The organism is Nitrospirota bacterium, assembly GCA_016219645.1.
GTDB lineage: Bacteria > Nitrospirota > Nitrospiria > Nitrospirales > Nitrospiraceae > Palsa-1315.
Map to the genome: position 1 here is coordinate 1 of JACRLR010000034.1, position 115343 is coordinate 115343.

Sequence of the window (115343 nt, forward strand, 5' to 3'; positions counted from 1 at the left end):
AACCGTTCCCGGCGAGTGGGCTTGCGATACTGTTCAAACGTAACCTCGGCAAATGTCGATTGCTGCATGGGCGCGCCTCCCGTTCAGTGCTGCGCTACCCTTAGCACATCATGAACGGAGAATAAATCAGACCTTCCCTAGTTGCGTTGTAGATCGTCTCATCGGCATTCTCCCTTTCTCAAAAGAAGTGAAAAGACCTCCATTAAAACCCTTCTATAGATGAAGACCACCAGCTAGCACCTTCCGTCTTTTGGGAATTTTGATTCTACCACATAACCCGCATTATTCATGTTCGCTTCTGCTGCAATCGCGGAGATGGAAGTCGGAACCTGATGTGGAACTCTTTCTTCGCGCCAGGATCATGTATATGGCGCTCGGCCTCGCAAGCGCGGTGACGACGCACCTGGACGCGGTGGCCCGGTATCCAGGCAGGCGGGCTTGCCGTTCGGTCGGTCAACATACTGTTGGGGACTGGCGCCCATCTTACTTTGGCGCCTGCCCCCGTTTTGGGAGTGGGACAGGCACCGCCGAATACGGCGGAGCCTGTCCCCTATCTCCGCGCGCCTGTCTCGCATGGCGACTGCGCGATTTCGCGACGAACCGTCATGAATAATGCTGGTTAGGCGTCGGAATGTGTGCCATCTGGCGGACTGGATGTGTGGAGTTTGACTCCCCGGAAATCCCTGTGGTACGGTCAACATCTGTGTATTCGCCAAGTTAGTGAGGAGTTTCCGTTATGGCGGTTGAAAAAGATCTGAAGACCATTCTTGGAAAATTGAAGTACTCAGACGACGCCAAAGTGCTCGCACAGATTTCAGAAAATACTAAACAGGTCCATGCTCGCATGGCCGGCATCACGCACAAGTTGGTCGTCATGAGTGGGAAGGGCGGGGTGGGTAAGAGCATGACCACGGTCAATCTGGCCTTGGCTTTTGCTCGGCAGGGCATGAAGGTCGGACTTTTAGACGTGGATCTGAATGGGCCTTGTGTGCCTCGCATGTTGGGCTTGCACGGTCAGTCATTAACGATGACGCCTGAGGGCGCGGTTCCCCCGGTTGGGCCCCTCGGTCTGAAAGTCGCGTCGATGGATTTCTTCTTGGATGATGCATCGCCGGTTCGTTGGAAAGGGCCGATGGATGTCAGCCCGGTCTGGTTAGGGTTGATGGAAATGAATGTCATTCGAGAATTCCTGGCTGATGTCGTCTGGGGTGAGCTCGATTATCTGCTGGTCGATCTCCCTCCTGGGGCTGCGGCGGACAAGCCGCCGGTCATTGCCGGGTTTATTCCTGACCTGGCGGGAGCGATTGTCGTCACGACGCCATCAGAAGTGGCATCGGATGTGGTGCAGAAGTCGGTCACCTATGCCCGCGACATCGGTATCAAGGTCATGGGCATGGTCGAAAATATGAGCGAGTATCGCTGTCCTTCTTGTGGTGAAGTGAACGAGTTGTTCGAGGGCAATACCGAGGCGATGTGTGAGATGCTAGACCTGCCGTTGCTCGGACGGATTCCCTTCGACCGGAAACTCGCGCGCACGTTCGACAAGGGGGAGCCATTGCTCGACGAAACCTATCCGACGATTCAACGCTACCAAGATATTGCCGGGCGTATCAGAACGTTACTCGATTACAAGAAGGTGCTGGCTGATAAACTGTGATGCAATGCATCGAAGAGGAGACCCATGAAATTCGTATGCCTCAACTGTGAAACCTACATGAACTTTGAGAAGGTGGAAAAGCCTGGAGAGGATTCGCTCGGCGTGTTCTTCGGTTGTCCCTCTTGCAATGCCAAGTTTTCCATGGTCACGAATGCAGGCGAAACTCAGATGGTCAGTTCTCTCGGGGTGAAGCTGGGTGGGCGTACCGTTGAGGCTGAGCCGTTCGAGATGACTCGGGGCACGCTGAAAGACGAAGTAGCCGCAGGCTCTGGTCAGATGGCAGCGTATTTGAACGAGAAGATCCAAGGTGGTCAGCCAGCGGTCGCAGCAGCGACGGCTACACCGGCAGCCAAGCCTGGAGAGAAGTCCGGCGGCGGTTGCCCCTTCTCCGCGATGGTGGCTGAAATGGGCCTCACTTCCAGCGGGAAGCCCGGTAACGCCGGAGCGGCGACTTCGGAGTTCGCCTGGTCGCCCGATGCGAAGGAAAAGCTCGACCGGCTTCCTTCGTTCGTGAAGCCGATGGTACAGAGCAGTGTGGAGGCCTATGCTCGTAAGCAGGGATACAAGACCATCACGTTACAAGTGATGGACGACTCCAAGAACGACTCGAGCAATGGAACTAGCTGGACGCCAGAAGCCGAGAAGCGGCTTGAAAACATTCCGGACTTTATCCGTCCCATGGCCCGTAAGGAAGTCGAGCGGGTGGCGAAGGAGCGCGGGATGGCGACTATTACGGCCCAAGTGATGGATGACGTGAAGGAGAAGTTCCTCAAGTTTATGTAGGGACAGGACCCATCCGAAAGTGCCCGCAAAGGCCCATCCAGTTTTTCTGGATGGGCCTTTCAATTGATGCCCCTGCCCCCCCTTGCAGGTTACGAGCCGATTCCCCTACAGTGGGCTGCATGATCCGCACATTTCAGGGAATAAAACCCATCATCCCCGACTCCTGTTTTATCGACGAAACAGGCGTCGTCATCGGCGATGTGGTGGTGGGTGAGTACTGTAGTGTCTGGTTCCATGCCGTCGTTCGAGGAGACGTGCACTTTATCAGGATTGGTGACAGGACAAACGTGCAGGATCTCTGCATGCTCCATGTCACCCACGATACCCATCCGCTGATCATCGGCAACGAGGTGACGATCGGCCATGGGGCCATCCTCCACGGCTGCACGATTAAAGATCGTGTGCTGATTGGCATGGGAGCTATTATCATGGACGGCGCCGTAATCGGAGAAGACTCTATCGTGGGAGCCGGAGCCCTGATCACAGAACAAACCATTGTGCCACCCAAGAGCCTGATCCTTGGTTCGCCCGCGAAGGTGAAACGACCGGTCACGGTGGAAGAACTCGCGTGGATTAAGGAGTCGGCGGAGAACTACGTGAAGTACGCGGGCCAGTATATGGACAGCACCTCAAAAGCCAAACCGGGTTTCCGAATCTCATAGCCCGGTCTATCCGCGCTTCACGCTTCACGAACGACGCTTCACCTCTTTATCCCTTGCCAATTTCAATGAAACAGATTGGATCACCCACCAGTGCCGTCGGATATTCATGTCTTCCAACCCGATAGGTCACTCGATGCTGGTGGCACCACTCTGCAATCCAGAGAACTTCTTCTGTGGTTGTCGTGACGAAACCAGGCCGCGTGAGTTTTCCCATACAACGTGCAACCAGGGCACGCACGGTACGACGTTCTTTGCCAAACTTCAGCGGGTCGAGGGTCAGCGGATTGCCTCGGCCGTACGACAGAGGCGACAGATGTGGGAACCGTTCAGGGTCGTTCAATACACTGACGATCCACAAATGATCAAAGCGACCCTTCGCGCTGGCTGCATCAGCCAGATGGAACGTGAGTGGGACGGAATGGCAGGCATGGTTGAGGGCTGCAACTTCTGCGCTCCGAAGATTATAGGGCTCTACCATTCGACCTAGTTCTACCATTTCCATGATCAATGCCGGAAGCTCTGTCACCCCAGCGCCGACATAGAGACTGCGGCCGCCCCGTCCAAGTTTCCCCCTCAATGCCGCGGCGACTCGACTCCCAAGCCGATCACAGGGCCCCCGCTTCGCTCGCCAAAACTCATCGCCACCCTCGTAACAGTAGACAGGCCCTAGTGCGTCATAGTCGAGACCCCCGTACACCTGAGCCACGAGACGTCGGGTCGCAGGGCCCAGCTTCGTACGACTTGCCATCATGGCCGTACTCCAGCGATCTGGATCACGGTCGTGGCTACTGTCGTCACGACAGAGGAGAGAAAATCAAGATTGAGTGTGTCCACGGTATCAGTATGACGATGGTAATGGGGATTCCGAAAATTCGCTGTATCGGTCAACACTACGGCTGGATAACCTGCATCCCAAAAAGATGCATGGTCACTGCGGCGGGTATGGGGCATCGCCTCTCCTCGGCCTGGCACTACTAACGATAGAGTCTTGAGCTGCGCAGCAGGCTCCTGGGCCTCCTGTTCTATCTGACGCACCAAAGACCTGGATGCCTCGTTGCCCACAATGGCGATGAAATCTCCCTGGGTCGGCACCGCGATAGGGATATCAGGAGGAGATTGCTGTGTGTCGGCCTGGCTCCTGGCGAACCCGACACATTCCAGGATAATCGCGCCGGCTAACTCGCGCCCTTCGGCCTTCAAGCGGGATGCGAAGGCCTGACTCCCCAGTCGATCCTGCTCTTCAAGGCAGAATGCCACGAGCCAGACCGGTCTTGTGAGAGGTTGTGCACGCAGGCGAGAAGCCACTTCAAGAAGGACAACCAGGCCGCTTGCGTTATCATCTGCACCCGGTGACCCGGACACAGTGTCGTAGTGGGCCCCGATCAGGAGGGGAGACAACTCTTTCCAGTCTCCTGGCCAGTCCGGATTCCTGGTCGCCACCACATTTCGATAGACCTTGCCCCAGGCACTCAAGAGCTGACTGCTGGAGGCCCATCCAGCCTTGGAAAACTGCGTTGATAGATAGTGTGCTGCCCTCCGAAGCGCTCGAGGACTTGTGTCAGGATGCCGCTCGCCGACAAGGGCCTCAAGATGACGGTTGATTCGGAAGCGCTCGTGTACCACAACGAAAGACTGCCCGGGCGGCTACGATGTAATCTCGGTTCCAATACCTTTACGCGTGAATACTTCGAGGAGAATGGCATGCGGAATCCGGCCGTCGATGATATGGGCTTTGCCGACGCCGCCGCCGAGGGCATCCAGACAGGCATGAACCTTGGGCAACATCCCCTCGCTGATCGTGCCCTTTTTGACCATCCGCTGCACATCTTTGCGGGAGACTGTCGAGAGGTGGCGCCCATTCGTATCGCGAATCCCTTTTACGTCGGTCATCATGACCAGCTTTTCTGCCCCGAGTGCCGCGGCCATTGCCCCAGCTACCAGATCGGCATTGATGTTGTACGTATTCCCTTCCCGGTTCGTGCCGATGGGCGCGATGACCGGAATATAATGATCCTGCTGCAGTTTCCTCACCAACGTGGGATCGATGGACTGGACCTCTCCAACCAAGCCAAAATCCTCGTCCCCTTCACCGTCATTGAGATCCTTTTCTAGGCTTGCCGCCCAGGCTTTTGCGGTCAGTGGGCGAGAGAGCATGAGCCCGCCATCCTTACCACTCAAGCCGACCGCGAGGCCACCATGGCGATTCAGGAGATCCACGATTTCCATATTGATCTTGCCGGCCAACACCATTTCCACGATTTCCATCGTGGCCTCATCTGTGACCCGCACACCATGACGGAACCTGGCTTCGATACCAAGGCGTTGAAGCATCTTGTCGATTTGAGGCCCACCGCCGTGCACAATGACCGGGTTGAGACCTACGTATTTCAGAAGCACGACATCTTGGGCGAACCGCTCTTTCAACGGCGCATCGGTCATAGCATGACCGCCATATTTGATGACAATCGTCTTGCCCTTGAATGTGCGGATGTACGGCAACGCTTCGATCAGGACGTTGGCTTTTTTAATCAGTCTGTTCATGTTCTGGCTCCCATGGAGAGACATGTGCGAACGGCATGAAACGGGGGGCGAGCACGGTTGTGATGCGCATCGCCACCCGACAATAAGTTGACGCAGAGGGTTGCCCGTGACCGCATGAAGATCATGGCTTGACGTCCTTCACAACACGCGCACTGGTCGGACGACCGGCTCGCGGATGAGTCTTATCATAGACGGCCAGGAGCTGGTCTGTGGCCAAGTGCGTATACTTCTGGGTTGTGCTCAATGAGGCATGCCCAAGCATTTCTTGAATCGATCGCAGATCGGCCCCTTCGTCGAGAAGGTGGGTGGCAAAGGAGTGGCGCAATGTATGGGGACTCACAGGGCCACCGGCAAGCCGGTTGGAATAGCGGGCTACAATGCGGGCGACGCTTCGGGTCGTGAGCCGTCCGCCTCGGCTATTGCGAAAGATCGGCAATGAAACGCGCTTCGCCTTTATTGTCAGATCTCGAGATTTCGTGACAGGCTGCTGATTCAAGTAGGCCTGAATGGCCTGTAGCGCGACCGCCCCGATCGGCACGATCCGTTCCTTTCGACCCTTTCCCCGCAAATGGATCAACCCATCGGACGAACGGAGATCTTCGAGATTGATCCCCACAAGCTCACTGACGCGAGCCCCGGTCGAATAGAGCGTCTCCAGCAAGGCGCGATCCCGGAGCGACCCTCCCGCCGGATCGGCAGGAAACTCCATCAGCGCCGCTGCGTCATCTTTGGTCAACACGCGTGGAAGATGCTTCGGCTGTTTTGGCGTTCTCACGGCCTCGGCAGGATTGACGCCGACCATGCCTTCTCGTTGTAGATAACGAAAGAAGCTACGGAGAGAGGCGAGCTTCCGAGCCATCGACGTACTTTTCTCGCGCTTGTGGTCCAACCAATGAAGATAGGCGCGGATGGATTCGGTTGTCACTGCAGCAGGATCGAGGGTGGGCCTTCTCGGATTGTCCTTACTGGTAAAGGACTGAAACTGTCGAAGATCCGACGCATAGTTGCGCACTGTTTCCTGCGATGCATGACGTTCGAGCTCGAGGAACGTCATAAAAGCTCGAATTGCGTCATCCATCCCGTCAGATCCTCAAGCGCCCGTTGCCCCGTGAGCCGTCGTTTGCGTTCCTTGTCTCTGGTCGGTGTAGCAAGGGGAGGGAAAAGCCCAAAATTCGTATTCATTGGCTGAAAGTGCCGAGGGTCTGAGGTCGTAATGTGCGAGACGAGACAGCCATGGGCTGTGGTGGGAGGCGGCGTCACCAACGGCAATCCTGCCAGACTACGAGAGGCATTAATTCCTGCCAATCCTCCCATAGCGGCGGAATCCGTATAGCCCTCGACGCCGACCAGCTGCCCTGCAAAAAAGAGCGTGCCGCGTGCTTTGAACTGAAGCGTATCGCGCAGCAGGCGGGGAGAATTGATAAACGTGTTGCGATGCAGGCTGCCGTAACGCAAAAACTCCGCCTGCTCGAGCCCGGGAATCATGCGGAACACCCGCTTCTGCTCCCCATAGGTCAATTTAGTCTGAAACCCCACGAGATTGTAACAGGACCGATGGGCATTTTCCGTACGGAGTTGTACGACAGCATAGGGGCGGGCGCCAGTTTTGGGGTTCTCAAGGCCCACTGGCTTTAACGGACCGAACTGCATGGTCTGGCGGCCTCGTTCTGCCATGACTTCGATGGGAAGGCACCCTTCAAAGTAGGGTGTCTTTTCAAATTCTTTGGGTTGGACTTTCTCCGCTGAGCGCAACGCATCATAGAAGGCGTTGTAGGCCGGCTCGTCCATGGGACAATTGAGATAATCATTCCCGCCCTTGTCGTAGCGGGATGCGAGAAATACGACATCCATGTTGATGGAGTCGGCATCCACGATCGGAGAGATCGCATCGTAGAAATACAAATGCTTCGAATCGGTTAGTTGTGCAATGGCTTGAGACAATTTGTCAGAGGTCAGCGGGCCGGTCGCGACGATGCATATACAGTCGGTTGGAATCTCCGTCACCTCTTCATGCAGAATGCGAATGTTCGGATGTCCCTCCAAAGCTTGGGTAATCTTGAACGAAAACTGCTCGCGATCAACGGCTAGGGCCGACCCAGCTGGAACCCGTACGTCATCCGCCACCCGAATAATCAGTGAGTTGAGACGGCGCATTTCTTCCTTCAGAATGCCTGGGGCGTTCAGCACATCCGCAGAGCCGAGTGAATTCGAGCAGACCAGCTCGGCCATCCCGCCAGTCTTGTGCGCTTGCGTCATTTCTTTAGGCCGCATTTCGTGCAGCGTGACTTTCGCTCCACGATTGGCCGCCTGCCAAGCCGCCTCAGACCCGGCCAGCCCGCCACCGATAATGACGATGTCATCGCGCATTCGAGTGAAACTCCGCGAAGAAAGACTAACCCTCGTGAAAAATGTGGGCGAAGAGCGGGGGCATTGTAGGAACCTGTTTTTGGGGATGTCAAGGTGACCGTGCTATGCCTGACGCAGGGCGCCACGGTTGATCCGATTTATAACCCCATGCTAGACTTTCTCACGTGTAGGCGATTAGCTCAGGGGTAGAGCGCTTCCTTCACACGGAAGAGGCCACTGGTTCGATACCAGTATCGCCTACCACAGCCTCTTTCGTGTCATTCTCAATCCAGACATCTCTCTTCCAAACCGACCGGCTCTGCGAATGCTGCCCGATTCGCTCCAATCATGGACAGAAATCAGTCGATCGGCTACACTTCAGTCAATCGAGAGATCATTAATTCTGAACCATACAAGACAAGTGAGGTCACCAATGAGAACTACGGCTCTTGCCTTGGGGATTCTCTTCCTGGCCACCGCCGTCGGGTGTGCTGGAAACAGCCAGCAGCAGATGTCGGCCGATACAGATGGAAACTATAGCCCTCCAGCCAGTATTTACAGCGTGATGGACCCTACATCCCTGGTCTATACCGATGTGGCGGCTGGCGCAGCTGCAAACGATAACCCCTGGCGCTGGGCAGCGTTTGCCTTGCACCCTGTCGGAGTCGCGCTCGATTACGGACTGAACCGGCCAATTTACAAGCTCCCCAGCAAGATGCAGTACATTTTCGGATATACGGCTGAGGATTCGATGTTGGATAGTCAACGGCGGTAATTCTTCCTGCAGATCGTGTTCAAAAGCGACGCCCGCTCTCTTCACGAAAGCGGGCGTCGCTTTTTCACCCCGTTGGTAAACCCTTTCATGTTTCGTGTATGCTTCTTTCGTGAGTCAGAATCTATGTGACATCCCGGCACTGCGTCCTCGACCAGTTCGACAGTGGGTAGTTTATGGGGTAGGGCTGAGCCTATTGCTCAGCTCCTGCGGAACACCTAGTAAGACATCGAACCTCCCTCCCTCAGAAACTGATCTGGTCCTCCTGAAACCCAAGACAATCTGCATTTCGAAATCCGACTTCCTCAAGACCCATCCGGCCGCTACCCTCAAATCACAAGACTGGGGGGGTGGACAAGAGTTGATGTTTTCTTCAAACCGAAGCCCATCACATGGCGACGAGTCGTACTTCTTCGACGAAGATGGGACGCTGGTAGGGGTCATCTTCACCTTTCCGTCCGGGCTCGACTTGAATCCATTCCCAGTGCTTCGCCAGACCCTCTCGCGGCTGAAGCCTGTATTGGAGTTCTATCTCAGTGTGCCAAAACTGTCCGCAAAGACGAGCATGAGTTCCAGCGCCCTCTACGAAACAGGCGATGAGAAAACCACGACACAGTACTTGGTACTTGGGCCGCGTGAGCAGCCCGTCTTGCTCCAAGCCTCGATGACGATCGACCCCTACGTCCGGCTGTTCTCTCCCTATCGACGCGAATTCTTGGATCGATTGCGCCATCCAAGCGGGCAGAAGTCAGGGCAACAGCAAGATGGTCAAGGCGCAGAGGACAAGGAGCCCTTCCTCTCGCTCCAGCAATTTGCGCGAGGCCAAACCGCGCAGCTCTCTTATTGCGGGGTCCAGAACTACGATATCGCAGCCATTGCCTATCAGAAGGCCATTGCAAGCGGGTTTACAAATAAGGTGTGGCAGGCAGAGGCTCACCACAAACTGGGACTGGCATGGGAAGGGAAAGGAGAGTACGAGAAGGCCAAGACAGAAATGCTTCAGTCATTGACGATCAGACCCAACACCCCAGAGATTCTCAATAATCTCGGCACGGTCTACGCAAAGCTGGGGGACAAGGCCAACGCGCTTGCCTCATATGAAAAGGCCGTCACGCTCCGCCCAAACTATGCAATCGCCCGCTACAACCTAGCTGAAGCCTACGAGCCGACGAATCCGAAACGAGCCCTCTCAGAGTACGAGACCTATCTTGCCTTGGTCGAAGGTATCCCCGATGAAGCCGGCCGCATCGCTGTTGTCCAACAACGCGTCAAGGTGTTGAAACGCTAGTGATTTGTACGGCAACATTTATACTGCAGTTCTAGCCGCTTCGAAGAGGAGCAGTGCGGCACGACCGGTTCAGCGCCGAGCCTTTTCTTCTTGTTCTTCCAGCGTCTTGCAGTTGATGCAGAGGGTGGTGACGGGGCGGGCTTTCAGTCTGGGATAGGGGATTTCTTCTTCGCAACGTTCACAGATGCCATAGGTGCTCTGGTCTATCCGATCAAGCGCCTCGTCGATCTTCTTGATCAATCGCTGCTCTCGCTCACGGATACGCAATGTAAAATTCTGCTCGGCCTCCGCAGACGCCTGATCACTGACATCCGGGAACGCCGCCGGACCATTTGGATTGGCAAGGCCCTCGACAGCTTCTTCCAACATGGCCTTACGCTGCCGCACAAGGTCACGACGAATCGCCGCATATTTTTTCCCCTGGGACAGTGTCTTGGCCTTGCGCTTCATCGTGGCAGATTTCGAAGCTGGTGGAGTGGGCGAGATACGCTTGGCGGAACGGCCTGCTTTCATGCTGTGACCTGCTTGAAGGATAAAATAGTCTCAAAGAGCAAAACTATAGCAGGGGCTCGGCGGGAGGGTCAATGGGCAGCATATCTGGGGAAAAACCGGTCTATTTGGTTTGTTTGGTTTATATTAGTTGGTTTTGTTGAACCAAACAAACAAGACAAACCAAATAAACTAAAGAACCATCTTGTTACAGATCCCGGCGGCCTTCGATCGACTTGAGCAGTGTCACCTCGTCGGCATACTCGATATCCATTCCAACTGGAATGCCATAGGCGATACGAGAAACCCGGACCCCGAGAGGCTTTAGTTGGTTTGTGAGATAGATGGCGGTTGCCTCGCCCTCGATTGTCGGACTCGTCGCGAGGATTACCTCCTCGACTCCCCCTAGTTTCACTCGATCGACTAATTCCTCGGCTCTGATATCGGACGGGCCGACACCGTCTAGGGGAGACAAGGCACCCAGCAATACATGATACAAGCCGCGATACGCTCCCGCCCGCTCGATGGCATAAGTCGTACTCGGTTCTTCTACCACCAGGATTCTCCTTCGGTCCCGCTTCGGATCGAGACAATATTCGCAGAGTTCTCCCTCAGCAATGTTTCGGCATTGACGGCAAAATGAGAGCCCGTCTTTGACAGCACGAATCGAATCGGCCAGGCGAAGCGCGTCTTCGCGCTCAGCCTTCAAAACATGAAAGGCCAATCGCTGTGCTGTCTTTTGGCCGATGCCTGGAAGACGGACTAACTCGCGCACCAGCCTTGTGAGTAGTCCTTGTTGATCAACCGCCATGATGTGATAGCTTTGCTAGAACAGTCCGGGGGCATTCATCCCACCGGTGACCGATTTCATCTCTTCAGCCATCATCTCGCGAGCCTTCCTGAGCGCATCGTTCGACGCGGCCATGACCAGATCCTGCACCATCTCCACGTCGCCGCTTTTCACCACTTCGGGATCAATGACAATGCCGACAAGCTCCATGGCCCCATTGGCTGTAACCGTCACACTTCCACCACCGGCCGTCCCGGTCACCGTCTTCGTCGATGCCTGCTCTTGCACCTTCGCCATTTTCGCCTGCATAGCCTGTGCTTGTTTCAGAAGATTGCCCATATTACCTAACGGGTTTTTCATCTCTCGACCTCCTTCTGGCTCGACAGAGGTCTCACATCTGCGAGCTCTGCGCCGAACATCTCCAACGCCTGTTTGACGACCGGATGTGCTCGCGCTTGTTCGAAGAGCACCAGCCGTTGTTCTTTTTCCTTCGCTACCCTGAGTTGCGCCATGGTCGGCCCAGGGGCATCCGACTCGGTCAATTCAACGATCCTGAGCCTTATAGCCTGCCCGCTTAACCGTTCACAGGTCGATGTGAGTGCCGCCGTATTGTCGGGTTTCTCGATCATTGCCCGGGCCACCGTCGCCAGTTTGGAAAATCCAATCGTGACCACATGGCCATCTATGCTCACGAGTCGGCCCATTTCCAAGAAAGGGGCGATATTGGGAAAGGCCCCAGCTACTTCTTCCTGAAAGTGTTCCCAATTGAGTCTGATCGCTAAGGGTCCATCCTCAGTTAAAGGCGGTACCTCAGACACCGAAACCTTTGCCTCATCGGCAGTGCCAGGGGAGCGGATGCTTTGAGAACTCGTCGAGGAGTCTTGTGGAGGTATCGAGCTTCTGACAGCAGTAGACTTGGGCGGCTTCGGAGCGGTATCCGTTGACTGAGGAATCCGAGGTGCCAAAGGGGGCTCTGGGTCGGCGGAACGAGCCGGCAAGACCGACTGGCCTGTGCCCACTGGAGTAGGCTTTGGGGGGCCTGTCCTCTGGGCTGCCTGCGCCCTTTGGGGTACCGGTGACTTCTCATCCGTGCGACGCAGCACCCGCGTCGCACGCACGGCAGCTGTTTCGAGCACAAACCGAGGATGGGCACTGAGCCTGAGCGAGTCCTCCGCTTGCGTGAAGATCGTAAACAATTCTTGTAGTGACTCAGGCGAGAACGTCTTGGCATCGTCTGCCATCTGAGCGAGGTCTTCCGCGGAGGCCTCGATCAACCCCTGCTGTTCGTGGGATGAAGTCACGACCGTCACTACCAGCAGGTTGCGTACATACTCGACGACTTCCGCACAATAGGCCCGAAGATCATGTCCTTGGTCCAACACTTGGGCCAGCACGCGAAGTGCTGCAGCGCTCTCCTGCGCCGTGATCGCCTGAATCATCGCGCGAACGAGTTCTTGCGGAACCGCCCCCAGCAGGGCTTCCAGATCCGTATGGAGGATCGTCTTGCCACCGAACGCCACTGCCTGATCGAGCAGGCTCAACCCATCGCGCATGCTGCCTTCGCTGGCCCGCGCAAGGGCCATCAGGCTGCGTTCCTCGATCACGATCTGGTCTTGACGCATGACATGGCGCAGTCGTTCAACGATCTCGGTCCGTGGGATCCTACGAAAATTGTAGTGCTGGCAGCGGGAGAGAATCGTCGCAGGAATCTTGTGAATCTCAGTGGTGGCAAAGATGAACACCACATGCGGGGGCGGCTCCTCCAGCGTCTTCAACAGCGCATTGAAGGCCGAATTCGACAACATGTGGACTTCGTCGATGATGTAGACGCGGTACTTTCCATGAAAGGCGGCGAATTTGACATTCTCTCGAATCTCGCGCACATCGTCCACGCTCGTGTTGGACGCCCCGTCGATCTCCATGACATCGACAGAGGTCCCCTGCGCAATTTCGAGGCAGTTGGAACAGATGCCGCAGGGCGTGCCGGTTGGTCCCCGCTCACAATTGAGGGCCTTCGCGAGAATTCTTGCGACCGTAGTCTTCCCGACGCCGCGGGTTCCGGAAAAGAGATAGGCTTGGGCGATTCGTTTCGTGTTGATAGAGTTCACGAGCGTCTGAACGACGTGCGGCTGTCCGATCACGTCATCGAACGTTCCCGGCCGGTATTTTCTTGCAGAGACTTGGTAATCCAACGTCGCTATGCTCCGAATGTTGAATGATGAATGGTAAATTTTGAATGAGAATAACCGACACAATTCAACATTTCACATTTACCATTCAACATTTCTCTCAAGAGAAGAGCGGGGCCAGGTGATCCTGCGGCACACAGAACTGACCGCTTACCGTTGCTTCCTTCCGGACCTGGCGGGGTTCACAGGGTTCTGTCGCACAGGGCCCGGCCCCTAATCCTCACCTAGTTCTGAGTTTTGAGTGCTGAGTTATGAATGCGAAGATGTGTTCCGTTCCCTTATCCTCTAACTCAGAACTGATAACTCAGAACTCAGCACTTCTTTGAGTGGCGGAGAGGGTGGGCATTCGAAGTCGCGCGCGCTGAAACAGCGCTCGCTCCTACAGAGGGGGCCAGCCCCCTCGTACACTCCCCACGCGGGAGACACATCCCCCGCGATCCCCCTGTTCGAATCCCACTCTCGGGGCTTTCATGCTCTCCTACACTCTCGCCCCTTACGCTTCACGCCTCACGTTTCACGTCTTCATCTGGCGGAGAGGGTGGGATTCGAACCCACGGTCCCATTGCTGGGACGCATGCTTTCCAAGCATGTCGATTCGTCCACTCTCGCACCTCTCCGCATTGATTTTTGCGAGGCGGCATCTTAACATGCGGTCTGATGACCGGCAAGGTGACCGTCAGTGCTCATCGCCGTGGCTTTGACCCTCCCCAATCCCCTTTTCCTAACAGGATGCTGAAGAAGTCCGCCAGCGAAAGGAGACTGTTAATTGCTGTAGTATGATCTATCTCGTTTGTTTGGTTAAACAAGACCAACTAGATGAACAAATTAAACCAGATGAACTAGACAGACCGGGCCTGTCTCAGACCTGCAGGCCATTGAGTTTCCATCGTGACACAATAGTTTTTTTGCAGCCTGTCTGTGGCGGAATAGCCCCCTAACGTACCAATCAGTTACAGAAAACCAGGACAATATCTTCGCAGTACCTGTCTGCCAGCCATGCATCTGCAAAGATGTTTGGTGAAATGGGCCTGTCCCTGTCAACGGCGTTGACTTCGCTTATCTTCGGCAACCATTGCATCCAGATGCGATGCTCGCGTCGCTCACATCGGCATGTGTCGTAGTGTATGCCCTTGCCACCCATGATGATTTCAGCTATACGACTGAGGCTTTTAGGACTAACCACCCTATGGTTCCCGATCCCTTCTCTTGAGCATGGGAGATGGAAGCATGGGCGTTCGCTCACTGGTAAGGAGGGTTTGATGAAGAAAGGATTCTGGCTTCTCATTCTTCTGGTTTGTTGCATGACACCGAGACTTGTGGCGGCCGCTACTGCTCCAGTGGTGGTAGATGTTCCACCTCTCGCTCCTGCGCCGCTCGATATCGTGACACTGAAGGACGGGAGCATTCTCTACGGTGAGGTCATCGCAATGGAGGGCGGCATCCTACATCTCAAGACCCCGGCCGGCCCTGACAACCTGGTGAAGGTGAAATGGGAGAGTATCGCCAAGCTTTCCGTAAGCCACCCAATCCCGTTTCATCTCAAAGAAGGGACCGTGCTGATCGGCACGGCCACCGAGGGCCCCGACGGAACCGTCACTGTGCGAGCTGAGCCTCTGAAGGGAACGATGGAGGTTCCGCTGGATTCGATCACCGCTCTGAATCCAATGATCCAAGCCCCGGTCATCTATTCAGGCACCCTGACCGGCGGCTATTCGCAAGCAACCGGAAACAGTCAAACGAAGAATGGCAGCCTCCTCGGAGACTTCGTGGCTCGGGGCGAGCAACTCCGCCTAACTCTGAACGGCCGGTATGTCTACAGTCATCAAGACGGCGAACTCTCTGCTAAAAACACGCGAGCATTGATCAAGATGGACTTTTTTATCACCAAACGCTTTTTCTGGTTCGCGGCCTCCTACTTTGAAAAAGATGAATTTCAGGACCTCAACTTGCGAACCGCCCTTTCCTCCGGTCCCGGCTACAGCTTTATCGAAAAGGGCGATTATCAAAGTCCCTGGCTCAAGGACATGACACTCTATGCCGAGACCGGACTTGCCTACTTCAATGAAGACTTCAAAAATGATAAAGATCAAAAATCCGCCCGAGCCCGCTTGGCGGTCAGGCTCAACTGGCCGATCTTGGATGATCGCGTGACGTTCTACCACAACCAGGAATTTTACCCGGAGAGTACCAAGAATTATTACTTGACGATGGACAACGGCGTCCGTTTCAAATTATTTGCGGGCTTCGTGAGCAACATCCAAATGACGACCCGATATAACAGTGAACCGACGACGGACACTGAGAAAACGGACAACTTGTACCTCCTGACCCTTGGGTACAACTTCGATACGACCAGGAAACGCTAATATTCGCAAGAGCCAATGCCGTACATTCTATATTTTCGTGAGGAGGAACTATGCTGAAAGAATTCAAAGATTTCGCCATGAAGGGCAATGTGCTCGACATGGCGATCGGTGTGATCATCGGCGGGGCGTTCGGGAAGATCGTCTCGTCGCTCGTCAGCGACGTGCTGATGCCTCCCCTTGGATTGGTGATGGGAAAGGTGGATTTCTCCAGCCTGTTCATCAATCTGTCCGGAACGCCACAACCCTCTCTCACTGCGGCCAAGGCAGCAGGAGCACCGACCATCAACTACGGGGTTTTTCTTCAAGCCACATTTGACTTTATTATCATCGCCTTTGTAATCTTCCTCCTCGTCAAGCAAGTCAACCGGCTGAAGAAACCTGAACCGACCGCGGCCCCGACGACCAAAGCCTGCCCGCATTGTTTGTCGGCAATTCCGATCAAGGCCACGAAATGCGCACATTGTACATCCAATGTCTAAGGTACAACGGAGTTTCCCACCATGCGGGAATGGGTAAACTTGCTTGGTAGATGCCCGCGCGACCCAGAAGGAGGAAATCATCATGCAGGCGATTAAATCCATTATCGTGGTGGCAAGCTTGGCCGCTCTGGCAGGCTGCGGAAGCTTGGAGAAAGACGTCAAGAACGCGGATTTGAGCCCCATTTGTGAGAAGACTCACGGATGGACGGCTTGGAATGACGCTCGATGTGTCGAGCCAAAGGCTCCGCCCCCCGATGAGCTGGGTGCAGCACAGAAGCAGATTCGCGCCCTCAATGGCCGTATCAGCGATCTGGAGCGGCAGCTCGCCGACCGAGATCGGGAGATTGCTTCACTGCGTTCCGGTACCGGCGATTCCGCGAAGCAGCTCGCAGCGGCAAACAGCCGAATTAGTGGCCTCGAAGCGCAACTCGCCGCTGCGAACAGCAAGAATAGTGGCCTCGAAGCACAACTGGCCGCGGCGACAGGCGGAGCGGCCGCCAGCCAGCAGCGTATCGCGGAGTTGGAGCGCCAACTGGCGGATCGTGACAGGGAACTGGCGGACCTCCGAGGCACTCTGTCAGCTGAAGAGCAAAAACTAAAAGAGGCCCAGCGGGGATTGATCCGGGCGCTACGTCCTGAGATTGAGAAGGGCGACATTACGGTCGATCTGAACAATGAGCGGTTGTTGATTAACCTGGCCTCCGGCTATCTGTTCGGTTCCGGCCAAGATGAATTGAAACCGGCCGGCGCCGATGCACTGACGCGAGTCGGAACGGTCTTGAAGGACTATCCAGAGTACAAGGTGGCGGTGGACGGTCACACCGACAACGTGGCGATCCAGGGCGAATTAAAGAAGAAGTTCCCGACGAACAAGGAACTCTCTGAATCCCGTGCGGCCAATGCAGCAAAGGCGCTTGAAGCAGGCGGCCTTAGCGCTCCGACGATCCATGGCTACGCAGACAGCAAGCCGGTTGAGCCGAACACAACCCCTGCGGGTCGTGCAAAAAACCGCCGTGTCGAGGTTCGCGTCACGAAGTAGCGATTCGCACAAGGAGAACGACGACGGGGGCTTTTCCATCCAGGAGAAGCCCCCGTTGCTCTGTTCGCTACTCTCCGGAGCAAATAGTTCCTCTGCTTAACCCATTCCATGCAACCGGATCCTCTGTGATCGTGGCCAGAACCTCATTGAGGTCGAGGACCAAGCCGCTTCAATCATCTCAGAAAATTAAGAGCCCGTTCCTATGTTTTCACAGTTCGCATCTGCGCTTCGAGTTCCACGATCTGCGTTCTCAATGGATTGACAATTTCTTCCACTTCGGCGACCGAGTATCGTGGCGTAATGTATTTCGGGCAGTTCCAGTCGAACGAGACGACATCGATAAACACGAGACGTTCCACGTTCGGACGTAACTTGGGATCAATGAGCTGCGCGATAAGTTCGGGATGGGCGCAGGCATCTTCCACACGGGCATGGCCAAGAATCTTCAGCCGTTCTCGGTTCTTGTAGTCCATGAGAAACAGCGAAACTCGGTCATTCACGGACAGGTTGCCGGTACTCAACAATTGCCGGTTCCCCTTGTAGTCTGCAAACGCGAGAGTCGTTGGGTTCAGCAGTTTCAGAAAGCCGGTAGGACCTCCGCGATGCTGAATGTAGGGCCATCCGCTTTCGCTGATCGTGCCCAAGTAGAAGCTGTCGCGAGCCGCAATAAACTCAGCCTCTGCCTGGCCCAGGGGGTCTCGCTCCGGAGCGCCTGCGATGTTACCGGCTCTCCCGTAGTACTGTGTCTGCGCGCGTTGCACTGATTCTGTAAACGTCAGATCGAGATATCTAGTCGCCATCCTTTCCCCCTCTTTCAGGATGCTGAAAACGTCCGCCAGCATCGTTCTCGCGTCGCTCAGAGGCTCAACGTACCGAAGCGTACGCCTCGCCTCTTCGCTCGCTGCGGCCTTGCTGGACAGCCGTTTTGAGCACCTGAAGCTAGTGTCATACCTGTTAAAACACGACCGTCTGCCACCCCTCCGCGATATAACGTCGGAGACTCAAAAGGCCCGCGGTTCCAGCCAGGGCATGGTCCTTCACTACCGGCACCCCACAGGCCTTCACACTCTCCGTTGCCCCGAAGACCTCCGCACAGCCGCATGAGGCGCCTTGCACCACATCGCGAACGGCGTTGTAGAGGCCATTGGCCGGATGAGCGAGCTTGGTCAGCTCAGCTGGCCACCGTGTTCCGGCTCCATTGAAGACCACGGCGACCTCATCGCCCTTCTGCTTGCTTTCTGACGCGAGGGCCAGGGCGTTAAAGACTCGCCCAAGCGCTTCCTCTGAACCACTCTTCGGATCGGACATTATGATGATGGCGGTTTTCATGGGCCCTCCGTGGATTGAATAATTTCCACACGATTGTGGTTGTCTGTTCGGCTCTGCTGCCTGCCTTGCACTGGGCATCACATTCATTCGCTAGCGCAAGGCCGATGCCACGTACCACCATAATCAAAGAAACGAGGTAAACCGCTGTCGAGACAAGGAGTTGCCGAACTATTTGCGGCAAGATGAAGCAGAGCGAAAGGGAGGAGCATCTACGAGATGTCGTGGAGCTACGATATATCGTGGGAGCGGAACGCTAGATTTGCTGCTACGCCATGGAACGAGGTTTCTTGATTCCCAGCTTCTGCATACGTGACCGCAACGTATTAGGATGGAGGCCCAGCCGAGTGGCGGCGCCCTCCTTTCCTTCGATGACCCAATTCACATCGTGGAGGATGCGGAGAATGTGGGCTCGCTCGACCTCTTCCAAGGAATCGGCAGTCGGCAAATGCGGTGCGGCGTTCCCGTGAAGCAGCACGTCGTCGATCTGAAGCATTGGCCCCTTGGCGAGGATCGTGGCCCGTTCGATGACATTTTCTAACTCACGAATGTTGCCTGGCCAGGAATATTTCATGAGGCGCTCCAAGGTCACTTGAGACACCCCATCAATCTTCTTACCTAACTTGCTTGAGAACTTGGTGACAAATCGGTTGACCAAGAGTGGAATATCCGACGCACGAGTAGAGAGGGGAGGCACCTCAATCGGAAACACATTCAGCCGGTACAAAAGATCGGCCCGAAAGGAGCCGGCCTTCACCGCCGCATGAAGATCACGATTCGTGGCTGCAATCACCCGCACGTCAACTTTGGTAGAATGGCCGCTCCCAACCCGCTCGACCTCCCGTTCCTGCAACACCCGTAGGAGCTTGACCTGCGCATCCAGCGGTAATTCTCCGACTTCATCCAGAAAGATGGTCCCACCATCCGCCAACTCAAATCGCCCGATGCGGCGCTGCAGCGCGCCGGTGAACGATCCCTTCTCATGTCCGAAGAGTTCGCTTTCGACGAGAGTTGCGGGGATCGCTCCGCAGTTGACCTTCACAAGCGAGCGAGCCCTGCGCGGGCTTAAGTGGTGGATCGCCCGGGCCATCAGTTCCTTGCCCGTCCCGGTGTCCCCCCGGATGAGGACCGTCGAGTCCGTGGGCGCGACCTGTTCGATCTGTCGCAGAACGGCCATGATGCTCTGACTCTCGCCGATAATCTCCTCGAAATTGTGCTGGGACTTGATCTCTTCACGGAGGTAGAGGTTCTCAGCCTCGAGTCGATTCTTGAGCTGTCCGACCTCCGTAAAGAGTTGCGCATTCTTGATCGCGATAGCGGCTTGGTTGGCAAAGACGGCCAATCGCTCGAACTCCTCTTCGCTCAATGGCCGCCGCCCGAACATCGCGATGACACCGAGCAGCTCCCAGTGGAATTTCAGCGGGTAACCGGCAAAGGAGTGGAGCCCATTGTCTTTCATCCACTGTTTGTTCGGGAGCCGGTCGTCGCCAAGTATGTCGTTTGTGTACATCGGTCCAAAACCTTGGGCGATCTTTCCGATCTTGAGCGCCCCGAGCGGAATGCGGCGATACTCCCCGTTGAGATTGCTGTAGAGCCCTGCACTCGCCTCGAGGTGCAGGCAGCGATCCCGATTTGTACAGTCTGCCGCTTTGTAACAATCGGCGCAGAGATCGCCGGAACCTAAGAGCCAGATGCGGGCAAAAGCCGCATCCAGTTCGTCGACCAGCCCTTGCGTGACGGTGGTGAGCACCACACGAAGGTCAAGACTTGACGTCATCTGGAGGGTGATCCGCTCCAACACATTGTGAGATCGGGAGGAAGGAAGCGAAGAAGGGGGATTGTCCATCTAGTGATCTCCGAGCCGGGTTTAGTCCAGCGTGGAGGACGATAAGTCTCTGACAGAGGATTGTCAATCAGCAGAGGGGATGGGCAGCCTGGCCGCTCCCTTCTCTTCCTTCCAAGCTTGCCCGCTTTCCTTCTCTTGAAGGGGCACCCATGTTGGTCTACGTGAGGCCGTCGCACGAGGCCCTTCTGAGGGCGCGCGTTCCGGGAGCACAGGACCAACATGGGTGCCCTTCCATCCCCCCTTCAGCTGAACTGATCCCAGGTATCGCACTGTTTGATCGCCCAGAACACTGCTTCTTTGAGTTTCTTCAACTGCACATTCTCCGGATCGCGCAGGGCTTGGAGTTTCCTATCGAGATCTTGAAGTGGCTGGATTGATCGTTTATCCGGAATCTTACCCAACGCCCAGGCCACCTCTGTGAGCACGGACCAGTCGGTCTTCGGATCCTGTAGTTTGACCAGCAGCGGCGGCACGACCGAGGCATCCCCGTGCAGTCCACCGAGCTGGCCCAACCCCTTGGCGGCTGCGGCCTGCACCTCGAGTTCCGGTGATGTATTCATGATCTCAACCAAGAGCGGAATGCCCTCTTTGCCAAGGTTGCTCATCGCGCCAATCGCTTGCTTCGCCAGGCCGCGATCTTTGAGCACCTCCTTCAATTTCGGCATGGCCTCGTCAGCTTGCATCTCGCCCAAGAGAGAAATAATTTTAATTCGCCTAGCCTGGGGCGTATCGGATCGATCGAGCAGCTTCAGAAGTCGTTCCGGCTGACCCCATTCGGCCGCCAGCAACAAGGGGAAGTCGTATACCTCAAGAATCTCCCTCAATTTTCCCATGGCATAGACCCCTGGATTTCCCGCGTTAGCCGATTGTGCAGCCTGTCCCGCATCTTCAAACTCGGTTCTGACCTCTTTCTGCCAGTGGACCTTCATGTCTCCTAGTCGATAAGTCATCTGACAGGCGGGACCTTTCCATAGCCGAGATGGGGCATCGGGCAAATCGGCATCGCCTCCTGCGGACGTGGTGCCTTCCCATGTTTTTCGCTCTTCGCATTTCACCTTGAGCACAGCGTCGTGAGGTTTACCAGCTTCTCGTATCACTGTGAATCCCAACTCACCCATCCGGCGGGCGACAAGCTCAGTAAGGGGCGTCGCATCAAGAACTCCCTGGTCTGCCAGCGCAATCGCCTCAATACGCAGGGTATGAATCTTCTCCAGCAGCGCTTTCTGCCCCGTCGTGAAATAGTCACGATAGGCCCACGAAGAAGGGGCGTGAAGTGCCCCAAAACTAAAAGCCAGAACTAAGAGCAGCAGCGCCATGCGCATCCCGCACCTCCTTACCGGCACACGAGTGATGAATTATGTATGCCGTCGGATTATACCTGCCATCGGAGGTTGAGGGTACCGTGGGCATGATGAGGCTCTTTGACGGTTTCCCCAATCTATGGCCCATGAATGCGTCGTCCGGAACGCGTGATCGCTGGCTCCTCAAGAAGGGCTGAATGGGCGATAGATCTGTCCGGGCAGATCTATTGTGCAAAAATGGCTGGTAACCGTCTCCTGGGTACCCAAGTGGACAGTCTCCCACCCTGCGGGAGTATGGGTTGACAGTGGGATGCATCCAACGGTACAAAAGACACACAGGAACATCGAGTATTCTTTGTGTGCTTGTCAGGCTGGAGTTGACTCCTGCAGACCCCACTATGCGAGAGTGGCGGAACTGGCAGACGCGCGAGACTTAGGATCTCGTGGGTGACCGTGGGGGTTCAAGTCCCCCCTCTCGCACCATACTGCGGCAGAGCAGCCAGTGATGGCTCGATAGCCCACGGAAGGCTTTATACAACGTAATGGGTGCGGCAGCAGCTATGAAAATGGAAGTTACTGAGCTAGGGCCAATGAAACGCGCTCTCAAAATAGAGGTGCCGGCTGATGAGGTCACCCAACGGCTTACCAAGGCCTACGGCGAGTTGAACCGCCAGGTCAACATCCCGGGATTCCGCCCTGGTAAGGCGCCGGTTGCCCTGTTGGAAAAACGCTATGCCAAGACTGTGGAAGAAGACGTCATTCGAAACCTCGTTCCGGACTTCTACGACAAGGCCGTCCGCCAAGCGGGGATTGTGCCAGTCCATGTCGAAATTCCTCCGCTCGACAGGGCCAAGATCAAAAAGGATGAACCCTTTACATTTACTGCAACCGTCGAGATCAGGCCGCACATCGAGTTGCGGGACTATAAGGCACCGAGTCCGATCTCGCTCAAACCTGATAAGCGCACTGTGACCGATGAACAGCTGGAGCGAGGGATTGAGGTCTTGCGTGAGCAACAGGCACGTCTGGAGGCGGTACCGTCCGGCCACAGCATCGTAGACGGAGACTATCTCGTGCTGGATATCCAAGGCGCCCTCGATGGGCTGCCGCTGGAAGGTACGAAGAAGGAAGGTCAACTCCACAAGGTCGGATCACATGCGTCTGTCTTAGGTGTGGAAATTGATCCGCATGTTGGAGGGAAGAAAGAGGGCGACCGGCTTGAGGTATCCCAGCCCTACCCTGCCAGCCATCCTGATGCCCGAGTTGCAGGTAAGACGGTTGTCTTTACGCTCACGATCAAATCTGTCAAAGAGAAGAAGTTACCGGCTTTGGACGATGAGTTCGCAAAAGATTGCGGCCCCTTCAATTCACTACAAGAAATCAAAGATAAACTGCGGGAAGGGATGGAGCGGGCGCTGAAGCGAGAGATCGAAGACGGCTATAAGGACACGATCATCAGGCGGCTCGTGGAGACCCATCATTTCGATCTCCCTGAGACTTTAGTGGAACGTGAGCTAGAGGCCATCACCCGCCAGTATATGCAGCAGCAGAAGGGGAAAGGCCAGGAATCGCCGGGCACGGAGGATCTCACACAGCTTCGTCAAGAGCATCGGAATGAAGCGGCGCGCCGCGTGAAGCTCGGGCTCGTATTGGAAACGATTGCGGAGAAAGAAGGGCTGACGGTCACGCAGGACGATCTGAATGCCGAGATTGTGCGGCTGGCATCGGATCTCAAAATGTCGCCGGACGAACTCGTCAAAATGATTAAAGCCGGCGGACAGGAGTCCATCGATGAGTTGCGCAACAGGACCTTAGCGGACAAGGCGCTGGATTTTGTATACCGCAATGCCGTGATTCAGGGATAGTGCCGGGCGGCGCATTGCCGGACAGGATTTCATTGGTCAGTATGTTGGGGAACTAGGGGGTGCAACGCGCAGGATGCTCAATAAGGCTGTGCAGCAAGGCCGCAGCAAGCGAAGAGGCGAGGCGTAAGCCTCGGTACGTTGAGCCTGTGAGCGAAGCGAGAACAACGTATGAGAAAAGGTGCGTCCCTGGGTTAAGAGGCGGTCTTGGCAGACTCAGGGCGGGCGGGTGAAGTAGCAACCAGGGTTTGGCGGGTGAGAAGGGCGACTTTTTCAGCGCCCTGTTAACTGAAAGGAACGACGTGCATGCTTGTTCCCATTGTGATCGAAACGACGAATCGAGGCGAGCGCGCCTACGATATATACTCTCGCCTCTTGAAAGACCGTATCATTTTCCTCGGTGCACCGATCGACGACATCTTTGCCAATTTGATCATTGCTCAGCTCTTGTTCCTTGAAGCAGAAGATCCTGAAAAAGACATCAATCTCTACGTGAATTCTCCCGGAGGAAGTGTCACGGCGGGATTGGGGATTTATGACACCATGCAGTATGTGAAACCTCCGATCAACACCATCTGTCTCGGCCAAGCTGCCAGCATGGGAGCCTTCCTCCTCACCGCTGGGACCAAAGGCAAGCGATTCGCTCTGCCGAACGCAAGGGTGATGATTCACCAGCCTATGGGTGGGTTTCAGGGGCAAGCGACTGAGATCGACATTCATGCGAGAGAGATCTTGAAAATCCGTGAACGACTCAATGAGATCATGGCAAAACATACCGGCCAACCTTTGGAGAAGATATCCCAAGATACCGAGCGGGATTACTTCCTGTCGGCAGAAGAAGCCAAGCTGTACGGTCTCATCGACGAAGTCATCACTCGGCCACCGAAGCTCCTCAAGGCTGTCAGTGGCGACGCAGGAAAAGACGTAGCCAAGGACAAGTAACAAGGGGAGGATTCATGGCGAAGCTGGATAAGATGGATCGACATCTCCGCTGCTCGTTTTGTGGGAAGAGCCGCGACGAAGTCCGCAAGTTGATTGCCGGGCCCACCGTCTATATCTGCGACGAATGTGTCAACCTCTGCAACGATATCATCGCCGAGGATTGGGAAGAAGCCAAAGAGGAGATTTCGTCGAAGCTCAAGAAGCCCGTGGAAATCAAGCACCATCTGGACCAGTACGTCGTGGGACAGGAACGGGCCAAGAGAATCTTCTCGGTAGCCGTGCATAACCATTACAAGCGAATCTCGTCCAAAGATAAAGACGTTGACGATGTGCAGCTCCAGAAGGGCAACATTCTCATGCTGGGGCCCACAGGAACAGGGAAAACTCTCCTGGCTCAGACGCTTGCGAAATACCTGGACGTCCCCTTCACGCTGGCTGATGCGACTACGCTCACAGAGGCAGGGTACGTCGGCGAAGATGTAGAAAACATCATTCTCAAGCTTCTGCAAGCAGCGGACTACGATGTCGAACGGGCAGAGCGGGGCATCGTCTATATCGATGAAATTGATAAGATCAGCCGCAAGAGCGATAGCCCGTCCATCACCCGGGACGTTTCTGGAGAAGGGGTCCAACAAGCGCTGCTCAAGCTTATCGAGGGGACTGTGGCCAACGTCCCACCTCAAGGCGGACGCAAGCATCCACATCAAGAGTTTATCCAGGTCAATACGAGTAACATCCTGTTCATATGCGGCGGGGCCTTCGTCGGGCTCGAACACATTATCGAGCAACGCCTGAACAGGAAGGCGATGGGATTCGGAGCAGAGGTTCGCGGACGGAGCGACGTGCGTCTTGGGGAACTATTCGCCAAAGTTCAGCCGGAAGACCTTCTCAAGTACGGCTTGATTCCGGAGTTTGTCGGCCGGCTACCGGTCGTAGCCACATTAGACGAACTTGATGAACGGGCGCTCATCCGAATCTTGACCGAGCCAAGGAATGCGCTTACGAAGCAGTATGAGAAATTGCTCTCCTTTGAGAAAGTGAAGCTCAAGTTCACGGAAGGCGCCCTCGGGGCGATCGCACGGAAGTCGTTTGTTCAGAAAACAGGCGCTCGAGGATTGCGTGCGATACTCGAAGACGTGATGCTGGACGTCATGTACGATGCTCCTTCGCAGAAACAAATTAAGGAAGTTCTCATCACAGAGGATGCCATACTTGGCAAACACCCTCCCATCAGAATCTTCGAACAAGACAAGGATGCGAAGACAGCCTAAGCCATTAGAAACATAGACGTTTTTTAAGAATGGCAAGACATCGGATCGAGATTCTTAGGGCCAGGAATATCCTGGCCCTTCCACCTCTTTACCTCGCCATCCACGGAAATCACTCGTACGCTGATCTTTATTCCCGCCCCTAACCTGTGGCGATGCTCATGACTCTGCGCTTTTCCTCGACAAGAGGAAATGCTGCGCTATACTTGCGGTAGTGATTGAACGTGGAGGACCTGTGAAGTATCCCGTGTCTTCAAGCCTTAGGCACAAGGGGAAAGCCCTCGATCTTGACGCAACTCGTGAAGTGATCACCCTCTTGGGGATCAACGGCGAGCCTATGGGCCACCTATCCTGGGACTTCGTCATCGATCAGATTTTAGCCTATCGTAAGCCCCCTGCGAGTCGGGAAGCCAGGAATGAGCCGCGCGTGACGCTTACCTTCCGTGTCAAATACACAACTCCGGAAGGTCAACAGTTCGAAAGTCGTGCAGGCGGTATCGGGGGAGGCGGGCTTTTTATTGAAAGTCTGAGCCCACCACCAGTCGACACCCTGCTTACCCTTGAATTTTCGCTACCGGAAAAGCCAGCAGAATGGCTACCGGCGAAGGGGCTCGTTGCATGGGTCTGCCCTAAAGCAGACCAATATACGTTTAGCCCTGGAATGGGAGTCCGCTTTACGGAGATTGATCCCGAGATCCGTAACCGCGTGCTCGAACTGGTGAAATCCCTCCAGACCGTCGGGCAGGCAGCCTAGCCGGTCCAAACGCCACAGAGCCCGTTCGCATTCGATACAAGGGTCCGACCATGAAATTTTCTGTGACGACAACGGAAGGGTATGAGGGCAAAGTCCTTGAGATGAATGCCGACCAGGAAGTGGTCATGCTTCATAGCGCAGAGGGGGCGCTACTTGGAGCCCTGTCATGGAGAATGGTTATAGAACAGATCCTTGCCGGCAGCGACGACGACGCGCGGTTCGCCCATGTACGCTCTTATCCGAGAGCCCCGCTTGCCGTGAAGGTTCGCTATACGACGCCAGAGGGCAAACAGTTCGAAAGCTTAACCGGAGGAATCGGTGCAGGGGGCCTGTTCATCGAAAGCAGCACCCCATTGGCTCCTGGCACCGAGCTGTCCGTCGAGTTTGCATTACCCGATCGTCCATGGGAAAAACACAAGGCGACGGCGAAGGTTGCCTGGACTCGTAACAAGCCTGAACGGCACCTACTCTTCCCCGGGATGGGCGTCCAGTTTACCCACATTGATGAAAAGGCCCGCGAAGAGCTGGTCGAGCTCGTTGATGCGTTAAATCGCTCCCGGGTACCGGCTTAAATCCCTCGTCTTGCCCAGCCCCGAACCCCGCTATCTGAATCCTTTGCAATCGCCTTTTCCAGCGCGGCCTTCGTCTCAAGATCACTGCGCATTCCCAGTCGATAGGCTGCTTCTGCTCGTACCCCAGGCGAAGGATCCTCAGCTAACCGTTCTCTGAGCCAAGGGGAGACCGCGCCCCCACCCCATTCCCCTACCGCTGCCACGATACCCTGGCGAACCTCGGCATCGGAGTCACGGCCTGCTGTCACGAGTGCGGGAACCAATTGGCTCGCGTCAACTTGCAACAAAGCCTTCACGACCGCCCTCCTAATCGTCACATCTGAAGATTGCATTAACACGAGGACGGGCTGCAACAATTGGGAGCTCGGCTCGATGTCGCCGATGGCCACCACCGACGCCTGCCGAACTGATTCGCTAGGATCCTCCAGTGCCTGCGTCAACAGGCCGATCACTTCACTGGTGGCTGCGGGTTTCACTCGCCCCATGGCTAAAACCGATGCCTCACGGACGAGTGCTGTTGGGTCATGTAAGAGGGGAAGCATAGGTTCTACGGCTCGTGGGTCGCCGATCTTGCCCAGAGACTCTACAGCTGTTCGCCGCGTCTCAGGTCCCTCGTCGCGAAGTAGTTCCAGCAGAAGTAAAACCGTGCGCTCTCTTGAGGAAGATGGAGAGTCCTGGACACAACCGATAATAAGGAAGAACGATAGGAAGAGAGAGAATCCTAAACATTTTTCCCAGATCACGCTTGCTTCGGGGGTTCTTCGTGCGAGGCAGGTAAATCTTTGGCTGCATCGATCGATTGCTGGAATTCTTTTTGAGCAGAATCTATCTCGGCTTGGATAGTTCGTATCTCAGGATCCACTGAATTTCGGACATCGGTCACGGCTTGTTTGAATGTCCGCAATGCATCCCCAAGTCCTTCTCCCAGGCTCTGCATATCTCCTGGCGAAATGCCGGACGGTTGTGCGGCCTTCGCTTTCATCGCCGCCTGCTGGGCCTGCACGCGGGCCACGGCATCTCTGTTGACAATGGCAGACGGGCGTTTGGCTATCGGCTTGGCCTGGGCGCCGGCAGGCAGAGGTGGGTACTGTGCCCGCGTGATCGGCGCCGGGCCAGCAGCTCGTTCTTCCATCGTGGGAGGCTGTTGGCCCAGCCCGGTCGATGGGGCTGAAGCCGGCCGAGCTTGCGGTGGCGGAGCAGCCACGTTGTACATCAAGGCTGCGGTGGTGCCGGGAGTCAGTTCCGGCCCCGGCGTATAGGCTGCCGTGGGTTTCGGGGGTGAAAGGACCTGTCCTGACGTGACCACTGGTGTCGCTATTGCCTGACCCGTTGATGGCATGTGTACCGGCGCCGGTTGATTCGATTCGGGCGGTACTGGATCAGGCGGGGGGATATCGTTGACTTCTTTCTTGAACCCTCTGAGTGCTTTACCAACCCCTTCACCGATTTGGGGAAGCTTCCCCGCCCCGAAAATGATCAGGACAATGACGAGGATAATAATCAGTTCCGAGATCCCCATGGTACCAAACATGGCGTGGTTCCTTCTCCCTGATCCGGCAAATCGCAGTAGACCTTGCCTGTTTGAGAACCCAATCAACTCTATAGGGCAGCGGGAGGTACTGTCAAGGAAGGGGAGGAACGCTAGAAGAGCGGGACGATTTCGTTCTGTAGAGGCAAACCGAACACCAACGCTTCCCGCTCAGTCAGGTACACGTCCAGTTCGCTTCTGATCCCAAACTCGCCCGGTAAATAAATTCCTGGTTCAATAGAAAAGCAAGTTCTCGGCATCAGGCGGCGGCTGTCCCGCGTCTCCAAACTGTCGATATTGGCTCCGTTGCCATGAACTTCTTCACCGATCGAATGGCCGGTACGATGGACGAACTGATCACCATAGCCACCACGTTGGATGACCTGCCTGCAAGCATCGTCGGCTTCCCAACCGAATGGGCGATGGCCGGCTGCTATCTCTCTCTGGACGTATGTCAAGGCCGCATCTCGCCCCTGGCGGACGAGATCGAAGATCTCACGGTGTCGTACCGGAACCGTCGATCCGACATAGCAGGTCCAGGTAATATCGGCATAGACGGAACCGGGCTCCGCTCGTTTGGCCCAGAGATCGATCAAGAGCAACGCGTCGCGGACGACATCGGATGATCCGGTCTCTGATGGACCATAATGGGGGTCGGCGCTATGGGCATTCACGGCGGCGATTGGTGCACTCGACGTGACCATCCCGGCGTCGCGTATACGAGTCAAAATAAACTGCTGTACCCCATACTCAGTAAGCCTGCGGCCTTGCATTATCGTGTCATGCACATGACCAAACGTCTGGTCAACAATGCGCCGCAGTGCTGTGGCGGCAAATTGATGCGATTCGAGTTGACGGTCTGTCCAGCGCGCTTCAAACGTCTGAATCAAGTCAGCCGCGCTGACCACCTCGACGTCGTAACTTCTGATCAGCTCGATCGTGCCGGCATCCACACGCGACACGTAGGGAACGGCATTGAGTGGGGAATATTGCATGGCCACGCGGAGGCCGCCGGCGAGCAGGTGTGCAAGGATCTGCTGTTGCTGTTCCCATGATACATAGTAATCCGTTTGTCCCGGCAAGGTATCCAGCACATGCGGCTCGATGCGATGCAGCAACTTAACGGGAATCCCCTGGGCCGGGATCCAGTAGTACCATCGTCTCGTCACATGGAGGGCAGGATCGAGTTGAAGTATGCGATAGGCGAGGGGATCGCTCCCGCGGAAATCATAGAAGAGCCAGCCGTCGACCTCGGCATCACAGAGGGCCTGCTGAATCTCGCTGACACGCTGTTGCATGGCTGTGAGCATAATAGAAAACATCTTATCGTCGCACTATCAGGCAGTCAATGCGATGCCCATTCGCACCGGTGATCATGTTACACTGCCGGCATGGCGATCGAGCATGGACCAGAACCGTCCCAGTTCCGGTTGACGCTGTTTGTCGGACCGCAGCCAGTGAAGGGAAGGCCCTTCACCTATTCCTGCGTATTCAACGTCAAGAAACGGAGCTGGAAGGGCGGGATCCAGGTCGATGTCGCGATCACTCAGAATCAGATCGATAGGATCAGCACCGATGTTGATTTCTCCAGCTGGCTGGCCCGGGCCTTGACTGATCTCCCAGACGACGATCGTTCAACGTATCAGGAACGAGCCTGGGAGCTGTTTATCCAAGCGGTCTGCTGGTGCAAGCTCGATCTCGCATTGCAGTCCGGCATTACTCAAGAGAACCAATGTCTCGCAGAGGACACATGGACCGCAGAAGTCAGAGACAGCGTGAGCAGCCGGACGAACTTCATCAGGTCATATATTGTATCTGAACTGGACCTCGTACCGAGAGACACTGCCGCCCCATAAGACATTCTGCCCTGGTGCGGCAGGGGGTTTGCATTAAGAGTTGAATTTGTTATAACCGCACTACTTGAATCGTGGGTGAGCGCCTTGGATTTAATCACTCCCACGTCGCTCGCCCCATCGAAGAAGGAGGATTATTTGTGAATACCCACATGTCTCTATCCCATCGCCAGCGTGAAGTTTCCGGCTTCAAACTGGTGGCAGTCTTCCTACTCCTGGCCCTGTGCACCATCACGATTGTGCCATCGGCCTGGAGTCAAGAAACCACGGGCTCCCCGTCGAGCCAAAGCACCGAGGGCGGAACCGCGTCAAGCGCAGGTATGCAAGTGGCTGCCGGTTTATCCACGCTGGTGTATCTTCCGCTGAAGCTGGCCTTCGCCATCGGTGGAGGGATTGTCGGAGGACTCACCTATGTATTTACCGCCGGAGATGAACATGCAGCCAAGAGCGTCTGGAACACCAGTCTCTACGGCACCTATATCATTACCCCGGACCATCTAGAAGGCAATCGACCCGTCCGATTCCTGGGGATTGCCGATTCGAATGAGGCGCCAGCCCCTGCCCCTGCTCCGGAACCCACCCGCTAGCAGATGAAACCGATCATCGGTGTCACACCAGACTTCAACGCCGGTGATCGAAAGGAATGGGGTGGGCGCGAGCCCACCTACTTTCTGCGCGCGCGCTACATCCGTGCCATCGAAGAGCTTGGGGGGGTCCCACTAGTCCTCCCACTCCATGCTGATCGGACCACGAGGCGGCATATTCTCCACAACCTCGATGGACTCCTTATCACCGGAAGCGGACCGGATCTTCCACCGTCATTGTATGGCGAGCGACAGCGGTTTCCATTCACAATCGTGAGCGAGCGTCGTGCGAGTTTTGAGCTGGATATCGTTCGTCTGGCCAAACAAGCTGATCTCCCGCTGCTCGGCATCTGCGGCGGCATGCAGACCATGAATGTCGCCTGCGGCGGCAGTTTGATTCAAGATATCCCAGCTCAAATCTCAAAACCGCTCCAACACAGGCAACAGACTCCTGCGACGAATCTCAGTCATACCATCCGAGTTGCGCCAGGTAGTCTGCTTCGTCGCATCGTACGATCGGCGTCGATGCGGGTGAATAGCTCGCACCATCAATCGGTCAATGTTGTGGCGCCCTCATTGATCGCCAGTGCCCAGGCCTCCGATGGTATTGTGGAGGCGATCGAATCTCCCGCCCACCGTTTCTTTCTCGGCATCCAGTGGCACCCGGAATTTCTCTTTGACCGGTACCCCCTCCACCGGCGGTTGTTTGAGGCCTTTCTGCGCGCCGCCCGCGCCTCAGACCGTGGCGCATGAAACGCGAAACATGAATGATGCGCGACGAGTGGGAAAGTCCTGCTATACTTGGCCCCACATGGAACAGACGCTCATCGATCCTACGGTGCCCTTCACCGTCCCCGCGGCCTGAGGAGGTACGGTGATCCGCCGACTCTTCAGAACCAAATCCATTGAACAAATCCTTGCGGACGCAGATCATCCGGATCATCGTTTGAAGAAGACCCTTACGGCCTGGGATCTGACCGCACTCGGCATCGGTGCGATCATCGGTACCGGTATTTTCGTCCTGATCGGCACCGCCATCGTCGGCGATGCCAATCGACCAGGGGCAGGGCCTGGCATCATTCTCTCCTTTGTGCTCTCCGGTTTGACCTGTGCCTTGGCGGCACTCTGTTACGCAGAGTTTTCCACCATGATTCCTGCCGCCGGCTCCGCCTATACCTACTCGTATGCCACGTTGGGAGAATTTCTGGCTTGGATCACCGGTTGGAACTTGATTCTTGAATATGGCGTGGCCTGCGTGGCTGTGGCCATCGGGTGGTCCGGCTATTTCAACAAGCTGCTCGGGTTGGCTGGGGTCGAGTTGCCCCACTGGGCCACGCATCCACCGGGAGGACCAGACGGAGGTGTGGCAAACTTTCCCGCCGCCATTATCGTGTTACTCGTCACCATCATCCTCGTCATCGGGATTAAGGAAAGCGCCCGTGCAACCGGCATTATTGTGTGTTTGAAGCTCGCGGTTATTCTCTTCTTCATCGCCGTAGGAACGCCAGCCGTGAATACCGACAACTGGACGCCCTTTATGCCGCAGGGATTTGCCGGTGTCGGTGCCGCGGCGGCGATTGTGTTCTTCGCCTACATCGGATTTGACGCCATCTCGACGACCGCCGAGGAGGCCAAGAACCCTCAGCGGGACCTGCCGATCGGGATCATTGCCTCACTGGGCATCTGCACTGTGCTGTACATTGCCGTGGCTGCGGTCTTGACCGGCTTGGTGCCCGTTGCACAGATCGACATCTATGCACCAGTGGCCGATGCACTGAGCAAGGTGGGCTTCAAGTGGGGAGCAGCGATGGTGGCGATCGGGGCTGTCGCCGGCATTACCAGCGTGCTCGTCGTGATGATGCTGGGTCAGATTCGAGTATTCTTTGCCATGTCGCGCGACCACCTTTTGAGCCCCTGGCTGTCAACCGTGCATCCGTGCTATGGCACGCCTCACTATGCCACCATTCTCACCGGCATCGGGGTCGCGATACTCGCTGCCCTTATTCCCATTGGTGATGCGGCTGACATGACGAACATCGGCACCCTCTTTGCTTTTGTTCTGGTCTGTATCGGTGTCGTAGTGTTGCGCTATACAAAACCCAACCAGCCGCGTCCATTCCGGCTTCCCTTTATGCCTGTTGTCCCCACTCTGGGCCTGCTAGCCTGCCTCGGCTTAATGAGTTTTCTTCCTTGGGTGACCTGGATTCGATTTGCCGTCTGGACTGCCATTGGCATTGTGGTCTATTTTGGTTACGGTATGAAGCACAGCAAACTAGTCGCCCCCTCCTCTGAAGAGGATCTTTCCAAACGTTCGCGATAGCCAGCCATGATGAAAAACCGTTGTCTGGTTTGTCTTGTTTATTTGGTTGAACGAAACGAACCAGATGAACCAAATCAACCAGACAGACCAGATGAATCAGACAGAGTGGGCTAGCTCGATTCGTCTGTAGGCTGAACCGCCAGGGCTGGGGCGGGCGCGGTGTCAGCAGGAGGGACCGAGGGTGGTGGTTTGACAGGTTGGCCATCTGGGGCCGCTGTAGCAGTGGGTACTGCTGGTTTGGGAGCTGCGGGTGGTTTCGAAGGAGCAGGTTTCTCCGGCTTGATTCCTCCCTCCCATGAAGGACCGGAGTACATATCCGCCGAGAGCCCCTTTGTTTTCCATTTCTCTTCGAAATCCGCTGCTGCCTTATTCGGTGTCTCACCAGTCCCTACAACATCATTCCATGGATAGGCCTTAGGACCTATCTGACAGCCGCCGTTCGTCCGTTTCAAATATAGGGCAATCGGGTTCCCGCGGTACGGTCCGAGATAAATATGCACAGAACCGACGTATTCGAGCAAATGCTCCATCCTCGTCTCCAAAGTGGCGCATGATGCCATAAGAAGGAAGGGGAGGGCAAGGAGGCGCGGGGATGGAGCCTGATGATCTTCAATCCCCACGCAACGCGCGGCCTGAGAAAGATGCGAGGGAGGAGGCAGACCGTTCTTCTTGCTCGCAGAGCCCCCACGATAAAGCTGTGGTCGCTCGATGCGCGCAGTGAAGAACAATCTACCTCCTCCCTCTGGGAAGTTGGGAACCAGAAGGGCCTTGCCTTGGCTAGTGGCAGGTCTCGTGAAGTCGATTACGAAGTAATCGGAGGATAGGGCGGGTGATAATATCTGCCAGTGGGTAGGGGGTGAGAAAGACGCGCACAGTCAGGGAGCTGACTCCTTGCCTTCCAAAGAATGGATAATATGAACAGACGACGGAAAGGGGCTGTTGATTGACAGGCTTTTCAATCGTCCCGTAGACTCTCCCCCTATGCCCTCGCGATTGATCATTCCTTCACGTTCAAACAGCAGGAAAACCACCATCGGTTTCGTGAATCTCGGTTGCTCGAAAAACCAGGTCGATTCCGAGGTCATGTTGGGCACGCTGGTGGCGGACGGGTTTGCCCTAACCGATAACCCGAAGAAAGCCGAAGTGGTTATCATCAATACCTGTGGTTTCATCGAAGAGGCCAAGCAGGAGTCAATTGATACGATCATTGCGCACGGCAAACTCAAAGAGACAGGATCCTGTCGTGTTTTGATTGCCGCCGGCTGTCTGGCCCAACGATATCAAGGAGATCTCCTCAAACAACTGCCGGAACTCGATGGGGTGGTTGGAACCGGCGAGTTCGGTAGGATTGCGGAGATTTGTCGGGATCTGTTGGCGCCCAAGAAACGGCAGCAACGGCTCTGGATCAGCGAGCCTCCTTACCTCTATGACGCAGACGCGCCACGCCTCCGTCTCGGAAAGGCCCATAGCGCCTACGTGAAGATCGCCGAGGGCTGTAACAGAAACTGTGCCTTCTGTGCGATTCCCCTGATGCGGGGCAAGCAGCGGAGCCGCCCGGTGGAATCGATCGTGGCAGAAGCCACCCGCCTAGCAGCCGAAGGAGTGAAGGAAATCAATCTCATTTCGCAGGACACGGTGAATTACGGCGTTGACATCGGTTTGCGCCAAGGGCTCGTTACGCTGCTCCGCGAGTTGGTGAAGGTGAAAGATTTGCGCTGGATCAGGCCTTTTTATCTCTATCCGCAGCAAGTATCCGACGAACTGTTGGATCTCTATGCAGGGGAAGAACAGATTGCCAAGTACATCGACATGCCGCTGCAACATATTAACGATCGGATGCTCAAGCGGATGCACCGACTAGGTGATCGCGCTGCCATCGATTCCCTCGTCGATCGGATCCGGACGCGCATTCCCGGTGTCACGTTTCGCACGGCCTTCATCGTCGGATTTCCGGGAGAGACGGAACAGGCGTTCGAGGAACTCAAAGGATATGTGGAAGAGACTGAGTTCGATCGAGTGGCGGTATTTTTGTATTCAGACGAAGAAGACACGCCCGCAGTCAGGTTTGATGACAAGGTCGAACGATCGGTCATGGATGAGCGAAGGAATGAACTGCTGGCTGTGCAGGAAGGGATCGCAGTGGCGCGAGGCCAGGCTCGTATCGGCTCGGTCATGGAGGTATTGGTCGAGGGGGCGTCAGAGCAAACAGAGCTACTGCTCGAAGGACGTCATGAAGGGTTGGCTCCGGAAATCGATGGTGTCGTGTATATCAACGATGGATCTGCCACTGCAGGGGAACTCGTCAAGGTCGAAATTACCGATGCGGCTCTCTATGACCTGGTCGGCCGCATCGTCACCTAACAGAATGCTGAAAAAGAGGGGATGGAGGCTGATGATCTTCTGTGCTCGCGCAACGCGCGGGCGCGGACTCCCCTCGTTGGACGCGCGCACTCGAGGATCGACCAGACTCCCCTTGAAAAAACGATGAATCGGGAAGACGCGCGCAGTTGGGATCATCCCACCCACCCTTTATAAAGTAATAGCTCGCCGTAGCCTTGCCTGCGTAAAGGCGTGTCTCGGACTTCGGCAAGCTCAGTCGAGCCGCACGCCAGGGTTGGGCGGGTAAAGCTAGTCGTCTTTTTGAGCATCCTGCGGGCTTGGGGTTTCCTGCCTGCTGCAGTAATGTTTCAATAACTTGCTAGAGCCATTTCCCGCCGGTATCCTTGTTTATCTGCTGCACGTGCACGAACCGCTTTCATTGTAAAGGTAGGCCCACGATGGCACATCGAAAAGAATCCGTTGTTCTTCTGATCCATTGTAAGGACCGCAGGGGGATTGTGGCCCGCGTCTCGGGTTTCATTCACGACTTCGGCGGGAACATTCTCGACTCGGATCATCATACCGATGAAGAGACGAACGAGTTTCTCATGCGCATGGAGTTTGCCGCCGAGGGCCTGCAGATTCCCCCCGATGAGATTGGCGCCGCCTTCGCTCCGGTTGCGAAGACGTTCGAGATGGGCTATGAAGTTCGTCCATCAAGCTGCAGAACGAGAACCGCGCTATTCGTTTCGAAACAGGATCATTGCCTGGCAGATCTGCTCCAACGACACAAAAGAGACGAGTTGCACATCGACATCCCCGTGATTATTTCCAATCACGATACCTGCGCCGGCTGGGCCGAGCTGTTCAATATTCCATTTTCCGTCTGTCCCGTAACCAAGGAAACCAAGCCGCAGCAGGAACAGCAAGTCCTCTCCCTACTGAAAGAGCATCGGATCGAACTCGTGGTCATGGCCCGGTACATGCAGATCCTTAGCGGCACCTTCCTTTCACAGATCGGCTGCCCAGTCATTAATATCCACCATTCCTTCCTGCCTGCTTTCATCGGTGCCAATCCCTATCGGCAGGCCTATGACCGGGGTGTGAAAATCATCGGGGCCACGGCGCACTATGCCACGGAGGATCTGGATGAAGGCCCTATTATTGAGCAGGACGTCATGCGCGTGGGTCACAGGGATACCGTCGATGACCTGGTGAGGAAGGGACGGGACCTAGAAGAGATTGTCCTGGCCCGGGCTGTGCGTCGCCATGTCGAACGGCGGGTGCTGGTGTATGGAAGAAAAACCGTGGTCTTTGATTAGCAGGACGCTGAACAAGTCTGCCGGAACCTGGAAGGCTGAGGTTTAGACTAGGATTGAGATAAAGAGAGTCCAATCGCAGAAGTTCTCCCCCCGCAACATTCACTCAGTCCTCTGCAGATTTTTCAAGCGCGTCACTGAACTCGGCAAAGGGTTGGTTATGGTCGATCTATATTGCAAGCTCGGCATCATCAAACAAACGTCCTAGCGCTGGAGAGGGAATATGAAGAACCCAGGCTATTCTCGCATCAAGTCTAGACCTGCCTCATTGCTAGCTGTGGAAAATAAGCAAGCTGCCAGGATTGGGGGTTGCAGCGTACAAGTAATCACACGCCTCAGAACAGAAAAACTCCGTCAGTCAAGATGCCATTCCACTGATCACTTCGTCGCAGTTGGCTCACTTCCTCATCACAGGAATGGCCCTAGCCGGGGAACGCCTGCGCCGCCCCCATCGCCAGCGCCCTAATACGTTTATCCAACCTCCATGTCCCCGGCGGTCCGGCTGACCCAGTCAGCTGAGCATTGAGCACCACCACCACCTCACGCTTATACTCCGCGGAAAACCGCCGCCGGTGTACCATGCCCTCCCTCTTGGCCCATTATAACTTTCGCCAAGGCGTCCATAAAAAGCGGGGTAGAACCCCATGAGCTGGTTAACCGATACTTAGTTGATCTTTAACACCACCCTAAACCGTGCTTCTCCGCTCATCATGCGATCGTAGGCTTCAGCCGCGCGTTCGAGCGGAAACTCCTCGACCATCGGTCGTATGCTCGCTTGGACGCTGAAGGCCAATGTCTCCTGCGAGTCCGCTGCGGTCCCGCAGGGCCAGCCCTGAACTGAATGTCGCCCCACAATGAACTTGACGATGGGCACCTCAACAGGCTCCTCCGAGATACCGACCATGATCAGTTTCCCATCGATGGCTAGACCACCGATAGCAGCACTCATTGCCTTGCCGCTCATGACGGTCGCTAGAATCACCTTCGCTCCGCCGATAGCCGTGAGCGCCTCGGCCACATTCTGTGCGCTGCTATCGATGTAGTGGCGGGCGCCCAATTTCTTTGCCAACGCCTCTTTGTCTTTCCCCCTGGCGATCGCTACCGTCGCGAAGCCCATCTTGGTCGCGAATTGCACACCCAAATGACCAAGCCCGCCGACACCGAGGATGGCAACCACATCGCCGGGCCGCGCACCACTGTTGCGAAGCGCGTTGAAGGTGGTAATGCCCGCGCATAGCAGGGGGGCAGCCTCAACGTTGGATAGATCGTCCGGTACCCGCGCCAAAGCTTCTACGGGAGCAACCATATGCGTGGCGTAGCCTCCGTCATAGCTAATTCCTGGCACTAGTGCATGGTGGCAGAGGATAAAATCGCCTCGGCGGCACGGTTCGCAGCGGCCACAATGTCCTCCGTGCCATCCCACACCGACCCGTTGGCCCAATTTCCACTCACCCACGCCAGAACCTACCGCATCGATGATCCCGGCAACTTCATGACCAGGCACACGAGGATACTGGATCCCAGGCCACAGACCCTCCTTGGTAAAAACATCGCTATGACAGATCCCGCAGGCCTGCACCTTAATCAGAACATGCCCCATTGCGGGACTGGGTACGTCCCGTTCCACGAGTTGCAGAGGTCCTCCGGGTTGCCGTACTTCAACTGCTTTCATCGTTCTCATGCGGCATTCTCCTTTCAACGTACCTCGATAGGTGGAAACGTCGGCGTTGTGTACACGTTTATACGAGCGACTCGGCAACCAGTATTAGAATCGATTTAGCAGGGTTTCCTCAAAATTTGGCTACACTGCCACTGCGAGAATCTCTCAAAGTACGGCACAGACCCCTGCCATCATTTTCCAATCCTAATGGATGTGACTCAGCCACGGCGCTTAATCAGGAGAAGGCGTCCTTGCAGTTAGAAGTTTGCTCCAAGAAAGATGAAGTTGCCCTATTGGTCGTCATCTCTCTTGGGTACGCCACTGCGCAAACGCTCACGGCCAACGAAACAAAAACCTAACGGTCCGCTACTCCGGGAGCTAGGATGAGATTGACAGGAATCTTTTCCGCCAGGGTATAGGGACTCGCCCGATTTTCCTTCACCCACCGCTTCTCAGCCACAGACTCAAAGGGAGGAGGAATTTCCCCTTGAAGAGACCACAGATCGAACGGTGTCTCGTCAACGGAAATTTCCCAATCATATCCCCTGTCCTTGACGTAGGGAGCGATAACTGCGTCAAGCGTCCTGATCCACCATTCTCTGAGGACCTGACCAGGCAATGTCCTCGCAATATGGTCGACCTTGAAGCGGACAAATTTGTTATGCGGTTCGCCACCGACAAAACAGGAGTCCTTGGCGATCTCCTCGTAAATGAACACGACATAAAAGTTTGGGATCGGAACCATCGCATACACTTCAGTCACCCGCCTGGCTAACGCTTTTTTGTCTTCTGCAGTGAATGCCCCGACGGGATGATAAACTTTCCATAACGGCATTTTTTGTTCCTCCTTATAGTTGGACATTTGCAATGCTGGGATTGTCTTGAATATGAAGACCCACGGTCTTCTCTATGTCTGAATAGACCATTTGGACTCTTTAGGGGCTAATGATCCATCGATCAGTCCTCCTTTCTTCTCAGATCGCCGAATTGCCATGTGCCATGTCGCTTGCCAGGCAAAGCGCAAGGTGGAGCTGAGCAACCTTGCAACAAAATATCTTAAGCAGGGATTGCCACAGGCGCGTTCACATTGATAGAGCTTCAACAGATTACAAATCCTTTCTGGTTTGAGCGCGCAACTCAGTCACTTGCATTTCGAAAGCTACTATAGCCCTGTCTGTTGCAAAATGCAAGTGACAGCATTATAGTTATTGCCTATCACTCAGCCATCCCTAAATAGGCAGGTGTTGAGTACTATCGGGCGACCGTGAACAATGAATAACAAAATGACATTTAAGCGATCATCTTGTCCGATCACGAATGTATTGGATACTCTCGGGGATAAATGGACACTGTTGGTCATTCGCGATCTGGTCTTGGGCAAGAGACGCTATCAGGAGTTCACATCCTCTCCGGAAAGAATCGCGTCAAACATCCTTGCCAATAGACTTAAAAAACTGGAGAGCGAAGGCCTGATCACCCGGCGGGCCTACCAACGGAATCCTGAACGCTATGAATATTTTCTTACAGAGAAGGGCGAGGGCTTAAAACCTGTATTGGAGGCGATCCTCGTATGGGGGCAAAAACATTTTCCAGGCACCAAGAGATTCCCTCGCGTCGAGCAACGTTAGGGAACGGGACAGCAATCATGCCCCCAATGAGAGGAGTGTCAGGAGGACTTTAGTACTCGCTTAGCCGATGCGGGGGTGGGGGCCAGAGGCAGTATCACCGTAAAGGTCGAACCTTCGCCGACCTTGCTCTGGACTTTGAGCTGCCCGCGGTGGGATTCAACAATCCAGGCGCAGATGGCCAATCCAAGGCCTGTGCCCTTCTTCGTATGGGTTCGTGCATTATCGGTGCGGTAAAAGCGATCGAAGATCCGGGACTGCTCTTCTTGCACGATCCCAATCCCGCGATCAGTCACGGTCACCCGTGCCTGAGTCTGCTCTATCGTGAGCGCGACGTCGACGATGCCACTGGGATAAGAATATTTAACCGCGTTATCGAGGAGATTCAAGAATAATTCCCGCAAGCGAAGTTCATCTCCCAATACCACTGCCGGCGCCGTGGTTTTGAGCACAACCTGGATATCCCGTTCATGCCCCAACAGCGAAGCCTGCCGGTGAAGGTCTTCGATGAGTGTGTCCAGCGAGACCGGTAGGCTGTCCATCTTTACCTCGCCCATGTCTGCCCTGGAAAGAAAGAGTAATTCGTCCACGATGCGAGTCATCCGGTCGATCTCTTCCAGATTACTTTCCAGTACGACTTTGTAGTCGTGGGTCTCCCGAGGGCGACGAAGCACAAGCTCAGTTTCTCCCTTCATCACGGTCAATGGAGTGCGCAGTTCGTGCGAAGCGTCGCTGCTGAACTGGCGGATCTGTCGAAAGGACGTTTCGAGACGGTCGATCATGTCGTTAAATGTCTTGGTCAGGCGGCCGATTTCATCTGCCGAGGCAGGGACAGTCAGTCGTTGTGTAAGATCTCCACCGGCAATGCGTTGGGCAGCCAGCGTAATGGCATCGACCGGGCGGAGGGCTCGGCCTGCCATGAACCAGCCGCCGGCCAGCGACACAGCCACCACGATAGGCATGCTGACGAGCAGCACGAGCAGGAGGCGGTTCAGGGTCTCTTCGACGGAATCCATCGACGTGCCGACTTGGATGATATAGAGCAGGCTGCCCCGGAAGATGATGGGAACCGAAATGAGGCGTAATGGCGGTTCCTTGGGGTATCGAGCGAATTCGAGAAGTGTGCGGCCTGACAAGGCGACTTCCAAGGCCTTGGGACTCAGGGGCATCTCATGTTGCTTGACATTCGGCGAACGGATGGTGATGGTGCCGGACGGGCTGAAAATCTGGAAGAACTTATCGATGCGCGCCAGTTCGGGGAACTGTGACATGAGCTCGTCTTCGTTAACGAGAGGGAGAAACCCACGTTCTTCGAGCGATCGAACAGCCGCGACGGCAGTTTCTCGCAGCGATTCATCGACCGCGTCGCGAAGGCTTCGAGCGGTGACAAGATACAGGACCGTTGAAAAGATAATGAGGATGAGCGCGAGGGCTGTGCCGTACCAAAGAGTGAGCCGGACACGAAGCGGCATCAGTCAGCCTTCAGCATATATCCGCTTCCGCGAATGGTGTGAATCAGCTTCTTGGAACGCCCCCGGTCGATCTTGTTGCGGAGATAATTGACATAGACATCAATGACGTTGGTAAATGTGTCGAAGTCCTGGTTCCACACATGTTCCGAAATCATGGGGCGGGTCAACACGCGTCCCGTATGGCGCATAAGATATTCGAGCAGGGCATATTCCTTCAAGGTGAGGTCGATCCGCTGGCCGCCTCTGGTCACTTCGCGTGTGGCCGGGTTTAACGCCAGATCGTCGATCTGGAGCACACCTGGGCTTTCGGTGGCGCCGCGGCGGAGCAAGGCACGGATTCGGGCGAGCAGCTCGTCGATAGCGAACGGCTTGGTGAGGTAATCGTCCGCTCCCGCGTCGAGGCCCTTGACGCGCTGGTCGACTTGCGATTGAGCAGTCAGAATCAGGATCGGGGTTTGGATCCTCGCCTGGCGGACACCCTTCAGAATGTCCAACCCAGGCAAGGACGGCAACATCAAGTCGACAATCAGTAAATCGTAATTGGTGATGAGCGCCATCTGGAGACCCTTTGCACCGTCTTCGCACAGGTCCACGGCGTAGCTCTCCTCCTCAAGCGCACGCTTGATGAAACAGCCGACCTTGGTTTCGTCTTCAATAACCAGAATACGCATGGCAGTCTGCTGAAAAATCCCCCAGCTTCGCTCCCTGCAGCCTCGCTAGAAGGTTTTTTTGATCAGTCGGCAGGGTAGTCATGGCAGCCTATCACTCAGATTGAAAAGTTGGCAACGGAGAATTATACCAAACCTGTCCCTACAATTTGTCTATCTGGTTTGTTTGGTTTGTCTAGTTTTTTGGTTGGACGGAACTAACCAGATGAACCAAATCAACCAGGTAAACAAAACAGACCAGACAAACCAGATAGACCAGTTTTATTTCGGTGGGAATCGCGAGATCGTAACAGGCTCATAGGTCAAGGCCGGTCCCTTTGGGGTCCGTCGAATGAGACTGTGCCTCAACCAACGCTGATCATCGCGGACAGGAAAGTCTGATCGGTAGTGGGCTCCCCGGCTTTCCTGTCTAGCCAGTGCGCTGACGACGATGGTTTCCGCGACGTCAAGAAGAGACTGGAGTTCGAAGGCTTGCACGAGATCAGTGTTGAATACCTGTCCTTTGTCCTGCACCGTGACCGTGGCAGCGCGGTGGGTCAGGGCTGAGAGCGCCGAGATGGCGGTAGACATGGAGTCGTGCGTCCGAACGAGGCCAAGGTGACGGCTCATTGCCTGGCCGAGCTCTTCCCTGATCTGCCAGGCTCGGACCGTTTCCTCCTGTCTCAGCAGACGCTGGACGCGTTGCTGTTCGATTGAGAGGTGGTCTGTTGTGAGTGCCCGTGGCTCGACGGTTCGAGCATACTCTGCGGCTCGAATTCCGGCGCGCCGACCGAACACAATCGTTTCAAGGAGCGAATTGCCTCCGAGCCGATTCGCGCCGTGTACACTGACACAGGCGCATTCACCGGCCGCGTAAAGGCCGGTGATGCCCGTTTCGGTCCATTGATTGGTTCGAACGCCACCCATCATATAGTGCGCACCGGGACGGACAGGAATGGGAGTCTCAACGGGATCAAGGCCGGCAAACTCAATGGCAAGTTCTCTGATCTGGGGGAGCCGCTCAAGGATACGCTGGCGTCCAAGGTGTCGCAGGTCCAGCAACACACACCCGTCGACCCCGCGACCCTCGAGTATTTCCTGCCCGATGGCCAATGAGACTGTGGAACGGGTAGCCAATTCCATCTGCTGCGGGGCATAGGTCTTCATAAATCGTTCGCCTCGCGTATTCAGAAGGTAGCCTCCTTCTCCGCGAGCGCCTTCGGTGATGAGGATACCGGTTCCCTTGAGTGTGGTGGGATGGAACTGGACAAACTCCATGTCTGCCAAGGGGGCGCCGGCACGATAGGCGAGCGCCATGCCGTCACCGGTGTTGATCACGGCATTCGTGCTCGTCAGAAATACCCGCCCGCTGCCTCCGGTGGCCAGGATGACGGCTTTGGCTCCGATCGCATGTAACCCTCCATGGACCAGGTCCCACGCAACCACTCCTCGGCAGGCTCCGTCCTCCATGATCAACGATGTGACGTACCATTCCTCATACACAGCGATGCGCCGTTTGAGCAGCTGTTCGTACATGGCATGGAGGATGGCATGGCCAGTACGATCGGCGGCGTAGCAGGTGCGGGGAAAGCCCGCTCCGCCGAACGGACGTTGCGCGATGCGTCCCTGTTCGTCTCGACTAAAAATAACCCCCAGACGTTCTAATTCGTGAATGTCGTCCGGCGCTTCGCGGCACATGGCTTCGATGGCATCCTGATCGCCGAGATAAAGCCCGCCCTTCGCGGTGTCGAAGGCATGGGCTTCCCAGGAATCGTTCTCTCCCAACGCCGCGTTGATGCCTCCTTGCGCAGCCACAGAGTGGCTGCGAACCGGATGGACCTTGGAGATCACGGCGACGTCGAGATCCGGCGCTGCAGCAATCGCCGCCCTCATCCCTGCCAATCCAGCACCGATGATAAGAATATCGTGTAGTTTCATAGCTCGTACGTCTGAAACGAGGAAAAATACTTCAGCAGGAGATCAAAAAGTTCGTCCGGCAAGGCCGCAGCAAACTGTCGCTTTATAAGGGGTGGGTGGGATGATCCCAGCTGCGCGCGTTGCGCGAGCAAGGGGATCGTCCCAGCTACCCCTTCCCCTCTTTTTCAGCCTCCTGCTTATGGTCTGCACTCTTACGTGACTCGCGGTCCGAAGGCAAGTCCAGAAACTTTTCACGGCTCTTGGAGAATTGGGGTTCTGCGTGGTAGTCTGCGGGCCGCACATGAATCAATCAATCAGTCCAACAGGACTCTCGAACGACGAGAGAGATCCGCAACACCATACGGACACTATGGCCACCCAGGATTTTCTGAGCCCGACCGACACGTTCATCCATCGCCATATCGGCCCTTCCGACGCCGATGCCAGTGAAATGTTGGCTACGCTCGGCATGCAGTCGCTGGAGGAATTGACCGAGGCAACCGTACCCGCCGACATTCGCTTACGGAAGGAATTAGATCTGCCCCGGCACCGAGGGGAACAGGCCGTGCTGCAAGAGATCCGTTCCATAGCAGCGGAAAACAAGGTCTATCGTTCATTGATTGGCATGGGTTACTCCGACTGCGTGACGCCCGGCGTGATCCAGCGTAAGATTTTTGAGAATCCCTCTTGGTATACCCAATATACGCCGTATCAGGCTGAGATTGCCCAGGGCCGATTGGAAGCCCTCGTCAATTTTCAAACTCTGGTGACCGACCTCACCGGCTTGCCATTAGCCAACGCTTCGCTTCTAGATGAAGCGACGGCGGCAGCCGAAGCGATGGCCATGTGCCTCGCCGTCTCCCGTTCATCCGGCCTCGAACGGACAGAGTTCTTCGCGTCCCAAGACTGCCACCCCCAAACCATTGCTGTGATGCAAACGCGAGCTGAGCCCCTCGGGATGACGCTCCGCGTGGGGCGGACGACAACCATCGATTTTTCCAACCCTCGGCTGGCCGGCATCCTGCTGCAGTATCCAGCCACCGACGGCTATGTTGGTGATTACAGTGCGCTGGTTGCGGAGGCCCACGCAGCGGGGATTCTTGTGGTGGTCGCCACCGATCTGCTGGCCTTGACCCTCTTGCGCTCGCCGGGAGAATTTGGGGCCGATATCGCTGTCGGATCCAGCCAACGATTCGGGGTCCCGCTCGGATTCGGGGGGCCCCACGCCGCGTTCCTCTCAGCCGCTGAAACATTCAAACGGCAGATTCCGGGGCGCATCGTCGGAGTATCCAAAGATGGCACGGGGAAAACGGCCTACCGACTCTCGCTACAGACCCGTGAACAACACATACGGCGTGAGAAGGCAACAAGCAACATTTGTACGGCGCAGGTGCTCTTAGCGATCATGGCGAGCATGTATGCGGTCTACCATGGGCCGGAGGGTTTGCGGCGGATTGCCGAGCGCATCCATGGGCTGGCTGTGGTGCTGGCCGAGGGTTTGCGGCAGCTCGGATTCTCGGTCACAGCAGCAGCCTATTTCGACACGATTCTCGTGCACCTGACGAAGATGCAGTCCGAATCCATTCTACTGAGGGCCAACGACAAAGGAATCAATCTTCGCCGGTATGACGACCACTCTATCGGAATCGCGCTGGATGAGGTGAGTACGGAGGACGAAGTCCAACGGCTGATGGAAATCTTTGTCGGACATGATCGTCTTCCATTTGAAGTGAGGGACTTGAGTAAAAAGGTCATCACGAGTTTTCCGTCGAATCTCGTCCGTACGAGCCGGTATCTGACCCATGAGGTGTTCAATCGTTTTCACTCGGAGCATGAAATGCTTCGGTATATCCACCGTCTTGAGGCGAAGGATCTGTCGCTCGTTCACTCGATGATTCCTTTGGGGTCCTGCACCATGAAGTTGAATGCGACGGCCGAGATGCTGCCCGTCACCTGGCCCGAATTCTCACGGCTTCATCCCTTTGCGCCGATCGAACAAACGAAAGGGTATCAAGAGCTGTTTCGTCAACTGGAGGTCTGGCTGGCTGAGATCACCGGACTTTCGGCTGTGTCCTTGCAGCCGAATGCGGGCTCCCAAGGGGAATACACGGGGCTGATGTTGATCCGGGCCTACCACCGGAGCAGGGGTGAAGCGCATCGGGATGTCTGCTTGATTCCCCTGTCGGCGCACGGCACGAATCCAGCCAGCGCTGCGATGGTGGGCATGACGGTCGTCACCGTGGCTTGCGATCGACAGGGCAATGTGGATGTCCAGGATCTTGAAGCCAAGGCCGCTCAACATCGCGATCGGCTGGCGGCGCTCATGTTGACCTATCCCTCGACTCACGGCGTCTTCGAAGCGGATGTGCGGCGCATCTGTCAGATTGTCCACACGCACGGCGGGCAAGTCTATATGGACGGGGCCAACATGAATGCGCAGGTGGGGCTCTGTCGGCCCGGAGATATCGGCGCAGATGTCTGCCATCTGAATTTGCACAAGACATTCTGTATTCCCCATGGCGGGGGAGGACCAGGGATGGGACCGGTCACTGCAGCGAGGCACCTGGCGCCATTTCTTCCCAGCCATCCGGTCACGCATCTGGGCGGACAAGATTCCATCGGGCCTGTGTCGGCGGCACCGTACGGCAGCCCCAGCATCGTGACGATCTCTTGGGTCTACATCGCCCTGATGGGACGGGACGGGTTGACCAAAGCGACACAGATGGCGATCTTAAGCGCCAATTATATGGCCAAACGGCTGGAGAAATACTATCCCATTCTCTACACAGGAACGTCCGGATTCGTCGCCCATGAATTTATTCTTGATCTTCGTCAGTTCAAGGAGACTGCGGGGGTTGAAGCGATGGATGTGGCAAAGCGATTGATGGATTACGGGTTTCACGCTCCGACGGTGTCGTTCCCGGTGGCCGGGACCCTCATGATTGAACCGACGGAGAGCGAATCGAGAGCCGAAATGGACCGGTTCTGCGAAGCGTTGATCATGATTCATGCGGAGATACAGGACATCATCGAGGGGCGCCAGCCCCGCACCAATAATCTGTTGAAGAATGCCCCTCACACGGCACAGGTGGTCACGGCCAGCGAATGGAACCGAGCCTATAGCCGTGAGCAGGCCGCCTTTCCTGCCCCGTGGGTTCGTGACCATAAATTCTGGCCCGCCGTGAGCCGTGTAGACGAAGCCTATGGAGATCGCCATCTCGTCTGTACGTGCCCCCCGACCGACACCTACTCATAGGCTGCTGAAAAAGGCTCTCAACGTCGTTCTCGGCTCGCACACATCCTCAACGTACCCGAGAGGGTACGCCTCCGGTGTGTGCTCCGCCTGCGGCCTAGTTGCGAAACCTTTTTGAGCAGCCTCTGAAGAAGGGAGGCTCACGACAAAATTCCGCTTGCTCAGCCTGTCCACTTTTCTTTCGCCTCTCAACGATCGGTGCCTCCCCATCGCGGACACGCGGGCGGGACACTTAATCACCTTCATTCTTGCCAGTCTCATAAGATAAAGAACCGGCGTTCTCCAGTTCGAGTAGATAGCCAGAAATCTGTCGAGCTGTTTCTTCTGAATTAGCCGAGATGCCTAGCAGGTTGGCAGAGTACCATTCCACTAGACATCCTCGACCCAGCGCCTCTCCAATAACTTCATCTCTAATTGAAGGAGAATTTGAGTCCCCAAACCAGACCCTGAACGTAATGTGACCAGAACACTGCACGACCCTTTTGATGAGATGGTCGAATTGCCCCTCCCGTTGGGTTTCAACTTTGTCTCGAATGGAGAGATCGTGTGCAAAGAATGGTATGCAGCACACCTCAAACTCGCTCTCACTTATCTGTTTGGCCCAAATCTGCTCCCAAAATACTTCCTCTCCCTCGCCGCCACACTTAGCATGGATTAAAAAGTTGGCTTCCCCCTTCAAAAGAGGGTTGAGGTGAACCTTAATATTTTTTTCCATAAGTTAGTCCTCAAGAGGGCAAGAAAGGGGGACGGACTGAGCTACACCCGATTCCGCAGACACTCCTGAAGGTGGACCGGGTTCTGGATGTCAAACGGCTCGGTGTGGCGCACGAGGAGCGGCTGGTCTCTCTTGTTTATCTGGTTTGTCTCGTTTGTTTGGTTGAACGAAACTAACCAAATGAACCAAACAAACCAGATAGACCAGATGGACCAGATGGACCAGACAGACTGGGCTACAGGGCTCCCTCGGGAGTTTGATCCAGTTTATAGAAGTCAATCGGGTCCAATCGGCGCTGAGTCGTCTGGGTTGGCTCACTGCCTTTCACGAAGAGTTCGACGGTACTGGCTTCTCCTTCCTGTCCATCCTCGAGCAATCCCGTTGTCGGATCGACTTTGACGAATGAGATGCCTTCTGGAATGGTAAAGGCCACGATCGGAAGTGGCTTGAGGGCTTTCTGCATAAAATTGATCCAGATAGGTAGCGCAGCGTGGGCCCCCGATTCCGTTTCGCCGAGGGAGCGTCGATCATCGAAACCGACATAGATGCCCGTGACCAGGTTCGGTGCACCACCGATAAACCATGCATTGATAAACTCGTCCGTCGTTCCGGTTTTTCCCGCGATCGGACGACCGATTCCCTTGGCCGCCTGGCCCGTCCCCTTTTGGATCACGTCCTCCATCATGTTCGTAATCAAGTATGCCGTTTCTTTGGAGATCACTTCTTGTGGATGTGGTTCCATCAACTCAAGGACGTTCCCCGCGTTGTCCTTAACAAACTGAATCGCATAGGGCTCCGCACGGACCCCCTGATTGAGCAACACACAATAGGTCGATGTCAGTTCCATCAGCCCAACGGAGGATGAACCGAGGCCCAGCGACAGGTCTGCTGCCAGCGGACTGGTAATCCCGACCGTTTTCGCAAACTCGATGACAGGCTTCACGCCGATCTTATCCAACAATCGAACCGTCGCCAGGTTGTGTGAGTGCGCGAGGGCATCCCGCAAACTCACCATGCCATGGACTTTCCTCCCATAATTCTCCGGCTTCCACGTTTTTTCATCCTGGTCCTGCTCATAGACAACCGGCGCATCGAGGATCACCGACGCGGGGCTCATTCCCTGACTCATAGCTGTCGCATAGATCATCGGCTTGAAGGCGGACCCGGGCTGACGTTTGGCTTGCACGGCCCGATTGTACTCACTCCGGGCGAAATCGTAGCCCCCAACCATCGCCCGAATGGCGCCCTTGCCTGGCTCCAACGTGATCAATCCCCCTTCGACCACAGGAGTCTGTTCAAGCTGGACCTGGACGATACCGCGCTCCAGTTTTTTCACCATGACCTCGATCACGTCACCGGGCTTCAGCACTTGCTTGAGATTCGGATTGACCACGACATCTTTCTTCGTATCCGGCCCTGTGAGACGGCGTTTCGCCCAGGCCATGTCGTCAAAGGCGAGATTCGCAAGCGTCGTGCCGATCTGTATCAGGAATTGGTCTTTCCCGACTTTGGTCACGACCCCCTCGCGATAGTCTCCGACTTTTAGCGCCTGATCAGTCGTCGCTGTGACCATGGGAAGGGTCGGCGCGGTGATATCGACCGTTCGGAGCGGGCCGCGCCAGCCCTGGCGCTTATCCAATTCGCGCAGACCTGCTGCAAAGGCCGCTTCAGCAGCCTTCTGCATCTCCATGTTCAACGTCGTGAATACTTTAAGCCCGCCCTTATAGACCATCGTTTCGCCGTACTTCGCCACCAGCAGCTGACGTATGTATTCGACGAAGTAAGGCGCGGCCTGTTCGACGCCAGGGCGCCGGAAATTGAGTATTTCTGCTGCAGCCTGTTCTCGTGCTGTTGCCGTGATGAATTTCGCCTCCTCCATGCGTGTCAGCACATGTTCCTGTCGTTTTTTCGCGCGGTCGTAGGCCTTGAAAGGCGAGTAATGGTTCGGCGATTTCGGGAGACCGGCGAGAAACGCCGATTCTCCGATCGTGAGGGAGGAGAGGTCTTTCCCGAAATACGATTGAGCGGCAGACGCGACTCCATAGGCGCCCTGTCCGAAGTAAATCTGATTCAAATAGAGTTCGAGGATTTGTTCTTTTGTCAGGACCAATTCCATTTTGTAGGCCAGAATGAGCTCGCGGACTTTGCGGTCAAAGGTGCGTTCGGAGGAAAGGAACAGCGAACGTGCCAACTGTTGAGTAATGGTGCTGGCCCCCTCAACCTTGCCCCCCCGGCGCACATTCGTCCAGGCGGCACGGAGCATGCCGATGTAGTCGAGACCGGGGTGTTCAAAAAACCGGACATCCTCGACCGCCACGACCGCACGTCGCAAGCCTTCCGGAATGTCCGCGACCGGAGTCAGGATGCGGCGTTCAATGAAAAATTGACCGATGAGTTGTTGATCGCTCGAATAGACCTGAGTCACCAGGCTTGGTTGATAGGTCCCTAACTGATCCAAGGCGGGAAGGTCCTTCGAGAGGTACAAGATCACCCCCCCAACTGCCAAGACCCCGATCAAGACGGTCGCCCCCAGGGCAAGGAGCGAGATGTGCCACCAGCGCCAGGGCCGGCGAGGGAGAGGCCGGCGAGGCGGATCCTGAAGCTGTATCGGTCGATCCATCATAGTTACGCGGGGTTACTCGCGAAGGAGGCTTGTTTTCAGGAGAAGAGTACCCCTGTCACCATACAGTGGAGGCTCTCAAAACTCAAGCCGACACAGGTTTACGAGCCACGCGCAGCTATCTACATAGATCGCTTGTACCGGACTTATGCTTCGGGTATACTTCCGTACGGCGCCTGGACTTCCGGGCGTCTTTTTTTTGGGAGCATACAGCAACATTTATGGATCGGACAGCCACATCAGAATCTTCAATGCCTACGCAACTTGAGCCGGGTGAGCGCCGAAGCGATATCCGGAATATTGCAATCATCGCCCACGTCGATCATGGCAAGACGACACTGGTCGATGCCGTGCTCCGACAGACCCATGTCCATCGCAAGATCGACGATATGGGGGAACGGATCATGGACTCGATGGACCAGGAACGTGAGCGCGGGATCACCATACGGGCCAAAAACGCCAGCGTGATCTACAAGGGCGTCAAGATCAATATCGTCGATACGCCGGGGCATGCCGACTTCGGCGGGGAAGTCGAACGCACCCTTCGCATGGTGGATGGTGTCCTCATCTTGATCGATGCGAAAGAAGGCCCCATGCCGCAAACAACCTTCGTGTTGCGGAAGGCCCTGGCACTCGGCCACAAGGCCATCGTGGTCATCAACAAGATCGATCGTCCTGACGCGGTGATCGATGACGTGGTCAATCGGACCTTCGACTTGTTCGTCCATCTCGGTGCGACAGACGAGCAGCTCGATTTCCCGATTGTCTACACGGCGGCGATCAAGGGTACCGCGACGCTCGATATCAATAAGCCTGGTACGGACATTACCCCGCTCCTCGACACAGTTCTGGAAAAAATTCCCGCACCGGCCATCAATGCCGATGCGCCCCTCCAGATCCTGGTGCTCTCTCTCATTCAAGATCTCTACAAAGGCAAGATGGGCGTGGGGAAGATCCAATCCGGTTCGATCGCCCGCCGACAGAACGTGCTGGTGCTGGGAAAAGACGGCGCACAGTTCCCCGGAAAAGTCTCGGACCTCGCAGTCTACTCCGGCCTCGAACGGACGGACATGGAACAGGCCGAGGCAGGAGAAATCGTCGCGGTGGCCGGCTTAGAGGAAGTGAGTATCGGCGATACGATTGCCGATGCGGAACATCCAGTCGCACTTCCCCGAGTCACCATTGACGAACCGACTGTCCAAATGACCTTTTCTGTGAACAACAGCCCCTTCGCAGGACGGGAGGGTAAGTATCTCACCTCGAGGCATTTGCGCGATCGGCTCTTCAAAGAACTCGAGACCAACGTGTCGTTGCGGGTGCAGGAAACGGACAGCGCGGATAAGTTCCTCGTGGCCGGCCGCGGGGAGTTGCATCTTGGTGTCCTGATCGAGCAAATGCGGCGGGAAGGGTACGAGCTGCAGGTCTCCCAACCGGAAGTCATCGTCCACCGCGATGGAGACAAGGTCCTCGAACCCTATGAAGAGCTCACCATTCAGGTCCCGGAAACCTATCAAGGCGCCGTGATCGAAGAGCTCGGCAAGCGCCGCGGCGAGTTGCGCCACATGAAACTCATCCATTCCGACGCAGGACCGAGCGAAATGCATCTGGAGTACCATATCCCCACCCGCGGCATCATGGGGCTCAAGAACCTCTTGGTCACGAAGACCCGCGGTACCATCATCATGCACCACGTCTTCGTCGAGTATGGACCGGTGGAGGAGCGTGAACTCACAGTGGCGACCCATGGGTCCCTCGTCGCGCACGAAGACGGAGTCAGTACCGGCTATGCCATCTTTATGACCCAGGAACGGGGCACCATGTTTATCGGCCCTGTCGTGGATGTCTATCGCGGAATGGTCGTCGGTGAGAACAGCCGGGACGAAGACATGGACGTCAATGTGTGTAAAGAAAAGCACCTGTCCAATATGCGGGCGTCAGGTAGCGATGAGGCGTTGGTCCTTACCCCGCCGCGGGAGATGGGCTTGGAGTTCGCACTCGAATATATCGGTCCGGATGAATTGGTTGAGGTCACTCCGAAGAGTCTCCGTATCCGCAAGCGGCTCCTCAACCCTGACGACCGCCGTAAGGCCCGCAAAGCTGGAAAATAATCGTAAGGGGTGAGGCGTAAGGCGAAGAAGGAGACCTGACGCCTGACGTTTTACGCCTGACGAGATACATGAGAATCAGGAAGAAAACCCCCAAGCCTTCAGCCAAACGGCCCCCCCTCTATTTCGTGGGCTATCGGGGAACTGTGCCGGCGCTGGAAGAACTCAAGGCCTGGTACGATCTTGAATACGGCGGTCCGTTGACTCTGCGGGCCGACGAACAGGCAACAGAATCCTGGTCCGCGGTCCATGGGCCCTGGACCGCTCATATCGTCATCCCGCTCCCTCCAACCCATATCGAAGGGCTGAAGGAAAAACTTGCCTGGGAACATGAACATGTTGGGGCCGTTGCGCCATCCCTCATGCCTCCGCGCGATATGCCGGACACCATTTTATTTGCGGCCCGGCTCGCGCGGGGGCTTACACTCCTTACGCAAGGGACGGCCTATGACATCACCACCGATCAGTACGTCAATCCATCGGATTGGCAGGATCGCCCCCTCACCCTCTTCAACGTGAGCGATCACATTCCGGTCCTGCAGGCTGAGGATGAACAAGGCCATCGGAACTGGTGCTATACGCTCGGCCTGAGCAAGTTCGGCGTGGATGAACTCGAAATGTTTCTTGCCCCTGGCCTCCCGGACCAGCCTATCCGTGATCTCCTCAGAGAAACGGCGGATGAATTGACCAGGATCGGACAGTCGCCGAAAGTCGGAAGTCATATTCGTATCGCCTCTTCGGGTCAGAGCATTGCGATCGCCAACCACCGCACCGCCGCGCCGGCCGGCCGTATGCTGAGCTTTCGGGAAATTCGACCGTTACCGGCTGGTTGATCTGGTTTGTTTTGTTTATCTGGTTGATTTGGTTCATCTAATTAGTTTCGTTCAACCAAAAAACCAAACAAACCAGAGCAACCTGCTGGTTTCCACGTTTCACGGGTCCTTCTAGGCCTTCAGGACCGTTGACAAGCTTTCAAGCCGCACGGTAAAAAATACGGGCGAGATTATGTCAGGGGCCGGACTAAACTCAATGAAGGAGGCGTACAGATGAGCGACGTAGCACCGGAAATCAAGGTAGGCGATACCGCACCGGATTTTAACTTAAAAGACCAGGACCAGCAGGACGTGAAGCTGAGCGACTATCGTGGCAAGAAAAATGTCGTCCTCTGTTTCTATCCGCTGGACTGGAGCCCGGTCTGCCAAGGCGAGAACAAGTGTTTGACCGACGACTTCCCCAAGTTCCAATCGGCCAATGCAGAACTGTTCGGCATCAGCTGCGACAGCTTCTTTTCCCACAAGGCCTGGGCTGACTCCATGGACCTCAAGCATCGGCTGCTGTCGGACGTCCATCGGACCACCGCAAAGGGCTACGGTCTCTATTTTGAGCCGTTGAACTGCTCGAAGCGCGCGACTGTCATCGTGGACAAGAACGGCAAGGTCGCCTATGCGAAGGTGCAGGAAATCAAGGTAGCGCGGGAGGATAAGGACATCCTTGCAGCTCTCGCCAAGCTTAGCTGATTAGTGCTGAGGACTGAGTGCTGAGACCGATCTCTTGGCTCACTCAGCACTCAGAACTCAGCACTTAACCCTTTTAATCATGTCTGGCACCGTCGAAGACGTCAGAGACGAAAACTACAAGGAATTTACCGAGGCACCCGCCTCGATCGTCGCCTATGGGTTAGCGACCTGTGAGCCCTGCAAGACCTACGACCCGATCCTGGAACAGATCGCCGTCACATTTCCAGACGTGAAGGTCGGCAAGGCCAAGATGCACGTGCCGGGCCGTTGCCGTGAGATCAAGAAGAGCCACACTTTCGAGACCTACCCCACCACGCACTTCTTTTCCAATGGCAAGCTGCTCCTGACCCGTGAAGGAGTGGTGGAGCCGGACGAACTCGCCGCCCTGATTTCAGATCACCTGCTGAAATAGAAAAGAAGGGGATGGAGCCTGATGATCTTCTGTGCTCGCGCAACGCGCTCGGGCTTGTCTGTCTGGTTGGCCGGTCTTTCTGGTCTATCTGGTTCTTCCGGATGAATTTCCAGTGTGATTAACAAGACAAACCAGATAGACGAGATAGACCAGATGAACCAGCATTCGCTGGATGCGCGCAGTGGAAGATCAATCAGCCCCCATCCCTGAAGAGATAACGAGCAAGCTTGGAGGGCAATTTTCAGGTTACTTGCACATGCGAGTGAATTTTCCGGAGGGACGGCGATCCCCCCGAGCCCGTGAGGGTCACTCCGGAGGCAGGAAACTATTTCGTCAATCGCGTCTTCGAGCAGTGTTCGTGCTGAATCAGCCAGGTGGAGCCCTCTTTGCGGAGGAGGGTGGTGCATTGCCCGGCGTCCTGTGCTTCGAGTTCGCCTTTCCTGATCGCTTGAAACACATAGTCGTAGGTCGCCCAAGCAGTGGGGCCTGGGATCCGAACTTGTAGGTTTGACACGGAGCTGATAAAGCGCAGGCTGCTTCCGTTCTTGAGCTCAGCTTCATAGTCCGACAGCCACTTCTCGATGGACTCCCTCGTCTCCGTCTCGCCATCCTGAATACCGACATAGTCCTTGGTATAGAGTTTCAACACGGCATGCTTATCTCTGGATTCGGAAAAGGTTGAGGCTGCCATGGCGGCTTCCTTGATGGTCTTCTGGATCGCGTCCCCTTCCTCGACAGCCCAGGCCACCGGCGTCCATAGGAAGCACGACATCAGCAGCGCAGAGATCAGACCTGTATGCATAGAGCGATGGGGACTGCCACCCTTCTGCTTGGTGGCTGTCCCCGTTCCATCTGTTTATTTGGTTTGTTGTGTTTGTGTAGTTCTGAGAACCAAAGAAACCAAACAAACCGGTTAACCAGAGAAACCAAACGGATCCTGCTAGCCTGCGTATTCGAAAGACAAATCCCGGGACTGAACGAGACGGACATTCGATAGTCTTCCCGATGGGAGAGAAGAGACCAGTTGTGTCCAGATATATTCGGCTAGCTGCTCACCGGTCACAGACTGAGTCCCGAGGGCCTCACGAAGGTCGTGCCGGTCGAACCGCTGCACCACCCTTTCCTGGACCAACCGGTTGAGGGCACCGATATCCGTCACCATACCGGTGACGGGGTCGATAGTGCCATGGACTGTGATGAAGCAATCCCACTCAGGGCCTGGCCTGCCGTCCTGTACTGCCGTGAAGGAGTAGCGGCGCGTGACACTGGCGACGTCGAGTCCTGCTGCGGCCGTCACGTCTGCGTAGAGATCTTCATCCTCATACAACCTGATCGCATGGAGGGTCCCGATGGCTTCTTGCTGATCCAGCTTGGCCCAGAGCACCAGCGCAAGGTTTTCGGATGTCGGGATCCGGTCCTTGAAATAGGGCATGTCGAGATTCAAATTCTTATGGTCGAATTCTTCAAGCACATGGAGCAGGATACGCTTCAAATCGAAGAGATTCACGACCATGCCGGTCTGTGGATCCACCTCGCCGGTGACGGTCACTTCGATCAGGTAGTTATGCCCATGTGCCGGCGGGTTGTAGCAGAGACCGAACACGGAACGGTTTTTCGCCTCATCCCATTCAGGTTTGATGTAACGATGGGCCGCCGCAAACTCGATACGTTTTGTCAAAAGGACGGTAGACATATGAACCCAATGTTTAATTTTGAATGTTCAATGTCGAATTCCGATCAGAGAATCTCCCGTCAATTCACCATTCAACACTAAACATTCAACATGACCTCGGCGCTTACGCGCCGAGGTCAGAGAGCCACTCTTCGCGCATGCTCCCGGGAACAGATGCCTCTGCATGGTAGGCGTGATGATGCACCGTCAGCATAACCGGTTGACGCAAGTCGGCGAACGACGCGGTCATCGACGCAGTCGGCCGGAACCTGACGAAATGGACTGCGCTGATTTTTGTTTCATGGCTGTGGCCGCCTTCGAACTGTCCGAAGACCTGTTCGGACTCGGCGCGGATCGCGACGGTTTCTCCGTGGTCGAGTCCCATGAACATGTCGAGCCATTCTTTCATCCGGTCCTGTTCCGTGATCTCGATCAGCAGGGTGGCGCTCAACTCACCGGATCCCGGCATGAGGGCATTATAGACATCCAACTCTTCCTGGACCTTGCGGGGATCGATAATGTGCTCGACCCGGATCATTTCCTGCGTCTGAAACCGCAACGTCTCGCGATTTTCGAAGATGAGCGTGACGAGCGGCCCGACGGAAATCCGCCGCCGCTGCTTCAGTGCGATGATCTGCGAGCGGAGCCCCTCCCGCTGGCGCTCATAGTCAGCCATAGACAACAGATCAGCTTGGACAAGTTGTTTCATCGTCTTTCTTTCGCTTCACGAACGGCGCTTCTTGCGTTTTACGTCTAACGTTTCACGAATAACGCCTCACGCCTTACCCCTCACGCCTAGCATCCTGCCGTTCATGACTGCAACCCATACGCATCGCGCACGATTTGAATCGGATGTTTCGTCGGCCTGCCGCCGGCATGGGCCATAGCGCCGGCTTGGTCCAGCTGCAATCCCGCCAGAGGACAATCGGAGGCGACAAGATCCGCCGGAGCCTGTTCAATCACCCGAACGGCCTTCTGCGCGATCAGCATCGAGAGGGGGAAGAATTCCGTCTTGGCGGACCATGAACCATCGTGGCCCGAACACTTTTCAATCACTTCGACCTGTGCGCCGGCGCACTCCATCAGTTCCTTGGATTTGAATCCGATGTTCTGATCCCGCAGATGGCAGGGCACCTGATAGGCCACTCGTCCCGGGTTTCGCTGAAAGTCAGTGGCCAGGGCGCCCTCCCGCTTCAGTTTCATCAGATATTCCGACACATCGAATGTTCGTTCCGCCACGCGCCGTGCATCAAGGCCGCCGACGATCTCCGGGTATTCCCGCTTCCACATCAAGCTACAACTGGGCACCGGCACGACAATCTCATACCCTTTCTCCACCCACGGCAAAAATGACGCGATGTTCGCCGAGGCAGCCTGCTGAATTGCTGCCGTATCGCCGGTGTCGAACGAGGGCATGCCGCAACAACGTTGTTCGGGAATCACGACGTGCACGCCGTTCTTTTCAAGGACTTGCACCGTCGCTTTGCCGATATCGGTCGCTTGATAGTTGATCAAGCAGCTTCCAAACAGCGCGACCTTCCGCTGTGCGGAAGCAGGAACCTGTGCTGCCCCTCGGCGCTCCCACCACTGGGTAAACCGCTCTGGAGAGAAGTGCAGGACCTGCCGATCCCGGTGGAGGCCGCCCCACGATTCCATCAGCCCGCGAAGGAACCGATTGCCCATCGCCCAATTCGCGACCGACGCGACCAGAGTCCCCAGCGTACCAAGCAGATCTGTTTTGATCAGCCACCGATCACGCCAGCCCACCCCGCGCGTTGCGGCCAGGTGCTTTTTCCAGGCGATCATCAAGCGGGGAAAATCGAGAGCATATTGATGCGGAGGCGTATAGGGGCAGTGGTTGTAGCAAAGTTTACAATAGTAGCATTCATCGACCACCCGATGATGATCGGCTGGCGTGAGTTTGGCGACGTCGCCCTCATACCGGTCGATGCCGTCGAGCAACGTGTTGAATGACGGGCAGAGATTGAAGCAGCGACGGCAGCCATCGCAGACGTCATAGATACGTTGCGTCTCTTTCTGGAGCCGTGCGGGATCGATGGAGGTCATGAGGTTCAGACCGTTCACGATTGCTATTCTCTCCTGTGACGTCCCACGAATACAAGCGCGCAAAGCACGAAGGGTGAGCCGGGATATCCCGGCTCACCCTTCGTAATGTCAGATGAAAATCAGCCCTATGACTGTTTCAGACTGTCGAGCCCCTTCGTGAAGCGATTCGCATGGGACCGTTCCGCCTTGGCGAGTGTCTCGAACCATTCGGCGAGTTCAGGAAAGCCCTCATCCCGTGCCGTTTTGGCCATGCCGGGGTACATCTGCGTGTACTCGTAGGTTTCGCCTTCGATGGCGGACTTCAGATTGGCCTCGGTATTGCCGATCGCGATCCCGGTTGCCGGATCCCCGACTTCCTTCAAGAAATCCAGGTGGCCGAAGGCGTGGCCTGTTTCTGCTTCGGACGTATCCCGGAACAAGCCGCCGATATCAGGAAACCCCTCGATATCAGCCCGCCGGGCGAAATAGAGATAGCGCCGATTGGCCTGGGACTCCCCGGCAAATGCTCCCTTGAGATTGTCGTGGCTCTTGGTCCCTTTCAAACTGTTCCCCATGGTGTCCTCCTCCCTATACGTAGAAATTTCGCCGTCACCGCCGCCGCGATCTTATCACTAAGCCCCCGGTGATTAACAGAGTCATCCTCGTAGATCAATGGGTCACGTCCGTTCGTCATCCGACCGGCCTATACAGTGGCAATTCCGATTCCATCTCGGCCAAGGGCTTGTAGGTACGGTCCTTGGCAGACAAGATGGGTGTTGCAACCGGCCAGGGAATCGCGAGAGCCGGATCGTTCCAGATAATGCCCCGCTCGGCGCCCGGCGCATAGTAGTCGGTGCATTTATACAGGAACGAAGCGCGGTCGCTGGTCACGCAGAATCCATGGGCACAACCGGGCGGTACATAGACCTGGTGCCGATTTTCAGCCGAGAGCTCTGCTCCGTACCAGCGGCCAAAACTCGGCGATCCCTTTCGGATATCCACCACGACATCATAGACCGCTCCGTCAGTCACCATCACGAGCTTCCCCTGGGCGTGCGGCTCTTGATAGTGGAGCCCGCGCAACGTGCCCCTCATTGACTGTGAATAGTTATCCTGAACGAAGGTGTCCGGAACACCGGCGTCTTCGTAGCGGCGTGCATGGTAGGTCTCGAGAAAGAGGCCCCGTGGATCGCGGAAGACGTCCGGCTCGATCAGCAAGAGGCCTGGGATTGTGGTTGTCGTGACCTGCACAATGCGTCTCCTCTTCTTTGTCGCTCATCCCGCCGGCTTTTCGGGATCGACGATCTCGGGAGGATCGGGGTACAATTGCCCAAGCCGATCGATCAAGGGCTTCGCAGCCGGCGTGCTCTCGTGGGTCGGGTCACTCACGGGATGGTCCCAGATGAGCGTCTGAATGCCTGCGTCCGTCAGCAACGAGCGGATCGTGGACAGGCAGGCTTCCAGCGTCAATTCCGTGCCCTCGCGAAGATCGAGCACCCGTGCGTTGGGATCGGTCGGTGGCGCCTCTGTATGGATCAGCGCCCAACAGCGATCGAAAATCGTGGTTCGGAGTTCCGACGGGACATTGAGTGTCCTGAGATCAGCGGTGCAGAGGGCCGATACGAACAGGACGAATTGCAAATCCGGCATTCCGGGATTCTGGATATCCAGTGACGGCATGGCCCAGCATTATCGATAGCGGCCGGCATGGAGTCAACGGGCCGAGCGCTCTCAACCTTAACCTTGACCTCAACCTGCCTTCTGTGATGAGGAGCGTCCGATCATGGTGACGATTTCTTTAATGGGTCAGCTGCAAACCGTCGATGGTGAACGCGACCTTGCCTGTGAAGTTCCTTCCCCCATGTCCGTCCGTCAGGTGATTCAACGGCAGGGGATTCAGCTTCGCCATCTCCTCCAACTCATTCGCGAGAAGAAAGTGCTGGTGACAGTGAATAAGAAGATCGCCAGTGAGGACTCACTGGTTCAGAACGGCGACGCGATCAGGCTGGTGGGGCACGACGGCATGGGGGGAACGGGGCTTGGTCCCTCACTGTAATGGCGCCGCAAAATAGAAGGCCGGCGCCCTTTTCAGGGAGCCGGCCCTCTGGTACTTCATGCCGAACGATCTTCAGCTACTTCTTTCCGAGGATCGCATCCTTTGCGGCTTTGGCCACGCGGAACTTGACCACGCGCTTGGCCGGGATCTTGATGGCCTCGCCGGTCTGTGGGTTCCGGCCCATGCGAGCCTTGCGGTTCGCCAAGACGAGCTTCCCGATTCCAGGGATCACAAACACGTTCTTCGCCTCCTTGTAGGCCAAGGCAGCAAAGTCGTCCATGAGCTGGACGGAAGCTTTCTTGGTTAACCCGGTCTTCTGGGCCAGGTAATCGGCGATTTGCGACTTGGTCATTGACTTAGCCATACGAGCAACCTCCTTAAAAGAACAAAGATGGTGAAGTGTAGTGAACTCGCCCCGCTTGACTCCGCTCAGACTCGATGAATGTTCATGAACGAATAGTCGTATCGCTGGAAGCGGCGAAAACCAGCGGGAGTCTATCCAAGCGCTCACAGGCTGTCAACCAGAAAAACACAGACCTGCTGTAGGGAATAGCCTTCACCGGCGTCTTGCAGTTTCGGGGCCAGCCGGCGTAGAGTACAGGCCGCTTCCATTTTTATGCCGCACGGTTGACAGACTCCGGAGTGTGAGCATGGCAAAAGAACTACCGATCGTGCCATCGACTGCTCAGCCGGCCGATGCAGCGAAAACAGAAGAATACCAGTACTCTCGCGTATTTTGTCAGAAGGAAAACTCGCCCCCGCTCCGTTTGCTTGTGGAGTTTCTCAAGTCACATGGGCAAACCCCGATTACTCCGCCGGACATGGACGACAGCATGTTGGATGAATGGGCATGGGTCCAGGTGACGCTCGGGTATGATCGGAACAGAAAACCGATTCAAGTGTTCTGTGTCAGGGATCGAGGCAGCTACCAGGATGTGTTCGACACAGAGAAGAAACTGTTTTTGGACATCCTCTCCGCCCATGACGATATTGAAGCAGGACTTGTGCGAGGGCATATCGAGCGCTCGAGGTTTATACTCACCACTCGGTTTCCTCAGGATGGGTTGACCGATGAAGGCTACGATTTCAACGGGTGGATTCTGGAGTTCTACCAAGACCAGTGCAACGGAATCGTCCAGATCGATGACCAGGGCTTCTATTCACCCCAAGGCCATCTCATCGTCGATCTTTCCTTCAAGGGGGAATGAGCCCCCGTGTCCGACAGGCTCCCAGATCCCACTCCACCCGACCTTGCCCCTCTTTATAGGAATACCGATCATTGGTTTCAGCGGGCATCTGCCTCCCTGCTCGGTGAAGTTCCCTGCCGGCTCGGTTGTACCAGTTGTTGCATCGGTCCCTTTCCGATCACGCTCCTCGACATCCAGACTCTCCAACAGGGGCTGGACGTCTTGCCACCGGATCACCGCCAACGAATCGTCCAGCGTGCCTCCGAGCAGACCGCTGCCATGGAGGCCGCGTTCCCACAACTCACCCACACCACTTTTCTCGATACATGGTCCGATCAGGAGATCGACCGGTTAGTCACGGAATTTCACAATCGCCCCTGCCCAGCCCTGGAAGCAGATGGCCGCTGTGGCCTCTACGACTACCGCCCCCTCGTCTGCCGATCGATGGGTATCCCGACAGAAGATCGTGGTCTGACCCATGGCGCCTGCGAAGTCCAAACCTGTATCCCGATCCTGCGGCTTCCCACCGCACTCCGACAAGAAGAAGATCGCTTAGCGCAGGAAGAAGCCGCTTCCCTCAACGAGATCCATCGAGCCACAGAATCATCTACCGGCGACGAGGTGTTCCTACCCTACGGGTTCATACCGGGCGAGACTCGCGAGACATGCGAGAAAAGCGGGATGGGTGAGGAAGTCTGAGGACTGAAGGTTAAGGGTAGAGGTTTCATCTTCGTGAGTCGCGCCTGTCGCGCTTTTCTCGCCCCTCTCGCTTGAGCCGCGCAGGATGCTCAAAAGGCTCGTCCAGCAAGGCCGCAGCGAGCGAAGATCCGGAGGCGTACCCTGTGGGGTACGTTGAGGACCTGAGCGATGCGAGAACGCCGCTGGCGGACCTTTTCAGCATTCTGCTGCTGGACAGAGGTTGAAATCCTATGCTACTGTCACGTCCCTTGGTTGCGGGAGCGCCTGTAGCTCAGCTGGATAGAGCATCAGCCTCCGGAGCTGAGGGCCACAGGTTCAAATCCTGTCAGGCGCACCAAACCGAGCTTGCTCGTACCGCGGGCTCGGCTGAGTCTTGTGGATTTGACGCCCGAGGATAAACTACCGCCAGTGGTCGGCATCGAAAATTGAATACCCGGTGGGCCGTTAGCTCAGTTGGTAGAGCAGCTGACTCTTAATCAGCGGGCCGTAGGTTCGACCCCTACACGGCCCACCAAATTCTTCAACCACTTACACCACTCGTCGCCAGTGCCGGACCTGCCGTTTGTGCCATGTGTGCTAATTTTGTGCCCCCCCCTGTGCTAGGCAGGCTGTACCCCGCCAGCATTTCCACTCCTTCGCGCAGGCTCTCCGGATAGTGGTGCGCATAACGCTGAGTCATGATCGGCGACTTGTGCCCTAAGAGACATTGGACCTTATAGAGATCGATCCCTGATTGCACAAGCCTCGTGGCAAAGGTATGCCTGAGATCATGAAAATGGAAATTCTCGATTCGACACACCTTCATCGCGCCACGAAAGGCGCGTCGAAGATGGCTGTCGTCAAGCAGGGTGAACGTGTCACTCGGGAACACATAATCACTCTTGATCGAGCGCACCTTGGCTTTTCGCTTCAGGACATCGAGCACGAGACTGTTGATGGGGATGGTTCGCCGCTCTCCGTTCTTTGACCGGAATACGGTCACAGTTTTTCTGAAGAAATCGACTCCGTCCCAATTCAACGCTCGAATCTCCCCCATCCGCATGCCGGTATGCAATGCGAACAGGATGATGTCCTTGAGCCAGGGTCGTGCAACCTGGAGAAGACGCTCTTCTTCTCCTGTGCTCAACCATCGGTCCCGACGATTGCGCTCTTTCTCCATGGAGACACGCGCGACAGGATTGTCCCGGCACCACTCCCATTCCCGGATGGCGAGATTAAACGCCTTCTTCATGCAGGCGAGCTCACGGTTGATAGTGGCCGGTGCCACCCCATCCGCATACCGCTTGGCTTTATACGCCACGATGCGCTTCGGCGTAATCTCGGCCAAGGTAGCGCCCTTGAAGAAGGGCAGCAGGTTCTTCGTGTAGCCGCTGAAGGATCGTTGACTCATCTGTTTCCTGACATGTTCGTTCAGATAGCGATCCATCAGTTCAACAAACGTCCGTTCCTGCTCTTCTCGTTTCTCAAAGTGCCGACCCTCGACGATATCGACCGTGATCTTCGCGAGGATCGCCTCTGCTAATCGCCGATCCGAAGTGTCCGTGGATCGTCGCACTTGCTGACCGTGATATTTGAACCTCATCCACCAGACCGTATTTCTTTTATAGAGCCCCATTCACTCTCCTTTCCTAGGGCTCAATGCTGGTCCGGTTTCCCCGTGCCGGGGATTATAGATAGCCCGTTTCGCCGCCGCAATGATCTCGTCAATGTCTCTCCCGCGCCGCTTGTAGTCAGGCAACGCGGGTCGGTGCGGTGCAAACCCTGACAGCCATCTTTCAATGTCTTCTGGGCGGAATCGGATGAGTCCATGAATGCGGACGCACGGGATCTTGCTCTGTGCCGCCCAGGCATAGAGTGTCGAGGGTTTGATTCGCAACTGTTCGGCAAGGTCTTTAATCGTCAGTAGCATAGAGACACACACCGGAGGAGTCTGGCGACACCCCCATTCCCCAACCTTGCTCCCGCGTGTCACCCGACATCGGATTCGGACTGCTCCCCCAGTGGGTGCAAGCTGGCGCTGCAGAGCAGCGGCCAGGCCTTCCGGAAGCCACTTCAGGCCTGTCCCCCGCGAGCGCGCCATCCCGCCTGCTTCTTCGACGCCCCACCCCTGTGCTGTGAAGGGTGGGGCTAAACATTGTGTTGAAGAAGGAGGCGGAGATGGCCATTCACAGTTCACAAGGCAGTTTGAATCTGATACGGCAGCCGAAGCCGCGCAACCCCTATGCGGTACCTCGGTATCGCGTCACGCTGGTGCGGGAAGGTCGGGCCACGACGGCCGCTTCCCCGCTTCTGACCTCGGTCGGCGCCGCGGCTCTGCTCCGGCCCTTGTTTGCGCATGTCGACCGCGAACAATTCCTCGTCTGCGGACTGGATGCGAAGCACGGCATCATCGGGGTCAATGTGGTATCCGTGGGCTCACTCACCCTCTCGATCGTGCATCCGCGCGAAGTCTTCAAACCGCTGATCCTGATGAATGCCGGCGCCTGGATCTGTGCGCACAATCACCCCTCCGGCGATCCCACCCCCAGTCCAGAGGATCGTGTGCTCACCAGCCGACTCCGGCAGGGCGCCGACCTGCTCGGCATCACGCTCTTGGATCATCTCATCCTCGCCGACGAGCGCTGCTACAGCTTCGCCGATCAGGGCTGGCCCGGCGTGTGAGGGCTTAGGCACGGATCAACCGGAGCACCCAGATCACCGCGGACGCCGTGAGGGCAATCCCAATCACTGCCGCGCCCCATCCGATGAGATCCGCCGCGAGGGCGTTACCGAGTTGCTGTAAATCTGTCGCGACCGTTGCGAGCACCATTGGACGCCCCTTCCCTCAGACAAGACGGCAGCCCGTGCACAGGCCACCGCCCCATCTCACCCGATTACCGCACCAACGACTTGACGCGCTTGTACGCGAAAATCGTCAGCGCCACCCCGATGAACACGACGCCCCACGCCACGATGTCACCCTTGACGCTGGTGATCGTGGTCGAGGTCGCGGCATCCACGGGGAACACCTGCGCCATGGCTTCGGTGGCCATCACGGATACACCGAGTCCCAGCAATGCGACTTTCTTCATCATCTGCACTCACCTCCTCTCACTCCGTTCTCCCAAGCAACAACTTCACGATCACACCGACCGCAAAGCCTCCCAGGAAACACGCGCCCGCCCAGTACACGATCGCATCGAGTGCCGCTTGATCCATGGTCATTCTCTAGAGGAGCCCTGGTGGCGTCGCCAGAATCCCCGGATGCTGTGGCACAGACGGAGGAGGGTCTGGTGCCGGTGGATCACCAGACGGCCCAGGAGCCGAAGGCCCCACACTCGGTGCCGAGAGGGCGGGAGCCGGATGAACAGCCCCTTCCGCTGCCACTCGTTCAAGAAAGTTTGTTGCGTTCGTGATGTCTGCTCTCGTACCCCCATAGATCACCCCCGTTCCCGTTAACACCCGCACCCCGCGCACCATGCGCGAGGAGACCGTCCCGCCTGACTCCGCGGCAATCTCTTCCTCCGTCATGAGGTGTCCGTCTTCTGACACCCACAACCAGACGGCCGTACCCTCACGCCTCGTGGTCATGCCGCCGTGAATGCGCACCGGCCGTACCGGACTCTTCGCGATCGGTGGCACACCCGTCACCGACTGGGCCGGTGGTGGCACAGCCGGAAGGGGAGGGGGAGGCGGGAGTTTCGAGACGGCAGCCGTTGGCGCCGGTTTCGCCCCGGAGAGCCAGCCCCCAAAGGCAAACCAGCCGAGCGCCACGACGAAACCCAGTCCCCCAATAAGCACCGTGGGACTTTTCAACATGGACCCTCCTCGCGCCGTTTCACGTACCGCGGCTGATGAGTAACTGGAGTAGTAGGCGTAGAGCTTCGGCTCGTACTTGCCCGAAAACATCCGAATCACTTCGAGCTCCTCAGGATTACCTCGAACCGACGCCTGATACCGATTCTTCAGGCCGAACCGATCCAGCCGGCGAAACTTCGTCGTCGCTTCCACCAACCGATTCACCCCGAGGGTGACTTGCCCATACTGTTGACACATCAGCACGAGATCGATCCCTCGATGGCGATGCGTTTCCAGCCAGCGCAGGAGTTCAGGGTCCGTTTTGTCCTTCGACCGAAAGATCGTTTGGACTTCATCAATCAACACGGCCGATCCCGGCTCGACCTGCAGCAGCCCTGCCTTCACGTCTTCGCCTGTCATCCAGAGCGTGATTTGCTTCTGCAGCTGACTCATCTCCACCCCCTCAAACAGCGCGAGCCGATCCAGATAGAATCCCTCGACAAACACGTACACGCGACGACCGGCCCGGACCCACTTGAGCAGCCGCTCTGACACCGCGTAGTAGGATTTCCCTGACCCTGGGACCCCTTCGAGCAGTTCAATCATGCGTGCTCGATCACCCGTTCCACATCGCGGAGCTTATTTCGGACGAAGGTTAAGATCTCGGGCCCCAACGCGTCCGCTGCCGTCAGCACCTCAGACGCCTCGCCATCCAACAGGATGTAGAACACGACCGCTTCACGAATATAGGCCGACACACTCAGGCCGCGCCGAGACGCGACCTGCTGCGTCAGCAGGCGCTCCGTCACCGAGGTCCGATACACACAATGCGCAGAACGGTTCCACTCATCCATTTATGACCCCCAACGGACAAACGGAATGGACTGAAGCAGGAAGCGCACCCCCATGGCCCCCGCGACAATGGCGAGCGCTTGCGAGAGACCGGTCGCGCCGAGCAGCCAGGCATACTGATCCGCGATGACTGGGACGGTAAGGCTGCCGGTGCCCACCGAAGCCAGGAGCGCATCCACCGGACCCAGGACCGAATCGAAGCCGATCAGCCAGATGTCTTTAAAGCTCGCGATCATGTCGAGGAGGAAGCAATAGATCAGTTGAAGAATCGCGGTCATCGTGCCCCCGCAAAGATGATGCGATACGCGACGAACCCCGCGATCGCGATGATGATGGACCGAATCGCGGTCAGCATGCCGGACCAGGCCGAGAAATCGAGCGTGAAGGTGCCCAAGAGATTCGATTGCAACGCGTAGGTGGGCAGCGTCGTCGGCCAGGTCAGCGTCTTGAGCAGGTTGAGCGCACTCAGCAACCCGGACCCACTCCAGCGGTCCATATGATCTTGCAGGATGCCGCCGAAGGTCCGTGGCTCATGGTTCCCAGTACTGCACGCACTGACCGGCGCCTCCTCCGTTTCCGTGGTAGTGCTGGTGGTCGTGGTCGAGCCATCCGGATTCGTAATCGTCGTCGTGGTGGTCGTATTCGTGGTGGTCGAGGTTTGGGTACTGGTCTGCGTCGGCACGGGTCCCGCCGGGGCCGTGGCATCCTTATTCACCACCACATCCGTCGGTCCCACCTGTGAGGCTGGGACGACTTGGGTGGTGACTTGCGACGCCGGCACGGATTGCGACACCACCTGATCCGCCGGCGTCGACGACGCCCCGACGCCTACCGGCACCGTATTCGACTCGATCGACAAGGGATCAGACGCCGGCAAGTTCTGGAGGACCGCCGCCACCTCAGCCGGGGTGCCCGTCGTGGCTGGCACCGTGACCGGCGCATTCGCTTGACCGGTCAGATGCCCGATCATACAGCCCCCGTCCCCTTGCGGGTTCGATCCCCACAGCCACCACCCCGCCGGCATCACGGGAACCGCAATGACACACCCTGAGGTCCCCGGTGGGGCCGTCCCAGGGATGTTTAGAATCGCATCGTACCCACTACAGGGAAACGGCGCGGCACAGGGCTGGATCACTTGCGCATTCGCCGGTAGGGTCACGCCAGGCACGACCTGATGGGCGGGCACTGTCGCCGCCGCCTTCACCGCCGCCAGTTCAGCCGGCGTATAGTAGGCCTCATAGAGCAGCAAGCCCGCCATGACCCCGAGCCCGATCCATCCCGCCCCCGTCACCAACCGCAGCGCGAAGGAGGCGGCCCCCCCAGCCGAGGCCGCCGACGCGACCGAGGCAATGGTGGAGGCCCGATTGGCCGCAAACATCGTGGAAGCCCCGCTGGGGGTCAGCGTGCGGACATACCCCGTGGTCGACGACGACACTTGAAACGCATAGACCGGGAAGACCACGAGATAGACCGTGATGGCTTCGACCAGCAACATGTAGAGATACAGACTCACCCTTTTCCGCATACGATCCCCATCAGGAAACAGAGGACGAACAAGGCTGCGTATTCGAGCTGCTCCACGACGGTCAGCACGGTCCAGACCATGGTTCGTCCTCTTCTCCTCTATTTATTTACTGGCTGGCGGGAGCGAGACCGCCCCCGTCGGCGAATACCCGGTCACGTCAATGAACCGTTGCCCCTTGTACTCCCGGAGATTCACCGTGAGGTGACAGGGCTTCATCTTGTTCGCCTCCATCAACTTGTAGAGGTGCTCGTGCTCATCCGAGATACTCGCCTCCAAACTCGTCGTATCGTCGTCGAAATAGAGCATCGCGGTCCGATAGGTCCGTGACCCATCCTGACTCGGCTTCGACTTGACTCCCATCACCACGCAGTTCGCGACAAACTTTGACATGCCGTCTCCCTTCGTTCGGACCATTGAAACCAGCCCTGTCGATAACAGGACCACAGAAACACGAACACGATGCCACAGGCTCGACACCGGCCACGTAATCGCGGCCCGCACATGTAGAGCCTTAAAACACCGGTTCGGCAGAGGCGGCAGCGAACCCGTTTCGTGGGTTCCACGCCCGCATCTTCTTCCGGAGCCTCCGCGCGTCCTGACCGCTGGCCAGCAGCGCCAGGTGTTTTCCTCGCCATCGTTCCACCCCCTCGACGATTGTCGTGACCAACCACTTCTCCCCCGCCTCTGGATGGGCGCAGAGCAGCCCCAACATCGGGGACAAGCTCTTTTCGGCCCACCGTTTGACCTCCTCGATTTTCTTCACGGACGTCGCAATCACCAGACGCGCCCGCTGCATGCCTTCCGTGAGCGCTTTCCACCAGTCCAGCAAGGGCGCGTAATAGCGATCCTTGGGATCATCGGCCCTAGTACAGTCACGGAAATCCAAGGCACTGCGAAACACCCCGACGATATACTTTTGAAATTGGTCCTGATCGAGCCCGGAGAGGGCCATGCCCACCGCATCCGCGCGTTCTGCTTTCCACTCCATTTCCCACCGAATCCAGGTGCCCTCGACCGGCTTCTCTTTCGCCCGTTGTTCGGCGGCTTTGTCGTAGATGCGCAGATAGGTATCTGACTGACGGGACCCCATGCACAGGGTCTTCCCAGTGTCCAACCCGGATCCCAGATCCAGGCCTGAAATCAATCGGGATTGACGGAAGTGCGAGACACAATTCCCCGCCTTCACCGATGCATAGATGCGATCGACATCGATCACGCCGTTGCGGTCATCGAGGGCCACATCGATGCGTCCAAAATGTCCTTTGTTCTCACACACCCACGTCGCGATGTCGTGAAATTTCTGGTAGGTCCAGTCACTGATCAACTCTTGGGAGAGATCCACATGCACTTCCCGCGGGGCCCAGGTGGCTGCCGTGCCGATCCGGCCTAATCCGCCACACCCTCCGCGGGAGAACCAGCCTTCCCGATAGCCAAGAAAGCCTTTTTTATCCTTGATCCACTCCCCGCCAATCCGTGTCTTCACGTCTTCGACGGTGGAGTCCGGCACGGTGAAGCGAAACCACCCGAGTACACATGTCCAGACACTCATGAAACCCTCCTATACGGTGCCCCTAGAAATTCCGCCCCCGTTTTACCGAACGGGGGCTTTTTCGTGCGCGCCGCCGGCCTTGGCCGGCGGTCGCGCGCGGCGTGGCCTCATCGTGACGAGACCTCGTTCCAGCAAGATTTGACGGATGCGCTCCACATCGAAGCGCAGCATTTTCTGAAATCGATACCCGGGGATGAGACCGTCCCAATAGGCTCGACGAATGGATTGCGTACTTACGCCAAGTTCCTGAGCCAGCTCCTTCACCGACAACAACGTGGGTTTCATTCGTGTCCTTTCTTTCGTTGATGCGCATAACGGTGCCGACCATACCGTCCTGCGTAGATCAAGGGAATTAGTCAGATGTATCCAGATGTGATCAGATGTATCCAGGTGCAACAGCGAGAGAGCAAGGAGGCATCAGAACGGGGATCTCCTCCTTTCGAGAGGACCGCTGGATCGACTTCGAGCTCATGCGGAGTTCCGCTGCCAATTTCTTCATCGTGAGCAAATCCTGTTTCATGCCCAATCCTTTCTCCCGGTGCGGCCAAGCAAGGCGCTGACCATACCGATGTGAGATGATGGTGGGAAGTGCACTGCTTAGGCCTGCTTTGGACAGTTAAGGACTCTTAGAGACAACTGTCACGAAGCAACCCGAAGGAATGTAACTGCGGCAGTACACAGATAGAAATTCTGACTGTTACGTAAGAAGGGCGAGCAGGGTTCTGGCTAGGTATCGAGCGCGCAAAGTGGATAATTTGCGCAAAACAAGCGTTTCTCTACGTGTCAATCCCGGCAGGATTGAACGTAAGTGAGTGGGGATGAATGGTTTCCTTCCAGGGCTACTTCCTTCCCAGTTGGGATGCTTTCTCGCAGGAAAAGGGGTATTCTGCGGCGGAAATCTCCCAGAGCAAACGCGAGAAGAAAGTATGCCAAGAATCTTCGACAACATCGAACGGTCCCTCCTTCCTGCGCTCCGAGACACTATCCAGCTAGCGAATCGTGCCGACTTCTGCGTTGGCTACTTCAATCTTCGCGGCTGGAAGGCAATTGATGGCCTGATTGACAAATGGGCAGGCGGAGCTGGTCAGCAGTGTCGCCTTCTCGTCGGTATGCAGCGGCTCCCGCAGGACGAGCTTCGCACAGCCTACAGCCTGCTGCCAAAGGGAGATCAAATAAGCAACCAGGCCGTTATTCAGCTGAAGCGTCGCTTAGCGCAAGAGTTCCGTGTCCAGCTGTCCTTCGGTGCCCCCACCGACAAAGATGAAGCAGGCCTGCGTCGCCTCTCAGCTCAACTCAAGGCTGGCAAAGTCGTTGTGAAGCTCTTCCTGGGCCATACGCTCCATGCCAAGCTCTATCTTTGCTTCCGCCCAGACCCTAACAACCCCATCACCGGGTTTGTTGGGTCCAGCAACCTCACATTTGCGGGATTGTCCCATCAAGGCGAACTCAACGTAGATGTGCTTGACCACGACGCGACGGAAAAACTCGCACACTGGTTTGAAGACCGTTGGACCGACCATTGGTGCGTGGATATCACCAAAGAGCTTATCCAGGTCATTGATGAAAGTTGGGCACGCGAAGAGGTACTTCCGCCCTATCATATTTACGTGAAAATGGCGTACCACCTGGCAGCGGAGGCGAGGGCGGGCCTTTCAGAATTTACGATCCCGACAGATATGCGTAGCACCCTGCTTGAATTTCAATCCGCTGCAGTTCGAATTGCGGCGCGCCATCTAGACAAGCGCGGAGGTGTCATCCTCGGCGATGTCGTCGGTCTTGGCAAAACCCTCATGGCCACTACGCTGGCCCGCGTGTTTCAGGATCCGCCGCGTTCTCTTGAAACGCTCATCCTCTGTCCGAAAAATCTGGTCGGCATGTGGGAACACTACGTCCATCACTACCGTCTAATCGCCAAGATCATTTCCATCACGCAGACGCAGAACAGCCTTCCGGACCTCCGCCGCTATCGCGTAGTCATCATCGACGAGAGCCACAACTTACGGAATCGTGAGGGTAAACGCTGGGCTGTTATTCGCGACTACATTTCACGCAACGCCAGTAAGTGCATTCTTCTTTCTGCCACCCCATACAATAAAGCGTACCTCGATCTCGCCAACCAACTTCGGCTCTTCCTTGACCCCGAGGCTATCGTCGGCGTTCGGCCCGAAGAATACCTGCGCCAAGACTGCGATGGGCGGCCCGATGAGTTCACCCGTCGCCACCAGTGCCCGGTAAATTGCCTCTCCGCATTTGAGAAAAGCGTACACGCCGATGACTGGCGTGAGCTGATGCGCCTATTCATGGTCCGCCGCACCCGCAGCTTCGTCGAGCGCAACTATGCCTTCACCGAGTGTCCCGCGTGTGCCACGGTAGTGCTTCCTACTCAGGACAAGTGTCCGAACTGCGAACGCCACAAGACCAACGAAGACCGCCGCTTCCTTATCCTTGAAGGTGGTACCCGTTTCCACTTTCCCAAACGCCAACCGAAGGCACTCACCTTCCGCATCCGCGATAATGACCCGAATGACCAATATGCGAGGCTGTACTCTGACCGCGTGGTGGACACCATCCGTCTTCTGCATCTCCCGCGCTACGGTCTCGCTAATTATTTGATGCCGACCCCGGACACTCCACCGGGCTCTGATGAAGCCGAGGTGATGGCCAACCTTTCGCGCGCAGGCAAACGTCTCATCGGTTTCTGCCGAACAAATTTCTTCAAGCGCCTTGAAAGCAGCGGCCATTCGTTTCTCCTTTCCGTTCGCCGCCATATCCAGCGCAATTTCATCTATCTCCACGCACTGGAGAATGGCTTGCCTCTACCGGTTGGTACGCAAGACTCCGCCTTATTTGACACCCGCGCTGATGACCAGGACAGCGATAGCTCTCTATTCGGTACAGATGGCGATGGGTCTTTACATCTCATCGAAGAACCCATCAATTCCCTTAACGGTTTTGCTGCTGCAGGCGCCAACGGTTATGAGGTCCTTCGTGCGGAGCACGGTCGTTTGTTTGACTGGCTGCGCCCCAATCTATTTATCGAAGACCTAGCTAAGCATCTTCGGCAGGATGCCGAGCGGCTTTTTTCCGTTCTAGAGCTCGCGGGTGAATGGCAGCCAGACCTGGACAATAAGCTGGCTGAACTTCACAAGCTTCTCGTCAAGAAACATCCAAGACAGAAAGTCCTCGTCTTCTCCCAGTTTGCTGACACAGTCAGGTTTCTGGCCACGCAACTAAAGACGAGAGGCCTCAAGGATATGGCTGGCGTCACTGGCGATACCGATAACCCCGCCAAGTTAGTATGGCGATTCAGTCCGGACAGCAACGATGCCCGAGACAAAGTTCCATCCGCTGATGAATTGCGCGTCCTGGTTGCGACCGATGTGCTCAGTGAAGGCCAAAATCTCCAGGATGCCGCCATCGTGGTGAACTTTGACTTGCCGTGGGCCATCATCCGACTGATCCAACGAGCTGGCCGTGTGGACCGGATCGGACAAAAGGCCGAACAAATTCTGTGCTACTCCTTCATGCCAGCCGATGGCATTGAGCGGCTCATTCGGCTACGCTCACGCGTGCGTCAGCGCCTTCAAGAAAATGCTGAGGTCGTAGGCACCGATGAAACATTTTTTGAGGATGAAACACACGACAGTCTTATTCGTGATCTCTTCACCGAAAAATCTGGCAGCCTTGACGATCCCGAGGACAATGAAGTAGACCTCGCCTCGCTGGCCTACCAAATCTGGAAGAACGCTTGTGACACCGATCCGACACTGAAGAAAAGAATCTCCGATCTCCCCAACGTGGTCTTTTCCACAAAGGGGCTTTCCGCCGTCGGACCCAAGCACGTTGGCGAAGGCGGGGCCAAATCGGAGCCTGGCGTCATGGTGTATGCCCACACAGCTGATGGCAACGACGCCCTGGCCTGGGTGGACGAAGAAGGCCGCACGGTGACCGAGAGCCAACATGAGATACTCCGTGCCGCCGCATGTGAGCCGAACACGTCTGCGCTCCCGCGTCTGGCGAATCACCACCCGCTTGTGCAAAAGGCCGTCACGAGCATCCAGACCGAACACATCACCACTGGTGGCCAGCTTGGCAAACCATCGAGTGCCCGCCGCCGCGTGTATGAACGGCTCAAGGATTACGCAGCCCAGGTAAAAGACAGTCTGTTCGACATTAAGCCGCTCCATCACGCGATAGACACGATCTACGACGCGCCGCTCACAGAAGCCACGCGTGACATACTCAACCGCGAGCTTCGCGCGGGCATTACAGACGGGAAGCTCGTCGATCTCGTCCTATCACTACATGAGGAAGATCGGCTTTGCATGCCAAAGGAGGATGTTGAAGCCCGCGAACCCATGATTATTTGCTCACTTGGAATTCGGAAAGACTAACGTATGCCTTTCGACTTTTCTCGCGGTCGTCTCCTGTTACAAACTGGCGATCTTGGCAAGCTCTTTGTTGAGGGGCTTGGCTGGGAACCCAGCCGCAAGAAACTCACGCTCCGCATCTCTGAGCGCGACTATGCATTCTCCGCCATCGCGGAGAAACGCGGCTTCACGGTGTGGCTTTGTGAGAGTCCTGATGGCCAGCTACCTGGCCATACCACCCGGCTGAAGCTCGACCGCGCCCTCACCCAAACCAGCTTCGAACATCTCATTTTGTTTACGAGTGGGGACCGCTCGCGGCAGTCGTGGATGTGGGTTCGCCGAGAAACAGGCAAGCCCTTGAGTGCCCGCACGCATGAGTTCACCCGCGGCCAGTCCGGTGACTCACTCCTTCAGAAATTGCAAATTCTCTACGTTTCACTCGAAGAAGAAGAAAACGGGGAACTGTCCACCATCGCCATTGCTGGGCGTGCTCGCGCTGCGTTCGACATCGAGCGCGTCACCAGAGTCTTCTACCGTGACTTCGACACGCAGCGGAAAGCCTTCCTCAAGTTCATTGATGGCATTGGCGAGGTGGCCGACCGCGAATGGTATGCGTCCGTCATGCTCAACCGCATGATGTTCGTCTATTTCATCCAGCGTAAGGGTTTCCTCGACGCCGATCCCGATTACCTCCGCCAACGCCTCCAACGTTGTCAGCAGGAGAAGGGTAAGGACAAGTTCTACACCTTCTACCGCTACTTCCTGCTACGTCTGTTCCACGAAGGCTTCGGCAAACGTCGCAAGGATCGCGCGCCTGACCTAGAAAAACTGCTCGGCAACATTCCGTATCTGAACGGTGGCCTGTTCGACGTGCACGAACTCGAAAAGCCCGAGCGTTACGGCAAAGACATTCAGATTCCCGACAAAGCCTTCGAACGCATCTTTGATTACTTCGATCAATACCAGTGGCATCTCGACGAACGCCCGCTCCGCAACGACAAAGAGATCAATCCCGATGTCCTCGGCTACATCTTCGAGAAATACATCAACCAGAAACAAATGGGGGCGTATTACACGAAGGAGGACATCACCGAATATATCAGCAAGAACACCGTCCTTCCGTTCCTTTTCGATGATGCCCGCGCCGAGTGTAAGGTGGCCTTTGAAAATTCTAACGGACCGACCGTCTGGGATTTGCTCCGTGACAATCCTGATCGATACATCTATCCCGCTATTCGCCACGGTCTCTCTTGGAAATACATCCCCGACCACCCAGCCAAAGGCGAACCACTGGCCAAGCCCTTGGACCTCCCGGCTGAGGTCGCCGTTGGCTTCGACGCCACCAAGCCCAATTTGATCGAACGCCGCAAGGCGTGGAACAAAGCCGCGCCCGACACGTATGCCTTGCCCACCGAAATCTGGCGTGAAGTCATTGCCCGTCGGCAGCGTTACGAGGACGTCAGAAAGAAACTCACCGCTGGCGAGGTACGCGACATCAACGACCTAATCACCCTGAACCTCGACATCCGACAGTTCGCCCAGGACGTGATCGCCAGCACTGAAGGTCCCGAACTGCTCCGCGCATTCTGGCACGCCATCGAGAAGGTGACCATTCTCGACCCGACGTGCGGCTCCGGAGCATTCCTGTTCGCCTCACTCAACATTCTAGAGCCTCTGTACGAAGCTTGCCTCGACCGTATGGAGTCTTTTGTTGCCGATCTCGACCGCTCAGGCGAGAAACACCCGCCCCAGAAGTATTCCGACTTCCTAAACATACTGGAACGGGTCGCCGCACACCCCAACCGCCACTACTTCATCTTTAAAAGCATCATCCTCAACAACCTCTTCGGCGTGGATATCATGGAAGAGGCGGTGGAAATTTGTAAGCTGCGTCTGTTCTTAAAACTCGCCTCTCAGGTCGAGCCGGACACCGCCCGCGACAACCTCGGTATCGAGCCGCTGCCGGACATTGATTTCAACATCCGTGCCGGCAACACCCTTGTTGGCTACGCCACCTACGACGAAGTCGAGCGCGCTGTCACCAGCACGCTGGACTTCGACAACGCGATGGAAAAAATCTCCGTCAAAGCCGCCGATCTCCAGCAGACCTTCGACAAATTCCGCCAACTCCAGACCGAAGGTGATGGCTTAGTGCCTGCCGCCGACAAACAGGCGCTCCAGAATCGGCTCAAGGCACTGGAAGACGAACTCAACCGCCACCTTGCCGGCGAATACGATGTGAAGGTGAGCGACAAGGATGCCTACGCCAAATGGGTAAAATCCCACCAACCGTTCCACTGGTTCATCCAGTTCTACGGCATCCTCCATATTGGTGGATTTGATGTCATTATCGGCAATCCGCCGTACGTAGAATATCGCAAGCTTGAGAAATCCTACCGCCTGCAGAACGGGAGATACTCGACAGAGGAATGCGGCAACTTACTCGCCTTTGTCACCGAGAGGAGTTTGGCTCTTCTAGCCCGATCAGGCCGATCAGGCTTGGTGCTGTTAGTCTCGACATTCACGACCGAGCGGATGCGAAAACTGCAGGAGTTAATACTGCGAGAGTGTTACAGCTCATGGGTCAGCAACTTTGCCTGGCGTCCATCCAAGCTATTCGCAGGATGCAACACAATCAATTCGATTTTTCTCGGTGCAAAGGGAAAACTAACAAACCAGGCTCATACCTATTCCACTAAATATTTAAAGTGGACCGCTGAGGAGCGAGACTTTCTGTTTCCCCTCTTAGTTTACGGTGAATCGACCCAGCTCAGAATTCCCGGTTCATTCCCAAAAATAGCATCCACGAATGATGCAGCCATATTGAACAAGATCAGTTCACAAGGGAGTGCGCTCTCGCAGCTCTTTTCAGGAGTGCATGGGAGAAACGGGCTTTTCTATTTCCGTGGCATGCTCTACTGGATAAAAGTCCTGGACCACCTCCCGGTTCATAAGGAGAACGGTAAAGACAAGATCTCGAGCCAGTGCAAACACGTCCTAATCGATTCAACGATCCCTGCACATAGCGTAATTGCAATCATGAGCAGTTCGCTGTTCTTCTGGTTTTATCAGACCTTATCGGACTGCCAGCAGATAAATCAGAGAGAATTTCTCGGATTCAAGTTTAACCCTGCGGCCAATACTGTGGCCGAGCTTGACCGATTAGGTAGAAACTTGATGAAAGACTACAGGCACAATTCGAAGGTAATCAAACGACATATTCATTCGCGGGGCGTTACTGTTCAGAAAGAGTATTTTGAAATAAATCAGTCCAAACCCATTCTGGACGCAATCGACACAGTGCTCGCGAGACACTACGGCTTCACAGCGGAGGAGTTGGACTTCATCCTGAACTATGACATCAAATACCGAATGGGTCGCGACGCTGAGGACGAGGAGGAGAACTAATTGATGAGCGATACCGTGTTCCTCTTAAACCTGGCAACCGCTACGATCCAGGCAACTTGTAAGCCCAGCAATTGGCACAACAGCGATAACCCGTTCGATCCTGCGAACCGATTTGACGTAACGAAGTTATTGTAAGCATTAAAAGATAATCCACTTGCGCTGGTCACGGATTGATAGCGTATGTTGAGAATATTTGTTCCGGGAATTAAAATGAAAGACAAGGAAAATGCCCTTAACCCTGAATCCAACTATGTGTGATAGGAATGAGTTTGGTTCGAGATTTATCGGAATCTCAAGAGCGAAATCGTTGACCCTGAAAAAGACGTCGAAAGGGTGACCGCTTAAATCGATACGAATCTGTCAGGAGGGAAGGCTATGCCCAATGCAAGCCAGTGGAATAGTGCGGTAGCGAATAAAGTTAAAGCCTTAGGACCTATCAAGACTTGGCTTCGAAGCCTTGTAGACGATAACGACCTCGACTGGGAGTCTCAGAAGTCGGCACATCACGCTCTGCAATTTTTGGTGTTGGCGGAGTATGAAATATGGAACATGCAGTATTCGACCACCCAAGAACCACGTGATTTTTACAATGAGGGCGAGGACACTGACGCCTAATAATACGCATTGATCAGTTCATGTTGTGAGGTCTGTATGGAAACTCATAAGTATTCGGTAACCAACCCTGTATTGGACCACTTCTGGGATGAGCAGAAAACGTATCAGGAATCGTTCTGCCTCGCTTCCACTGAATCTCCTGGCGGCGAGTAAGCTGAATCTTCTGGTGCTTCGATTCCAAAAGGCTCGCCGTGCAGATTGTCTTCCTCCTTCTGCTATCGCTCCTCTTCTCAATCACGCCTGCGCTTGCCGATCCTGGCTTCGGCGAGAAGTACGAGCGCGACTACATCATCTTCAATCCGATCAATCAGTACCGTCCTGACAATCCGCTGAATCCGATCAACGCTTACGATCCGAAGAATCCGTTTAATCCTGTAAATCAATACGATCCAGGCAACCCGGCCAATCCGATCAACCAGTTCAACCCGAACAACCCCTTCAATTCCATCAACCAATTCAATCCCAAGAACCCGTTGAACCCCATCAATCAACGAATACAACCCATCTACGCCCTTCCAGCCGCTGAACTCCTCGCCGCGTCACTCGCGCTAACAGACGCTGGAACTTCAAGGGGTTGATAGCCGAGGTTCATGCAGGTTTGTGGATGAACGAGAGGAAGCGCAGTGACCGAGGTGACTGTACTTTTCACCTTTTTAGAAACAACGAGTCATTATATATCGAAATAACTACCCACTCATCAGCCCACTTCGCTCACCTGCTCCCGCTGTCAACCCAATTTAGAAATGTCCTCTTTCTCCCAAAATAGAAATGTCCGGTTTTATGTTCCGACCGCCGCCGCGTGGCTTGTACGTTCTGGCCGCAGGCGCTTGCGCCACGGATGGTCCGGCCTCGGCGTGACCGGGCGCCGTGGTCGATGAACCGTCTTGGCCTCAGCCGCCTTCATGGGCCGCGACGTGATCGCGTGAAAGTCGAGCGCCCGGCCCTGGTGCGTGATCCGCATCGTCCCGTCCACATGCTCTTCCACCAGCACACGGGGGGCTCGGACCGTCTCATGAATCTGATAGAGTCCCCCCTGATGCGCGATGGTGAAATCCTTGCGCAGACAGCGGGTCGTCTTGATGCACAGGCTCCTGTCCAACTCGCGGCTCGTTGGGCGGGGACGATGCAGATCGGCGACCTGGGTTGGCTGAACGGTGAAGCGCTGATTGTAGATCGGCAGATACCCCTCCAGAAACTGATTCGCCGCATCCAGCGCGGAGACGTCCGCGAGCCGCATCTCCTTGATCACCCGATCTTGAAAGGTCTGAAAGAGCCGCTCCACCCGTCCCTTCGCCTGGGGCGAGTGGGCTGGGATCAACTCAACCCCCAGTTCGCCCAACGCCCGTCCAAACTGACTCGTAGGAGTCACTCCCGCGAGTTGTTCGTCCAGGGTGGGCGGGACCGGCGATTGATAGGTTGTATGCTTGTCCGCGTAGAGGGCCAGCGGAACCCCATACTGCATCACGTAGCGCGTGAAGCTATCCATCGCTGGGAGCGTGCCTTCGTACCCATAGAACCGGGCATACACCCGACTGGACGCATCATCGATGTAGGCCATCAACACGCAACGGGGGCCGCGCCCCTCGAACCAGTCATGATGCGACCCATCAAGCTGCACCAATTCCCCCCGATGTGCCGTTCGCTCCCGCCAGGCCCGATGCGGGCGCGTCCGCCGCTGGAAGTGCGGCACCCCGGTCGCCAGGAGCCAGCCCCGCAGGGTTTCGTCGCTGAGCGTGATCCCATGGCGCTCGGCCAGCTTCTCCGCCGCCAACGTCGGTCCAAAATCTCCATACTGTTTCTCGTACAGCTTCAGCGCCTTGGTCTTAACCTGCTCCGAGATCCGCCGGTTCGACGGCTTCCCCCGCCCCCGATGCGCGAGCCCTGAGTCGCCTGCCTGCTCCACCCGTGCGAGGAGGCGTCGGATGTGGCGTGGCGTCAGCCCCAGGAGGGTAGCCGCCTTCACCTGCGTCAGCTTCTGCTCCCTCGTCTGGCGAATCACATGCACCCGCCTGAGTTCCTTCACACTCATGATGACTCTGTCCTCTCTGACCATCCGGCCCTCCTTGTGAGGGCCGGCAGTCTATCAGTGAAGAGGACATTTCTATCTTGGCGAAAGCGGACATTATCACTTTGGGATTACAGCTCACCTGCTCCCGCTTGACACCTACCCGTGGACGGCCTAGCCTGGCGACTCCAAGCCAAGGCACTGTATGTCCCAATGTACGTCAACGAGTTTGAGTTTCACTATATCCATCGCATGAATGCGGACATCTTCGGCACAGCGATCAAGGCGTGCTGACCATGAGATTTCTGGTATTCGCAGTAAGCTTTCTGATACCAGTATTTTCATACGCCGAGCCTGTGAATCTCCATAAGGCTGAGTCCCTACCACCACATACCGACAATAAGCCCGCTGATCCCAAGGAAATAGGCGAGGTTGGAAAGGTAGTTCAGCCATCGCCTCCTTCTCTGCCTGCCTCTGTCAACATTACAGTAGGAGGCAATTTGAAGCTTGCTCCAGATATGGAAGAGGCCAAGACACCAGAAAAAAAGGAATGGTCCAACGAGTTTTTCAACGTAAAGGCTACTGACTGGATAATTGCTGCCTTTACGATTGTAATTGGCGTCTATACATGTTTTTTGTATAGAGCCACCAACAAACTTGCTCGTATTTCCCGTGAACAGGAACGATGGAGCAAAGCTATTGAACGTGCTTATGTTTTTGCAAAGGTAGAACGTATCGTGAATGAGATAACTTCTACCTTTGAAGGAACCACGGCTCCTATGGCTAGAACCCTGTTTATCAATCATGGGAAAACCCCAGCCATTATTATTAATATGACTGGAGCGCCTTACCTGATGGATATCGCTCCCCAACAATTGGCCCAAACTCCCGATGACGACAGACGCCTTCCTGAAGGATGGGTCATCGCTAGCGGAGGAGAGTTTGGCCGCCCGATCGAAATAGGCATTAGCGATCAAGAGTTGAAAACCGTTCTTGAGGGTACGCTCAAGCTCTATTGTGCCGGAATGATTAAGTACAAGGACATTCTCGGGCATGAGCGAAAAACCAGCTATTGCTGGGAATTTATTCCGCGCCAGAATCGGTTTCAGTTCTGTAAGGACAGCCATTTGAACGAGTACACCTAACAATATCACTAGGGTAAGGACGGCTAGACAGCCGGATGACATCCAGCCTTTTTCATCCCCGGAAAGTTCGGGATAATCGCCCTGATCTGAAAGGCCACTGGCGCGGCGCGATTCCGCCCTCCATTGGACTGAGAAACCGATAGCAAATCGATTGGTGAATTGAATACAACCATTTCCCCACACCTCGCCTTGCGGTTTGCCCGTACCTCTCCTAAAATACGCCACCTTGTGAGACTCCCCTCATGCCCTTCTCGATTCGCCCATCTCATCGCTTCCCCGTATGTTGTCCCGTGACCTACCAATGTGGGAACTTTGAGGGCCACGGCACAGTTTGGAATCTTTCCCTCACGGGCCTGCGCTTCTCAGGTAACCTTCCGTTACTGATCGGGGACGTGTGTTCCCTCACGGTGATTCTCCCCAATGAGAAAACGCTCTACGTGCTCGCGGCAGCGGTTCACTGGGTGCAGCGAGGCGAGGAGTATGGGGTTGAAACCCTCGTGATGGACGACGAGTCAGAGGAGGATCTGGAACAGTACATCTGCCAGCGGGTCGAGGATAGATGGGTTGAGCTTCATACACGGCGAGCGGCTCGACCGCGCAAGGATGAAGTGGATAGAGATTGCTGACAATTGCTGAAGGGCATGCTACACGTTCAGCTACTGGAATGGTTAGGGTGGATTGTTGAAAAGCGGGTGGCGAGGGGGGCGAGGCACTGAAGGTTCTCTTAAACAAAATAGGACTTCCCACATGACCTCAAAGGTGTGCCTGGCGAGGCAACTCTTATTCTTGGGCGCACTTAGCTTGCTACTTAGTGGCTGCCCCGCGATGCTCAGTGGCAGGGTGACCACTATCGCTGAGACACCCCCACCGCAACAATCTCTGTTCATGGTGATCTCCCAGAACTCTGCAAGTTTAAGGGAAAGAGTGATAGTTGAACTTATTGAAAAAAAGATGTCCGAACGAGGGTTTCTCAAGGCCTCTTCTCCAGAGCTTGCCAAGGTTACTGTCCACTATAAATACTCAATCGGACCTAGCCGAACTGATGTAAGTGTGAGCAGCTCCCCAGATTTTGTCTATGGGGGGAAACAAGTTTCCTCTTCATCCTCGACGACATATCCTCGCACTTTCGAGATCGCTGTAATGGGCAACGTGAAATCTAAGGTTTCTGGCAAGATCGAGATAATTTGGCTCGGAGAGGTATATAGTTCCGGGTCATCTGCGGACATGACTTTACTAGCGCCGAACTTCATTGATATTTTGTTTGAGAACTACGGTAAGACCGTGACAAATCAGAAATTTTCGCGGCAAATCAATTGGTAGCTTGTGGTGTCTTAAATCAGGCTTTCGTTTTTTCAGCTTCCCTTCTCTGGCTCCTCTTATTTTCACTTAGTCCAACTTTGGCTGCCAATTTCTCCGGCCAAGTCGTCTCTGTCCTCGACGGCGACACCATCGAAGTCCTGAACGGACATCACGCAGAACGCATACGTCTCAGCGGCATTAACTGCCCTGAGAAAGGTCAAGCATTTGGCAAGCAAGCCAAGCAAGCGGCTTCCGAGTTGGTGTTCGGCAAGGAAGTCACGCTCCAGACGCACGGCTACGACAAGTACAAGCGCACCCTTGCCGATGTGCTGCTCCCCGACGGCACAAACGTCAACCACACGCTGGTCAAAGACGGCTGGTGCTGGTGGTATCGGAAGTATGCGCCGGGGAATGTCACGCTGGAACAGTTAGAGACTGAGGCACGGGAAGCGCGGCGAGGCTTGTGGGCCGATCCGTACCCGCTGCCGCCGTGGGAGTGGCGGAAACGGAGATAGCCGCCTCAACTAGGAGCAAGTAGTCATCCAATGATAACGTCTCAGGTTGGGAGAACTTACACTTTACCTTGTGCCGCTGCTTTTAGAAGCCACTTTGAGGCCTCAAGATCATCCTTTGGAACACCGCGACCCTGAGCATAGATATTTCCTAGAGCAGCCTGTGCCTCTCCGAGATCTTGCTCCGCAGCAACTTTAAAACATTTTACGGCTTCGCCATCATTTTGAGGAGTGCCAAGTCCGTTTGCATATCTCAACCCCAGTGCCCAATATGCAGCAACAGTAGCCTGGCCCTGCAAAACCGCCTTTTGGAGCCACTTGACGGCTTCAGCATGATCCTGAGGCACACCTTGGCCCAGGGCATAGGAGTGCCCCAGAAATTCTTGTCCTGGTGCACAGCCCTGTTCGGCTGATTTTCGAAACCATTTCACTGCCTCTGTGAAACTTTGAGGTACACCATTGCCTCTGGCATCCAATACCCCTAGTGACCACTGGACTGTGGGATCACCTTGTTTGGCTTCTTTCTGAATCCTCGTCACTTGCGCGGAAAGATCCTCTCAGGAGTTAGCTACCTTCTTAAAGAGCATCTAAGTCAACTCATAGAAGAAGAGATTATCCGGAGGTCGGTGAGCTGGTAGGCTCGTGACAGATTACCCGTATAGCTTTGAATAGTTCCAACCTGAGTGAACCTCGTCAAGTATCCATCGCCGGATGACATGTTAACATTGCCTAAATTATCAATGCTATCTTACTCCGACTGATGTACCGGGGCCAGACTGTCCGAACTACAGCCAAGTTGTGTCGCAGAACAGAGTAGCGTTTAATAGGGCGGCAGGCCTGGTAAATCTGAATATCGGAGGGCACACGTATGAAACCGCTACGGGATACCATCCAAGAGACTTTCCAACTGTGGAAAGCTAGAGAGAATGACTTTTCGAAAGGCGTGCTCATACCATTGCTCGAAAGGATGGGTTTTCTTGACCCGCACTTCACTGGAGGAATCAGCGAGGAAGGAATCGATGTGCTCTTCCACGAAAATGTATTTCCCGAAGGCATCCCTCGCTTCACGGGTGTCCAGGTGAAGGTGGAGGACATCCGAGCAAAAGTTGGAACACATCATAGCCCCAGCGCGTTAGAGGATCAGATACGTCAGGCCTTTGAAAAGCGAGTCGGCCTGCGAGGCCAGAATCCGTTCACGCGGATTTCAACTCTAGTTGTATGCAGTACAGGTGAGATAACGACACCGGCTCGAAAAGAGATCGAGGAGGGAAAGCATGGTGATCGACGCCTCGGCGCTCCGATCCGATTTTGGGATGGTTCAGACCTCGCCATGTTTATAGAAAAGCACTGGCTGGACCCGTTTGTTCGGCTTACCGGCATGTCCGTACCACCAGGCCTTCAGCAAGTTGTCATTCAAGGTGATTCCTTGGCTTTTGGTATCGGACTGGCCAAGGCCGGTAATAGTGACACGGCTATCCCAGTTCTGGAACAGTGCATACGTGAGGCTGCTCTCTGGCTTGGGGCTGCTCACCTTCTCGGTGATAAAAACGCGCATCGGATGCTTCGTGCCGCAAAAACTCTGATAGAGTTCGACAGCGATCACTACAATCAATTCTGGATTGCCGGGTATGCTGAGTTTCTATTGAAGAATGATGAAGCTGCGGTAGGGTATCTTGAGCAGGCTGTCAAACTCCTTGATATTGATCGTAGTGATCAAGTCCAGAAGGGACCAGGCTTCCAAGAGCGATACCTACAAACTCTGGGTATGCTCATCGAAATAGCAAACCGTTCGAATTCTACTAAAGAAAGGCAAGTATTGATAAATCGCTATCGCGAAAAACACCGTTTCATTACGACCGAACTTAGCTACCGGCCAGTACCACTAGGAGAGTGGGAAAGGCCATCCGAATTGATCGAAAGCAGATGATCGGATATCACTACACTGGGGTAGGGGAAAACGGGCGAGCTATCGCCCGGCTGCGTGCTAGAAACTGTGAGTGTTGGACGGCAATGACGAAACTGAGGGAACAGACGATCACGGGAGCGGGCACACTACGGTTCGGGGCAGGACGTGCTTACATGGTTTTTCTCCCTTCGTTGAAGGTGAGAATGACGATATTCACGGTCCAAAAATGTCCAAGTGAGGGAAACCGGGACATTCTACTTTTCCGCCAATGCCTGATGGTTACTTGCGCTGTTCTGTAGTCGGGAGTACCCTAAGTCCACTGGTTGGTCCGCTTGTCGGAGGCTTGCGATGCCGGTTCTATTCCTCCTTCTTCTCCTGCTGCTTCCACCGCCTTTCACCATCCACGCGGAAGATATCGGAGAACTGAGCGCGAATCCATACAATCCTGAATCCACGTCCAATCCGTTCGCTGCTGGCAGTCCCTTCAAGTCGGACGGCATCAACAATCCCTTCAGCCCCTACGGCAGTCCGTTCAGCAATCAATCGGCGACGAATCCCTTCGCTACCGATGCGCCTCGGCTGTATGACTAACAGGGGAACTACCGCTGCAAGCTGAGCACGAACCCATATGATCCTGACTCAACCAGCAACCTCTACGGCCGCTACGGCTCTCCGTTCTCACCAGACTCGATCAAGAATCCCTAAGGCCGCGACCTCCGAATTGAAGGACGCTGATCACTTCGCTGAACCGGTCCATGTGATCCCATGGCTGCTTGACACCTTAATCCTACACCGCAGCCACCGGTTTGTTGTCGTAGCCATGCCCGGCAGTGACCGACCTGCTACCACCTGCGAGGCGCACCGCTCGTGCCAGTAAGACTGTCACTCCCGCTGCTTATCCCTCTCCGGCACGCCGGCAACGGCCTCTGCCTCGTGTTTCCTCCGTGAAATGTGCATTGGCTCTCCTCTTCCTGTGAGAGAGCCAACTTCATTTCAACATACAAGGAGGAAACATGATGGCTACCAACAACAAACCCGCGAACACGCTGCGTTGCGGCAACATCAAAGCGACGATCTGGGAGAACACCAGCGAGAAGGGCCCGTTCTTCTCAGCGACCTTCTCCCGGCCGTTCAAGGATCACACCGGTACCTGGCGCAATGCATCATCCTTTGGTCTTCATGACCTAGAAGCGTTGATGAACGTTGCGCTTGAGGCTAAGGAGTGGATCTCCGCTCACGCCTTGAAGCGCTGAGCCGCTTCAGGGGGAAGCCTCTGGCCCTCCGGGGGTTTTCCATCAACCATGTACTCTTTTACCTTTTGCATTAAGCACAGGATGCACGGCTTACTGAGGAACTTCCTAGCTAATGGTGAAGTTTTCGGGAAGAAGGTCACTCTGATCCTGCACTCGTGCTTCACTCGCTCAGGCATGGCGGGATCAGGAGGTTAACTTCAGCGTGAGTTCCCCACAATGTTTGCGAAATGATTACCGGTCACTCTGTCAGCGGTGTGCAAGCCAGGTCTACGTCCACAGAGACAACATGCCACATAGTCTGTCGTGGGAAGGGTTGGAGAAGTTGCGATACGAAGAGGTTGTGACTGCCTTGGCAGACTGACAACGCAGAGACATTGGAGAAAGTGCAGTTCCCACTCCCCGGTGGGGTGCTACTTCTTTTTGAAGAAGATGGAGATGAACGAGGCGGCGAACCAGGCCGGGGCCAGCATTCCGATAGCAATAATGCCGAGCAAGATGGCATCTCCACCCACCCCTATACTTGCTCCAGGGGATTTTTCTGCTCCGACCATCGCCATAATAACCAACCAGACAATTACGCCTACAGTCACTCCGAGGCCACTCAATTCTTCTCCATCGATCCCTTTCATAATTGCACCCCGCGTTTCCCTGTGCGCTGGTGGCAATTTACCCCCCAAGGCGTACTCGTATCTACCCCGCTTAAGTACCGGCTATTGGGTGACGGTATCGAAAAGGCTCAACTACCATTGTGGTAGAACCCCTAATGGAATGACTAACCTTTCCATGAACGGAGCACCAACGATGATTTCAGGAATCTTTTCCCAGTCTGTCGCGGAACCCTGGACTTTCGAATGGGGGGCAACGCTGGCGGCTCGGCAGGCTGTTCGGCAACGCTAGCGCGACTCTCTCCTAGAATTTAGACGGTTTGTTCAATTCCCCACCAAACGGGGAATTGAAGTGCTGGCCTTTCTAAATGAGGATAGTAACATGCAAACTCTATCCTGGCCGTCGATAGGTTTTTATTGTCTGTTTAGCATCTTCGTCTTTTATCAGCAGCTTCACGCTAAGAATTTTCGCAGCTCAAATCAAAGCTATGCGCTGGCCCTCAACATGTCCGCGCTATTGGGCATGGCCACCGGCCTTGCATACCTCGTGTACTACGGCTGGAATGTCGTTTGGTGGGCAGCACTGTTCGTCTTTGTCATCGGGCTACTAGCGTCAATACTTGGTTTTTGGGTCGAGCGTCTCGTTGGCGCAACGGCGCTCAGCGTCGGGGCGTTTGTTGGTTGGCCTTTTTGTGCCTACTTTATGTTTAGTTATGTGTCTCGGGGCGGCTGACTCTTTCGCTGCTCGAACTTGCGCAGCCCGGAGGATGTCACACACTTGCGCTCAACCATTCAACGGCATGATGGGCCACGAGCGTGCTCCTAGCTGAGGGAGGCTTACATGGGTCTTTTCGACATATTCCGTAAGAAGTCGCCTGGCGACGCAATGGAGGAGGAGTTGCTACGACTTGCACCTATTCTCTTTCCCGGCGGCCCCGAGCAAATTCAAGCCGCAGGAAGATCAATCTCAGCCATGCTTGACAACCGAATTCCACCGGAAGGCGCAGCCCAACTCTACGCGTCAACAAAGTACTTGGCTCACACCGCCGAGGACAAGACCAAGCCCAGAATCGTAGGGTATATCCTCAGGCGTGGCATGGGAATATTGTCGGCTGAGGACGCCAGCGCAATCTACGACCAATTCATCGTCGCCGCTTCGCCGAACGCCGCACAACAGGCACCACATCCGTCAACAGAGTCTCCTCCCAATCGACTCGCATGCCACAGATGTGCAGCGCCAATGCAACCAGGATTTCGGTACTGCACTAAGTGCGGCTGCCAGTTGTCGAACGCTGCACAACAGGCACCATATCCGTCAGCAGACGGAGCGGTGTTCATCAACGCAAACCTCGGGGACCGCGAGTACACCCTCACAAGCCGCGAGCATTCGGTTCGCATCAAAGCTACGCTGTTCACTACTATTGTGCTCTGCCTTCGCTCATCAGGATGGCCCGGCGCCGCCAATCTCTTCGATGCTTCGGGCACCGCGATAAACGTGCTCCCCGGTTCATATCCCATTTCCGAGCAAGACGCGAAGGATATTGCTTCCTCCATTTCAGGCCTTCTTGCCTCCCGCGAAAGTAACCGGAAAATCGTAGAGGATTTGGCCCCTCTAATTGCCATCGCTTCGAAGGGTGCCTTCACGATTCACGCATGATTTTCAATCGTAGGCTTGCTGGCTAACCTTTAATCCATGTGAGTGAGCGAGCGTGACGCTAGCCGGAGACTGTACAAACCATCCCTGCGGAAACATGAGGCCGTGATGAACTCTAAAACCGACCCATCAGAATGCGCTGTATTCAACTATCTCTAACGTGGGAACAGGCAACCGATCGCCGAAAATGATTTGCTAGAACCCCTCAAGGTGTTTCCTTACAGCCTCGTTAGAGGTCAGCGGGCTATTCATCGAGTAGCGCCTATCGAAGTAGGTCTGGTGTGCTGATATGGATTCACGCAGTTTTCTTGCTCCGTCTAACCCATGCCGCCGTGGGAGTGGCGAAAGAAGAAGTAGCTAGCATCAAAAATAGCTTGTAGCAGCATAAACCCCAATCTCAGTGACTTCTCCCGAACAGAGAAATTGCACATCTTACCCATAAAGTAGGATAGACACCTTCCCACAGTCGAGCTAGCCTTGAGGTGTCTGGTGTGGAGTCCCATTTTGGAGCCACTGGAAACACTGGTCTATCCTTAATGAACACTTGGACACGAATTAGTGCTGAGGATGCAACGTGCCATCCACTCTACGGTGTGAGGGGATGGCTAAGCGGGTTTGCTTTCGCCCTCATGTTCGGCTTTATTCAAGAATTCCAGCCAATCCTTTCTGAAGCATTTAAAGCGGTCGGTCCTATCGATTTCTTGGCCCACGATATCCCAATCATCAGAGCCCTAAAAGTTGCTCTGTTGATCGACGCGCTGGCAGCAATCACAATCTATTGGCTGCTTTTCTCAAAACATCAGAGCTTTCGTCCAATATCTGTCTGCATTTTGTTAAGTATCTGGCCAGCCCAGGCTCTCAGAGGCTTTCTAGACCCATCCCCTGCAGTGGTGGATGCGCTCGCACTGAGCTTTTTTACATACGTAGTTAATTGTGCGATCTGGGTTACATATCTCCAAAGGTCGAAGCGCGTCCGGGTGACGTTTGAGCACAGTGTGAAAACGGGTCAAGATAATGTCGTGGCTCACACGTGATCTTCCCTCTGAACAGAAAGCAAGAGAGACGGTCACTAACATTACCTCCGTGCATGAAGATCGCCCTGATGAACAGATCGCGTATGTCTGTCGGAACAAAGCCCATGAACCTCGTTTGCATAAGTCTGATGGTCCTCCTGGGGCTATGTTCAGTTTCCGCAGTCTACCCTGCAAGCCGCCCATTCTGGACTGAGAAATCATCGTTTATCGAAGGAGACGAGTTGTTTGTCGTGGGGGTGGCGTCAAAAGCACGGACGGTTGAACAAGGGCGACGGCAGGCGTTTGAGCAGGGCAAGGTTGAGCTGATGAACTTCGCACAGATCACCAACCTCGAAGCGCAAGGGCTCGTGATTGAGACGCAGATGACGTTTGAGGAGCCGAACGCGGATGGCACCGTGACGGTGTATCGCCTGTTGCGAGTTCCTGCGTCCAAGCTCGTAGCGATTCAAGGTCGTCTTCAGGCACAGAGCCGGGCCCAGGAGCAGGCCATAGAGGAGTCGCGGAAAGAACTGGCAGTGATCCAGCAAACACTCGGCGAAAAAGCCACGAAACTGGATCAGCAGCAGCGGCAAGTTGAGCATGTGTTGCAGCAGATCAATAAGACAATTCAGTCGACCGGTACGTCGACCAATCGGTCAGAGGGAAGTGTCTCGTTGGTCGACCGCCTCAAAGAGGCAGACGCCAAGCTCGACGCGAATGAACAGGAAGTAAGCCGACTTTCCCGTCAAGTTCAGGAGCGAGTAATGTCTCGCTCTCTGAAAGCCTGTCAATATATCACTCCCGGAATGAATCAATCTGAAGTGGGGAAATTGCTGGGGCCCTCAGACGGGGTGTCTCGTAAGGTAATACAAGAAGAGGGCAATTGGGACAGTGTGGATACTTGGGGGTATGGGAATAGCGTCGTGATATTTACCACGCGAAAGGTTGTCTCAGGGGTTTTAGGGTGTACGCGATAATGCTCGCACGCTCAGCGATTCACCGGTAGTAGAACCTCTCCATGTGGAGAAAGCCACACCACCTCTCGACTGCGGGGGTGGATTAGGTGCGGTAACAGCCCATAGTTGTTGACACGGGTGGACGGGAGAACGATAAAGTGCTTTTCGGATTATTTGGGAAAAAAGAGAAAAGCGTTGAGGCACGCTCTAATATGGGTGAGCCCCAAGCATTAATCGTGTATTTGTGCCAAAAATGCGCTGCGCTAATACCATATTTAGCGACTCCGTGTACAGACTGCGGATTTCTACCTGCTTCAACCGAAGAAATTAAGTTAGGGTTGTTTCTCAGCACCTCCACAATGCGTTATAGCACTATAGCGACAACTGGCGGGTGGTTACGTGATGGTCTTCCAATTACTGGAATTACCGATGACTTTGAGGACAGATTCGCGAAATTTAAATCGGATCCAAATACCGATGAAGTTGTTGCCGTAATTCAAAAGCACCGTGCCACGCCTGGGATCCAACGAGTTATAGACAATTTCAAGCCGTTAATGGCAATGGCCAAGTGCAATACTTGCGGCAGGGAAACACCTTCATCGCATACATTTTGCCAACATTGTAGGTCTTTTGATGTTTACGTTGCAGAGTTGATGAAATACAAAAAATGTTTGGCGGATGTTCTTCTTTGGCTTGAGGCGGTTTGTGCACCTATAGAGCATCCCGATTTTGCCATCTTTATGCACAAGCTCGCATTATATAAAGCCCATGCCATTGAGACAGGCCACGTGATGACTAAGGAGCAGGGACTGGAAGTCAGGCGGGCAGTCCTTAACATCCAAAAGTTCCCGTCTCGTGATGGGGAGCTGGTACTAACTGTTCTGGGCGATTCAATCACCGTTGAGAACATCCTCAATACCCAGCCAACCCAGCAAGACGACAAGTCTGCGATGTTTAAATTGGGTGTTGCGTTATTTGAGAACTTTTTCTTCTATTGTAACAATGGCCTGAAGCTTGAAGGAAAAGAGGTAAGAGATCGATCGCCCTTGGAGAAGGCTTTGGAGGCTGCCGGGCAAGGCGATGCGGGGGCAAAGTTTACGCTCGGCTTGATGTACGGCAAAGGACGCGGTGTGACCCCAGATGCCGCGCAGGCGGTGCACTGGTATACGAAGGCTGCGGAGGCCGGGCATGCAGAGGGGCAGTACGTGCTTGGCTTGAGTTACGCCAACGGGCTCGGTGTCACACGAGACGACACGCAGGCGGTGCACTGGTATACGAAGGCCGCGGAGGCCGGGCATGCGAAGGGGCAGTACGAGCTTGGCTTGAGTTACGCCGACGGGCTCGGTGTGACGCGAGACGATGTGCAGGCGGTGCACTGGTATACGAAAGCTGCGGAGGCTGGGGATGTCAATGGACAGTACATGCTTGGTTACATGTACGCCGACGGGCGCGGTGTGATGCGAGACGATGCGCAGGCGGTGCACTGGTTTACGAAGGCTGCGGAGGCCGGGTATGCGGGCGCACAGCAGATGCTTGGCTGGCTGTACGCCGACGGGCGCGGTGTGACGCAAGACGATGTGCAGGCGGTGCGCTGGTATACGAAGGCCGCGGAGGCTGGGGATGCGGAGGGGCAGTACAGGCTTGGCTTCATGTACAAGAACGGGCACGGTGTGACGCGAGACGAGGCGCAAATGGCGCGCTGGTTTACGAAAGCCGCGGAGGCCGGGCATGCGGGCGCACAGTGGATGCTTGGCTTGAGTTACGCCGAAGAGCGCGGTGTCACACGAGACGACGCGCAGGCGGTCCACTGGCTTACGAAAGCCGCGGAGGCCGGGCATGCAGAGGGGCAGTACAGCCTTGGCGTCATGCACACAAAAGGGTGCTGTGTGACGCGAGACGACGCGCAGGCGGTGCACTGGTTTACGAAAGCCGCGGAGGCGGGGCATGCGAAGGGGCAGTACGAGCTTGGCTTGAGTTACGCCGAAGGGCGCGGTGTCACACGAGACGACGCGCAGGCGGTCCACTGGCTTACGAAAGCCGCGGAGGCCGGGTATGCGGGCGCACAGTACATGCTTGGCTTCTTGTACACACAGGGGTGCGGTGTGACGCGAGACGACGCGCAGGCGGCGCACTGGTATACGAAGGCCGCGGAGGCTGGGCATACGGGCGCACAGTACATGCTTGGCATCACGTACACACAGGGGCGCGATGTCATACGATGCGACGCGCAGGCGGTGCACTGGTTTACGAAAGCCTCGGAGGCTGGGCATGCGGCCGCACAGTACATGCTTGGCTTCATGTACACACAGGGGCGCGGTGTGACGCGAGACGACGCGCAGGCGGCGCACTGGTTTACGAAGGCCGCCGAGGCCGGACATGCGAAGGGGCAGTACGCGATTGGCTTGAGTTACGCCGAAGGGCGCGGTGTCACACGAGACGACGCGCAGGCGATGCGCTGGTATACGAAGGCCGCGGAGGCCGGATCTGCGGAGGGGCAGTACAGCCTTGGCGTCATGTACATAAACGGGTGCGGTGTCACACGAGACGACGTGCAGGCGGTGCACTGGTTTACGAAAGCCGCGGAGGCCGGGGATGCGGATGGGCAATACGCGCTCGGCTTGATGTACGCCGAAGGACTCGGTGTGACGCGAGACGATGTGCAGGCTTACAAGTGGTATGCGATTGCCAGTTCTACTCAGACTGGTAATGGGCACAGAAAAGAAGCTGTCAAATGCCGTGATGGTATTGCAGGGAAGATATCAACACAGCAGTTGGCCGAGGCACAGCGACTGGTTCGCGAGTGGAAGCCCGTGAAGTGTAAGTGCTAAGAAATAAACTGAAACGTTCTGCCTTCTGCCTTTTTCTGCACCGTGACCTCCCTTGTGCTGATGCCCTGGCTGGGAATAGACTGGCGGTGGGAAAGAAAGCTTGAGGCTGAGGCTGAGGTTAAGGCTCAGTAAAGAGGATTGTTATGGTGGTTGTCGTCCTCCTTCTCCTGTCGCTGCTCTTTTCCGTCACACCCGTGTTTGCCGATCCTGGCTTCGACGAGAAATATGAGCGCGACTACAACATCTTCAATCCGATCAACGAGTACCGTCCTGATAATCCTCTCAATCCCATCAACTCCGTTGATCCCAAGAATCCATTCAACCCAATTAACAGTGTCGATCCCGGCAATCCCGCGAATCCGATCAATCGTATCAATCCGAACAATCCCTTTAATCCTATTAACGAAGTCAATCCCAACAATCCGCTCAACCCGATCAACAAGATTAACCCAAATACTCCGTTCGAGCCCCTCAACAGGCCATCTCGATCCGGTCGCTAATCAGGACCGACGTTGCTTGGCTTTATCGCATCCAATCAGGTTTTGTGGTAGCCACCGGCAGTAGCCGACCGGCTAGCACCTGCGAGGCGCAACGCTCGCGCCAGTCAGACTGTCACTCCCGCCGCTTCTTCCTCTCCGGCACGCCGCCGACGGCCTCTGCCTCGTGTTTCCTCCCCGAAATGTGCGTTGACTCTCCTCTTCCTGCGAGAGAGCCAACTTCATTTCAACAAGGAGGAACCAAGATGGCTACCAACAACAAACCTGCGAACCAGCTGCGATGTGGCAACATCAAAGCGACCATCTGGCAGAATAGCAGCGAGAAGGGTCCGTTCTTCTCAACGATTTTCTCTAGGCCCTTCAAAGATCAGTCCGGGGCGTGGCGCAACGGCACCTCATTCGGTTTCAACGACCTGGAGGCACTGCTCACGGTAGCCCGTGAGGCCAAGGAGTGGATGGCCGCTCATGTCTTGAATCGCTGAGCTGCTTCACTGGGAAGCCTCCGGCCCTCCGGGGGCTTCCTTCACTCTTGACACTAGCCTGCCGTGAGCCTAGCCTTCCTCTAAACATAGAGGCTATACTGTTACCCAATGGGGACAACTAAGTAGTCGTGCATGGGGGAGTACATCCATTCTGGGGGTCGGAAGCAACTTATACGTTGCTTAGATCAGAATTTTCCGATAATAATGATGTTGACACGCTGTGACTCCAGCCATATCGCCATTCATGGCTAAAAAGCAATCTACCTCTCTCCCAGACTACGAACGCCCTCCTGTAATTGAAGTGGTTTATGGTATGCAGTTCGCCTCGCTTATAGAACTGCGCACTCCTCTGATTGGATTACTTTGGCAGAATATCAAGAGCGATTACCCTAAATTTCAGGAAATGCCTGTTCTATCTCAAGTAATAGAACGCTTTGATCAAGAGGCAAAAACGGAAACAGCATCTCTCGAACTCCTGGAGGGACCTCCTCTCCCACGGGTTTTTTTCCTGGATGCCAATGAGAACTGGGTCATGCAGATTCAGAATGATCGATTCCTCCATAACTGGAAGAGAGTAAAAGAAGGAGACGTTTACCCAAGATTTAACGCGGTATCTGAAAAGTTTTTCGAAGCCTGGGAGAAGTTTTCGCAATTTTGTCGTTCCGAAAGCGTTTCTGCGCCAAAATTGAACCAATTGGAATTGACATACATCAATCACATCCCTGTTCGTGAAGGCAAATCTGTTGTGGAAGAAATCGAGTCTGTTTTCCCTGATATGCGCTGGCACAGGGAACACGAGTTTCTCCCCAATCCAGAATCGCTCTCCTGGAAAACCTCTTTCCTCCTTCCTAACAGTCAAGGGCGTTTGCATGTGTCTTTGCGTCACGCTTTGCGTCGAAAGGAAAAGACGCCCGTTCTGCTCCTTGAGTTAACAGCCAGAGGAATGCCATCAACAACTGAGCTCTCTAAGATCAAGGATTGGTTTTCCCTTGGTCGCGAATGGATTGTCAGAGGCTTCACGGATCTAACTGATGCCCATGTGCAGAGAGAGCTGTGGGGGCGGAAGGGATAACCTTGACCGACTACGCCGTTGAAGATATCACTTCCAAACATGGACACACAGGGACGCTGTATAGGCGCGCATACATCGTCCCCTCGGCCCTGGAAGGGCTAGATGAACTGCGGCCCAAGTTTTTCACTCTTCAGAGGTCGAGTATTCCATCAGCACTTACGTATCTGCCTTCTACAGCCGCTGAGACTTGGGGCGATCAAGGATTAGTTACCGTTAGCGACTTCTTGAACATAACCACCAATACGACAGTTAGTAATGCAGGCTGCCTTGTTCAATGGACTCCTTCAGAGTCTTTTGATCTAAGAAATATCGCTATTTCCAATCTTGGCCAAGGAGTCCGCAACCTACTTTGGATGGATGAGTTAGTTGGCACCTTTGTAGAGGTGCAACAAAACACTCAAGCTAAAAGCGTACTTCTTTCGGACGAAGTTCAGACGCTTTGCGAACGTTATAGACTATCAAGCTACCTCCAACGAGCACTGCGACTGGCTCGGCAAGCCTTCCTGGGCCTCAAGAGCATTGAAGTAACTGCACAGAATGATCCTGAAAGTGATGATGAGTGGGTTGCCATTGTAGTGCAGATCCATGGGGAAATTAGAACCGTGCTTGACATGTATGACGACTACACCACAATGTTAGTTGACAATATTCCGTGGCCAGCCCGAGACAAGATTCGGCTAATTTATGACTTGATATAGCCGTGGACCCCAGAAAGTTTCTTGAACTCGCACAACTACTTGCCTCCGGAACTCCACAACCCGAACGCCTGAGAACTGCAACAAGTCGCGCCTACTACGCCGTTTATAATCTTGCCTCCCAGAGACTAGTCGAAATGGGGTTCCCAATATCGACAGGCTCTAGTGGCCACGGGGAGGTTAGAAATAAGCTCAGTTACAGCAAAGATAAGGACCTACAAAATGTCAGCTCTCAACTTGGAGACTTACAAGGTTTTCGCATCTCAGCTGATTATCGAATGACGAACACACAAGCTGAAAATCCAGAGAATGTAAAGGCCCATGTTGACCAGGCTAAGAGGATGATTGATACCATGGAACGTAGTTGCTCAGGCCCAGGAAGAACCAAAATCATTGAAGCGATTAAAGAAGGAGAACGACTCATCAGAGGTGGGGGTCAGACCACCACCTGACGATGACCAGCCCGACTCAACCACCCGTATAGATCCGATCGTTAGTTAGAGTCACCGACCTCTCTTTTTGCCATATCTCATAGCGTTTTCAAGAATGAATACTAATCTAGCACTACTTTCATTTTTGATTCACCGACAAGGCAAGATTGAGCCATCTCAGTCGTTCTCCCATCCTTCTGTGTTCCATCGGATCTTCTTGTTGGTACTTCTTGAGTAACTCACTGAGTTCCTTCTTATAGTCCCTCCCGGCAAGCCATATGAAGATCACACCCTCGCGCAAGAGTCCTGCCCGGCCCATCATCCGATACACCCTTCCAGCCCATTGTAGTCTTGCAGAAGTTGACATCTCCTTCATCGTTTTTTCATAGGGCTCAACTCTCTTTGAGGGTCTTACTAGCCCGTACTTGGCTGAGAGCACATACCATTCGTCACAGTTTGTTATGGCCCATTCACGTGATTTCTTGAAAAGCGTAGAGGTATACAACTGTTCAGCATGAGCTGGCACTGCAAGCTTCCGTTTAACGCATGACACTAAACCGATTCTCTTTGTTGGGGGCATTGCCTTGACTCCCTCTGCGCGTCAAGCCTTCGTATTCTTAAGAATAATGCTGTTCGAAGTTTCAATTTCGATTTCATCTGGCAAGGCTGTGGCTAATATGGCCCCTACAATTCGGGATCGCCAAGGGTGAGGATTGTTCGGGCCACCAGGCACCAAGGAAGCGGAGCCGTTCCTGGACAGATGCTTCCACCACACCTTAAATCGTTCCTCCGGTATCTCATCGACGTTATTTGTACGATGTGATCTGACCCGAATTCCATCGGCACCAACAGATAACACGTCGTTAATCACTCCCTGAACCATGGATTTCACATGAGGGCAATCAGGATGTCTCGGACATCTCGGTTGATTAAGAAGGTTTTGGAGAAACTTTGGCCAAACCGTCGACCAAGGTGCTTGCTGTATCATGGTTCGCTCCTTTCTGTTCGAACTTTTGCCTTCACTCCCTTCATTGATCTGCGAGATAATTCTTCTAATATCGGCATCCTTCAATTTGGCCAGCATTACTGTACGAACGAGTTCTCTAGCTGAAGGATTACTTCGGAGAAAATCCATCAAACCAGGATCATTTGTCCTCGCCAGATCAAAAAGCGTATCTTCTCCTCCAAATAGCGTGGCCATTCTTCTAATAACCTCTGGTCGAGGCGGCGGCTCTTTGTCTTGTTCTATTTTGCTGAGGTAAGCAGCCGATAAATGAAGCTCCTCTGCGGCCATTCGTAGTCCAAGCCCTTGCTCACGCCTGAGATGCTGAAGTGCCTTGCCGAACGATTTTGTCATAATTATAGTGTTAAGTGTTACGCAACACTATACTCCTAATTATCACTAAATCAAGAGTAAATTGTGTCCCGAGGTCTTAATGCTTGGTGTGCTAATTTTGTGCGGGAAATCCTCACAAACGACCAAATTAGCTAGAAGCAATGTAATCAGTAGAAAGCCAGCAAGCTCATGATTTTCAAAGATAAACGGGGAAACCTTCGCAACATCGAGCAGTTCGAATTATTGCTCTGTTGCCACTCTTAATCAGCGGGCCGTAGGTTCGACCCCTACACGGCCCACCAAACCGAACTTCGTTCGTGCCATGCGCCTCACAATTATGGGGCACGGATAAACCCCTCCAGTAGACCTGTCCTTTTATCAGATATTTCACTTGCGCGTGCCGGCGGCTATTCGGGTGCACCCTCTCTGTATTGATGCAGCCGGATCAACCCCTCCAGTTGACCGTCACTTTTTATCATTCGTACGGGGATCTCCTCCTCGCAATAGAGCCCGCTGGGGAGGGCACCTTCCCTCTCAAGTTGGGATGCTTTCTCGCAGGGAAAGGGGTATTCTTCCTCGGCCCCCACAACACCACTATGCAGACCACACCACGCTTGATCCCGCTGCCGCTCTACACACAAGTGCTCATCGCCGTGGCCTGTGGCGCGCTGCTTGGAGTGGTCTTCGGTCAAGAACCCTATCTGGGCGGCCTGCGCAACGAGGATCTGGGATGGCTTGGCCTGCTGCTTGTCACGCTGCTCAAGACCCTCGCCATCCCACTCATCTTCTTTGCGATCCTGGATGCGCTCATCCGCACCAGTCTCCCGCTGCGTCAGGGGACCAAGCTGCTCCTCATCTGCCTCATCAACGTTTCCGTGGCCATGACGATCGGTCTCGTGATCATGAATACCTGGCAGCCGGGGCTTGCGTGGTTGGGCCACGTCGACGAATTGCTGAACGTCGTGCCAATCACCAAGCCATCGGCGGGCGCCTCAGCGACAGTGCAGACTGGAACACAGAGTCCGATCGAATACCTGGCGTCCTATATTCCCCGCACCATCATGGCGCCATTTTCAACCGGCAACATCATTGGAGTCGTCCTCCTTGCCCTCTGCATCGGCGCCACGCTTCGCCGCTTGCATGGCAATGCGGAGCAAGGTCACGGAGTCATTCATTCTCTGGTGCGGGTTATTGAGCACGTGTATTCGTGGCTTGTGCAGATACTCGGATGGATCATCCTCGCAGTACCGCTCGCCGTCTTCGGCGTCGTTGCTCAGGTTGTCGGCAAAGCGGGCATCGGTGTCTTCGCCGTCCTCTGGATTTTCCTTGTCGCCATGCTCGTCGGGCTCCTCATCCACGCGCTTGGCTACTATCCGCTCGTTGCCTGGCTGGTCGGGAAGAAGTCACCGAAGATTTATCTGGGACAAGGGGCCGACGCAATCATGACCGGCGTGTCGTGCAACAGCAGTCTCGCCGCCGTGCCTGTCACCCTCCGGTGCCTCGATCGCATGCAGGTCTCGCCTCAGTCGGCGCGTCTCGCCGCCTGTGTTGGCACGAACCTCAACAACGACGGCATCACCCTCTATGAAGCGATGGCTGCGCTCTTTCTCGCGCAAGCGCTGGGCTTTGACCTATCGATGGGCAGTCAGGTGCTGATCGTCGCTGCGTCGATGATTGCGGGGGCCGGCGTGGCCGGCATTCCGGAAGCCGGAATGATCGTCTTGCCGCTCGTCCTCTCGGCTGCCGGCTTGCCGCCTCATGTGATCGGTGCGGCCATTCCACTGATCATGACGGTGGATTGGATCATCGCCCGAGCCCGTTCTGGCGTGAACGTCCTGAGCGACATGCTGGTCGCTATCCTCCTCGATGTCGGGCGTGTCACAGCTGCGGCTGAAACAATCGCGCTTCAGCCCCAATCTGAAGCCGCGAATTCCACAGAGCCCTAGCCCGCATTATGTAGGTCCATAAGGCACCTTGTAGCACCGCCCTACGGAGTTTTCACGTACCGAATCCAGGAATTACGAGTTTCAGGTTCTGGCAACCAGAAGATGCGACCGCCTGTACATATAGAGTTTTTGTAGCCCATGTGTTATGGATTTACGATTTGGAACGGCAGGTCCTTCCCTGCAGCGTCCGCGGAAGAGACCCATGGCCGCATGTCATTATTTGAATCGACAAGAAGTTCAAATGGAAATAGCGGTCATCGAGGTTCATGGAACTTCGGACCTGAAACAATGGGTAGAGTTGCCCAACGCATTATACCGGGGTGACGTCAATTACATCCCTCAGATCCTTCGTGAGGAGCTGGCTTTTTTTTCGCCCGCGAAGAACCCGTCGTTTAAAATTTCCAAGACCAAGCTGCTTCTGGCCCGAAGCGGTGAACGCGTGGTGGGGCGCGTATACGGCACCATTCACTCGTTGGAAACCCGCAAGCTGGGATACATGCGAGGGCGCTTCGGGTGGTTTGAGAGCGTGGCGGACCCTGATGTCGCTGCTGCCCTCATGGGGTACCTGGAAAAATGGTTTATCGCTGAGGGCTGCCGGGAGATGACCGGTCCCCACGGTTTCAGTGACTTAGACCCGGAAGGCATGTTGGTCGAAGGGTTCGATGCGCTGCCCACCATCGCCGGCAGCTACAACAAGCCCTTTTATCCGGCGATGATCGAAGCGCTCGGATTCCAAAAGGATGTCGATTATATCGAAACGCGCCTCGAATTTCCGCAGGAGATGCCGCCGCTGTTCCAGATGTTCGCAAAAAAAGTCATGCCGGCGGCAGAAGCGGAGGGCTACCGGCTGTTGGAAGGCCTGACCAAGAAAGGAGTGAAGGAATACAGCGGGCAGTTCTGGAATCTGCTGGAGGCCTCTTTCGAGCACCTCTACGGGGTGACGCCACTCACCGATGACCAAAAAGCCTTCTACGAAAAGAAATATTTCGGGTTCATCGACCCGCGTTTTATGCAGCTGGTCGTGGATGGCTCTGGACACCTCCAGGGATTTTTCCTGGGCTTGCCGTCGCTCAGCCGTTCGTTTCAACGTATAGGGGGCCGGCTGTACCCCTTCGGTTTCTTCCATATCCTGCGGGGTTTCAAGCGCTTTGACACCGTCGATTTTTATTTTGCGGGTGTCCATCCTCAAGCCGATACTAGGAAAATCCTTCCCATGATGGCCCTGGGTATGTGGCGGGCGTTGAAGTCAGCCAATGTCCGGTATCTTGAAACCAACCGCGAACTCGAAACCAACACGACGGTCGTCAACATCTGGTCCCGCTTTGCGGTGGTCAACCGGCGCCGCACGCGGGTTTTCCGCAAAAGTCTGAAAGGTGCCTGAACCGAGCATAAGGGGTCCGAGTACCTGGACGGAACAAACGAGGACATTCTGACTTGCTGGGGCGGCTGCTCACTCACGCGTCGAGAAATTCTTAATTAGTTCGTATAGTCCGTATTAATCCCTGACGGCGATGTCGTGAGGGTCGGCATGTGCTACACGACCAGTAGATAAAAGATCAACACCACGACGAGCCCGAAGACGGCGGCTAACACGACCCACTTAAAGGAGGTCTTGACTTCGGTGTCCATGTCCTGTCGAAGTTTCTCGACCTTTTCAAATAGGTCCATAAGGCACCTCCTGGCCTGACGGTACGGAAGCCGGGCTCCCTCCAGCTCCCTAAACCACCAGCTCCGTTCTCAACGGTAGTGCATTGGCAAAGCTCGTGAACTTACCCTGTCGGTGCTCTGTTATATGTATCTCAACCGGGCTTTCAATTTCATCCGTCACCGCCATCGCGTACTTCACGATCTGAACGAATCGGGCAAGAGGGTCCGATCGTGCGTGCCTATCGCCGCAGGAAGGCGATCCACCGCCACAGGTTAAGCAGACTTGCCAGAGAGGCTGCCACATAGGTCAGAGCTGCCGCGATGAGGATGCGGCGGGCCCCCTGCATGTCGTCGGACGACAGGTAATTGCCTTGCTGGAGCACCGGAAGGGCGCGTCTGAAACTGGCGTCCCACTCGACTGGAAGCGTGATGAGGTGCACGAGTGTGGCGATCCCCATCGTAGCCATTCCGGTGATCAGCACAAAGAGCCCTGCCGTAGGGGTCCGAGCTAACGCTGTCGCGATCGGAATTCCCATCATTACCACCGCCCCAAGTTTCTCCGCCCCCTGCGCAACCCGTACGAGCCTTGTGCGGTTCGCGAGCGGCTGGTAGCCCATATGGTCCTGTATCGCATGGCCGACCTCGTGGACGGCAATTGTGACAGCCGTGAGCGATTTTCCACTGAAGTGATCTGGCATCAGGCGAACAGTTTTGGTCTCAGGATCGTAATGGTCCCCCTTCTCGGTCATGTCTACCGTGATGTGCGCCATATCGAGTCGGTTGAGCAGGTGTCGTGCTAATTCTCCTCCTGTGCCCGGATAGTCGGGACGGGGCCCACTATATTGGGCAAAGACTCGCCTGGTCCAGAGTTGCGGTGCGAATATGACAATACCGACAATGACCGCCAGCAGGGCTACAAGCATCGTTTTCCCCGAAAACCTTCGACCGACACGATTGTGGGATTCTACTCCTCCGTCCTCCACGTTAACACAATGGATGAATACGCTGTCAGAGCAGTGTCTCTCGGCTGCACTTGACCGGGTGGCGTTCCTGGAATAGAGTGCTTGCATGCGAACGATATCTGCGGCGGCACTCTTCTTCCTGTTGCTGACCCCCCTGGCCTGGGCAGGAGAGACAGCGCCTTTCGATCCCGAGCAGCCGTTTCAACAGGGTTTCTCGACGAGTGTGCTCCGCTCACTTCTCAACGGGGCACTTGATGTGTTTGAGGACCACTTGGAAATTACGGGCAACATCATCCCGGATGAGGTGAAGGGCGATCGCCGCGGGAATCTGCGGTTGAAATTCTATCCCGAGGGCAAATCGAAATCAGACCAGCATCACCAGGCTGAAGGGTGGTTCAGACTTGATCCAGACCGTGCTCTGCAGGAATTCCACTTCCGCTTTCAGAGTCCTGAGGAGCCGGCCAAGAATTTTTCTCGGCACAATAGCGACGTGTTGTAACCCCGTTTGCCTGCCTGGCAATAGGGCCCCTCTGGTCGGCCGCCTATACCCACCGCACTGTTCGGAGGTCTAAGCCGCGACCTTCTTACCTTGACACCTCCCCGCGGGTGGCATGAGAATCTCACACCGAAACCGATTGAGGCTCCAACTGGTTAGCACGCGCGCAGTAGAGGCTTAGAAACGGAGGCGCACATGCGTACGAAGATAATTATCAGTTGCCTGTTTGTGGCACTTACGACCGGCGTTGCCGCTGCCGCCCCCTACTGTGCCGTCTTCGCTTGGGGGAAATCGTGTGACTTCGTAAACTTAGAGGAATGTCTTCGCGCGGCCGGGAATGAGGGTGGATGTGAAGCGAATCCAAAAGCAGACGAGGCTCCTGCGGGCACAGCCCCATTTTGCCTTGTTACTCCCTATAGCAAAAAATGTATCTATGGTGATGCTCCAACATGCCGGATGGCTGCATCGATGGAGCGTTCAGTATTCATACAAAATGGTGAACCTGGTGTCTGTGTGGAAAATCCCAATCGTTAATCAAATAAGTGGCTGAACATCGCCCTGGCTGACGAACGGATATGAAGCTTCTCGAGAGATGATGGCGGTGGTTTTGGCAGCAAAGTTGGCTGAACAAGGTCGCCATCATAGGCCTCCTTGCCGCCGCAGTACCGTTTTTCCTCCCTACAGTTGTGTCCTGGTTCAAGCCCACGCTTGTCAAGGTCGGGGTAGCCTTCTATGTCTATGAGCGGGCCTATCTGCCCGAGGAGAATGCCAGGTCATTTTTTTATGAAACACGGAACTTGGTGTCCAATTGCCGTCTCCGGCGAATTGAACAACCATGGCCGGACGGTCGTGCCAAGCCTCCTCGGCCGCAGTCCTGGGTCTTGGGCAAGTTTCTCCTTGAAAATGTGTCGGACGAGAGCATTACGAACCTCCGTGTCGCCATTCGGACTCCTGTCCTGCGCCCCACCACGGAACTATTGACGACGCCAAATGTAGAGGCCACAGGGAGGTTGGAACCGGCTTCTCCTGACGCCCCGTCCACCTACATGCTTTCGATTACGGCTATCCCGCCGAATACCTCAGCGGTGTTCAGCTTAAAAACTCCGATCGACGGGAATTTGCGTCAATTCCTCTATGGAGACCGCCGGTCGGTGACCGTCCAGGTTCCATTTCTATCGGCGGACCAGTTCCAGTCCTATCCACCGATCGTTTCTCGTACGAACGCTATGAACATGTTGAACCGCGAGAATGTCCTGCGAATCGGTGATGAAACGTTCGCAGGTGAAGCGATCGGATTTACGATGTCGGACCCCGATGAGCCGGACCGTCGCGATGATAACACGGCGTATCTCATTCTCCCGAAGGCGCTTGTATGCCCGGAAGGGACTGCGGGCGTCTGGTAGGAATCGACCACGACGATGTACGAGACTTGAGCGGTGGAGGTCGAGTCGAGCATGGTCTGGGTAGTACCGTCATGGATAACGGCAAGGCGAAGCCATCGTCTCCAGGAAGCAGGAGATCGCCTTGTTAGATGCGTAATTTCGGAGTTCAAGGAATGTGTAATACTCAAAAAATAACCCTTAGCTGTGGATAACTACTGCGATCTAGGGTTGCCCCCTTGCTGTCGTAGCAGGGGCATGTTCGACGGGCTATCGAAAATGCAAGAGTCAATAGGAATTGTTGCGTATTCGTCGAGATGATAGATGTGACCCCAACATATAGTGGGTCGCGTCAGGAGGCCCCAATGCCTAAAATATAGGCACTGTGCTCTCTGGTAGGCTTTTTCAGTCTGTTTAGCAATTAGACGCGAGCTTATTCACAGGATTATCCACAGAAGATGGGGACGAAGGTATCAGCTGCCGGATGTGCTCATCAGGAATTTGGATCGCTCTTGCTCCTCCATCACCAGCCCTCCTAGAATGCGTCTCCTTACAAAGTCCCTCTGTTCAGCCCCATAGAGTGTAAGGCGATTTCGCAGGGGATGTCTGTTCGCAGTGCGAGATCGAATTCTAGAGGAGTTGAAGGGAGGAAGTGTTGTCAGCCGAGAGCAAACCAGCAGACTCATCTCCCATGTGGCGAATGTTATGGCTATGCTGGCTGCTCCTTATTGTCCTTGTCAGCACCTATCCCTGCGCCGCATTTCATACCCACCCCCATTGGGAGAAGGTGATCTGGGTGCCGTTTCAGGGTGTGTGGCGCTCGGTCAATTTGCTGACTGACGCGGTGAAAAACGTCCTGCTGTACGTGCCATTTGGGTTCTTCTATGGTCAGGCGCGGCCACGTTTACGCAAGAGGGTGGTTATGACGGTTGCCTTGCTCACCGCGATCTTGTCGGTCAGCTGTGAATTGTTTCAGGTCTTCTGTCATGGTCGACATCCAACGATGACGGATGTCTCAACGAATCTGATGGGGGGAGTGCTGGGAGTTGTTATCGCGTTACGGTATAGAGCAGGGAAGCGCTAGCCCGCATTATTCATGAAGGTTCGCCGTGGAATCGCTGAGCCGCGTCGCGAGAACGGCGCGCGGAGCCCTGAGGACCTGAGGCGTACTCATGCAGTACGTTGAGGGTCCGAGGGGCAAGCCCGCCGGCCGGAGGCTCATCGCAGCAGCGGATCGGCGATTGCAACAGACGTGTTCATGAATAATGCGGGCGAGGGATCATTGGGTGTGGAATGTCCGCGACCTGGAAATGGGTCATCAAATCCCTTCCGATCCTGGGATTTGCCTTGCTCATGTTGGCTTCAACCGTAACCCCTCGGGAAGCCGGGTCCAATGTAGAAGCCTGGTTCATATATTTCGGCATGGAGCGTGTTCCCCCATGGGCCAAAGATAAGTCCATAGATACATGGGTGTTTTGGATGGCGTTTGTCGGTGCTGCGGTATGGGGTGCTCGCCTGTATACGCGATCGAATATCGTAGAAGGAAAGTTGTCCGTTCTGATTCGCGAAGATGAACCCTGGGTGCAGCTGGATCCAGGGTTAGATCGGTGGCAGGCAGCGCAAAGTGGTGGATCCTGGTACAGGTATCGCATCGCCTTGGTCAACAGCGGTGATTCTACCCTGAGGAACGTGCGGGTGAAACTGGCTTCGTTGGAGAAGAAGCCTCAGAATTTCCATGCGATTGGCAGCCATCTTCAACTGCGGCACGACCGGGCCGGAACCACGAACTTCAATGTGTATCCCACGAAAGACCCGCAAGGTAGGGATGCCATGTTTGTCGATGTCTTCAGCTTCTGTGTTGGCCCTACGGGCTGTTCATTCTTACGCGTGACTTCGCTGCCAGGCGATGCCAATCCCTACATTCCCGTAGACCGGTATGATGTGAAGATCGTGGCGACCAGTGAAAGCGGCGAAATGGCGATCGCTGACGTAGCCTTCATCCCGCACCCTGGTCAAATGCCGGACTTCCGATTACGCAACATGCAGTCATTCCCCGGACGAAGAGGGTCTTATTGAGCGTAGGTCTTCTCTCTTTTCTAACCCTCTCCGTATAGGCGTCATATCGTCGAATATGTGAACTCTACCGATAGGAGGAAGCGTTCTCATTGAGGAACCGGAGCATTCCCGCAGCTTGCGACAGTGAGAGACCTGACGATCGCGGAGACTACCTCGTGGATTCTCATTTCGAACGAGACTCGGTTGATAGTGGACAGGTTCGAGACCGTGCGAATATCGTGCGCGTCACCTCCATGGCCCTTCTGCTTTCACTGATCCTCTCGTGGCGCGCCTATATCCCAAACCTGAGAATTTTTGACATGTCCCCGGTGATCGAACTCCTGGGGGCCACTCCAGTCTGGGCCGACTGGGCTCTGCTGATACTCAACATAGGATGTGTAAGTTGGCTCCTCATAAAGCCGTTGCAGCCTGTGCCGGCTTTTGGCCTGTTCGCATGCACGGTGTTTTGGGTACTACAAGATCTGCTGCGCTTCCAACCCTACACCTATATGTATGTGTTTACGATCCTGTTGGCGGTATTTTTCACAGCCCACGCCATCAATGCTCTGAAGATCATGGTAGCCAGCGTCTATGTGTGGGCAGGGGTCCACAAGATCAACGCGACGTTCTTTTTGGACCTGTTTCCCGGGCTTATCGAGCCATTCTACAAATTTCCCAAAGAACCATCTCTGCTTGCGGCTCTGATCGCTCTCGCCATTTTTACCGTGCCCCTCTTTGAGGCGGGGATTGGGCTGTTGCTGTTGTTTTTCCCTCGCCAAAGACGGCTCACGATACTCATGGCCTTCATCATGCTTGTCGTGGTGCTCATCTGTCTCGGCTTGGATGGCGAGACCTGGAACCTGATCGTCTGGCCATGGAACATCTATCTCTTCCTGCTCGTATTCGCGCTGTTGGCCAAATCTGCTTCTGTCGATAATAAGGTACGGTTCGGGTTCGATACAGCGACGGTTGCCACGATCGTCCTATTTTCTATTGCCCCCGCGCTGGCCCTTTTCGGCTGGGGGCATTCCTATCCCTCGTTCAAGCTCTATTCCGGGAACACCAAAAGAGCTGAAGTTATTTTCTCGGAGCATGAGACGTTGACAGGCCTGCCGAACAACCTCGGACAATTGGTCGGTCGCGCACGGAGACTACCATTGGTCGACTGGACGGCCCATGAGTTTGAGCTTGTCGTCTATCCGGAGACATATGTATTCCGGAGGGGGGCGAAGGGATTGTGCCCCTACTTGAGCGATGGGCAACACGCATTATTGCGTATTTATGACCAACCGGTTTTTAATCGGATCGACCAGACCTATCAGGACTTTCCATTGTGTGCGGCAGAATCGAACTAGCAGGCTGTTGGGAAAGTCCGCCAGCAGGGGGAGGGATGGCTCGGCGAGTCCCCTGTGCTCGCGCAACGCGCGGCCTCAGCAGGAGCGGTGCAAGGGCGTGAGGAGCTTTCTTTGCTCCCGGAGCGCGCGCCCTGAGAAGGGCCTCGCTCGACGGCCGCAGTCGAAAGCTCCTCAGCCCTTGCTGGCCTGCGTATTGACATGAAGAGAAGAATGGGAATGGACGCGCGCAGTGGGGGACTCATCCGGGTAATCCCTAGGAGAACCGTAACCGAGCGAGTAGGGAAGAATGATCTTTGCTCGCGTGCTGCGGACTTGCCCGCGGTCACGGCGCGTCTATGGGTAAAGAGGCTCTCTTGGCAGACTCAGGGCCGGTGGGTGAAGTAGTTGCCAGGGTGGGCGGGTGAGAAAGCGGCCTTTCTGGACAGCCTGCGATGGCTTCTGAACGGGTCTGCGAGTATCCAGGTCTTGCATGACAGTTCCTGCTGCAGAGCTGTGAACCGTTCCTTATAATGAGATCCATGTCACAGGACTGGCGAGAATTTACACCGGCACCCTGGCTCCGCAGTCCACATTTCATGACCGTGTTCCCAGGCTACTGGCCTCGCCGGAGGCTCCTGACCGGTGTCCCAACCGAGTCGCGGCTCTTTACCACGGAGCCGCACACTCAGTTACTCGGTTACTGTCACTGGCAACCCTACCGCACCGCCTGCCAGACCCTGGTCCTCGTGCACGGCCTGGAGGGTTGCAGCGAGTCGCATTATATGCGGGGTATCGCTGCGAAGGCCTATCGCGCCGGCTGCAATGTCATCCGGATGAACCAACGGACCTGTGGCGGCACCGAGCACCTGACGCCGACCCTCTACAACAGTGGGTTGAGTCTGGACTATCGGGCCATCGTCCAGGAATTAGCCCGCGTGGATGGACTTGATCGCATCTGGCTGGTCGGCTACTCGATGGGGGGAAATCTCATCCTGAAAGCGGCAGGAGAAATCGGCGCTTCAGACAAATCCTTGGCTGGCGCGATTGCCGTCTGTCCCAATATCGATCCCCCGCAATGCGTCGAGGCCTTGGAGCAGCCACGCAATTGGGTGTACCATAGACATTTTCTCGTGGAGTTAAAAGCCCGCTTGCGGCGCAAAGCGACGCTCTTTCCCGGCAAGTGGGATCTCACAGGTCTTGCGAGCATCGCCAGGCTGAGGGACTTCGACGACCGCTACACCGCCCCTGACGGAGGGTATGTCAGTGGCGCCGACTACTATCAGCGGGCCGGGGCGCACCACGTGATCGGTGACCTCGCCGTCCCCACCCTCATCATCACGGCACAGGACGATCCCTTTATTCCCTATGCCATGTTCACGAGACCGCGGATCCAGCGGCATCCGAAGATTCGCTTGCTTGCGCCGCGCTACGGAGGGCATTGCGGATTTGTTCATTGGGGGCAGAAGGGAGAAGATTCCTATTGGGCAGAGAATAGGATTGTGGAATTCGTGCAAGGACGAAGGTGAGATTGTCTGTCAGTACGATCCTGATCCATCGTACGATACGATGTGTGTTAAGAATACTCTGAAACCATCAGTTGCGACGGACCAGCATGCACTCAGAGCTACGACAAGCCTATGAGAGGGAAGTGAAGGCGGCGACTGAGGCATATGGTGATGATAAACTGGACAAGGCTTTCTTTCACCTTGAGCGCGCGCATATCCTCGGCCAATCGTTCACGTTGGCTCATGCGAGAGCACACTGGTGGATGCTGAAGGTCGGCTGGAGGCGGCGTGACGTCACAGAGATTGCCGGCCAAGTCGTCCGAATCCTTGGAGCACTGAGTTTCTCGCGAATCTGGGTACCGGTAGGAAATACCGGTGGGGCGCATGTGCCTCCTTTTAGATCCATGCCCATTCCAGAAGAGTTCAAGCACTTGTTGACAAGACGTGGACGCGGCTGAAGACGATCCGACAAGAGGATAGATCCTGGTGGCAGGGACGGCCGGCATATGGCGAGCGGGGTTCCTAGACAGACCAATCTTGCGTGGCACAAGGGAGTAGCGGAAGCAGAATAATTGGCTTTATAGTATTACGGCTCCCTGACCTCAGCTCCCGGTGCCGTTGGTACGGTTGAGAGGTAAATCGAAGATGCGGTATTTTAGCCTCGCAGTCTTTTTGGCCCTGGCCTGTGCGACAATCGCATCAGCAGCTTCCCTTGAGGATGCTGAATTTGCGTATGAGCGTGGTGACTATACGAAGGCGGCAAGACTTTTCCGCCCCTTTGCAGAGCAAGGAACCCCATCGGCGCAATTCACTCTGGGAATGATGTATGCCAAGGGACAGGGGGTGCCACAGGACTACCAGGCGGCGCTCAAGTGGTTTCATAGGGCAGCGGAGCAGGGAGACGCAGCGGCACAGAACTACCTTGGCCTGATGTATGAGAGGGGACGGGGCGCCAGGCAGGACTTCATTCTTGCTCACATGTGGTCCAGTATCGCTGCGGCAGCGTTGAATGGTGATGATGGGAAGGCAGCCCTAAAGCGTCGGGACTATGTCGCGTCACATATGACAGCCGCGCAGATTGAGAAGGCTCAGGAGATGGCGCGGCGCTGTCAGGACACGAAGTTCAAGGAGTGCGATTAGGGAGAGAGTCGCCATGTGCGCCGGCGGAGGCGCAAATGGCCGCTCTTCCGGCCCCTTCTTGTGCTGATCTGAAACCGTCATCACGGGCATGATCAAGAGACTTTTCCCCGCCCGGCGACTGTGGAGGGCGGTTTGATTCCGATTCCAGCGCTCAGCGTGTTTGCTCTGACCCCGGATTCACAATGATCGGCACGTTAGACTTATCCGGCACAATGACCATCTTGGAGTTGGGGCTGTCGTACAATTTGTATTTGAGATAATCCGGCGTGAGCGTTTTCGTAATGATCTCTTGCGCCTGGGACTGACCCTTGGCCCGGATGCGCAGGCTTTCGCTTTCGCCCTCGGCGCGAATGCGCAGGGAATCCCCCTCTCCTTTAGCCTGGATCCTGGCAATTTCCGCATTACGTTCCGCAATGATCAGCTCAAATTCCTTTTGTTCCTTTTCCTGCTCTTTTGCCTGTTTATTCTCGATGGCTTGCAACACCATTTTTGAAAACTCGATTTCGGACAAGGCCACGCTGTAGATGTTCAGATGCCGGCCTTTGAGTGACTCGACCATCACCGCTTCGATCTTGTTCCCGATTTCGCTGCTCCGTTCCGGGAGCGTGACCATCGCATATTGGGCGACCACACCCCTCACTGCCGACAGGAATTGAGGCCTGACGAGCTGCTGATACCAATTGTGCCCCACCTCTTGAGCGAGAAAATAAATTTCATCGGGAATCGGGCTCATCGTGATCGCCACATGCAAGCTCACTGAGAGGTCGTCGGCAGTCAAGGCATCGATCTTTTCAGTAAAACTCTGATAGCGGACATCATACTCAAACACATCGTTCCAGGGCGCGCGGAAGTAGAACCCGTTCTTGAGCGACTCCTTCTCGAGTCCCCCCGACATGGGGGACCAGCGGAGACCTCGCATTCCCGGATCGATGGTTCTCCCACACCCGCCCATTAATAACAGAATCGGTATCGCCAGGGCGACTACGTGATACAGAGTTAAGCGCTTCATAGGTCCTCCTATTGGTAAGTGACAGCCGGCTATTCCTAATTATTACAGCCTTTCATCGGGCATCAGCGTTTCTGCAGCCCCGGCTGAGCAATCTTCGCATGGGCTTCAGCCAGACGTTCAAGCTCCTGAGCCGATTCGGCATAGTACTGGGAGAGCGCCCGGGCTCCGCTGACCCAGTCCGATTGGGGGCCGAAAAGATGCTCGTACCGGAGCGTGCTCTCGGCATATCCGGCGGCCTTTTCACGCAGATCCATGGCCTGTTCTCGGTAGTAGCCGACAATTGCCGCCTGATCATGCGATGGATCGAAAGAGGTCATTTCGATCGTCTCGACAGAAGACGGTGCGCAGCCGGCAGCGCCGAGCAAACAGAGTACGGTTAGAACACTCCATCTGACCTGGCATGACAATCTCGTGCTCGCTAGATTGTTCATAGTATCCCCCCCCCCCCCGAGTAATCCCTGCGCCACTCAGCATCCTCAACGCTCTTGGGGTCGGACACCTCTGTGGTAGCCCCATTCGACTCGACCGGTCATCCGGGACTTCATTTTTCTGTTAAGGCCCCCTCCTCACAACCTACTGCGCGCTGGCTCTGTCTGCAAGACTGCGTAATGAACTGCCCCGCGCGGCTCCCATGCCCTCTTGATTCGCCCCTACTGCCCCCTGTACGGTACTCTGTCGTATTCTTTGGGGTTCCCTCCAAGACCACGAAATATTGTACAATCTCTCCGTATCGGGTGGCGAAGAGGACAAGCGGGCAAGGAACTTGGGTCGATGGGCGTAGTTGAAGAAGGGTCCGCGCTTGCTCAAGACATATCCAGCACGCAGCAGAGGTAATCAGTGAAAAGTAGGATGATGGTCGGAGTCTGGCTGTCGGTTGTCCTGTTGGTACCGGGCCATCTTGCGATGGCAGCGGAAGTTCAGCTCCATATTCCTCCGTTGTTTCAGGAACGGCCGAGTTGGTGTTGGGCAGCCGTGGGAGAGATGGTCTTCAAATACTATGATATTCCGGCTCTCCATCGTGCAGACTATCAGTGTGGGATCGTCCAGAGTAGAAAACTCTGCACCGAGATGCCCAATTGCGTGGACTGTGGGCTCTCCGCGGTAGATGAAGCTTCCGTAGTAAATCTGTTGGAGCAGTACCCTGCATTGGCGACAGAGGCTGGGAAGGCCAAAAACATCGCCTTGAGCGTTCAAGTGAAGGACGGGATCCTTTCCGAGGAGGAAGTAAAACAGGAGCTCGATGAAGGCCGCCCTATTATTGTCGGGCTGTCACCGAGGGGGTTCAAGGTCGATGGGATTCGTCAACATATGGCCCTTATCGTGGGCTACGATACGAGCTCCGGCGACCTGATGCTCACCGTAAATGACCCTTTCCCATTCGAAGATATGGTCTTTCTCTGGATTGGAAGCCCTTATGTCAACGCAAGAGCATCAGAAGAAGCTGAGGGACAATACGAGGTCGGGTACGAAGCCTTTCGTTCAAGGCTCAAGTGGACCAAGACGCTGTATCGGATGACATGCAAAGGCACCGGTTGCCCGCCCGATAATCTCCATGTCACGGATAGCTCGGCTGGAACAGATGACCGTGCCGTGGTTCAATCCGTACTCGAGGCATCAGCTGGAGACTTTACAGCGTTGCGAACTGGTCATAAAGCTGTCGAAGCAGCGATTGGGACAACCTGGCAGTCAACAGTGGCCTTCTCTGGTGCGAAACAGTGTGTGGTGAGGGACATGGACGGGTCGAGTGGAGCGAGATGGAGTTGTCAATTCAGATTTCCCGATAGATCGGAAGCAGACAAGGCGGTTGTGGACATCGTAAATCGCTTGCGGAGCAGCCTGCCTGAAGGTTGGATCGGAACGGACCTCGATGTGGACTCTGAAACGGAGGTCTACACCAAAACAGATAAATTCTCTGCATCGAAACCCGGTAGTCATTCAGCGATTACTCTCTACTTCATCGACACGAAGAAGGATGGGAAGGTCAAAATTTATCTCTCGGTCGAGAACAGGTAACGGTTTGGCCAGGGCCGACTATGGTTGACCGAATGACCGGTAATTTCTCCGGAGTCTGGGACAGTTGAGGATCGGCTACCTGATTAGACTCTTCAGGAGCGCCATGAAGTCGTCGTGATCATCGGGGGGAGACGGAGGGGGAAACCCATTTATCGGACCACCGTCGACTTCATCAGGCTGTCTGCTTGAGGTGGAGAGAAGCCCTGGTATCCGCGATGGCGCTCCGCGAGTTCTAATACGGAAAAAGGCTGACAGTCGACCATTTCCGGCACCGTGAAGATTTGGCGTAGCTGGCCACCGCGAGCGCCAACGATCTGACCGGCGAAGATCACGCCCTGTGCTTTTAACCGTTCCATTGCCTGCTCGATGTCTTCCACACGCACCGCCACATGGTGGAATACGTGATCGCCGAAAGTCTTGACCCAACCAGGGATGATGCTGGTACGGCCTCGAGCATCGGAATAGGCTTGATCCACAAAGAGCGCGGGATAGCCGACTTTCCTATAGACCTTCGCATACCAGTCTTCATACTCGATCGTTTCACTGTACGCATATCCGAGCTTTGTGAATTCCTCCGCACGCCGGTCAATATCCATGGTCCGTAGCGTCACGTGGTCTGCGACGGGGTAGAAGCCGACTCCCGCCTCATCCAGCAATCTCCGAAGCACCTTGGCCGCCCGATTCTTCGACACATAGTCCTCAATCATTCTCGCGAGCAGCGCATCAAGTTTGGCTCCTTGGTCCATGGTGTGGCTCCTTTCCTACGAGTGCAAGGTATCGGTTACTTACCGATCAGGTCAGGGGTAATAGGAGACATTGTGCCGGGTGCTCAAAAAGGCCGCCTTCCGACTCCTTATCGTTTTGCTTAAAGGGACTGGCCGAGGCTGCTCTTTACTGCGCGCAACGTTTTCACCCGCCCACCCCGAGCGCGCAAAGACGCGCCCTTGATCCAAGCGAGCACTGTTTCATCGTGCGTGTTCTGCGAGCAAGAAGGGCACCTGGCCGTTCCCTTCTTCTGCTGGCGGACTTTTCGGATTCTGCTAAGAGCCGAATTGGATGCCCTGCGCCAACGGCAAATCGTCACCCCAGTTGGTCGTGTTGGTCTGCCGCCTCATATAGGCTTTCCAGGCATCCGAGCCAGCTTCGCGTCCGCCTCCTGTTTCCTTTTCCCCGCCAAAGGCCCCGCCGATTTCCGCCCCTGACGTCCCGATATTTACATTGGCAATCCCGCAGTCGCTGCCGGCGACGGAAGTAAACCGCTCGCTGCTTCGCAG

At 55.4% G+C, this 115343-nt stretch carries 112 protein-coding genes, 5 tRNA genes, 1 other RNA gene and 1 pseudogene (1 of these 119 running past the window's edge); 64 read left to right on the forward strand and 55 right to left on the reverse strand.

Translation table 11 applies throughout. The features are described 5' to 3' along the window. Nucleotides 1-334 precede the first annotated feature (334 nt). The 4 genes from HZB34_12415 to HZB34_12430 all read left to right on the forward strand — a co-directional run bounded on the left by HZB34_12415 (nt 335) and on the right by HZB34_12430 (nt 3102). Nucleotides 335-613: a hypothetical protein gene (locus HZB34_12415; GenBank protein MBI5316768.1), complete on the forward strand. Its 279-nt coding sequence runs from the start codon at nt 335-337 to the stop codon at nt 611-613. 123 nt (nt 614-736) lie between these two features. Beyond that, nucleotides 737-1657, forward strand: a complete 921-nt coding sequence (locus tag HZB34_12420) for an Mrp/NBP35 family ATP-binding protein (GenBank protein MBI5316769.1) — start codon at nt 737-739, stop codon at nt 1655-1657. Nucleotides 1658-1681: 24 nt separating this feature from the next. After that, on the forward strand, nt 1682-2440 hold the full coding sequence (locus tag HZB34_12425; protein ID MBI5316770.1) for a PCP reductase family protein: 759 nt from the start codon (nt 1682-1684) through the stop codon (nt 2438-2440). A gap of 119 nt (nt 2441-2559) precedes the next feature. Continuing rightward, nucleotides 2560-3102 (forward strand): gamma carbonic anhydrase family protein, encoded by a 543-nt coding sequence (locus tag HZB34_12430; GenBank protein MBI5316771.1) that lies wholly within the window; start codon nt 2560-2562, stop codon nt 3100-3102. Between the two features lie 46 nt (nt 3103-3148). Here HZB34_12430 and HZB34_12435 read toward each other — a convergent pair whose 3' ends face one another. The 5 genes from HZB34_12435 to trmFO form a co-directional block, all read right to left on the reverse strand. Next, nucleotides 3149-3853: a hypothetical protein gene (locus HZB34_12435; protein MBI5316772.1), complete on the reverse strand. Its 705-nt coding sequence runs from the start codon at nt 3851-3853 to the stop codon at nt 3149-3151. Then, nucleotides 3850-4575 (reverse strand): M20/M25/M40 family metallo-hydrolase, encoded by a 726-nt coding sequence (locus tag HZB34_12440; protein ID MBI5316773.1) that lies wholly within the window; start codon nt 4573-4575, stop codon nt 3850-3852. Before HZB34_12440 ends, HZB34_12435 begins: the two co-directional genes overlap by 4 nt. 171 nt (nt 4576-4746) lie before the next feature. Further along, nucleotides 4747-5643, reverse strand: a complete 897-nt coding sequence (gene argB, locus HZB34_12445) for an acetylglutamate kinase (GenBank protein MBI5316774.1) — start codon at nt 5641-5643, stop codon at nt 4747-4749. Nucleotides 5644-5764: 121 nt separating this feature from the next. Next, nucleotides 5765-6721, reverse strand: a complete 957-nt coding sequence (locus HZB34_12450) for a tyrosine recombinase XerC (protein ID MBI5316775.1) — start codon at nt 6719-6721, stop codon at nt 5765-5767. Continuing rightward, nucleotides 6694-8010, reverse strand: coding sequence for a methylenetetrahydrofolate--tRNA-(uracil(54)-C(5))-methyltransferase (FADH(2)-oxidizing) TrmFO (trmFO, locus tag HZB34_12455; GenBank protein ID MBI5316776.1), 1317 nt, complete (start codon nt 8008-8010; stop codon nt 6694-6696). The genes HZB34_12450 and trmFO overlap by 28 nt, the downstream gene beginning before the upstream one ends. Nucleotides 8011-8178: 168 nt before the next feature. Here trmFO and HZB34_12460 point away from each other — a divergent pair. The 3 genes from HZB34_12460 to HZB34_12470 all read left to right on the forward strand — a co-directional run bounded on the left by HZB34_12460 (nt 8179) and on the right by HZB34_12470 (nt 10049). Further along, nucleotides 8179-8253 (forward strand) — tRNA-Val (locus tag HZB34_12460). 169 nt (nt 8254-8422) lie between these two features. Continuing rightward, nucleotides 8423-8764 (forward strand): hypothetical protein, encoded by a 342-nt coding sequence (locus HZB34_12465; protein ID MBI5316777.1) that lies wholly within the window; start codon nt 8423-8425, stop codon nt 8762-8764. A gap of 361 nt (nt 8765-9125) precedes the next feature. Next, entirely contained in the window at nt 9126-10049 is a 924-nt protein-coding gene (locus HZB34_12470) for a tetratricopeptide repeat protein (protein ID MBI5316778.1), read from the forward strand. A 69-nt stretch (nt 10050-10118) separates the two neighbouring features. Here HZB34_12470 and HZB34_12475 read toward each other — a convergent pair whose 3' ends face one another. The 6 genes from HZB34_12475 to HZB34_12500 all read right to left on the reverse strand — a co-directional run bounded on the left by HZB34_12475 (nt 10119) and on the right by HZB34_12500 (nt 14134). Next, nucleotides 10119-10418: a TraR/DksA C4-type zinc finger protein gene (locus HZB34_12475; protein ID MBI5316779.1), complete on the reverse strand. Its 300-nt coding sequence runs from the start codon at nt 10416-10418 to the stop codon at nt 10119-10121. A 328-nt stretch (nt 10419-10746) separates the two neighbouring features. Then, complete coding sequence (gene recR, locus HZB34_12480; GenBank protein ID MBI5316780.1) at nt 10747-11349, reverse strand: recombination protein RecR; 603 nt, start codon at nt 11347-11349, stop codon at nt 10747-10749. A 15-nt stretch (nt 11350-11364) separates the two neighbouring features. Next, the gene (locus HZB34_12485; protein ID MBI5316781.1) at nt 11365-11688 is read right to left on the reverse strand and encodes a YbaB/EbfC family nucleoid-associated protein; all 324 of its coding nucleotides are present in this window, start codon (nt 11686-11688) and stop codon (nt 11365-11367) included. Beyond that, entirely contained in the window at nt 11685-13520 is a 1836-nt protein-coding gene (dnaX, locus tag HZB34_12490; GenBank protein MBI5316782.1) for a DNA polymerase III subunit gamma/tau, read from the reverse strand. Before dnaX ends, HZB34_12485 begins: the two co-directional genes overlap by 4 nt. 109 nt (nt 13521-13629) lie before the next feature. After that, nucleotides 13630-13729: signal recognition particle sRNA small type (gene ffs / locus HZB34_12495), an RNA gene on the reverse strand. A 315-nt stretch (nt 13730-14044) separates the two neighbouring features. Beyond that, nucleotides 14045-14134 (reverse strand) — tRNA-Ser (locus HZB34_12500). Between the two features lie 642 nt (nt 14135-14776). On the opposite strand from HZB34_12500, the gene HZB34_12505 reads away from it, so the two are divergent. The 3 genes from HZB34_12505 to HZB34_12515 all read left to right on the forward strand — a co-directional run bounded on the left by HZB34_12505 (nt 14777) and on the right by HZB34_12515 (nt 17401). After that, nucleotides 14777-15883: a DUF481 domain-containing protein gene (locus tag HZB34_12505; GenBank protein ID MBI5316783.1), complete on the forward strand. Its 1107-nt coding sequence runs from the start codon at nt 14777-14779 to the stop codon at nt 15881-15883. 50 nt (nt 15884-15933) lie between these two features. Next, entirely contained in the window at nt 15934-16362 is a 429-nt protein-coding gene (gene mscL, locus HZB34_12510) for a large conductance mechanosensitive channel protein MscL (GenBank protein ID MBI5316784.1), read from the forward strand. 82 nt (nt 16363-16444) lie between these two features. Then, a complete protein-coding gene (locus HZB34_12515) occupies nt 16445-17401 on the forward strand; it encodes an OmpA family protein (GenBank protein ID MBI5316785.1) in 957 nt (318 codons plus the stop codon). Between the two features lie 200 nt (nt 17402-17601). Here the strand turns inward: HZB34_12515 and HZB34_12520 are convergent, their stop codons facing one another. The 4 genes from HZB34_12520 to HZB34_12535 all read right to left on the reverse strand — a co-directional run bounded on the left by HZB34_12520 (nt 17602) and on the right by HZB34_12535 (nt 21889). Then, nucleotides 17602-18201, reverse strand: coding sequence for a pyridoxamine 5'-phosphate oxidase family protein (locus HZB34_12520; protein ID MBI5316786.1), 600 nt, complete (start codon nt 18199-18201; stop codon nt 17602-17604). A gap of 154 nt (nt 18202-18355) precedes the next feature. Next, the gene (locus HZB34_12525) at nt 18356-18730 is read right to left on the reverse strand and encodes a DsrE family protein (protein MBI5316787.1); all 375 of its coding nucleotides are present in this window, start codon (nt 18728-18730) and stop codon (nt 18356-18358) included. Between the two features lie 265 nt (nt 18731-18995). Next, nucleotides 18996-20573: a sigma 54-interacting transcriptional regulator gene (locus HZB34_12530; GenBank protein ID MBI5316788.1), complete on the reverse strand. Its 1578-nt coding sequence runs from the start codon at nt 20571-20573 to the stop codon at nt 18996-18998. A gap of 242 nt (nt 20574-20815) precedes the next feature. Continuing rightward, a complete protein-coding gene (locus HZB34_12535) occupies nt 20816-21889 on the reverse strand; it encodes a HEAT repeat domain-containing protein (protein ID MBI5316789.1) in 1074 nt (357 codons plus the stop codon). A 385-nt stretch (nt 21890-22274) separates the two neighbouring features. Here HZB34_12535 and HZB34_12540 point away from each other — a divergent pair. The 6 genes from HZB34_12540 (at nt 22275) to HZB34_12565 (ending at nt 27272) form a co-directional block, all read left to right on the forward strand. Further along, nucleotides 22275-22357, forward strand: a tRNA-Leu gene (locus HZB34_12540). A gap of 107 nt (nt 22358-22464) precedes the next feature. Continuing rightward, complete coding sequence (tig, locus tag HZB34_12545; GenBank protein MBI5316790.1) at nt 22465-23739, forward strand: trigger factor; 1275 nt, start codon at nt 22465-22467, stop codon at nt 23737-23739. A 303-nt stretch (nt 23740-24042) separates the two neighbouring features. Beyond that, nucleotides 24043-24678 carry an ATP-dependent Clp endopeptidase proteolytic subunit ClpP gene (gene clpP / locus HZB34_12550; GenBank protein ID MBI5316791.1) on the forward strand — a complete coding sequence of 212 codons (636 nt, stop codon included), beginning with the start codon at nt 24043-24045 and terminating at the stop codon, nt 24676-24678. Nucleotides 24679-24692: 14 nt separating this feature from the next. Beyond that, nucleotides 24693-25949: an ATP-dependent Clp protease ATP-binding subunit ClpX gene (gene clpX, locus HZB34_12555; protein MBI5316792.1), complete on the forward strand. Its 1257-nt coding sequence runs from the start codon at nt 24693-24695 to the stop codon at nt 25947-25949. Nucleotides 25950-26181: 232 nt separating this feature from the next. Beyond that, nucleotides 26182-26700 carry a TIGR02266 family protein gene (locus HZB34_12560; protein ID MBI5316793.1) on the forward strand — a complete coding sequence of 173 codons (519 nt, stop codon included), beginning with the start codon at nt 26182-26184 and terminating at the stop codon, nt 26698-26700. 50 nt (nt 26701-26750) lie between these two features. Beyond that, entirely contained in the window at nt 26751-27272 is a 522-nt protein-coding gene (locus HZB34_12565; protein MBI5316794.1) for a TIGR02266 family protein, read from the forward strand. Here HZB34_12565 and HZB34_12570 read toward each other — a convergent pair. From HZB34_12570 to HZB34_12580, 3 genes are all read right to left on the reverse strand, one after another. Beyond that, nucleotides 27269-28015: a HEAT repeat domain-containing protein gene (locus HZB34_12570; GenBank protein ID MBI5316795.1), complete on the reverse strand. Its 747-nt coding sequence runs from the start codon at nt 28013-28015 to the stop codon at nt 27269-27271. The two genes, HZB34_12565 and HZB34_12570, sit on opposite strands and share 4 nt — an antisense overlap. Next, nucleotides 28012-28803, reverse strand: a complete 792-nt coding sequence (gene tatA / locus HZB34_12575) for a twin-arginine translocase TatA/TatE family subunit (protein ID MBI5316796.1) — start codon at nt 28801-28803, stop codon at nt 28012-28014. The genes HZB34_12570 and tatA overlap by 4 nt, the downstream gene beginning before the upstream one ends. 110 nt (nt 28804-28913) lie before the next feature. Continuing rightward, entirely contained in the window at nt 28914-30122 is a 1209-nt protein-coding gene (locus HZB34_12580) for a M24 family metallopeptidase (GenBank protein MBI5316797.1), read from the reverse strand. 69 nt (nt 30123-30191) lie between these two features. Here HZB34_12580 and HZB34_12585 point away from each other — a divergent pair, with 69 nt between their 5' ends. The 6 genes from HZB34_12585 (at nt 30192) to purU (ending at nt 37198) form a co-directional block, all read left to right on the forward strand. Then, nucleotides 30192-30656, forward strand: a complete 465-nt coding sequence (locus HZB34_12585; protein ID MBI5316798.1) for a hypothetical protein — start codon at nt 30192-30194, stop codon at nt 30654-30656. 137 nt (nt 30657-30793) lie between these two features. Then, a complete protein-coding gene (locus HZB34_12590; protein ID MBI5316799.1) occupies nt 30794-31240 on the forward strand; it encodes a hypothetical protein in 447 nt (148 codons plus the stop codon). Nucleotides 31241-31243: 3 nt separating this feature from the next. Next, the gene (locus HZB34_12595) at nt 31244-31990 is read left to right on the forward strand and encodes a gamma-glutamyl-gamma-aminobutyrate hydrolase family protein (protein ID MBI5316800.1); all 747 of its coding nucleotides are present in this window, start codon (nt 31244-31246) and stop codon (nt 31988-31990) included. Nucleotides 31991-32111: 121 nt separating this feature from the next. Beyond that, entirely contained in the window at nt 32112-33557 is a 1446-nt protein-coding gene (locus HZB34_12600; protein MBI5316801.1) for an amino acid permease, read from the forward strand. Nucleotides 33558-34496: 939 nt separating this feature from the next. After that, nucleotides 34497-35918 (forward strand): 30S ribosomal protein S12 methylthiotransferase RimO, encoded by a 1422-nt coding sequence (rimO, locus tag HZB34_12605; GenBank protein MBI5316802.1) that lies wholly within the window; start codon nt 34497-34499, stop codon nt 35916-35918. A 416-nt stretch (nt 35919-36334) separates the two neighbouring features. Continuing rightward, complete coding sequence (gene purU, locus HZB34_12610) at nt 36335-37198, forward strand: formyltetrahydrofolate deformylase (GenBank protein MBI5316803.1); 864 nt, start codon at nt 36335-36337, stop codon at nt 37196-37198. 419 nt (nt 37199-37617) lie between these two features. Here purU and HZB34_12615 read toward each other — a convergent pair whose 3' ends face one another. The 3 genes from HZB34_12615 to HZB34_12625 all read right to left on the reverse strand — a co-directional run bounded on the left by HZB34_12615 (nt 37618) and on the right by HZB34_12625 (nt 39690). Next, entirely contained in the window at nt 37618-37776 is a 159-nt protein-coding gene (locus HZB34_12615; protein MBI5316804.1) for a hypothetical protein, read from the reverse strand. Between the two features lie 83 nt (nt 37777-37859). After that, complete coding sequence (locus HZB34_12620) at nt 37860-38876, reverse strand: alcohol dehydrogenase catalytic domain-containing protein (protein ID MBI5316805.1); 1017 nt, start codon at nt 38874-38876, stop codon at nt 37860-37862. 334 nt (nt 38877-39210) lie between these two features. After that, a complete protein-coding gene (locus tag HZB34_12625; GenBank protein MBI5316806.1) occupies nt 39211-39690 on the reverse strand; it encodes a tautomerase family protein in 480 nt (159 codons plus the stop codon). Nucleotides 39691-40138: 448 nt separating this feature from the next. Between HZB34_12625 and HZB34_12630 the strand changes: the two genes are divergently transcribed. Beyond that, complete coding sequence (locus HZB34_12630) at nt 40139-40483, forward strand: helix-turn-helix transcriptional regulator (GenBank protein MBI5316807.1); 345 nt, start codon at nt 40139-40141, stop codon at nt 40481-40483. Nucleotides 40484-40521: 38 nt separating this feature from the next. Here the strand turns inward: HZB34_12630 and HZB34_12635 are convergent, their stop codons facing one another. From HZB34_12635 to HZB34_12645, 3 genes are all read right to left on the reverse strand, one after another. After that, nucleotides 40522-41952, reverse strand: coding sequence for a HAMP domain-containing protein (locus HZB34_12635; GenBank protein ID MBI5316808.1), 1431 nt, complete (start codon nt 41950-41952; stop codon nt 40522-40524). Next, a complete protein-coding gene (locus HZB34_12640; protein ID MBI5316809.1) occupies nt 41952-42623 on the reverse strand; it encodes a response regulator transcription factor in 672 nt (223 codons plus the stop codon). Before HZB34_12640 ends, HZB34_12635 begins: the two co-directional genes overlap by 1 nt. Nucleotides 42624-42881: 258 nt before the next feature. Continuing rightward, nucleotides 42882-44537 carry an FAD-binding protein gene (locus HZB34_12645; GenBank protein MBI5316810.1) on the reverse strand — a complete coding sequence of 552 codons (1656 nt, stop codon included), beginning with the start codon at nt 44535-44537 and terminating at the stop codon, nt 42882-42884. 280 nt (nt 44538-44817) lie between these two features. Here HZB34_12645 and gcvP point away from each other — a divergent pair, with 280 nt between their 5' ends. Continuing rightward, entirely contained in the window at nt 44818-47772 is a 2955-nt protein-coding gene (gene gcvP / locus HZB34_12650; GenBank protein MBI5316811.1) for an aminomethyl-transferring glycine dehydrogenase, read from the forward strand. Nucleotides 47773-48001: 229 nt separating this feature from the next. Here gcvP and HZB34_12655 read toward each other — a convergent pair whose 3' ends face one another. Continuing rightward, nucleotides 48002-48484, reverse strand: coding sequence for a DUF4265 domain-containing protein (locus HZB34_12655; protein MBI5316812.1), 483 nt, complete (start codon nt 48482-48484; stop codon nt 48002-48004). 235 nt (nt 48485-48719) lie between these two features. Next, entirely contained in the window at nt 48720-51107 is a 2388-nt protein-coding gene (locus HZB34_12660; protein ID MBI5316813.1) for a PBP1A family penicillin-binding protein, read from the reverse strand. A gap of 248 nt (nt 51108-51355) precedes the next feature. Between HZB34_12660 and typA the strand changes: the two genes are divergently transcribed. The 4 genes from typA (at nt 51356) to HZB34_12680 (ending at nt 55138) form a co-directional block, all read left to right on the forward strand. After that, nucleotides 51356-53212, forward strand: coding sequence for a translational GTPase TypA (typA, locus tag HZB34_12665; protein MBI5316814.1), 1857 nt, complete (start codon nt 51356-51358; stop codon nt 53210-53212). Between the two features lie 68 nt (nt 53213-53280). Next, on the forward strand, nt 53281-54042 hold the full coding sequence (locus tag HZB34_12670) for a hypothetical protein (GenBank protein MBI5316815.1): 762 nt from the start codon (nt 53281-53283) through the stop codon (nt 54040-54042). A gap of 213 nt (nt 54043-54255) precedes the next feature. Beyond that, nucleotides 54256-54726 carry a peroxiredoxin gene (locus HZB34_12675; protein MBI5316816.1) on the forward strand — a complete coding sequence of 157 codons (471 nt, stop codon included), beginning with the start codon at nt 54256-54258 and terminating at the stop codon, nt 54724-54726. 79 nt (nt 54727-54805) lie between these two features. After that, complete coding sequence (locus HZB34_12680; GenBank protein MBI5316817.1) at nt 54806-55138, forward strand: thioredoxin family protein; 333 nt, start codon at nt 54806-54808, stop codon at nt 55136-55138. A 325-nt stretch (nt 55139-55463) separates the two neighbouring features. Here HZB34_12680 and HZB34_12685 read toward each other — a convergent pair whose 3' ends face one another. From HZB34_12685 to HZB34_12715, 7 genes are all read right to left on the reverse strand, one after another. Next, nucleotides 55464-55886 carry a nuclear transport factor 2 family protein gene (locus HZB34_12685; GenBank protein MBI5316818.1) on the reverse strand — a complete coding sequence of 141 codons (423 nt, stop codon included), beginning with the start codon at nt 55884-55886 and terminating at the stop codon, nt 55464-55466. 192 nt (nt 55887-56078) lie between these two features. Next, nucleotides 56079-56831 (reverse strand): 6-carboxytetrahydropterin synthase, encoded by a 753-nt coding sequence (locus tag HZB34_12690; protein ID MBI5316819.1) that lies wholly within the window; start codon nt 56829-56831, stop codon nt 56079-56081. 103 nt (nt 56832-56934) lie between these two features. Then, nucleotides 56935-57519, reverse strand: coding sequence for a DUF3501 family protein (locus tag HZB34_12695; protein ID MBI5316820.1), 585 nt, complete (start codon nt 57517-57519; stop codon nt 56935-56937). Nucleotides 57520-57620: 101 nt separating this feature from the next. After that, on the reverse strand, nt 57621-58895 hold the full coding sequence (locus HZB34_12700) for a 4Fe-4S dicluster domain-containing protein (protein MBI5316821.1): 1275 nt from the start codon (nt 58893-58895) through the stop codon (nt 57621-57623). A gap of 107 nt (nt 58896-59002) precedes the next feature. Further along, complete coding sequence (locus HZB34_12705; protein MBI5316822.1) at nt 59003-59431, reverse strand: rubrerythrin; 429 nt, start codon at nt 59429-59431, stop codon at nt 59003-59005. A gap of 115 nt (nt 59432-59546) precedes the next feature. Next, nucleotides 59547-60107, reverse strand: coding sequence for a dTDP-4-dehydrorhamnose 3,5-epimerase (rfbC, locus tag HZB34_12710; protein MBI5316823.1), 561 nt, complete (start codon nt 60105-60107; stop codon nt 59547-59549). 24 nt (nt 60108-60131) lie between these two features. Then, complete coding sequence (locus tag HZB34_12715) at nt 60132-60536, reverse strand: hypothetical protein (protein MBI5316824.1); 405 nt, start codon at nt 60534-60536, stop codon at nt 60132-60134. A 103-nt stretch (nt 60537-60639) separates the two neighbouring features. Here HZB34_12715 and HZB34_12720 point away from each other — a divergent pair, with 103 nt between their 5' ends. Further along, entirely contained in the window at nt 60640-60912 is a 273-nt protein-coding gene (locus HZB34_12720) for a MoaD/ThiS family protein (GenBank protein ID MBI5316825.1), read from the forward strand. Between the two features lie 76 nt (nt 60913-60988). On the opposite strand, the gene HZB34_12725 is transcribed toward HZB34_12720, so the two are convergent. Continuing rightward, a complete protein-coding gene (locus HZB34_12725) occupies nt 60989-61276 on the reverse strand; it encodes an HU family DNA-binding protein (GenBank protein MBI5316826.1) in 288 nt (95 codons plus the stop codon). A gap of 286 nt (nt 61277-61562) precedes the next feature. On the opposite strand from HZB34_12725, the gene HZB34_12730 reads away from it, so the two are divergent. The 4 genes from HZB34_12730 (at nt 61563) to HZB34_12745 (ending at nt 63312) form a co-directional block, all read left to right on the forward strand. Beyond that, nucleotides 61563-62120, forward strand: a complete 558-nt coding sequence (locus tag HZB34_12730) for a hypothetical protein (GenBank protein ID MBI5316827.1) — start codon at nt 61563-61565, stop codon at nt 62118-62120. A gap of 6 nt (nt 62121-62126) precedes the next feature. Further along, the gene (locus tag HZB34_12735; protein ID MBI5316828.1) at nt 62127-62798 is read left to right on the forward strand and encodes a YkgJ family cysteine cluster protein; all 672 of its coding nucleotides are present in this window, start codon (nt 62127-62129) and stop codon (nt 62796-62798) included. Between the two features lie 260 nt (nt 62799-63058). Next, a tRNA-Arg gene (locus HZB34_12740) sits at nt 63059-63135 on the forward strand. Between the two features lie 101 nt (nt 63136-63236). Next, nucleotides 63237-63312: transfer RNA gene (locus tag HZB34_12745), tRNA-Lys, on the forward strand. 6 nt (nt 63313-63318) lie between these two features. Here the strand turns inward: HZB34_12745 and HZB34_12750 are convergent. Together HZB34_12750 and HZB34_12755 are read right to left on the reverse strand one after the other, a co-directional pair. Next, a complete protein-coding gene (locus HZB34_12750) occupies nt 63319-64413 on the reverse strand; it encodes a tyrosine-type recombinase/integrase (GenBank protein ID MBI5316829.1) in 1095 nt (364 codons plus the stop codon). Beyond that, nucleotides 64414-64707 carry a helix-turn-helix domain-containing protein gene (locus HZB34_12755; protein MBI5316830.1) on the reverse strand — a complete coding sequence of 98 codons (294 nt, stop codon included), beginning with the start codon at nt 64705-64707 and terminating at the stop codon, nt 64414-64416. Between the two features lie 248 nt (nt 64708-64955). Here HZB34_12755 and HZB34_12760 point away from each other — a divergent pair, with 248 nt between their 5' ends. After that, nucleotides 64956-65459 (forward strand): JAB domain-containing protein, encoded by a 504-nt coding sequence (locus tag HZB34_12760; GenBank protein MBI5316831.1) that lies wholly within the window; start codon nt 64956-64958, stop codon nt 65457-65459. A gap of 4 nt (nt 65460-65463) precedes the next feature. Here the strand turns inward: HZB34_12760 and HZB34_12765 are convergent, their stop codons facing one another. From HZB34_12765 to HZB34_12805, 9 genes are all read right to left on the reverse strand, one after another. Continuing rightward, complete coding sequence (locus HZB34_12765; protein ID MBI5316832.1) at nt 65464-65607, reverse strand: hypothetical protein; 144 nt, start codon at nt 65605-65607, stop codon at nt 65464-65466. Nucleotides 65608-65671: 64 nt separating this feature from the next. Further along, nucleotides 65672-65872 (reverse strand): hypothetical protein, encoded by a 201-nt coding sequence (locus HZB34_12770; GenBank protein ID MBI5316833.1) that lies wholly within the window; start codon nt 65870-65872, stop codon nt 65672-65674. A gap of 133 nt (nt 65873-66005) precedes the next feature. Further along, on the reverse strand, nt 66006-67181 hold the full coding sequence (locus HZB34_12775; protein MBI5316834.1) for a hypothetical protein: 1176 nt from the start codon (nt 67179-67181) through the stop codon (nt 66006-66008). Continuing rightward, nucleotides 67178-67429, reverse strand: coding sequence for a hypothetical protein (locus HZB34_12780; GenBank protein ID MBI5316835.1), 252 nt, complete (start codon nt 67427-67429; stop codon nt 67178-67180). The genes HZB34_12775 and HZB34_12780 overlap by 4 nt, the downstream gene beginning before the upstream one ends. Further along, nucleotides 67430-67705, reverse strand: a complete 276-nt coding sequence (locus HZB34_12785; protein MBI5316836.1) for a hypothetical protein — start codon at nt 67703-67705, stop codon at nt 67430-67432. Continuing rightward, complete coding sequence (locus tag HZB34_12790; GenBank protein ID MBI5316837.1) at nt 67702-68952, reverse strand: hypothetical protein; 1251 nt, start codon at nt 68950-68952, stop codon at nt 67702-67704. The genes HZB34_12785 and HZB34_12790 overlap by 4 nt, the downstream gene beginning before the upstream one ends. Before the next feature lie 102 nt (nt 68953-69054). Continuing rightward, nucleotides 69055-69342 carry a hypothetical protein gene (locus HZB34_12795; protein ID MBI5316838.1) on the reverse strand — a complete coding sequence of 96 codons (288 nt, stop codon included), beginning with the start codon at nt 69340-69342 and terminating at the stop codon, nt 69055-69057. A 121-nt stretch (nt 69343-69463) separates the two neighbouring features. Next, nucleotides 69464-70501, reverse strand: a complete 1038-nt coding sequence (locus HZB34_12800; protein ID MBI5316839.1) for a replication initiation factor domain-containing protein — start codon at nt 70499-70501, stop codon at nt 69464-69466. A 42-nt stretch (nt 70502-70543) separates the two neighbouring features. Beyond that, entirely contained in the window at nt 70544-70786 is a 243-nt protein-coding gene (locus HZB34_12805) for a helix-turn-helix domain-containing protein (GenBank protein MBI5316840.1), read from the reverse strand. Between the two features lie 641 nt (nt 70787-71427). Between HZB34_12805 and HZB34_12810 the strand changes: the two genes are divergently transcribed. The 3 genes from HZB34_12810 (at nt 71428) to HZB34_12820 (ending at nt 79472) form a co-directional block, all read left to right on the forward strand. Further along, nucleotides 71428-74895, forward strand: coding sequence for an NgoFVII family restriction endonuclease (locus HZB34_12810; GenBank protein MBI5316841.1), 3468 nt, complete (start codon nt 71428-71430; stop codon nt 74893-74895). A gap of 3 nt (nt 74896-74898) precedes the next feature. Continuing rightward, nucleotides 74899-78279: an SAM-dependent methyltransferase gene (locus tag HZB34_12815; protein ID MBI5316842.1), complete on the forward strand. Its 3381-nt coding sequence runs from the start codon at nt 74899-74901 to the stop codon at nt 78277-78279. An 806-nt stretch (nt 78280-79085) separates the two neighbouring features. Beyond that, on the forward strand, nt 79086-79472 hold the full coding sequence (locus HZB34_12820; protein MBI5316843.1) for a hypothetical protein: 387 nt from the start codon (nt 79086-79088) through the stop codon (nt 79470-79472). Nucleotides 79473-79672: 200 nt separating this feature from the next. Here the strand turns inward: HZB34_12820 and HZB34_12825 are convergent, their stop codons facing one another. Then, complete coding sequence (locus HZB34_12825) at nt 79673-80947, reverse strand: ISNCY family transposase (protein ID MBI5316844.1); 1275 nt, start codon at nt 80945-80947, stop codon at nt 79673-79675. A 248-nt stretch (nt 80948-81195) separates the two neighbouring features. Between HZB34_12825 and HZB34_12830 the strand changes: the two genes are divergently transcribed. The 4 genes from HZB34_12830 to HZB34_12845 all read left to right on the forward strand — a co-directional run bounded on the left by HZB34_12830 (nt 81196) and on the right by HZB34_12845 (nt 83858). Continuing rightward, nucleotides 81196-82044 carry a hypothetical protein gene (locus HZB34_12830; protein MBI5316845.1) on the forward strand — a complete coding sequence of 283 codons (849 nt, stop codon included), beginning with the start codon at nt 81196-81198 and terminating at the stop codon, nt 82042-82044. Between the two features lie 290 nt (nt 82045-82334). Further along, a complete protein-coding gene (locus HZB34_12835; GenBank protein MBI5316846.1) occupies nt 82335-82670 on the forward strand; it encodes a PilZ domain-containing protein in 336 nt (111 codons plus the stop codon). Between the two features lie 121 nt (nt 82671-82791). Then, nucleotides 82792-83364, forward strand: a complete 573-nt coding sequence (locus HZB34_12840) for a hypothetical protein (GenBank protein ID MBI5316847.1) — start codon at nt 82792-82794, stop codon at nt 83362-83364. A gap of 77 nt (nt 83365-83441) precedes the next feature. Next, nucleotides 83442-83858 (forward strand): thermonuclease family protein, encoded by a 417-nt coding sequence (locus tag HZB34_12845; protein ID MBI5316848.1) that lies wholly within the window; start codon nt 83442-83444, stop codon nt 83856-83858. Nucleotides 83859-83914: 56 nt separating this feature from the next. On the opposite strand, the gene HZB34_12850 is transcribed toward HZB34_12845, so the two are convergent. Next, on the reverse strand, nt 83915-84394 hold the full coding sequence (locus HZB34_12850) for a sel1 repeat family protein (protein ID MBI5316849.1): 480 nt from the start codon (nt 84392-84394) through the stop codon (nt 83915-83917). A gap of 329 nt (nt 84395-84723) precedes the next feature. Between HZB34_12850 and HZB34_12855 the strand changes: the two genes are divergently transcribed. From HZB34_12855 to HZB34_12865, 3 genes and pseudogenes are all read left to right on the forward strand, one after another. Then, nucleotides 84724-85782 (forward strand): hypothetical protein, encoded by a 1059-nt coding sequence (locus tag HZB34_12855; GenBank protein MBI5316850.1) that lies wholly within the window; start codon nt 84724-84726, stop codon nt 85780-85782. Between the two features lie 375 nt (nt 85783-86157). Then, nucleotides 86158-86466 (forward strand): annotated as a pseudogene (locus tag HZB34_12860) (hypothetical protein). Between the two features lie 308 nt (nt 86467-86774). Next, on the forward strand, nt 86775-87014 hold the full coding sequence (locus HZB34_12865; GenBank protein MBI5316851.1) for a hypothetical protein: 240 nt from the start codon (nt 86775-86777) through the stop codon (nt 87012-87014). A 410-nt stretch (nt 87015-87424) separates the two neighbouring features. On the opposite strand, the gene HZB34_12870 is transcribed toward HZB34_12865, so the two are convergent. Beyond that, complete coding sequence (locus HZB34_12870; GenBank protein ID MBI5316852.1) at nt 87425-87643, reverse strand: hypothetical protein; 219 nt, start codon at nt 87641-87643, stop codon at nt 87425-87427. 358 nt (nt 87644-88001) lie between these two features. Between HZB34_12870 and HZB34_12875 the strand changes: the two genes are divergently transcribed. The 9 genes from HZB34_12875 (at nt 88002) to HZB34_12915 (ending at nt 96819) form a co-directional block, all read left to right on the forward strand. Next, nucleotides 88002-88352: a hypothetical protein gene (locus HZB34_12875; protein MBI5316853.1), complete on the forward strand. Its 351-nt coding sequence runs from the start codon at nt 88002-88004 to the stop codon at nt 88350-88352. 108 nt (nt 88353-88460) lie between these two features. Next, nucleotides 88461-89276, forward strand: a complete 816-nt coding sequence (locus HZB34_12880) for a hypothetical protein (GenBank protein MBI5316854.1) — start codon at nt 88461-88463, stop codon at nt 89274-89276. Between the two features lie 626 nt (nt 89277-89902). Continuing rightward, entirely contained in the window at nt 89903-90307 is a 405-nt protein-coding gene (locus HZB34_12885) for a DUF2569 family protein (GenBank protein MBI5316855.1), read from the forward strand. Between the two features lie 221 nt (nt 90308-90528). Further along, on the forward strand, nt 90529-91263 hold the full coding sequence (locus tag HZB34_12890; GenBank protein ID MBI5316856.1) for a hypothetical protein: 735 nt from the start codon (nt 90529-90531) through the stop codon (nt 91261-91263). 929 nt (nt 91264-92192) lie between these two features. After that, a complete protein-coding gene (locus HZB34_12895) occupies nt 92193-94070 on the forward strand; it encodes a sel1 repeat family protein (GenBank protein ID MBI5316857.1) in 1878 nt (625 codons plus the stop codon). Between the two features lie 254 nt (nt 94071-94324). Further along, complete coding sequence (locus HZB34_12900) at nt 94325-94570, forward strand: hypothetical protein (protein MBI5316858.1); 246 nt, start codon at nt 94325-94327, stop codon at nt 94568-94570. 242 nt (nt 94571-94812) lie between these two features. Beyond that, complete coding sequence (locus tag HZB34_12905) at nt 94813-95049, forward strand: hypothetical protein (GenBank protein ID MBI5316859.1); 237 nt, start codon at nt 94813-94815, stop codon at nt 95047-95049. 244 nt (nt 95050-95293) lie between these two features. After that, a complete protein-coding gene (locus tag HZB34_12910) occupies nt 95294-96121 on the forward strand; it encodes a TIGR04255 family protein (protein MBI5316860.1) in 828 nt (275 codons plus the stop codon). Nucleotides 96122-96123: 2 nt separating this feature from the next. Next, nucleotides 96124-96819 (forward strand): hypothetical protein, encoded by a 696-nt coding sequence (locus HZB34_12915; GenBank protein MBI5316861.1) that lies wholly within the window; start codon nt 96124-96126, stop codon nt 96817-96819. Nucleotides 96820-97386: 567 nt separating this feature from the next. Here the strand turns inward: HZB34_12915 and HZB34_12920 are convergent. Together HZB34_12920 and HZB34_12925 are read right to left on the reverse strand one after the other, a co-directional pair. Next, nucleotides 97387-97614, reverse strand: coding sequence for a hypothetical protein (locus tag HZB34_12920; protein MBI5316862.1), 228 nt, complete (start codon nt 97612-97614; stop codon nt 97387-97389). Between the two features lie 234 nt (nt 97615-97848). Further along, a complete protein-coding gene (locus tag HZB34_12925) occupies nt 97849-98604 on the reverse strand; it encodes a helix-turn-helix domain-containing protein (protein MBI5316863.1) in 756 nt (251 codons plus the stop codon). A 575-nt stretch (nt 98605-99179) separates the two neighbouring features. Between HZB34_12925 and HZB34_12930 the strand changes: the two genes are divergently transcribed. Beyond that, on the forward strand, nt 99180-100529 hold the full coding sequence (locus HZB34_12930) for a dicarboxylate/amino acid:cation symporter (protein ID MBI5316864.1): 1350 nt from the start codon (nt 99180-99182) through the stop codon (nt 100527-100529). Nucleotides 100530-100770: 241 nt separating this feature from the next. Further along, nucleotides 100771-101910 carry a hypothetical protein gene (locus HZB34_12935; protein MBI5316865.1) on the forward strand — a complete coding sequence of 380 codons (1140 nt, stop codon included), beginning with the start codon at nt 100771-100773 and terminating at the stop codon, nt 101908-101910. A 505-nt stretch (nt 101911-102415) separates the two neighbouring features. Here HZB34_12935 and HZB34_12940 read toward each other — a convergent pair. Beyond that, nucleotides 102416-103099, reverse strand: coding sequence for a zinc metallopeptidase (locus HZB34_12940; GenBank protein ID MBI5316866.1), 684 nt, complete (start codon nt 103097-103099; stop codon nt 102416-102418). 145 nt (nt 103100-103244) lie between these two features. On the opposite strand from HZB34_12940, the gene HZB34_12945 reads away from it, so the two are divergent. The 8 genes from HZB34_12945 to HZB34_12980 all read left to right on the forward strand — a co-directional run bounded on the left by HZB34_12945 (nt 103245) and on the right by HZB34_12980 (nt 111047). Then, nucleotides 103245-103637, forward strand: coding sequence for a hypothetical protein (locus HZB34_12945; GenBank protein MBI5316867.1), 393 nt, complete (start codon nt 103245-103247; stop codon nt 103635-103637). Nucleotides 103638-104320: 683 nt separating this feature from the next. Then, a complete protein-coding gene (locus tag HZB34_12950; GenBank protein MBI5316868.1) occupies nt 104321-105037 on the forward strand; it encodes a hypothetical protein in 717 nt (238 codons plus the stop codon). A gap of 667 nt (nt 105038-105704) precedes the next feature. Further along, a complete protein-coding gene (locus HZB34_12955; GenBank protein MBI5316869.1) occupies nt 105705-106097 on the forward strand; it encodes a VanZ family protein in 393 nt (130 codons plus the stop codon). A 209-nt stretch (nt 106098-106306) separates the two neighbouring features. Next, the gene (locus HZB34_12960) at nt 106307-107089 is read left to right on the forward strand and encodes a hypothetical protein (GenBank protein MBI5316870.1); all 783 of its coding nucleotides are present in this window, start codon (nt 106307-106309) and stop codon (nt 107087-107089) included. Between the two features lie 155 nt (nt 107090-107244). Further along, the gene (locus tag HZB34_12965; GenBank protein ID MBI5316871.1) at nt 107245-108423 is read left to right on the forward strand and encodes a hypothetical protein; all 1179 of its coding nucleotides are present in this window, start codon (nt 107245-107247) and stop codon (nt 108421-108423) included. Nucleotides 108424-108941: 518 nt separating this feature from the next. Then, the gene (locus tag HZB34_12970; GenBank protein MBI5316872.1) at nt 108942-109928 is read left to right on the forward strand and encodes an alpha/beta fold hydrolase; all 987 of its coding nucleotides are present in this window, start codon (nt 108942-108944) and stop codon (nt 109926-109928) included. A gap of 86 nt (nt 109929-110014) precedes the next feature. Beyond that, complete coding sequence (locus HZB34_12975) at nt 110015-110365, forward strand: DUF3703 domain-containing protein (protein ID MBI5316873.1); 351 nt, start codon at nt 110015-110017, stop codon at nt 110363-110365. A gap of 187 nt (nt 110366-110552) precedes the next feature. Further along, a complete protein-coding gene (locus HZB34_12980; protein ID MBI5316874.1) occupies nt 110553-111047 on the forward strand; it encodes a sel1 repeat family protein in 495 nt (164 codons plus the stop codon). A 151-nt stretch (nt 111048-111198) separates the two neighbouring features. Here HZB34_12980 and HZB34_12985 read toward each other — a convergent pair whose 3' ends face one another. Both HZB34_12985 and HZB34_12990 read right to left on the reverse strand, forming a co-directional pair. After that, nucleotides 111199-112056, reverse strand: coding sequence for a prohibitin family protein (locus HZB34_12985; GenBank protein ID MBI5316875.1), 858 nt, complete (start codon nt 112054-112056; stop codon nt 111199-111201). 62 nt (nt 112057-112118) lie between these two features. Then, nucleotides 112119-112487: a hypothetical protein gene (locus HZB34_12990; protein MBI5316876.1), complete on the reverse strand. Its 369-nt coding sequence runs from the start codon at nt 112485-112487 to the stop codon at nt 112119-112121. A gap of 418 nt (nt 112488-112905) precedes the next feature. Here HZB34_12990 and HZB34_12995 point away from each other — a divergent pair, with 418 nt between their 5' ends. Further along, complete coding sequence (locus HZB34_12995; protein MBI5316877.1) at nt 112906-114069, forward strand: C39 family peptidase; 1164 nt, start codon at nt 112906-112908, stop codon at nt 114067-114069. Nucleotides 114070-114218: 149 nt separating this feature from the next. Here the strand turns inward: HZB34_12995 and HZB34_13000 are convergent, their stop codons facing one another. Then, nucleotides 114219-114815: a VOC family protein gene (locus HZB34_13000; GenBank protein ID MBI5316878.1), complete on the reverse strand. Its 597-nt coding sequence runs from the start codon at nt 114813-114815 to the stop codon at nt 114219-114221. A 294-nt stretch (nt 114816-115109) separates the two neighbouring features. Then, nucleotides 115110-115343 carry the 3' end of an aldehyde dehydrogenase family protein gene (locus HZB34_13005; GenBank protein MBI5316879.1) on the reverse strand. The gene runs 1284 nt beyond the window's last position, so only the last 234 of its 1518 coding nucleotides appear in the window; its start codon lies off the right edge, out of view; it ends in the stop codon at nt 115110-115112.

What these genes read in the sequence shown, in the direction of transcription:
- HZB34_12880 (MBI5316854.1), top strand. Translation starts at nt 88,461, where the DNA reads ATGGGTCTTTTCGACATATTCCGTAAGAAGTCGCCTGGCGACGCAATG.
- HZB34_12750 (MBI5316829.1), bottom strand. Translation starts at nt 64,413, where the DNA reads ATGGGGCTCTATAAAAGAAATACGGTCTGGTGGATGAGGTTCAAATAT.
- HZB34_12635 (MBI5316808.1), bottom strand. Translation starts at nt 41,952, where the DNA reads ATGCCGCTTCGTGTCCGGCTCACTCTTTGGTACGGCACAGCCCTCGCG.
- HZB34_12980 (MBI5316874.1), top strand. Translation starts at nt 110,553, where the DNA reads ATGCGGTATTTTAGCCTCGCAGTCTTTTTGGCCCTGGCCTGTGCGACA.
- clpX (MBI5316792.1), top strand. Translation starts at nt 24,693, where the DNA reads ATGGCGAAGCTGGATAAGATGGATCGACATCTCCGCTGCTCGTTTTGT.
- typA (MBI5316814.1), top strand. Translation starts at nt 51,356, where the DNA reads ATGCCTACGCAACTTGAGCCGGGTGAGCGCCGAAGCGATATCCGGAAT.
- HZB34_13000 (MBI5316878.1), bottom strand. Translation starts at nt 114,815, where the DNA reads ATGGACCAAGGAGCCAAACTTGATGCGCTGCTCGCGAGAATGATTGAG.
- trmFO (MBI5316776.1), bottom strand. Translation starts at nt 8,010, where the DNA reads ATGCGCGATGACATCGTCATTATCGGTGGCGGGCTGGCCGGGTCTGAG.
- tatA (MBI5316796.1), bottom strand. Translation starts at nt 28,803, where the DNA reads ATGTTTGGTACCATGGGGATCTCGGAACTGATTATTATCCTCGTCATT.
- HZB34_12515 (MBI5316785.1), top strand. Translation starts at nt 16,445, where the DNA reads ATGCAGGCGATTAAATCCATTATCGTGGTGGCAAGCTTGGCCGCTCTG.
- HZB34_12525 (MBI5316787.1), bottom strand. Translation starts at nt 18,730, where the DNA reads ATGAAAACCGCCATCATCATAATGTCCGATCCGAAGAGTGGTTCAGAG.
- HZB34_12435 (MBI5316772.1), bottom strand. Translation starts at nt 3,853, where the DNA reads ATGATGGCAAGTCGTACGAAGCTGGGCCCTGCGACCCGACGTCTCGTG.
- HZB34_12625 (MBI5316806.1), bottom strand. Translation starts at nt 39,690, where the DNA reads ATGCCGTTATGGAAAGTTTATCATCCCGTCGGGGCATTCACTGCAGAA.
- HZB34_12910 (MBI5316860.1), top strand. Translation starts at nt 95,294, where the DNA reads ATGGCTAAAAAGCAATCTACCTCTCTCCCAGACTACGAACGCCCTCCT.
- HZB34_12645 (MBI5316810.1), bottom strand. Translation starts at nt 44,537, where the DNA reads ATGAAACTACACGATATTCTTATCATCGGTGCTGGATTGGCAGGGATG.
- HZB34_12975 (MBI5316873.1), top strand. Translation starts at nt 110,015, where the DNA reads ATGCACTCAGAGCTACGACAAGCCTATGAGAGGGAAGTGAAGGCGGCG.
- HZB34_12785 (MBI5316836.1), bottom strand. Translation starts at nt 67,705, where the DNA reads ATGACCGCGATTCTTCAACTGATCTATTGCTTCCTCCTCGACATGATC.
- HZB34_12780 (MBI5316835.1), bottom strand. Translation starts at nt 67,429, where the DNA reads ATGGATGAGTGGAACCGTTCTGCGCATTGTGTGTATCGGACCTCGGTG.
- argB (MBI5316774.1), bottom strand. Translation starts at nt 5,643, where the DNA reads ATGAACAGACTGATTAAAAAAGCCAACGTCCTGATCGAAGCGTTGCCG.
- mscL (MBI5316784.1), top strand. Translation starts at nt 15,934, where the DNA reads ATGCTGAAAGAATTCAAAGATTTCGCCATGAAGGGCAATGTGCTCGAC.
- gcvP (MBI5316811.1), top strand. Translation starts at nt 44,818, where the DNA reads ATGAATCAATCAATCAGTCCAACAGGACTCTCGAACGACGAGAGAGAT.
- HZB34_12765 (MBI5316832.1), bottom strand. Translation starts at nt 65,607, where the DNA reads ATGGTGCTCGCAACGGTCGCGACAGATTTACAGCAACTCGGTAACGCC.
- HZB34_12940 (MBI5316866.1), bottom strand. Translation starts at nt 103,099, where the DNA reads ATGCTTGTAGCCCTGCTGGCGGTCATTGTCGGTATTGTCATATTCGCA.
- HZB34_12960 (MBI5316870.1), top strand. Translation starts at nt 106,307, where the DNA reads ATGTCCGCGACCTGGAAATGGGTCATCAAATCCCTTCCGATCCTGGGA.
- HZB34_12660 (MBI5316813.1), bottom strand. Translation starts at nt 51,107, where the DNA reads ATGATGGATCGACCGATACAGCTTCAGGATCCGCCTCGCCGGCCTCTC.
- HZB34_12870 (MBI5316852.1), bottom strand. Translation starts at nt 87,643, where the DNA reads ATGAAAGGGATCGATGGAGAAGAATTGAGTGGCCTCGGAGTGACTGTA.
- HZB34_12615 (MBI5316804.1), bottom strand. Translation starts at nt 37,776, where the DNA reads ATGGTACACCGGCGGCGGTTTTCCGCGGAGTATAAGCGTGAGGTGGTG.
- HZB34_12595 (MBI5316800.1), top strand. Translation starts at nt 31,244, where the DNA reads ATGAAACCGATCATCGGTGTCACACCAGACTTCAACGCCGGTGATCGA.
- clpP (MBI5316791.1), top strand. Translation starts at nt 24,043, where the DNA reads ATGCTTGTTCCCATTGTGATCGAAACGACGAATCGAGGCGAGCGCGCC.
- recR (MBI5316780.1), bottom strand. Translation starts at nt 11,349, where the DNA reads ATGGCGGTTGATCAACAAGGACTACTCACAAGGCTGGTGCGCGAGTTA.
- HZB34_12475 (MBI5316779.1), bottom strand. Translation starts at nt 10,418, where the DNA reads ATGTTGGAAGAAGCTGTCGAGGGCCTTGCCAATCCAAATGGTCCGGCG.
- HZB34_12770 (MBI5316833.1), bottom strand. Translation starts at nt 65,872, where the DNA reads ATGATGAAGAAAGTCGCATTGCTGGGACTCGGTGTATCCGTGATGGCC.
- HZB34_12935 (MBI5316865.1), top strand. Translation starts at nt 100,771, where the DNA reads ATGGAAATAGCGGTCATCGAGGTTCATGGAACTTCGGACCTGAAACAA.
- HZB34_12580 (MBI5316797.1), bottom strand. Translation starts at nt 30,122, where the DNA reads ATGTTTTCTATTATGCTCACAGCCATGCAACAGCGTGTCAGCGAGATT.
- HZB34_12775 (MBI5316834.1), bottom strand. Translation starts at nt 67,181, where the DNA reads ATGATTGAACTGCTCGAAGGGGTCCCAGGGTCAGGGAAATCCTACTAC.
- HZB34_12825 (MBI5316844.1), bottom strand. Translation starts at nt 80,947, where the DNA reads ATGGTCAGAGAGGACAGAGTCATCATGAGTGTGAAGGAACTCAGGCGG.
- HZB34_12505 (MBI5316783.1), top strand. Translation starts at nt 14,777, where the DNA reads ATGAAGAAAGGATTCTGGCTTCTCATTCTTCTGGTTTGTTGCATGACA.
- HZB34_12925 (MBI5316863.1), bottom strand. Translation starts at nt 98,604, where the DNA reads ATGACAAAATCGTTCGGCAAGGCACTTCAGCATCTCAGGCGTGAGCAA.
- HZB34_12865 (MBI5316851.1), top strand. Translation starts at nt 86,775, where the DNA reads ATGATGGCTACCAACAACAAACCCGCGAACACGCTGCGTTGCGGCAAC.
- HZB34_12875 (MBI5316853.1), top strand. Translation starts at nt 88,002, where the DNA reads ATGCAAACTCTATCCTGGCCGTCGATAGGTTTTTATTGTCTGTTTAGC.
- HZB34_12565 (MBI5316794.1), top strand. Translation starts at nt 26,751, where the DNA reads ATGAAATTTTCTGTGACGACAACGGAAGGGTATGAGGGCAAAGTCCTT.
- HZB34_12430 (MBI5316771.1), top strand. Translation starts at nt 2,560, where the DNA reads ATGATCCGCACATTTCAGGGAATAAAACCCATCATCCCCGACTCCTGT.
- HZB34_12690 (MBI5316819.1), bottom strand. Translation starts at nt 56,831, where the DNA reads ATGTCTACCGTCCTTTTGACAAAACGTATCGAGTTTGCGGCGGCCCAT.
- HZB34_12420 (MBI5316769.1), top strand. Translation starts at nt 737, where the DNA reads ATGGCGGTTGAAAAAGATCTGAAGACCATTCTTGGAAAATTGAAGTAC.
- HZB34_12840 (MBI5316847.1), top strand. Translation starts at nt 82,792, where the DNA reads ATGACCTCAAAGGTGTGCCTGGCGAGGCAACTCTTATTCTTGGGCGCA.
- HZB34_12985 (MBI5316875.1), bottom strand. Translation starts at nt 112,056, where the DNA reads ATGAAGCGCTTAACTCTGTATCACGTAGTCGCCCTGGCGATACCGATT.
- HZB34_12715 (MBI5316824.1), bottom strand. Translation starts at nt 60,536, where the DNA reads ATGCCGTCACTGGATATCCAGAATCCCGGAATGCCGGATTTGCAATTC.
- HZB34_12680 (MBI5316817.1), top strand. Translation starts at nt 54,806, where the DNA reads ATGTCTGGCACCGTCGAAGACGTCAGAGACGAAAACTACAAGGAATTT.
- HZB34_12955 (MBI5316869.1), top strand. Translation starts at nt 105,705, where the DNA reads ATGTGGCGAATGTTATGGCTATGCTGGCTGCTCCTTATTGTCCTTGTC.
- HZB34_12655 (MBI5316812.1), bottom strand. Translation starts at nt 48,484, where the DNA reads ATGGAAAAAAATATTAAGGTTCACCTCAACCCTCTTTTGAAGGGGGAA.
- HZB34_12535 (MBI5316789.1), bottom strand. Translation starts at nt 21,889, where the DNA reads ATGGCGCTGCTGCTCTTAGTTCTGGCTTTTAGTTTTGGGGCACTTCAC.
- HZB34_12990 (MBI5316876.1), bottom strand. Translation starts at nt 112,487, where the DNA reads ATGAACAATCTAGCGAGCACGAGATTGTCATGCCAGGTCAGATGGAGT.
- HZB34_12795 (MBI5316838.1), bottom strand. Translation starts at nt 69,342, where the DNA reads ATGTCAAAGTTTGTCGCGAACTGCGTGGTGATGGGAGTCAAGTCGAAG.
- HZB34_12450 (MBI5316775.1), bottom strand. Translation starts at nt 6,721, where the DNA reads ATGGATGACGCAATTCGAGCTTTTATGACGTTCCTCGAGCTCGAACGT.
- HZB34_12970 (MBI5316872.1), top strand. Translation starts at nt 108,942, where the DNA reads ATGTCACAGGACTGGCGAGAATTTACACCGGCACCCTGGCTCCGCAGT.
- HZB34_12670 (MBI5316815.1), top strand. Translation starts at nt 53,281, where the DNA reads ATGAGAATCAGGAAGAAAACCCCCAAGCCTTCAGCCAAACGGCCCCCC.
- purU (MBI5316803.1), top strand. Translation starts at nt 36,335, where the DNA reads ATGGCACATCGAAAAGAATCCGTTGTTCTTCTGATCCATTGTAAGGAC.
- HZB34_12695 (MBI5316820.1), bottom strand. Translation starts at nt 57,519, where the DNA reads ATGAAACAACTTGTCCAAGCTGATCTGTTGTCTATGGCTGACTATGAG.
- HZB34_12705 (MBI5316822.1), bottom strand. Translation starts at nt 59,431, where the DNA reads ATGGGGAACAGTTTGAAAGGGACCAAGAGCCACGACAATCTCAAGGGA.
- HZB34_12905 (MBI5316859.1), top strand. Translation starts at nt 94,813, where the DNA reads ATGGCTACCAACAACAAACCTGCGAACCAGCTGCGATGTGGCAACATC.
- HZB34_12790 (MBI5316837.1), bottom strand. Translation starts at nt 68,952, where the DNA reads ATGCGGAAAAGGGTGAGTCTGTATCTCTACATGTTGCTGGTCGAAGCC.
- HZB34_12945 (MBI5316867.1), top strand. Translation starts at nt 103,245, where the DNA reads ATGCGAACGATATCTGCGGCGGCACTCTTCTTCCTGTTGCTGACCCCC.
- HZB34_12920 (MBI5316862.1), bottom strand. Translation starts at nt 97,614, where the DNA reads ATGTCAACTTCTGCAAGACTACAATGGGCTGGAAGGGTGTATCGGATG.
- HZB34_12760 (MBI5316831.1), top strand. Translation starts at nt 64,956, where the DNA reads ATGGCCATTCACAGTTCACAAGGCAGTTTGAATCTGATACGGCAGCCG.
- HZB34_12810 (MBI5316841.1), top strand. Translation starts at nt 71,428, where the DNA reads ATGCCAAGAATCTTCGACAACATCGAACGGTCCCTCCTTCCTGCGCTC.
- HZB34_12640 (MBI5316809.1), bottom strand. Translation starts at nt 42,623, where the DNA reads ATGCGTATTCTGGTTATTGAAGACGAAACCAAGGTCGGCTGTTTCATC.
- tig (MBI5316790.1), top strand. Translation starts at nt 22,465, where the DNA reads ATGAAACGCGCTCTCAAAATAGAGGTGCCGGCTGATGAGGTCACCCAA.
- HZB34_12465 (MBI5316777.1), top strand. Translation starts at nt 8,423, where the DNA reads ATGAGAACTACGGCTCTTGCCTTGGGGATTCTCTTCCTGGCCACCGCC.
- HZB34_12725 (MBI5316826.1), bottom strand. Translation starts at nt 61,276, where the DNA reads ATGGCTAAGTCAATGACCAAGTCGCAAATCGCCGATTACCTGGCCCAG.
- HZB34_12720 (MBI5316825.1), top strand. Translation starts at nt 60,640, where the DNA reads ATGGTGACGATTTCTTTAATGGGTCAGCTGCAAACCGTCGATGGTGAA.
- HZB34_12815 (MBI5316842.1), top strand. Translation starts at nt 74,899, where the DNA reads ATGCCTTTCGACTTTTCTCGCGGTCGTCTCCTGTTACAAACTGGCGAT.
- HZB34_12885 (MBI5316855.1), top strand. Translation starts at nt 89,903, where the DNA reads ATGTTCGGCTTTATTCAAGAATTCCAGCCAATCCTTTCTGAAGCATTT.
- HZB34_12855 (MBI5316850.1), top strand. Translation starts at nt 84,724, where the DNA reads ATGAAACCGCTACGGGATACCATCCAAGAGACTTTCCAACTGTGGAAA.
- HZB34_12830 (MBI5316845.1), top strand. Translation starts at nt 81,196, where the DNA reads ATGAGATTTCTGGTATTCGCAGTAAGCTTTCTGATACCAGTATTTTCA.
- HZB34_12425 (MBI5316770.1), top strand. Translation starts at nt 1,682, where the DNA reads ATGAAATTCGTATGCCTCAACTGTGAAACCTACATGAACTTTGAGAAG.
- HZB34_12675 (MBI5316816.1), top strand. Translation starts at nt 54,256, where the DNA reads ATGAGCGACGTAGCACCGGAAATCAAGGTAGGCGATACCGCACCGGAT.
- HZB34_12630 (MBI5316807.1), top strand. Translation starts at nt 40,139, where the DNA reads ATGACATTTAAGCGATCATCTTGTCCGATCACGAATGTATTGGATACT.
- HZB34_12930 (MBI5316864.1), top strand. Translation starts at nt 99,180, where the DNA reads ATGCAGACCACACCACGCTTGATCCCGCTGCCGCTCTACACACAAGTG.
- HZB34_12620 (MBI5316805.1), bottom strand. Translation starts at nt 38,876, where the DNA reads ATGAGAACGATGAAAGCAGTTGAAGTACGGCAACCCGGAGGACCTCTG.
- HZB34_12470 (MBI5316778.1), top strand. Translation starts at nt 9,126, where the DNA reads ATGTTTTCTTCAAACCGAAGCCCATCACATGGCGACGAGTCGTACTTC.
- HZB34_12800 (MBI5316839.1), bottom strand. Translation starts at nt 70,501, where the DNA reads ATGAGTGTCTGGACATGTGTACTCGGGTGGTTTCGCTTCACCGTGCCG.
- HZB34_12485 (MBI5316781.1), bottom strand. Translation starts at nt 11,688, where the DNA reads ATGAAAAACCCGTTAGGTAATATGGGCAATCTTCTGAAACAAGCACAG.
- HZB34_12520 (MBI5316786.1), bottom strand. Translation starts at nt 18,201, where the DNA reads ATGGCGACTAGATATCTCGATCTGACGTTTACAGAATCAGTGCAACGC.
- HZB34_12585 (MBI5316798.1), top strand. Translation starts at nt 30,192, where the DNA reads ATGGCGATCGAGCATGGACCAGAACCGTCCCAGTTCCGGTTGACGCTG.
- HZB34_12730 (MBI5316827.1), top strand. Translation starts at nt 61,563, where the DNA reads ATGGCAAAAGAACTACCGATCGTGCCATCGACTGCTCAGCCGGCCGAT.
- HZB34_12530 (MBI5316788.1), bottom strand. Translation starts at nt 20,573, where the DNA reads ATGGACAATCCCCCTTCTTCGCTTCCTTCCTCCCGATCTCACAATGTG.
- HZB34_12805 (MBI5316840.1), bottom strand. Translation starts at nt 70,786, where the DNA reads ATGAAACCCACGTTGTTGTCGGTGAAGGAGCTGGCTCAGGAACTTGGC.
- HZB34_12895 (MBI5316857.1), top strand. Translation starts at nt 92,193, where the DNA reads ATGTTTAAATTGGGTGTTGCGTTATTTGAGAACTTTTTCTTCTATTGT.
- HZB34_12755 (MBI5316830.1), bottom strand. Translation starts at nt 64,707, where the DNA reads ATGCTACTGACGATTAAAGACCTTGCCGAACAGTTGCGAATCAAACCC.
- HZB34_12995 (MBI5316877.1), top strand. Translation starts at nt 112,906, where the DNA reads ATGATGGTCGGAGTCTGGCTGTCGGTTGTCCTGTTGGTACCGGGCCAT.